Here is a 109,994-nt window from a genome sequence, read left to right as displayed (position 1 = left end):
TGCCCTGGGACAGGCCCACGGGCTCGGTCAGGTCGCAGATGCAGGCTTCTCGGCCTTCGCTTCCGGCGATGAGGGACAGCAGCATCACGCGCGTGGGGTCGCCCATCGCCTTGAAGACGCGCGCGATGCGCTCGGCGTCGTGGGGCGCGAGCGACGCGGTCACACGCGGAACGCAGCACGTGCTCTGGGCGATGGTCGCGGGAAGTGTCACCCGCTCAGTCTCGCACGTATTGACATTCTTCGATAGGTGGGCGATGCTCCTCGTATTGATGTTCATCGATGCGAGGAGGAGCGGTGCCCGAACTGCCCGTGGTCATCATCGGTGCCGGTCCGCAAGGTCTGGCTGCTGCGGCGCACCTGGCGGAGCGCGGCCTCGCCGCCCTGCTGCTCGAGCAGGGCGACCGGGCGGGAGCCGCGGTACGGGAATGGGGCCATGTGCGGCTCTTCTCCTCGTGGCCCGAACTCACGGACGCCGCCGCCCGACGTCTGCTCGAACCGGCCGGATGGAGCGCGCCGAAGGCGGGGTTCCCGACCGGGTCCGAGTGGGTCGACGGCTATCTGGCGCCGCTCGCCGAGGAGCTGGGAGACCGGGTGCGCACCGGCACGACGGTGACCGGTGTCTCTCGGCTCGGCCGGGACAAGGTCGTCGACGCCGGGCGGCGGGAGCAGCCGTTCGTCGTGCACACCCAGGACCGCGACGGCGGTGAGGGCAGGGTGCTGGCGCGCGCTGTCATCGATGCGAGCGGCACGTGGAGCCGGCCGAACCCGGCTGGCGCCGACGGCTTTCCCGCGATCGGCGAGGCGGCCGCTCGTGATCTCCTCTCGTATCGGATTCCCGACGACGTCTCCGCGTTCGCCGGAGCACACGTGGTGGTCGTCGGCGCAGGGCACTCGGCGACTCACGCGGTCCTCCGACTCAGCGAGCTCGCAGGCCGTGAGTCGGGAACGCGCGTGACCTGGCTGCTGCGCCGGAGCAGCATGGCGAACGTCCTCGGCGGGGGCGCAGGCGACGAGCTTCCGGAGCGCGCGGCGCTGGGTTCGCACGCCCGCAGGGTCATCGAGTCGGGTGCAGTCGAGGTCGTCACCGGGTTCCGTGTCGCGGAATTCCGCTCAGGGGCCGACGGGCTCACGGTGATCGCCGAGGACGCTCGAGAGATCTCACGGGTCGACCACGTCTTCGCGCTCACCGGATTCCGTCCGGATACGAGCATGCTGCGCGAGATGCGCATCGACCTCGACCCCGCGTTGGATGCGGTGGCGGGGATCGCTGGGGAGATCGACCCGAACATCCACTCGTGCGGCTCGGTATCGGCGACCGGAGCGCGCCAGCTCGCCCAACCGGAGCCGGGACTGTTCATCGTCGGCGCGAAGTCCTATGGCCGCGCCCCGACGTTCTTGGCGTTGACCGGGTTCGAGCAGGTGCGCAGCGTCGTCGCGCACCTGGCCGGTGACGTCGAGGCGGCGGAACGTAACGAGCTCGTGCTCCCGGACACCGGTGTCTGCGGCGGGGCGGGCGGTTTCGATGCCGGAGGCGGCTGTTGCGCCGTGCCCGCTACGCTGCAGATCGGTTCCCGACCCGTGCCCGTCGGATGAGCAAAGCTGGAGAGATCATGACTGCACCCCATACCCCCTCCGTCCTCTTCGTCTGCGTTCACAACGCCGGCCGCTCGCAGATGGCCGCCGGCTTCCTCCGCGAGATCGCGGGTGATCGCATCGAGGTCCGCTCCGCCGGATCGATGCCCGCCGAGCAGATCAACCCCGTCGCCGTGGCGGCGATGGGGGAGGTGGGCATCGACATCACGGCCGAGCAGCCGAAGGTGCTCACGACCGAGGCCGTGCAGGCGTCGGACGTCGTCATCACGATGGGCTGCGGCGACGCCTGCCCGCTCTTCCCCGGCAAACGCTACGAGGACTGGGAGCTGGATGACCCGGCCGGTCAGGGGCTCGAGGCCGTCCGCCCGATCCGCGACGACATCCGCCGCCGCATCGAGACCCTCGTCTCCGAAATCCTCTAGCTGCTGTACGGCAGGCCGCCGTACACTGGAGGACATGACGACCTCCACTGCCAAGAGCGCGCGCCTGGATTTCCGCGTCACCGCCGAGCAGAAGGCGACAATCGAAGAAGCCGCGGCGATCGAAGGACGTTCGCTCACCGACTTCTCCGCCTCGACGCTCGTGGAGCGTGCGCAGGAAGTCATCCAGCGCGATCGCCGACTGCGGGTCGATGCCATCCGATTCGATGCCTTCGTCGAGGTCATGGATCGACCGCCGCGCAGTGTCGCGGAGCTGCGCGACCTGCTGACCCGCGAGACAGTCTTCGTTGACTGAGTTCCTCACGCCGCGTCCGCTTTCGGTGGGTGATCGACTCTCCGAGTTCCGCTGCGGCGAGGAGAGTCTGGACCTCTGGCTGCGGGGGCGCGCACGGCGGAACGAGCGGACCGGCGCCTCGAGGACGATGGTCTCGGTGACGCGGGAGGGGAGGGTCGCCGGCTACTACTGCCTCTCTTCGAGTGCGGTGGACCGGGACGACGGGCCGCCTCCACTCACCGGCGGGATGCCGGCCTCCGTCCCGATCGTCCTGCTCGGCCGGCTCGCCGTCGACCAGGAGTTCGCGGGCCGGGGCCTCGGCGTCTCCCTGCTGCAGCATGCGACAGTGCGTGCGCTCGAGGCGGCAGACGCCATCGGTGTGCGGGCCATCCTCGTCCACGCGATCAACGACGACGTCGTGGCGTTCTACGCACGCTTCGGCTTCACGGTCTTCCCGGATGCCCGCCGCACGCTGTATCTGCTGACGAAGGATGCCCGCGCGACGCTGACCCGGTAGGCGACCTCGTCTTCAGCGGACGCCGTCGAGCATCGCCTTGGCGGCCCTGGTGCGGGAGCGCAGCGCGTCGGCGAGAGCCGCGACGGCGGGGAGCCGCAGCGACTCCGGCCGCGCGACCATGTAGTACGGCAGCTTCTCGGCGAAGGTCTCCGGCAGCAGGCGCACCAGATCCGGATGCCGGTCGGCGGCGAAGCACGGCAGCAGGCCGATCCCGGCGCCCGCCCGCGTGGCCTCGACGTGGACGAAGACGTTGGTGGAGGTCAGCCCGTCCTGCATGCCGGGCACCAGGCGCCGGGGCAGGTCGAGCGCGTCGACCTGGAGCATCGAGTCGACGAAGTACACGAGACGGTGCCGTTCCAGCTCTTCCCGCGACCGCGGTGTACCCGTGCGCTCGAGATAGTCCTGCGCGGCGTACATGCCGAGCGTGTAGGTGCCGAGCTTCACGGCGTGCGCCCGTCGGGTCTGGGGTGCGCCCACGACCACCTCCAGATCCAGTCCGGCGCGGTGCTCGGCCGCTCTCCGCGTCGCGGCGACGATCTCGACGGTCAGGCGAGGGTGCGCCAGACGGAGCTCGGCGATCGCGGGGGCGGCGATGTACGCGCTGAACCCGTCGGTGGCGGACATCCGCACCACTCCCGCGATCGGATCGGGTGCTTCGCCGGCGCCGGGGTCGAGCTGCGACAGCGCGGCCTCGATGCGTCCGCCGGTCTCGGCGGCGGTGCGTCCGAGGTCGGTGAGCTCCCACCCGGCCGCGGACTGGGCGACCACCCGACCTCCGAGTGTGTCCTCCAGGGCGGCGATGCGTCGCGCGACGGTCGTGTGGTCGAGCCCCAGATGCGCGGCAGCACTGGTGTAGCGGCCGGTGCGGGCCACCGCGAGCAGCACGAGCAGGTCATCGGCCCGAGGCCTCTTCGCCGCATCCATTCTGCAATTATGCACAGCGGCTGCGCGCCACTGGGCATTGCTGCAAGCGTCCGGCCTGTCGACACTGGAACGGATGTGTCACCGTCGACACCGAAGGAGAGAAATGACCGCCCCCACCCGCGCCTCCGGTCAGCCCGCCCCCGCCGCAGCCCCCCATGCGAAGCTCAAGCGCGTCGTCGCGGCCTCCATGGCCGGCACCGTCGTCGAATGGTACGAGTTCTTCCTCTACGCGACCGCCGCGAGCCTGGTCTTCGGCACGTATTTCTTCCCCGCCACGGGATCGCCGCTCGACGGCATCATCGCGGCCTTCGTCACCTACGCGATCGGGTTCATCGCCCGACCGCTGGGCGGCATCGTCTTCGGTCAGATCGGCGATCGGTTCGGCCGCAAGCCCACACTGCAGGCCACGATCATCATCGTCGGCGCAGCGACCTTCCTGATGGGCTGCCTCCCGGGCTTCCAGAGCATCGGCTACTGGGCGCCGGCGCTGCTGGTGGCGCTCCGGTTCCTCCAGGGATTCGCCGTGGGAGGGGAGTGGGGCGGCGCGGTTCTCCTCGTCGCCGAGCAGAGCCCCGATCGCTCTCGCTCCTTCTGGTCGAGCTGGCCCCAGGCGGCTGTGCCGATCGGCAACCTCCTCGCCACGCTCGTGCTCCTCGTCAGCTCCTGGGTGATGAGCTCGGGGGCGTTCCTCGAGTGGGGCTGGCGCATCGCGTTCTGGCTCTCGGCCGTGATCGTGCTGGTCGGCTTCTACATCCGCCGTCACGTCGAGGAGGCGCCGATCTTCCTCGAGGCCAAGGCGCAGGTTGAGGCGGAGAAGGCCACGTCCTACGGCGTCGTCGAGGTGCTGCGTCGCTACCCGAAGGGCATCCTGCAGGCGATGGGCATCCGCTTCGCCGAGAACATCGTCTACTACATCGTCGTGAGCTTCACGATCGTGTACCTGAAGACCGTGCATGAATACGACACGAGTCAGCTCCTCCTCGCGCTGCTCATCGCGCACGTCGTGCACTTCGCGATCATCCCGCAGCTGGGCCGACTCGCCGACCGCTGGGGCCGCAAGCCCGTCTACCTCACCGGCGCGATCCTCAGCGCGACCTGGGCCTTCTTCGCCTTCCCACTGTTCGACACGCTCAACCCCGTGCTGATCGTACTGGCCGTGACGATCGGACTCTGCTTCCACGCCTTCATGTACGCCCCGCAGCCTGCGGTGATGGCAGAGCTCTTCCCGACGCGCATGCGGTACTCGGGTGTCTCGCTCGGGTCTCAGGTCACGGCGATCCTCGCCGGATCCCTGGCCCCGATCCTCGCCATCCAGTGGCTGCGAGACTTCGGGTCGTGGCTCCCGATCGCGATCTACATCGTCGTGGCGTGCGGCGTGACGGCGATCGCCGTGCTGTCGCTGCGCGAGACGAAGGGCATCTCGCTGCAGGCGATCGACGCCGCGGATGCGGCGCGCACGACTGCCGTCTGAACCACCGAGGAGAACCACATGAGCGAATCGCGCGGGCGCAGGGCCCTCGTCACCGGAGGAGCCAGCGGGATCGGGGCCGCCTGTGCCCGCGCTTTCGCCGCGGCAGGATTCCACGTCACGGTCGCCGACATCGATCGCGGGGCCGCCGAGGATCTGGCGTCTGAGATCGGGGGAGCGGCCTGGCACGTCGACCTCGCCGACAGCGCCGCGCTCGCCGGGGCGAGCCTGGATGTCGACATCCTCGTCAACAACGCCGGCGTCCAGCACGTGAGCCCGATCGAGGACTTCGCGCCGGAGCGCTTCTCGTTCATCCTGCGGCTCATGCTCGAAGCGCCGTTCCTGCTGATCCGTGCGGCGCTCCCCGGGATGTACGAGCGCGGATTCGGGCGGATCATCAACGTCTCCAGCGTGCACGGCCTGCGGGCCTCCCCGTACAAGTCGGCCTACGTCGCGGCCAAGCACGGGCTCGAGGGACTGTCCAAGGTGACGGCGCTGGAGGGCGGCCCCCGCGGCGTGACGAGCAACTGCATCGATCCGGGGTACGTGCGCACCGCGTTGGTGGAGAAGCAGATCGCGGACCAGGCGCGGGTGCACGGCATCCCCGAGAGCGAGGTCCTCGAGAACGTGCTCCTCACGGAGGCCTCGATCAAGCGACTGGTCGAACCGGCGGAGGTCGCCTCCCTCGCCGTCTGGCTCGCCGGCGATACGGCAGGCATGGTGACCGGGGCGAGCTACACGATGGACGGCGGCTGGTCCGCCCGCTGAGGTCGCCTTCAGCCGGGCGTGGTCACCTCGGCCAGCACCGCGGCGCGGAGCCAGCCGGCGTACCGCTCCGGGGTCCAGCCCGATTGCGCGACGAGCTGCTGGTAGCTCTCGGGTGAGAGCAGGAAGGACAGGGTGATCGCGGCGGCGGACTCGTCGATGCCCGGGGTGGCGATCCCGCGTCGGAGGAGTTCGGACACCAGCAGCCGGTAGTCGGCGGCGCGGTGTTCGAGGATGCGGCGCAACGCATCGTCGACCACGGGGTCGGACAGGGCGGCGCCCAGCAGGACCGTCCACAGTCCGTGCCCGCGGGCGTTGGCCGTGCTGATGGTCTCGAGCACCGCATCGAGGAACACCTCGTCCGGGAGGTCGATCACTCCGGCCGCCACGTCGGTGTCGGCCAGGGTCTCGGCGGCCTCCGATCCGGAGAACGTCACCTCGAAGGCGGCGATCAGCAGTTCCGCCTTCGCGGCGGTCGTCTTGACGGTCTCGGCGGACACCCCCGCCTCGCGTGCGATCGCGGCGATCGTCGTCGCCTGGTACCCCTGTGTGGCGAAGAGGCGGGCGGCGGCCGCGACGATGCGGGAGCGGGTCTCCTGCGCCTGGCGGGCACGGAGTTCGGATCGGTAGGCGCGGGGAGCGCTCTCCACCATTGACTTTCCTATCGGGGTGATGAATACTTCGACGGTACAACCGATTCTAGGGAAAGAACCCGCCATGTCCAGTTACCTCATCACGTGCACGCCCGCCCATGGTCACGTCGTGCCGCTGCTGCAGATCGCGCGACACCTCCTCTCGCAGGGTCATGAGGTGAGCTTCCTCACCAGCCGCCGCTATGCCGACCGCGTCGCGAACGCGGGTGCTCGTTTCCTGCCGTTGCCGGAGGAGGCCGAGATCGACCTCGACGATGCCGACGGCGCATTCCGCGAGCGCGTCGGACTGACCGGCCCCGCCGCGCTCCGCTTCGACATGAGCAACCTGTTCGTGCGACCGGGTGCCGCCCAGCTCTCCGCCGTCCGAGCGGAACTGGCGGCCAGGCCCGTCGACGCCGTCCTCACCGAGCCGCTCTTCGTCGGCGGTGCGCTGCTCCAGCTCCTGCCCGAGCAGGATCGGCCCCCTGTCGTCGTGCTCGGCATCTTCCCTCTCGGTGCCCGCAGCAAGGACACGGCGCCGTTCGGACTGGGTGTGACCCCGTCACCGGGGCCGATCGGACGTCTGCGCAACGCGGCCCTGCGCATGGTCGCCGAGAAGGTGATCTTCGGCGGCGTCCAGAAGGAAGCGGACGCGATGGCGCGCCGCGAGGTCGGCCGCGATCTCGGCGGCTTCGTGCTCGACTGGGCCGGGCGCTCCGACGCCTACGTGCAGTTCACGGTGCCCGAGTTCGAGTATCCGCGCGCCGACCTCCCCGCCAGCGTGCACTTCGCTGGGCCCCTGCCGTCCTCCGCCTCGGATGCGCCTCTGCCGTCGTGGTGGGCGGACCTCGACGGCTCACGTCCCGTGGTGCACGTCACCCAGGGCACGATCGCCAACTCCGACTTCGGCCAGCTCGTGCATCCGACGATCACCGCGCTCGCCGCAGCCGACGTCCTGGTGGTCGTCTCGACGGGAGGCCGTCCGCTCGACGCTCTCGCCGGACGGCTGCCCGACAACGTGCGGGTCGCCGAATACCTGCCGTACGACCGACTGCTGCCGTTGACCGACGTCGTGGTGACGAACGGAGGATACGGCGGCGTGCAGCAGAGTCTGGCCCACGGGATCCCGCTCGTCGTCGCCGGGCAGACCGAGGACAAGGTCGAGGTCTGCGCTCGTGTCGGCTGGTCCGGCGCCGGGGTGAACCTGCGCACGAGCACCGCTTCCCCGAGGCAGGTCGGCGACGCGGTCACCCGCGTGCTCACCGACCCGTCCTTCCGTGCGAACGCCGAGCGCATCGGTGCGGCCATGCGCGATTCCGATGCATGGGCTGCGCTCGACGAGGTGCTGAGCGGAACGGTCGAGAGCTGGCCCCACATGTCGATCGCACCCGGCGCCTGAGACCCGGGGGGAGGTGGTGACCGGCCACCGGGGGATCGGGCCCGATGGCCGGCCCGCACGCTGACGCGGCCGCATCAGCCCGTGTGCGTCACGATGGCTTCTTGAAACCCCAGTCAAGCCGGCCGGCCCCTCCCGTCCGGTGCATCGTTCACCGGTTCAATTCTTCGCGTGACGCGCGCACAGGTGAAACCATGCTGACCTCTGCGTCGGATCGGGACGTTTTGCCCGCGGATCCGACAAAACCGTGCTCCGCGCCGCCGGTTCCCCATGGTCATCGCGCGCCGTCGCCGGTCCGGCGCGGTGTCTCTCCCTATCGTGGACGCGACGATTCCGAAACGAGAGGAGCGCCGGATGCCGACCGCCACGGTCACGGGTGCGTCGCCACGGTGAGGCTCTCGATGCCTCAGGAACGGCGCGGGGATTCGCTCAGCGAGCAGACCTACCATGCGCTCCGCGGGGCGCTCCTCGGCGGGCAGCTCTCGCCGGGAGCGCGCGTGAACATCGAGCGGCTGGCGCGCGAGCTGCACGTCTCGACGAGTCCCGTGCGGAACGCCCTGCTGCGGTTGCAGAGGGAGGGGTTCGTCGTCGCCACCCCGAACCGGGGTTTCACGACGACCTGGCTCATCGATCAGGACAGCGTGCTGAACGTCTACAGCTATCGGCAGATCGTGGAGCCCGCGGCGGCAGCGCTCGCAGCCAGACGCTCTCCGTCCACGCACTCCCGGGAGCTGCTCGCTCTGTGCGAGCGCGCGCTCGATCATCGCCCGTCCTCGTCCCGGCTGCGTGTCGAACCGCTGCACCGGAACCGGAGCTTCCACGAGACCCTCGCCGCTGCTTCCGGCAACCCGCTGCTGCTGAGGTCGCTGTCCGAGGCGCTGGCCTCCATCCACGTCAGTCCCGTGTGGGTCGAGAGGTCGGCATGGGAGGAGTCGTGGGCCGAGCACCGCGTGATCGCCGAGGCGATCCATGAGAGCGACCCGGAGGCGGCGGCCATGGCGATGCGCACCCACCTCCAGAACGGCCTGGACAGGATCAAATTCTGTGCGGACAAAGCCCCGGACGGTGCGGAGTGAGAATCTCTGCAACCTCCTGCAACCTCGCCCGGTATACCATTCCTGTATACGCCCAGCAGCGTCAGTCCCCAGCTGACCGTGGGCGGGGCGGCACAGCCGCCATGCGGAGGGAGAGTCGATCTCTTTTCGATCCCGAGGGGGGATGGGGTGGGAGTTCGGTCCCCAGCCGGCACCCACCCCCACACTCGGACTCCGCCTCGCTTCCGCTCAGTTCAGTCGACTCACGATCCAGAACGCGATGAGTCCGAAGACGACCACGATCGGCACCCAGGAACCGCCCCGCTTCAGTCGTCGCCCCTGAGGGGCGACACCCGGCGGCGGCGTCAGCATCCCGGCCGGAGGGGCGAACGGCAGAGCAGGGCTCGGTGCGGAGAGGCCATCGTGCGCGGTGCCGTCGACCAGTCGTTCATCGCGCCAGCGTGCCCACTGCTCGAACTTCGTCAGCAGGGCGCCGACGGCGCCGAACAGCCAGGCCCAGGTCGCCGGATCGAGCGTCGATGCCTTGCGCTGCGTGTAGAGGAAGAGCCAGTCGTCGACGATCTCGACATCGAGCTCGGCGGCGTTGTCGATGAACCGCGCCATGATGTCGGGCGTGAACAGGTACAGGGCGTCGCGCTCGTACCCGGCAGGGCAGTAAAGCGTGAAATGCTCATCGAAGTCGCCCTCGAGAGACAGGCGCTGCGCCTTTCGGAACGAAGCCGGCAGGTTCGACCCGAAACCGTTGTTGCCCTTCGCGTCGAGCACGATGTTCGGCAGCGGCACGTCGAGCTTCACCGCCACGTAGCCCCAGCGGTAGGTCGTCGAGTTCTTCCCGGACTGCACCGTGTACTGGTAGTTCCCGAACTCCACGAAGCGCGGGCGCGTCCCGCGGATCAGGTCGGTGGACTGCCGAGAACGCCCGATGCTGAAGATCATGCCGGGCAGCGGCGGGTCGATCACCTTCGGCTCGTAGGTCATGCCGTTGGCCTGAGCGAAACGGTGCAGTCGGTAGCGGGTGATGCGCGCTCCGCGCACCCCGAACCAGATCAGTACGCCGGCACCCGCGAGCAGGAGGAGGAACAGCACAAGGGGGATCGCCGCCGACGCGGGGGAGCCGCCCATCGCCGCGAGGTTCAGGATGACGCTCACGAAGATCGGCACCATCACCAGCGCGGCGATCGCCGCCACGACGATGCCGACCACGGTGGCCGCGTTCACACCTGCGCTCTGCCGCGAGCGCAGTTCCGCCGCGAACGCACGGACAGCGGCCGGGTCGACGGGCTCGGTGAGGGGTCGGGCGTCGAACGTCGAGGTGGGCGCGGGCTGGCTCACCGGTTGACCTCGTCCGCGTCCCAGGTGAGGTCGGCGCCCTCGGGCAACGGCAGGGCCTCGAGGCGCTCATCGGCGCAGATCGCCCGGACCAGATCGGGCGAGCCGGCCACGATCGTCGAGTCGAAGTCGATCTCCGACACCATGACCCACGCACGATCGTCCGGCCAGAGCAGGTTCGGACTCTGCGCTGACGGAGGAAAGCCGTGTGCCTCGGCGGGAAGGTCGCGCCACGGCGCGGGAAGCGCCCAGTCGGGGGAGGTGAAGTCCCGAGCGCCCGCGGAGAACAGCACGTAGTCGCGACCCGGCAGCTGCAGTCGAGGACCTTCCGAGATCTCGCGCGACAGGATGCCCTCCTGCCACGTGGGCTTGCGGAAGACGTTGTTGAACGGATCGTGCGTGCTGCGGTCGAGCATCGCCTGGTGGTTCGGATCGTCGGTGAACGTGAGGAACGCACGGGAGGGCGTCTCGCCGTAGAAGCCGACGAGACCACCGAAGCCCTCCCAGAGCGCGGCCACCCCGGCATCCGGAGTCGTGGTGTGCGCAGCCAGGTGCTCGGCGATCGCGTTCAGGGAGGCGTCGTCGAGTTCGCCCTCCATCGGTGCGGTGAACTCGCGCCCGTCCGGCGCGATCCGCGTGCGCCAATCGCCGTCGACCGGGGTGCGCACGATCCGCTGCCACTGTGCCTGGGCGTGCATCGTGGTGGCGAACGCGGCCGCGGTCTGCGCCCACGAGACGCGCTCGTCGACGAACCCGGCTACGAGTGCGTGCTGTTCGTGCTCGGGCATCCGCATCAACTCGTCCGACGTCGGCACTGCGCGGCCGGGCAGGGATCTGGCGATCGCGGGATGGAAGACCCGCGCATACGCGGGAAATCCGCGAGGCACCACTGCGTGCATCGTCTCGTAGCCTGCGTCGAGCCGCTCACGCAGCCACGCCCCCGCCGAGGGATCGGACATCCACTCCATGCGACCACGCTACCCGGCCACGATGCTGGTCCTCGCCCTCGTCGACGAGGAATGGCGGGAGCACGCCCGCGCGACCGGCCGGTGAGCGCATCCTCCATAATCGAGGATGTGACTGCGACTGCAACCCTTCCCTCCCTCGACGGCCGCCGCTTCCGGATGGTGTCGTCCACGACCTCGGCGGTCGACCCGGAATCCCCGAGCATCTTCGAGTACTTCGAGCGCGACGGCGCGATCTGGGGCGGGTACGAAGGCGACACGGTCACCTTCGGGAAGTTCGTCGGCACCCGCACCGGCGACACGATCTGGGTGTCGTTCGTGCACGTGCTCAAGAGCGACGGCACGGTCGTGACCGGCGACGGCGAGAGCGAACTGGAGCTGACCGACGACGGCGGCATCCGCCTCGTCGAGCACTACGAGATGCACGGACTGCCGCAGCTGAGCGTGTGCGAGGAGATCTCGGCCTGACGCGGGTCAGCGCGGCGGAAGCGTGTCCCGGCCAGGCGAGGCGGGCGTCCACCGCGTCATGCCCAGTGGCGCGTCGACGCTGCTGCGCTCCGGCAGATCGCCCGGCAGCAGGTAGGGGCGACGGATCACCTCGTCGAGCACGACGACGCTGACCACGGTGCGCACCTCGGGCAGCTGGGCGATCACCCCGGTGGAGAACTCGTGCACGCCGCTGACATCGACGGCCCGGATGAGCAGCATCGCATCGTGCTCGCCCGTCGTGATGGCGCACCACTCGACATCGGGCATCTCGGTCACGCGCTCGCGGAACGAGGCCCAGGCCTGCGGCATCACCGTGACGAACACGAGCGCCCCGATCGACAGCCCGGCCTTCGCCTGATCCACGCGGGCACTGAAGCCGGTGATCACCCCGTCGTGCACGAGCGACTCGACGCGGGTGTAGGCGTTCGCGCGAGAGATGCCGACCTTGTCGGCGAGGGCGGCGATCGAGACACGACCGTTATCGCGGAGCACTTCGAGGATTCTGTACGCCGTCTCGTCCAAGGGTGCGGCACTTCGTCCAGAATGCTTCGACTCTTCCGCATTCTTGCTGGACATATTGTTACCCACAATCGAGGTTCTGGACAGAGCGTGCCGAGGTGACCCGCTCTTGCTGGACACATCGTCGCATATGATGCGAATCTGATCCACGGTCGTCCACATCGGTGGCGGCTCACCCGAATGTACTCCTCGCCCTTGGAGGCCCTCATGTCGTCACGCCGTATCACGCCGGTCATCGCGCTCGGAGCCGTCGCGCTCCTCGCGCTCGCAGGTTGCTCGGGAGGGAACTCGGCGAATAACGGCGACTCCTCGCAGGGCTCCGACTCCCTCGTCATCGACACCGCGTTCTCGATCGAGACGACCGACCCGGGTCACACCTACGACCCGACCGGCAACATGATCGCCAAGGCGCTCTACGAGACCCTCGTCGACTTCGAGGGCTCTGACGTCTCCACCCCGGTTCCGGGCCTCGCGTCGTGGGAGCAGAACGACGAGGCGACCGAGTTCACTTTCACCCTCGAGGGAGACCGCGTCTTCTCCGACGGTTCGCCCATCGAGGCGAAGGACGTCGTGTTCTCGCTGCAGCGCATCCAGGGCATGGAAGACGCCAAGCCGAACTTCCTCCTCGGCGGCCTGACCATCACCGAGGTCGACGACAAGACGATCCAGTTCACGTCCGAGACCCCGCTGCTGCAGCTGCCGGCGATCCTCGCGAACCCGGCGCTCGGCATCGTCAACTCCGACGTGGTGATGGAGAACGGCGGCGCGATCGACGGCACCGACTCGGCGCAGAAGTTCCTCGACGGCGAGTCGGCGGGCTCCGGTCCGTTCGTGCTCGACACCCTCGACCTCAGCTCGCAGGTCGTGCTGACGAAGAACGACGAGTACAACGGCGACGAAGCGTCGGACTACAAGCGCGTGGTCGTGCGCAACGTCTCCGAGAGCGCGACGCAGCTCGCCAACCTCAAGGGCGGCGACTCGATGGTCGCGATGGACCTCAACGGCGACCAGGTCGCCGGTCTCGGCGACGACATCACCGTCGACTCCGTTCCTTCCGGTCAGACCATCTTCCTGCTGCTGAACCAGGGCGCCGCCGGCGGCGACCTGGCGAACGTCAAGATCGCCGAGGCCATCCGGTACGCGCTCGACTACGACGCGCTGCTGGAGCTCGCCGGCGCCGGCGCCGTGCAGGCGACGGGCGTCATCCCGCCCGGATTCGAGGGTGCCCTCGACAGCGGCGTGGAGCAGGACCTCGACAAGGCGAAGGCCGCCCTCGCGGAAGCCGGCTACACCGGTCAGACGCTCAAGCTGCAGTTCCCGAACGACTACCCGGTCGGCGGCGTGGAGTTCACCCCGCTCGCCGAGCGCGTGCAGGCGCAGCTCGAAGACGCCGGCATCACGGTCGACCTCGCCCCCGCGCCGTTCGCGACCGAGCTCGACGCCTACGTCAACGGCACCGAGGGCTTCGGCCTGTGGTTCTGGGGCCCGGACTACGCCGACTCGGCGAACTTCCTGCCCTTCGCTCCCGGTCTGAAGGTCGGTCTCCGCGCCGGCTGGGCGGCCGAGGCCAACCCGGAGATCGCCGGCATCGCCGCGGGTGCCGCGGCAGCGACCGACCCCGAGCAGCGCACGGCCGCCTTCACCGCGTTCGCTGAGGCGATGCAGGCCGAGGGTCCCTTCGTCCCGCTCATCGTTCCCGGCCGCAACATCTCCTCCGCCGACAGCGTGAAGGGCGCCGTGTACAACTCCGTGTGGGAGATGGACATCGCCGAGATCACGCCCGCCGGCTGATCGGACGACTCATGACGACAGTGGCCGTGCAGAGGCAGGCGCAGCGGCGCCGCTCGCCTCTGATCGGATACCTGCTGCGGCGGGCCGGCACCTCCCTGCTCCTGCTGGTGGGCGTGACGATCGTCACCTTCGCGCTCACCAACCTGGTGCCGGGAGACCCGGTCTCGGCCGCACTCGGTGAGGGCGCGTCGCAGAACCCCGCGACGCGCGAGGCGTTCATCAAGGCGAACGGACTCGACCAGCCACTGTTCGTGCAGTACTTCATCTATATGGGGAACCTGCTCCGCGGGGACCTCGGCACGTCGCTGGTGACCGGACGCCCGGTCACCAGCGACCTCGCCACCGCCGTTCCGGCGACGATCGAGATCGCGATCGGCGCGATCATCGTCAGCCTCGCGGTCAGCATCGTGCTCGGCACGCTTGCGGCCTACCGCCGCGGACTCGTCACCGACCAGGTCATCCGCGTCGTGACGCTCGTCGGCCTCAGCGTCCCGACCTTCTGGCTGGCGCTGGTCAGCTTCTACGTGTTCTTCCTGGAGCTGCGCATCGCTCCGGGTTCCGGCCGCATCTCGCCGTCGATCACCCCGCCGCCGCGCGTCACCGGGCTCTACACCGTCGACTACCTCCTCAACGGAGACGCGGTCGGCTTCTTCGACGCCCTCGCGCATCTCGCTCTTCCGGTCACGGTGCTCTCGCTCGTGACCATCGGACTGCTGACCCGCTTCATCCGCACCTCGGTGCTCGAGGTGCTCGGCAGCGACTACGTGCGCGCGGCCCGCGCCAAGGGACTCCCGGCCATGCGTGTGATCCTCGACTACGTGCTGCGCGGAGCATCGCTGCCGATCCTCACCGTCGTGGGTGTCGCGTTCGGGGCCCTGCTCTCCGGCACGGTGCTCGTCGAGTCGGTGTTCGCTTGGCCGGGCCTAGGCACCTACGCCTACAACTCCGCCGCGAACCTCGACCTGCCCGGCATCATGGGCGTCGGTCTCGTGGTCGGCGTCATCTACCTCCTCATCAACTTCATCGTCGACCTGCTCTACGGCGTGCTCGACCCGAGAGTGAGGATCGCATGAGCCGCATCGCCGCAGCGCCCCCCGCCGGACGCTTCCGTTTCCGCTGGCCGCGTGCCTGGCGCACCCCGCTCGGCATCATCGGCACCGTGATCGCCGGTGCGTGGATCATCGTCGCCTTCACCGCGCAGTGGTGGGTGCCGTACCCGCCGAACGCGCAGGTGCTCCCTCGGCTCCAGGCGCCGGGCATCGACACGCTCCTCGGCACCGACGGCAACGGCCGCGACATCTTCTCTCGTCTGATGACGGGTGCCACCGTGAGCCTGCCGCTCGCGCTCATGCTCGTGATCGCCGCCATGATCATCGGCACGCTCATCGGTGCGCTCGCCGGATACTTCGGTGGGTGGGTCGACGAGACCCTCATGCGCATCACCGACCTGTTCATGGCGTTCCCGACCGTGATCCTCGCGATGGTGGTCGCCGCCTCGCTCGGGCCGTCGCTGTTCAACGCGGTGATCGCGGCGATCGTGGTCTCGTGGCCGCAGTACTCCCGCGTCACGCGCAGCATCGTGCTCGGCCTGCGCGGACAGAACTACGTGATCGCCGGTCGCCTGCTCGGGCACTCGCCGGCGCGCACGCTGTTCGTCGACATCCTCCCGAACATCGCCGGCCCGGTCCTGGTGCTCGCGACGCTCGACATCGGCGCGGCGATCCTGCTCCTCTCGGGACTGTCCTTCCTCGGTCTGGGCGCGCAGCCGCCGACGGCCGAGTGGGGGTCGATGATCTCCGGCGCGATGCAGAACTTCGATGCCTGGTGGCTCGGAGTCTTCCCCGGTCTCGCGATCCTCACGGTGGTGCTCGCGTTCAACTTCCTCGGAGATGCGATGCGCGACGTGCTCGACCCGACGGCCGAGATCACGCATGAGAAGGCCGCAGAGCACAAGGCGTCGGCGACGGGAGTGGCCGCATGAGCGCCTCGACCCTCAGCATCCGCGACCTGACCATCGACATCGGCCGTCCGCTCGTGAAGGGAGTCTCGCTCGAGCTCGAGGCCGGCCGCATCCACGGCCTCGCCGGGGAATCCGGATCGGGAAAGACCCTCACCTCGCTCGCCGTGCTCGGGCTGCTGCCGCGTCAGGCGCGCGTCGGCGGGTCGATCCTGCTCGCCGGGGAGGAGCTGGTGGGCCTGAAGCGCCGCTCCCTCAACACGGTGCGCGGCAAGCGGATCGCCATGGTGTTCCAGGATCCGTCGGCGTCGCTGCACCCGCAGCTGCCCGTCGGTCGTCAACTCACCGATCACATGCGCGTGCATCTCGGGCTCAAGGGTGCCGCGGCACGGGAACGCGCCGTCGAACTGCTCGAGATCGTGCAGGTGCCGAACCCGGCGGAGGCGCTAAAGCGCTACCCCCACCAGTTCTCGGGTGGACAGCGCCAGCGCATCGCGATCGCCTGTGCCCTTGCCTGCGACCCCGAGGTGCTGCTGGCGGATGAGCCGACCACCGCGCTCGACGTGACGGTGCAGGCGGGGATCCTTCAGCTGCTGCGAGACCTCGCCGTGGAGCGGAACCTCGCCGTGCTGCTCGTGACCCACGACCTGGGCGTGATGAGCGCGATCGCCGACACGGTGGCCGTGATGAAGGACGGCCGGATCGTGGAGCTCGCCGACCGCGAGACGCTGTTCCGCGATCCGCAGCACGAGTACACGCGTATGCTGCTCGCGGCCCTGCCGGGTTCGCGCATCGATGAGGCACCGGAAGGGCAGGCGGCAGATGAGTGAGGTCGCAGTCCTCGACGCGCAGGACGTGGTGGTTCGGTACCCGGGCAACCCGCCGGTGATCGCCGTGAACGGCGTGTCGATCCGTGTGGCTGCGGGGGAGACCGTCGCCCTCGTCGGCGAGTCCGGCAGTGGCAAGTCCAGCCTCGCCCGTGCCGTGGTCGGCATCGAGAAGATCGCCGGCGGCACCGTGCGGTTCCGTGATGCCCCGGTGTCGCCGCTCGGCATCCGCCGTCGCTCGATCGCGCTGACCGGCATCCAGATGGTGTTCCAGGACCCGGCGACCTCGCTGAATCCGCGGCGCCGGGTCGGTGACCAGATCGCCGACGGCATCGCCACCGCCAGAGCGCGGGGTGCCGAAGGGTCGACGGTCGAGGAGTGGCTCGAGCGCGTCGGGCTGCCGACGAACGTGAGCACCCGCTTCCCGCACCAGTTCTCGGGCGGGCAGAAGCAGCGCATCGCGATCGCCAGGGCGCTGGCGGCTCGACCGTCGCTGCTCGTGGCCGACGAGCCGATCTCGGCGCTCGATGCGTCGACCCAGACGAGTGTCGCCGGCCTGATGCGCGACCTGGTGGCCGAGTCGGGTGCGGGCATGCTGTTCATCTCGCACGACCTCGCCGTGGTGCGCCGCATCGCCGACCGCACCTTCGTGATGTTCGGCGGTCGCGTGCTGGAGTCGGGTCCGACGAATCAGCTCTGGGCCGCTCCGCAGCATCCCTACACGCAGGCGCTCCTGGCGGCGATCCCGGAGCCCGACGGCGCGGGCCGCATCCCCGCCGCTCCGTCGACCGACGACCGCATCGTCTGGGCCGAGGTCCCGCCCGTCGCCTACTGACGCGCTGAACCCGGCATCCCGCTCACTCGGAGTGTCGGCGGGGCCGGGCCTTCGTGTGCCGCCGCAGCGACGTCACGACTCCGAAGACGAACACGAGGCGCCGGGCACAGCTCAGCTCATCATCGGATGGACGCTTCTCGCGGCTCCGGTGCTCTTCTGGACGGGGCCGACCCGCACACGAGGGGCCGGCGCGCAATGCGCCGGCCCCTCGGCGTCACTCGCGGATCAGAGCGGTGCGACGATGTCCTGCTTCACGTCCCACTCGGTGATCTCCATCGCGACCTCCAGCGACTGCCCCTCGATCGAGGCGGTGCTGGTGGAGGCGAGGTTGACGTAGTCGTCGGTCACTTCGAAGAGGACCTCGACCTCCGTGCCCTGCTGTTCGATCGTGCCGGTGAGGAGGTGGACCTTCTCACCCAGCCGCTCACCGGTGCCGGTCACGGTGAACTCGCCGGTGAGGGCCTGTGCGGCCGTCGCCGGGTCGAGGGACGTGATGTTGGCGGCGCTGGAGCTGAGGGCGGCGATCACGGGGTCGCTCGAGGACGGGTCGGCAGGCTGCCAGTCGGTCTGGGGAGACTTCACCCAGACGTCGTCGCCGATCGCGATCAGCGATCCAGCAGGCGAGATGGACTCGATGGCCTTCTCGGACGGGTTGAAGCGCGCGGTCGACTCCACGCCCATCACGCTGGTCTTCCCCGCATAGCCCGCCGTGTCCGACATCGCGTCGGCGATGCACGCGCCGAGCTCCGTGCCGTCGATCGTGGCGCCCTCCGTCAGTTCGGGGCAGTCCGTGCTCGGTGCCTCGGTCTCCTGCGTCGCGCCGCTGGCAGGCGTCGACGCGGCCGGCTCCTCCGATCCGCCGGCGGTGCATCCGGTGAGTACGACGGCGGCGGCGAGGATGACGCCGACCCCCCATTTGTTGACGCGCATCGCGTCCCCCCTCTGGTCGCGTGCGTCGGTGACGGTCACCGGGCACGCGTCCCAGCATGCCAAAATCTCGTGTTCCTGTCGGCCCCTTGGATGGCGAGACGGTGGCCGTTCGCGGCGACGGCCCGCTTCCGCTAGACTGTCGAGGTTGTCTGCCTTCCGGCATCCATTCGGGATTCCTCGGGCGGGCACGTGCACACACCCTCCTGCTTCCGGGAAATCCTCGGAAGCCGTTCTAGTCCGAAGGAGGTGGGTAAGTGACGCACCAGTACGAACTCATGGTCATTCTGACCCCCGAGATCGACGAGCGCCAGGTCGCTCCCACGCTCGACAAGTTCCTGAAGGTCATCACCAACGATGGTGGCTCGATCGACAACGTCGACATCTGGGGCAAGCGCCGTCTGGCCTACGAGATCCAGAAGAAGACCGAGGGCATCTACGCCGTCGTCAACTTCACCGCGACCAGCGAGGCCACGCAGGAGCTCGACCGTCAGCTCAAGCTGAACGAGCAGATCATGCGCACCAAGGTCCTCCGCTCGGAAGAGGCTCAGGCGATGGTCGCTTCGGAGGCCAAGCGCACCGAAGAGAAGGCTGCCCGCAAGGCCGCCAAGGCTGCGAAGGCCTAAGTCCCATGGCAGGCGAAACCGTCATCACCGTGGTGGGCAACCTCACGGCCGACCCCGAGCTGCGCTACACGCAGAACGGGCTGCCGGTGGCGAACTTCACCATCGCATCGACGCCTCGGAACTTCGACCGTGCCGCGAACGAGTGGAAGGACGGCGAAGCGCTGTTCCTCCGTGCGTCCGTGTGGCGCGAGTTCGCCGAGCACGTGGCGGGTTCTCTGACGAAGGGCATGCGCGTCATCGCGCAGGGCCGTCTGCGTCAGCGCTCCTACCAGGACCGCGAGGGCAACCAGCGCACCGCGATCGAGCTGGAGGTCGACGAGATCGGCCCCTCGCTCCGGTACGCGACCGCGCAGGTCACCCGTGCGGCCTCGACCGGCGGTGGCGGCGGCGGACAGTCTCGCCCCGCGCAGCAGCAGCAGGTGTCGGAGGAGCCGTGGTCCACGCCCGGCTCGTCGACCAGCGCCGATGCCTGGAGCACTCCGGGCAGCTTCGGCGACGACACCCCCTTCTGAAAACACTTCTCTGGCCCTGAGCTGGACCCCTGGGTCCCTGAGCTCATCGAAGGGCCCGCTCATCACTAAGGAAAAACAATGGCTGGAAAGTCGAGCGGCGACCGCCGCAAGCCGCGGAAGGGCGCGAAGAACGCCGCTCCCGCGAAGTCCATCCGGGTCGGTGTCATCGATTACAAGGATGTCGCCACCCTCCGCAAGTTCGTCTCGGAGCGCGGCAAGATCCGCGCCCGTCGTATCACCGGTGTCTCGGTGCAGGAGCAGCGTCTGATCGCCACGGCGATCAAGAACGCGCGCGAAATGGCGCTCCTGCCCTACGCTGGCGCCGGCCGGTAAGGGGTATCGAGATGGCAAAGCTGATTCTCACGAACGAGGTCGCCGGGCTGGGTAGCGCCGGTGACGTGGTCGAGGTCAAGAACGGGTACGCCCGCAACTTCCTCATCCCGCAGGGTTTCGCCACGGCGTGGACCCGCGGTGGCGAAAAGCAGGTCGCATCGATCCAGGCCGCGCGTCAGGCACGCGCGATCCACGACCGCGACGAGGCTGTGGCCCTGAAGAACACGCTCGAGGGCACCAAGGTGCGCCTCGCGGTGAAGGCTGGCAAGGAAGGCCGTCTCTTCGGCTCGGTGAAGACCGCCGATGTCGCAGAGGCCGTCTCGGCTGCGGGCCTCGGCTCGATCGACAAGCGCAAGGTGCACATCACCTCGCCGATCAAGGCGACCGGTGAGCACGAGGCGACCGTGCGTCTGCACGAAGACGTCACCGCAGTCATCACGCTGCAGGTCGTCGCCGCCAAGTAAGCACACGCGGCAACGCCCCCTGTCCCTCGGGACAGGGGGCGTTCGTCATCCCCGCCGCTCATCCCCGCCGCTCATCCCCGCCCGCCATCCCCGCCCGGCGCCACGTCCCGTTCCTTTCCCGGACGGATGTCGGACGACGGGACGGATGTCGGACGAACAGGGCCGTCCCGGCCCGACATCCGTCCATCGGCCCGACATCCGTACCTCCTCCGGATCTGCGCGACCGCCGCGCCCGTCATCATGGCGACGCCCACGCCCAAGCTCGTTCCGCCGAGGAGAAGCGGGGCGCTGAGTGTCGCCGAACCGTTCGCGACGGCGGTCAGGGTGAGGGCGTGCGACATCATGGGCCCACCCTAGAGACCGGGATGTTGCGGGAGCGTATGCAGAACTTCGTACGCTCCGGCAACATCGCACGCCGTTGAATCGGTCTCATGATCACTCGACGTCTCGCCGCCTCCGCACGACGACGAAGCGACGCGTCAGCGTGAGCGAAAGCTCTCCCGCCCCCGCCCCCGTTTCGCGTGCCGCCTGGGGCGACGCGGCGAAGGGGCTCCTCATCGTGCTCGTGGTCTTCTGGCATGTGGTGCTGAAGACCTACCTGCAGGTCGACTGGCGGATCGGCATCCCCATCCCCGGCGTGTGGGGACTCGCGAGCGACATGATCTGGCCGTTCCTGATGCCGCTGTTCCTGTTCCTGTCGGGATACTTCGCCGCCGACGCACTCCAGCGCCCGTGGGCAGCCGTGCTGCGTCCGCGCGTCCTCCGCTTCCTGTACCTCTATCTGCTGTGGACGCTCATCCACATGGCCGCGATGTGGGCGTTCCCCGACTTCCCGACGCTCGTGCCGCGCAGCGTCTCGGAGTTCGTGGAGGCGCTCACGATCAGTCCGCCGAACACCTGGTACCTCTACGCGCTCGCCCTGTACTTCCTGGTGGCGAAGGGCCTCGATCGTGTGCCGCGGTGGCTGCTCATCGCGGTCGCCGGGGCGGTATCCGTCGCGGTGGCGGCAGGGCTCGTGGACGTGGTGAGCAACCGCGGCTCGCTCCTGTACAACCTGGTGTTCTTCCTGGTCGGCGCCTACCTCGCCCCACGCATCCGCACCTTCACGGCTCGCCCCCGCCGACTCGTGGCGGCGGTGCTGATCGCGGGTTACCTGATGGCGTACGCCCTGATGCGGGTGACCGGCACGGAGCTTATGCCGGGGGTCTGGCCCGCGGTCTCGGTGCTGGGGGTGGCGATGGGGCTCGCGGTGGCGCCCCTGCTGCCCGGCGTGCGGCTGCTGGGACCGGGGCTGACCTGGCTCGGCGCCCGGACGCTTCCGATCTACCTGATCCACATGCCGCTTCTCGTCCTCGTCGACGCAGCCCTGGTCGGACCGTTCTCGGACGCGGGAAACGTGGTCCAGCTCGTGGCGGCGGTGCTGCTTCCCGTCGTCCTGACCGGGGGGCTCGTCGCCGCCTGCGTCCTCCTTGCGCGTCTTACGGACCGCGACGGTGCGGCCTGGCTGTGGGACCTGCCGCACCGTCGCTCCGTCGCCGTCCCGACCGGGGCGTCAGCGCTGCGCGGACGGGGTCCGTGGCGGACGCCCGTCGCCGTGCTCGTCCTCGGGGCGCTGGGTGCGGGTCTGGCTGCCGCAGCGGCGGTACCCGCTCGACCGGCGGAGATCCCTGATGCGGCGGGAGCGCGTGCCGGGGAGGTGAGCATCGGCGCGACGGGCGACATCCTGCTGTACGACGTGGGCCATGGCATCCCGGACGACCGTGGCCGAACGTACTTCGACGACGTGCGATCCTGGTTCACCCAAGACCTCGTCACGGGCAACCTCGAGCAGGCGATCACCGACGACACCGGCTACGACAAGTGCGGAGGGAACGACAGCTGCCTGGCGTTCCGCAGCGAGCCGGACGCGGCCGCCTTCCTCAGCGGCTTCGACATCCTCAACCAGGCGAACAACCACAGTCATGACTATGGTCGTGCGGGCTTCGACGAGACCCGAGACCTGCTGCGAGACGTCGGCATCGACGCGGTGGGCGAGCGGAACGAGATCGTGACGACGCGGATCGGAGGTGTCACGGTCGCGATGGTCGGGTTCGCGCCGTACGGAGGGTTCAACCGCGTCACGGATCTCCGCCACGTGCGGCAGGTCGTGCGGGCCGCCGCGGCGCAGGCCGACATCGTCATCGTCCACGCTCACATGGGAGCCGAGGGACCGGACGCGGATGCCGTGACGCCGGGCACGGAAGTCATGTTTGGCGAGAACCGCGGAGACCCGATCGCCTTCGCGCACGTGGCCGTCGACGCGGGGGCGGACCTCGTGATCGGACACGGTCCCCACGTCCTGCGCGGAGCGGAGCTCTACCGCGGACGTCTCATCGCGTACAGCCTCGGGAACTTCGGCGGGGGCGGCGTCTTCGGTGCGGAGGAGGAGACCCGCTACGGCGCGTATCTCTCGGTCACCCTTCGCGCGGATGGCACTCTCGTGGACGGCGGGCTGCGGTCTGTGCGCTTCGACTTCGCGGGCGGAGCGCCGCAACCCGACCCCACTGGCCGGGCGGCCGAACTCATGAACGAGCGGGGCCGGCGGGACTTCCCGACCACTGCCGCGATCGTCGACGGCGACGGTTCGCTCATCCTGCCCTCGAGTCGCGGGGGCTGAATCGCAGAATCGCACGCTGTCGCACGTTCTGACGCCATCCCTGCGACTCCGACGCGAATCTGCGACGGCGCGACGGATGCCCCGTGGCGGGGTTTCCACGGGGCATCCAGCGCCGGCGTCGACCGACGGGGAGCTGGGGGCTCCTATCCCGTCGGCGTGGGGAACGACGCAGCGGCGCACCGGCGGCGCGGGGTCTCCTCCCCCGAGGACGACCGCACCGCCGGCGCCTGTCGCTACGCCGTCAGACGACGTCGCAGGAGTCCGGCACCTCCGAGGAGGAGCAGCATCGTCGCCAGGGCGACCAGGCCGACGGAGGATTCTCCGCCCGTCATGGCCAGGCCGGCGACGGCGCCGGTGACCGCAGAGCCCGAGGCGGTGACGGCAGCTCCGGTCGAGACCCCGGGGACCGTGACGGCTCCCGGGCCGGTGCCGGGGTTCGTCCCGGGGTCGGTGCCGGGGTCCGTGCCGGGGTCGGTGCCGGGGTTCGTCCCGGGGTCGGTGCCGGGGTCGGTGCCGGGGTCGGTTCCCGGGGTGGTGCCGGGGTCCGTCACCGTGGCCTCGCCGATCACCGAGATCGCATTGCCGCCGACGGTGACTGGCAGACTGATTGGCAGGCCCAGCTGGGTGCCGCCGAGGGTGCTGTCGTCTCCGGTGGTGGTGTTGCCGCCGGTGGTGGGGGCGGGGGTGGTCCCGGTGCTGGTTCCGGTGCTGGTGACGGTGGCGTCGTCGAGGGCGGAGATCGCGTTGCCGGTCACGCCGATGGGGGCGGTGATGGGTGCGGTGATCTGGGTGCCGCCGAGGGTGCTGTCGTCTCCGGTGGTGGTGTTGCCGCCGGTGGTGGGGGCCGGGGTGGTTCCGGTTCCGGTCCCGGTGCCCGATCCCGTGGTCGACGTGTCGCCGAGCAGCGAGATCGCGTTCCCCGACACCGTCACGGGGGCGGTCACCGGAGCGACCGCCTGGGTGCCGCCGAGGATGGCGTCGTCACCGGATGTGCCCGCCGAAGGGGCGGGAGCCGCGGAACCAGAAGGCGCCGCGGAATCCGAGTTCGCCGAGTCGGCGTCGCCGAGCAGCGAGATCGCGTTCCCGGACACCGTCACGGGGGCGGTCACCGGAGCGACGGCCTGGGTGCCGCCGAGGATGGCGTCGTCACCGGATGTGCCCGCCGAAGGGGCGGGAGCCGCGGAACCAGTAGGCGCCGCGGAACCCGAGTTCGCCGAGTCGGCGTCGCCGAGCAGCGAGATCGCGTTCCCGGACACCGTGATCGGCGCCGCGACCGGAGCGACGGCCTGGGTGCCGCTGCCGATGCCGTCCTCACCGGAGGTGGAGGGCTCTGCCGGTGCGGAGGAGGCCGGTGCTGCGGCTCCCTGCGCGGCTGTGTCGGTGCGATCGGCGTCGCCGAGCACCGACACGGCGTTGCCCGTGACGGTCACGGGCGCATCGACCTCGAGCAGCGCCTGGGTGCCCGAGAGCACGCCATCCACGCCGTTCGTGGTCACGAGAGGCGCCCCGGCAGGGGACTCGGCCTGGGGAGCCGAGTTCTGGGGTGTGGGAGCCGGGGCGCTGGTCGAAGAGGTGTCGGTGAGACTCACCGCGTTGTCCGTCACGGTGACGGGCAGGTTCACGGTGACGACCGCCTGAGTGCCGGATGCCGTTCCCGACGACCCGCTGGTCTCCGCGGCGGGTGCCGGGGCCGGAGCGGGAGCCGGCGCAGGGGCGGGAGCGGGAGCGGGAGCGGAGCTGACGGCGTCGTCCAGCACGGAGACGGCGTTGCCCAGCACCGAGATCGGCGCCGAGATGGGCGCCTCCACCTGGGTGCCGGAGAGCAGTCCGTCGTCTCCGCTGGTCTCAGCCGCGTTCGCGGCCGTGGCGCCGAGGAGGGTGATGCCCCCGGCGATGAGCGTGCCCCACAGGGCGCGCTTCAGATAAGTGCGCATGATGCTTCTCCTGACTGAGTGGATCGTCTGATGGGTGCGCGCGATGGGAGTGCGCGCGCAGCACGGCATCTGTCGTCCGCGAGGGACGACGTGACGGTCCGTCAGTCAGGAGAGACGTCGGTGTCGGCGATCCGCGACGCGGGAAGAGCGTCGTCGGCTGCGCCGGGAGTCCGCTCGCCAGCACGGAGCGGAGAAGGTTCCACGTCGCTGACGCGCGCGTGGGCGGCGCCCGCTCCTGAGCCGGAACCGGCGGAGGAGGGGGTCACGGGGGCAGGGGTTCCGGGCAGACTCCCGGACGGCGCCTCGGAGGGCGCGCTGGCGTCGTCGTCCGCCGGCACTGATCCTTCGGGGAACGTGGCGTTGACGGGCGCGGCCGAGGCGGGCGCGGTGTTTCTCAGCCGGAGGTCCTCGTCGTTCGTGCCCGCCACCGCAGGAGTCGCCGTCACGGCGGTCTGCGCGATATCCGTCTCCGTCATGGCGGGTTCGTCGACGCCGACGGGCATCTCGCCGGATCCCGGGGTGAGGGGGTCGATGGCTTCGAGCACGGGCGGCACGGTCGCATCCGTCACGTCTCCGAGCAGTGCGGTCGTGTCATCGACCACGCCCACGACGTCGTCCACAGCACCGACGACGCCGAGATCGGTCACGAGGTCGCCCACCACGGGGATGTCGGAGACGGCCCCGAGGACCGGGTCGGTGATCTGCGAGACCGGGGAGTCGGAGAGCGCCTCCGTCACGGGAGTGACCACCGCCTCCGCCGTCTCGGCGACCGCGTGCATGACGGGTGCGGCGACAGGACCGACGACGGGTGTCTCGGCGACGGTCTCCGTGACGGTCGACACGACGGCCGGCGCAGCCTGTTGGACCGGGGCGACCACCTGCGTGACGACCGGCGCGACGACCTGCGTCACGACGGGCTTCCCGGGGGCGGTGACCGCGGAGACGGTGGAGCTCACGAGCGAGGTGACACCGTCGAGAGGGCCGTCGGCCTCTTCGTCCGCGTGCGCGGATCCGCCGCCGAGGAGGACGGTGAGGACGGCCCAGACGAGCGCGCCCAGGGCACCCCAGATGACGACGGCGGGTACGCCGCGTCGGGTGGCCGGAACGTCCACGTCGACCTCCCCCTCCGAAGGCAACGGACTTCGACGCAGGTGCGTCGATTGCGGGTGACGATACTCGCGGGGGCGAGTTCTGTCTAGGGGGTTTCCGCGTGATTCCGGGGATGTCCGGGTGTGACGCGCCCGGGCGGATTCCGGCTTGACTTTCCCCAAGTTCTACACATGTCCTCAGGTGAGGAGGCAACCTTCAATCCCCGATTTAAACTGATTCTCATCCACAGGCTGGGGAAACGATTTATCCCTGTTCAAGTGGCATAAAAAAGTTGCCGAACACATCCCTCCACCGGGTTATCCACACCCGTTCTGCACAGACACTCCGACTTTCTCCGCACGCTCTCCACATGGTTATCCACAGGCCGTGTTGCATGGGGAAAGAGTCGCTCGTAGCGTGGGCGAGCGACCGAATGTCGGAGGCAGCTGTTTCGCTGGTCGGGTGGCGTGAGGGCCGAGAGCCGCACGGACTCGCCGCAGAAGCGCCTCATCAGAACATCGCATCGGAAACGTCGCATCGAAGGGAACACTGTGTCGATCGCCGACATCTCAGAGGAGCGCCTCGGAGGGCAGCGCAAGCCCGAGCGAACACCTCCGCACGACCTCCTGGCGGAGCAGAGCGCACTGGGTGGAATGCTCCTGTCGAAGGACGCCGTCGCCGACGTGATCGAGACGCTCAAGGGCGCCGACTTCTACATCCCGAAGCACGAGCTGATCTTCGAGGCGATCCTCTCGCTCTACTCCCACGGTGAGCCGACCGACGTCGTCGCGGTCACGGATGAGCTCATCAAGACCGGCGAGCTGGGCCGCGCCGGTGGTGCCGACTACCTGCACACGCTGACCTCGATCGTGCCGACCGCCGCCAACGCCGGCTACTACGCGGGCATCGTCTCGGAGCGCGCGATCCTGCGCCGCCTGGTCGACGCGGGCACCCGCATCGTGCAGCTCGGGTATGCGGGTGAGGGCGACGCGACCGACATCGTCAACAACGCCCAGGCCGAGATCTACTCGGTCACCGGAACCGAGACCGCTGAGGACTACGTCCCGCTCACCACCGCGGTGGATGCGGCGATCGAGGAGATCGAGGCCGCCAACGGCCGCGACGGCTCGATGACGGGCATCCCGACCGGATTCAAGGAGCTCGACGAGCTCACCAACGGCTTGCACGGCGGACAGATGATCGTCGTCGCCGCACGACCGGCGATGGGTAAGTCGACGCTCGCCCTCGACTTCGCGCGCGCCGCCTCCATCGGCCACGACTTCCCCTCGATCTTCTTCTCCCTCGAGATGGGCAAGAGCGAGATCGCGATGCGACTGCTCAGCGCCGAGGGCGCGATCCCGCTGCAGAACATGCGCAAGGGAACCCTCGACCCCCGCGACTGGACGACGGTCGCCGCGACCCGCGGTCGTATCAACGACGCCCCGCTGTACATCGACGACAGCCCCAACATGACCCTCGTCGAGATCCGCGCGAAGTGCCGTCGGCTCAAGCAGCGTGCCGGACTCCGCATGGTCATCATCGACTACCTGCAGCTGATGACCTCGGGCAAGCGCGTCGAGTCCCGTCAGCAGGAGGTCTCGGAATTCTCCCGAAGCCTCAAGCTCATCGCGAAGGAGCTTCAGGTTCCCGTCATCGCGCTGTCGCAGCTGAACCGTGGCCCGGAGCAGCGTCAGGACAAGAAGCCCGCGATCAGCGACCTGCGAGAGTCCGGCTCGATCGAGCAGGACGCCGACATGGTGATCCTGCTGCACCGCGACTCGGTCTACGACAAGGACGTGCGTCCGGGCGAGGCCGACCTCATCGTCGCGAAGCACCGTAACGGTCCGACGGCCACGATCACGGTCGCGTTCCAGGGGCACTACTCGCGTTTCGCCGACATGGCCCCGGGCGGCGACTTCCACTGACGCAGGCTCCGACGCTGTGGGAAGGGACAGGCGTCAGCGGGTCCGCAGCCGTCGGAAGCTCTGGCCGTGCGGGCCGACGAGGGCGATCGGCTCCCCGTCTCGGGCGAGGATCGTCCGGCCCCGCGTCTCCGCATCGACCTTCTCGGAGATGAACGGGAGGACACCGGCGCCTTCGTTGCTGATCCACGTGACGTCGTCCATCGAGCGCATCAGGTCGACGAACACGTTTCGGCGTTCCTCCGTCAGGTAGACGAGAACGGCGCTGTGGAACACCACGACTCGGCAATCGGCCGGTGCCTGCGCGACGAGTTCGGGGATCCCGTCGATGATGTCGCCGGCCACCAGATGCGGCGGGTCGCTCGCGACGATCTCGGCCGCGCGGTGGAGGCGCTCGCGTCGCTCGGCGTGCTCCGGCCACACGAGCGTCTCGAGCCAGGCGAGCTGGTCCGCATCCGCCACGTCGATCGGGTTCAGATCCGCGCCCGCTCGCCACGCGATCCGCGGGATGGACGTCGGCAGACTGGGAGCGTCGATCGTGCAGGGGATCTCGACGAGGCTCGGTCCGTCCGCGGGGTGGAGGACGGCGGTGGGTCCGCCATCAACCGTATAGCGGTAGCTGTAGCGGTCGGGGTAGAGGACCAAGCCGGCGGAGGCTCCGGCCTCGATGAGGGCGAGCGGCTCGTCGAGTTCCGCCAGCAGGGGGAGGAGCACCGCGCAGCGCGCCGCCTCGTTGGTCTGGGTCGAGCGGGACATGATCACCGGAACGACCACCTCCCAGTGCTCGATCAGCCAGTCGCGGAACTCGGCGTATCCGCCCACCGGCGCCCCGACGAAGCGGGCTGCGGCGAACACGAGGTTCGGCTGCCTCTTGATCATCGGGAGAGCGCCGATCAGGCCGAGGACCGCCTGATCCTCTGCGACCCCCATCGCCCAGTCGAAGTAGGTCTGCGAGACTCCGGCAGCCTCGGACTCGGCGAACCGGCGGTAGCCGTCAGCGATCCCGTGCGTCATGCCCGCGACACTACCTCCGCCCGGGCCGACTTCAGATGCAGTGAAGCACGCACCGCCCGTGCGTCGGGCAGACGACAGCCTGTTGTCATGATCTCATCGAGAATGGCGGACGAGCCCGGAACGAGGAGTGATGACCGCGAACGAGAGCCCGCAGTCCACACAGCGGGTACGCGAGAGCTACTCCGCCCGAGCGGACGAGTACACGGCGCTCTTCGGCGAGGTCGCGCAGATGGATGCCGTCGACCGGGACCGCATCGCGTCCTGGGCGCAGAGGATCCGCGGTCCGATCCTCGACGCGGGCTGCGGGCCGGGGCACTGGACGGCGTTCCTGGCGGATCGGGGCCATGAGGTCGAGGGCGTCGACCTGGTCCCGGAGTTCGTCGAGGTCGCCATCCGACGTCACCCGCACCTCTCCTATCGGGTGCGGAGCCTGTTCGATCCGGTCATCGCCGAGGCATCGCTCGGCGGCGTGCTCGCCTGGTACTCCCTGATCCACGCGGACGCGGAGGAGCTTCCGGTGCTCCTCCGCGCGATCCGGCGGGGGTTGAAGGAGGGCGGCGGCCTGCTCGTCGGGTTCTTCGACGGGGCCCACGGCGAACCGTTCCCGCATGCGGTGACGACGGCGTACTACTGGTCGGTCGACGGCATGGCACGCCTGCTGGAGCGTGAGGGCTTCGCCGTGGTGGACAGCGATGCCCGCGTGCAGGACGGCAGGCGTCCGCACGCGTCGCTCAGCGCTGTCGCCGTGTGACGCCGCAGCTCAGCCGTTGAACTCGGCAGGGTGCGGGCCGGTGCGCCCGTCTCGCTCGAGCGCGTCGATCGCGCTCAGCTCGTCGTCGGTGAGGACGAAGTCGAACACGTCGAGGTTCTCCGCGATGCGCGCCGGCGTCACGGACTTGGGGATCACGATACGGCCCTGCTGCAGGTGCCAGCGGAGCACGACCTGCGCCGGGGTCTTCGCGTGCCGTTCGGCGATCTCGACGACGGGTGCGTCGCCGAGAACGGCGCCCTGCGCGAGAGGGCTCCATGCCTCGGTCGCGATGCCCCGGGCGGAGTTCGCCTCGACCACCGCCCGGTTCTGCAGTGCGGGGTGGAGCTCGACCTGGTTCACCGCCGGGACGATGCCCCTGTCGGTCGCGATCCGCTCGAGGTGCGCCGGCTCGAAGTTCGAGACGCCGATGGCCCGCACCCTGCCGTCCTCGTACAGCTTCTCGAGTGCCCGCCAGGTCTCGGGGTAGGTGCCGGCGGCGGGCGTCGGCCAGTGGACCAGGTACAGGTCGAGGTGGTCGAGCCCCAGACGATCGAGCGCCTGGTCGTAGGCGCGCAGCGTGGGGTCGTAGCCGTGGTCGCTGATCCAGACCTTCGACGTGATGAAGAGGTCGTCGCGGGCGATGCCCGACTCGGCGATCGCGCGTCCGACGCCGGCTTCGTTGCCGTAGACGGCGGCTGTGTCGATGCTGCGGTAGCCGGCCTCGAGCGCGGCCGCCACAGCGGTGGTGGTCTCGGCGTCGGGCACCTGGAACACGCCGAAGCCGACCTGCGGCATCTCGACGCCGTTGTTCAGGGTGATGGTGGGAATGGTCATTCTCTTCTTCTTCCTGTGGGGACGGGTGTTCAGGCCGCGGCGGTGCGCAGCGTCGCCGTGTTGGTGCCGGTCGCGCGCGGACGCGCGGTCGCCGCGGCGATGAGCAGGACGACGAGGCCGACGGCCGTGATCGCGGCGCCGATCCAGATGGGGGAGGTGTAGCCGAGGCCGGCCGCGATGCCGAGCCCGCCGGCCCAGGCGCCCAGCGCATTGCCGACGTTGAACGCGCCGATGTTGGCGCCGGACGCGAGCGTGGGAGCTCCGCCGGCGTACTGCATGATGCGGCTCTGCAGCCCGGGCACCGTGCCGAAGCCGAAAGCGCCGAGCAGGACCAGGATCGCGATCGTCGCGGGCTGCGACCACGCCAGCAGACCGAAGGCGATGAGGATCAGCAGGAGCGCGGACGTGAATCCGATCAGGGTGCGATCGATCGAGCGGTCGGCCAGGCGCCCGCCCGCGAAGTTCCCGGCCACGAGACCGACGCCGAACAGCACGAGCAGCCACGGAACGGTGGATGCCGCGAACCCGGTGACGCCGGTGAGCGTGTAGGCGATGTAGGTGAAGGCGCCGAACATGCCTCCGTACGCGAGAACGGTGACGGTCAGCGAGAGCCACACCTGGCCGGAGCGGAAGGCGCCGAGTTCGTGACGCAGGCTCACGCGGTCCCCGTCGGTGCGCGGCACTGTGACGAGCGCGGCGATACCTGCGAAGGCGATGACGCCGATGACCGAGATCGCCCAGAATGTGGCCCGCCATCCGAACTGCTGACCGACGAAGGTGCCGAAGGGCACGCCGAAGACGTTCGCCGCCGTCAGGCCCGTGAACATGATGGCGATGGCCCTGGCCTTCTTCTCCGGCGCGACGAGATCCGCAGCGACGACGGAGCCGATGCCGAAGAACGCTCCGTGGCACAGGGCGGCGATCACACGGCCGATCATGGCGGTCGTGTAGTCCGGGGCGAGCGCGGTCAGCGCGTTCCCGGCGATGAACAGGACGACGAGGCCGAGGAGCACGGGCTTGCGCGGCAGGCGCGTGGTGGCTGCGGTCAGCCCGAGCGCGCCCACGACGACACTGAGCGCATAGCCGGAGATGAGCCAGCCGGCGGTCGCTTCGGAGACGGCGAAGTCGGTGGCGACATCGGGGAGGAGGCCCATGATCACGAACTCCGTGAGTCCGATCCCGAAGGCGCCGATGGCGAGTGCGATGAGTCCGAGGGGCATAGGGGTGCTCTCTGCTAAAGTAGTTGCAGACGCGGGATTTTGCGTCACGGGCATTAATGATTGCACACGCAACTATTCCGCGCAAACAACTACTTCGGAGGCACCATGGGAATCTCAGACGACGCCGTCGAGATCCGGGCGCGCGGCTGGCGCACGCTCGCCGCCCTGCACGGCATCATCGAGACCGAATTGGAGCGCGCGCTCGCCGCCTCCGTCGAGCTCTCCGTGGTGGAGTACACCGTGCTCGACGCGCTCAGCAGGCAGGACGGCTGGCACATGCGGATGCAGCAGCTCGCCCGCGCGACCGCTCTCAGCCCGAGTGCCACCACGCGGCTCGTGACGCGCCTCGAAGACCGAGGACTGCTGACGCGGATCCTCTGCGCCGACGATCGCCGCGGCATCTACACCGAGCTGACGCCGGCCGGTCGGGCCCTGTACGAGCGGGCGCACCCGATCCACGACGAGACGCTGGAGCGCGCACTCGGTGACGCGGTCGAGCAGCCCGAACTCGCTCCCGTCGTGCACGCTCTGCAGGGGAGCACCGCCCTCGCCTGACCCGCACCCGCGGTCGCGCACGGCGCGCGCGGTCGTCATCCCGGGACGGCATACGCCCGCTCAGTCGGCCGCGACGCGCACCAGCACCTTGAGCGTGCCGTTCGCCCTGGCGCCGGAGGACAGGGCGAAAGCGGAGAGCATCTGATCGAAACCCACGTCCTGCGTGATCAGGTGTCCGACGGACAGCTTCCTCTCGTCCAGCAGCCGCAGCAGGAGCCTCGAGGAGGAGGCCGCCGTCGCGCTCAGCGCGAGCCCGATCCGGCGTTCCCGGAAGATCTGCAGGTCGTCGCGGGATGCCGGGGCGTGCACGCCCAGCGTCACCACGCGACCGCGGACGCGGACGATGTGCGCCGCGAGGCGGAGCGACGCACCGGTCCCCGTCGTGTCGATGACCGCGTCGAACTCCTCTTCCGTCGATGCGAGGTCTTCGTCGATGCCGACCGTCCTGGCAGGGTGCGCGAGTCCGACGGCGGCGACAGCGGCGGCGGCGACCGGCCCCGCGCCGATGATCGCGACGGACTCGCCGCTGCGCAGACCGCTGCGCTGCACCGCTGCCTCATAGGCGGCCGGCAGGACCTCGGAGACGAGCAGGGCCCCCGCATCCGCCACTGCCCGGGGAACCGGGAGGGCGGACTGGTCGGCGAACGGCACCCGCGTGTACTCCGCGTGCGTTCCGTCGATCGAATACCCGAGGATCCACCCGCTTCCGCGCCCGCCCTCCGGATCGAGGCAGTGATGACGCATGCCGACCCGGCAGTGCGCGCACACCCCGCATGCGCTCACCGCGGACACCACCACCCGATCACCGACGCGCAGCCGTGAGACGCCGCTTCCCGTGCGCCAGACCACTCCCACGCCTTCATGCCCGAGGATCCGGCCCTGGCGCACCTCGGGTAGAGTCCCGGCTCTGATCTCGAGGTCCATCGCGCTGACCGTCGTCGCCGACATCCGCACGATCGCGTCCGTCGGGCGACGGACGATCGGAACGGGGACGTCATCCCATCTCACGTCTCCGGCACCGCGAAAGAACAGAGCCTTCATGGCGCTCCTTTCGTCGCGGGGCGGTGAGCGAGGGGACCTAGGTCCCGGAGGGGGCTATCTGCATGCGCTGGAATGGAAGAGCGCGCATCGATAGCCTGAGCGGATCGGCGGCGCTGGCGCGCACCGGAGGGGGGTTACCGTGACGATCGACGATGCCGGACGGGAAGCGTCGGCGGCGACGCCTGCGCAGAGACCGATTCGCGTCTTCCTCGTGGACGATCACGAAGTGGTTCGTCGCGGGGTCGCCGAGATCCTCCATGCGGAGGCCGACATGAGCGTGGTCGGCGAGGCGGACGGCTTCCACAGCGCCGTGCGCGGCATCCGCGGCACGCGCCCGGATGTCGTCGTGATCGACGTCCGGCTTCCGGATGGGAACGGCGTCGAGCTCTGCCGCCAGGTGCGATCCGCGGATCCCGACATCCAGTGTCTGATCTTCACGGCGTACGACGATGAGGCGGCGCTGCTCAGCGCCGTGCTCGCCGGTGCGGCAGGCTATGTCCTGAAGGAGGTGGGAGCCTTCGATCTCGTGGCGGATGTCCGCGCGGTCGCGAACGGCCGACCTCTGCCTGTGCGCCGAGCGAATCAGAGCCCCGACCGCGTGCTGCGAAACCAGGACCCTCGCCTCGGATCGCTCGGCTTGCGCCAGCGGCAGATCCTCGATCTCATCGGTGAAGGTCTCACCAACAAGCAGATCGGGGTGCGGCTCGGACTGGCGGAGAAGACCGTGAAGAACTACGTGTCCGGCCTGCTGGAGAAGCTCGGTGTCGAGCGACGCACGCAGGCGGCCGTTCTCCGTGCCGAGTGGCGGTATCACGAGTCGTCCGGTCATCGCTTCGAGTCCTGACCTGCGACCGTCGCCGCCGTCCGCCGGGCCTGCGCGGCACGCCTCCCCAGGCGCAGCGCGATGCCGAGTGCGATCAGGAGCGCAGCGACGCCGAGGAGGGTTCCGTCCGCGGAACCGCCCGTGACCGCGAGTCCCCCCGGGCCCTGGGCTCCGCCACCACCCGGAACCACCGGCGTTGGCGTGTCGATGTTCACGTCTCCTGCTTTCTCGAACCGGTCGGCGGTGGAAGCGAAACTAGCCAGCGTGCGTGCCGGTGGCAGGGTCGTTCGGCCCGGGACATGCGATCGACGGACCGTCGGGGGTTCCGCACGGGTGGGTAGCATCGGCGTATCGGGGGAGAGAGAGCAGGAGGCGTACGACACATGCCCGGTCGATCACGGATCGACGCGGCGCAGAGGAGGGCGCAGTGGAACAACGCAGATACAGCGGGGACGATGTCGCGCGATTGCACGCGGCGGCCGAGGGGCTCCTCGGAGAACTCGATCTCGAGAAGCTGCTGACGCGCGTGGTCACGGCCGGCTCAGGGTTGCTCCGGTGCCGGCTCGCCGTCTTGAGCGTGGTCGACGGCCACGGTCGCATCGAACGCGTCATCCGAGCGGGGGATGAAGGAGTCGAACCCGCAGACCCTGCGCCGTCAGACGCGGCGGCCATCGGGGACAGCGTCGCGACGGACGCGCCGGGGCTGGTGGGCGGCACGCAGCTGCATCGCGACATCCGCGCCGGAGGGGAGATCCACGGCGTGCTCTCGTTCATCGGCCCGACCGCGGGTCGTTTCACGGCGGAGGACCTCGATGTCGCCGACGCCTTCGCAGCCACGGCGGGGATCGCGTGGCAGAACGCGGTGCGTCACGGACAGGCCCTGCGGGACGCGCGCGCCGCGACGGCGCTGAACATGCTGATCACGCCGATGATCAGCGCGGACGATGACGAGATCTTCGGGGTCGCCGCTCGCAGCGCGGCCAGCATCGTGCCCGCGACGTTCGTGAGCATCGTCTGTCCCGAGGGGGACGGCGGGCTGATCGTGCGGGGCGCCGTCGGGCGGCATGCGAACGAGCTGCTCGGTGTCGTGTACGAGTCCGAGGGCACTCTGGCGGGGCGCGCGTTGGCGTCGGGCCTCGTCGCCGTGGCCGTCGGGCCCCATGAGTTCCCCACCTCGTCCGGCGCGCTGCGCCTCGGGCACGTGGCGGCGATCCCCTTGATGGACCGGGGGCGGGCGCTCGGTGTGATCCATCTGGGACGCGACCTCCGCGGCCCGCTCTTCTCGCACGCCGAACTCGACAGCGTCACCAGCTTCGCCGCCGCCGCAGCCGAGGTCATCGGACGGGTGCGGGAGCGGGCGTCGTGGCGCGCGGTCGACACCGCGGTGGCCGAGGAGCGCAGCCGTATCGCCAGAGACCTGCATGACACCGTCATCCAGCGGCTGTTCGTCACCGGACTGGGGCTGCAGGCGATCGGTTCGGCGAACCCCCTGGTGGACGATGCGATCGAGGTGCAGACGAATCAGATCGATGCCGCCATCGGCGACCTGCGGGCTGCCGTGTCGGAGCTGGCCACCGGAGTCGCATCCGGAGCGCCTCGTGATGTGCGCGACAGTGTGGTGCAGGAGCTGGCCGACCTGGCCGCGTCGGCGGGGACGGCTCCCCGCGTCGTGTTCGCCGTTCCTCCGAACCGGGCGCTGCCGCCGGCGATCATCGACGACATCCTCGCTGTTGTACGAGAGGGAGCCGCGAACATCCTCCGGCACGCCCGGTCGCGGTGGAGCGAGGTGACGATCGAGGTGGATGACGCGGCCGCGACGGTCGTGCTGGAAGACGACGGGGTCGGCATCCGGGCGAACGCGCGACGCAGCGGGATCAGCAACCTCGAAGAGCGCGCCCTCCGACACGGCGGCACGTTCGAGGTGCGACGGCGGGAGGGCGGAGGGACGCGGGTCCGCTGGCGGGTGCCCCTCGGCTCCGCGCCGGCCTGACCGGGCTGCTGCGCGGTCGACGGGCGGACGAGCCGTGCACCTCGGGACGCCGACGGCTCAGGGGCGGACGCGGACCGTGCGCCCTTCGAAGGACACGAGGTCGCCGTCGTGCAGCTGGCGTCCGCGCCGGCGGTCCACCTCGCCGTTGACGGTCACATACCCGTCGATGATGACCTCCTTGGCGTCGCCGCCGGAGTCGAGGAGGCCGGCGAACTTGAGGAACTGCCCGAGGCGGATCACCTCACCGCCGATGGAGATGTCGTCGATCGGATCCGTGTTCGTCATCCTTGAATGCTAATCGCCTCCGCGTCCGACACGGACGACACCGCCGCACTCGGGGTCCGTGCGGCGGTGTCGTGTCCGGTGAGCGTGGTCCGGACGAGGGGCCCGGCCGTGCCTCAGTCGTCGATGTCGGTCCCCACGACGGCGAAGTCCGCGTCGAAGTCGATGTCGATCGAGCGGTTGTCGGAGGTGAGGACCGACGCGTCGTAGGGGCTCACCTCGTCGGCGTCCACATCCAGATCGGTGATCATCCCCTCCGCCTCGGCCAGTGCCGCCGCGACCAGGGCGCGGATGGTCTCATCGTCCAGCGTGAGCGCCGGGCCCGTGTCGTCTCCATCCGCCGCATCCGTCGAGACGACATCCGTGGCGAGATCCTCGTCGACCCGCACCTCGGTCTCGTCACCGGCCGCGTTGGTCAGCTGCACCTCCCACGTGCCGTCGCGCTTCGCGTCGATCGAGGTGACCTCGCCGTCCGCGGCACCCCGAGCCGCTTGCGCGATCTCGATCAGCTCCCCGGCGGAGGAGGTGCCGATGCCGGTCACGGGTCCGCGACCATCCGAAGGTCGGCTCCCGCGGTCGTCACGGTCATCGCCCCGAGACCCGGGACCGTCACCGTCGTCGTGCCGCGAGTCGTCGTGCCGCGGGTCGTCGGACATCGAGGGCCGGTCGTCGTCACCGAACTCGTCGCCGATCGCCGCACCCACCGCGACACCGCCGCCGACGAGCACCACTGCTGCAGCGATGCCGCCGCCGATCAGGAGCGCCTTCCTGCGTCCGGGCTTCGCCGGAGCGGGCGCGGCCGCGGGTTCGGCGTGTGCCGAAGGGGCGGGTGGCCCCTGGTGTGCGGCGTCCGGGGCGGGCTGCGCGGAACCGGCGGTCGACGCAACCGGGACGGTCGGAGCATCCGCTACGGGGTCGGCCGGGGTCTCGGGGTTCTGGTCGGAAGCAGGTGTCTTGTCGTCCATGTCCCGATCGTCTCCCAAGCCCGCTGAACCCACCCTGAAGCGTCCTGAACCCGTCTTCAGGAACCCGCCTTCAGGAACCCGCCGACTGCACCCCCCAGCCCTCCATCCGCCCCCCTGCACAACTTCGGAGTCGTCCCGCACAACTTCGGAGAGTGCGGCCGACACGCCGCGGCATCGGGGTTCACCCACGGCGTGTCGGCTCGAATCTCCGAAGTTGTGCCCGGACGGGCGGCGGGGGGACGGCGGACGGCGGACGAGGGACGGCGGACAGGGACGGGGTCAGGGGAGGGGGAGGGTCAGGATGAAGCGGGCGCCACCCCAGCGGGAGTCGTCGACGGCGAGGGTGCCGCGGGCGGAGGCGGCGATGCCGCGGGCGATCGCGAGCCCCAGTCCGCTGCCCCCGGCGTCGCGGCTGCGGGCCTCGTCGAGCCGCACGAAGCGCTCGAAGATCCGCTCCCGCTCCTCGACGGGCACGCCTGGTCCGTCGTCCTCGACGGTGACGAACACGTATCCCTCGGCCGGGGTCACGCCGATCGCGACGCGGCCACGGCTGTGGCGGGCGGCGTTGTCCGCGAGGTTGCGCACCAGCTGGCTGAGCAGACGGGGGTCGGCGTGCACCTGGGCGGCGTGGATCCCGGTTCCGTCGGCCTCGAACCCGGCCGCCCGCAGTCGCCGTACCTCGCTCAGAGCGATGTCGTCGAGATCCACGGCTTCATCATGCGTCCCCGCTCCTTCGTCGAGGCGGGCGAGCAGCAGCAGGGACTCGACGATGCCCTGCAGGCGCAGCCCCTCCTCGGACACGATCTCGGCGAGCTCTCCGATGCTCGTCACCTCGGGGTGCGCCTGAGCGAGCTCGGCGTGCTGCCGGATGGTCGCGAGCGGGGAGCGCAGTTCGTGCGAGGCGTCCGACACGAAGCGCCGCTGAGCCGTGGCCGCCGCATCGAGCCGATCGAGCATCCCGTTCATCGTCGTGGCGAGCGCGGCGATCTCGTCCCCGGTCTCCGGAACGGGCACGCGCTGGTGCAGACGCTCGGCGGTGATGCCGTCGACCTCTGCGCGGATCCGGGTCACCGGGCGCAGGGCGCGCCCGGCCACGAGCCAGGTCGTGACGGCGACGAGCAGCAGGAGCAGGGGGAGGGCGATCGCCAGCAGGGTCGCGACCGTGGCGAGGGTCTCCGCGTCGTCTTCCATGGAGACCGCGAGCACGAGCGTCTCGTCGCGGTCCAGATCTTCCGAGACGACCAGCACGCGCTCGCCGTCGATGGTCGTCGTCCGGGGATCGTCGTCCACGGGCAGCGCCGTCGAGCCGAGCTTGTCGCGCGCCTCCTCGCTCGCGGCGCGGACGGATCCGTCCGGAGCGATGACCTGCAGGATCTCGTCCTCGAGGGCATCGATGCCGCGGCCTCCGCCGGGACCGCCCGCGCGCTCGCCGAGTGCCTCGAGACGCTGCTCGGCCGCACGTTCCGTGGCACCGTGGATGCTCGCGCTGAGAATCCCGTAGAAGGAGAAGGCGCCCACGAGCAGGGCGACGGCGACGACCGCCGTCGCGCCGAGCGTGGTCCGCCCGCGCACCGAGCGCCAGATCCGCCTAGCCACCGTCGGCCGCCAGCCGGTATCCCGCGCCGCGCACGGTCTCGATCGCCTCACGTCCGAAGGGTTTGTCGAGCTTGCGGCGGAGGTGCCCGACGTAGACCTCGACGATGTTGGGATCGCCGTCGAAGTCGTCGTCCCAGACGCCCTCGATGAGGGCACGCTTCGACAGCACCTGACCCCGATGACGCATCAGGTATTCGAGCACGGAGAACTCCCGCGCGGTGAGGGCGATCGGCGTCTCACCCCGCCAGACGCGATGCGCTGCCGGGTCGAGCCGCAGGTCGCCGGCTTCCAGGATCGCGGGGCGGGCGACCGCTCCACGGCGGACCAGCGCCCGCAGTCGCGCGACCAGGATGGCGAACGAGAACGGCTTCGTGACGTAGTCGTCGGCTCCGGATTCCAGAGCCTCGACCTGGTCCCACTCGCCGTCCTTCGCCGTGAGCATGAGCACCGGCGTCCAGTTCTCCTCCGCGCGCAGGGCCTCGCAGACCTTCCACCCGCTCATGCCGGGCATCATCAGGTCGAGCACGATCGCGTCGTACCGCGTCTCGCGGGCCCGCCAGAGTCCGTCGATGCCGTTGTGTGCGACGTCGACGGCGAATCCCTCCGCCTCGAGTCCGCGGCGCACCCCCTCGGCCAGGCGCACCTCGTCGTCCACCACCAGGATCCGCATGCCTCCAGTGTGGCCGGTCGACGCTGAATCGGGGCTGAAGCACGTCCAGCGGAAGTGGACACCGCGGTGACGGGTAACATGTTACTGCGGCGGGATCTCTCCACCTCACACCGACTCGAAGGGGAGTCCTTTGTTCCATCAGATCCCCGACCCGGTCTTCGGGTCCCTCGTCCTCTCCGCGGTCGTCGCCACGCTGCCGCTGGCCGTCCTGTTCGCCTTGCTCGGCGTGGCTCGAGTTCGAGCGTGGACGGCATCGCTCGTCGCGCTCGTGCTCTCGGCTGCGCTGGCGATCTTCGTCTGGCGGATGCCGCCGCTGCAGGCCCTGAGCAGCATGGCGGAGGGGGCCCTGTACGGCATCGTGCCGATCCTGTGGATCCTCGTCAACGCGCTCTGGGTGTATCAGTTGACCGTCCAGACCGGGTGGTTCGCGGTGCTCGGGGAGCGGATCCGGGTGGTCAGCCGTGACGAGCGGGTTCTCGCCATCGTGATCGCGTTCTGCTTCGGTGCTCTCCTCGAGTCGCTCGCCGGTTTCGGGGCGCCCGTTGCGATCTCCGTCGGCATGCTGATCGCGGCCGGGATGAAGCCGCTGAAGGCGGCGATCGTGTCGCTGCTCGCGAACACCGCGCCGGTCGCGTTCGGGGCGATGGCGGCACCGATCATCGCCCTCGCCGGCGTCACGGGCATCGACACTCACGCGCTGTCCCAGATGGCCGGACGCCAGACGCCCTTTCTCGCAGTGCTCGTCCCCCTGATCCTGGTCGTCATCGTCGATGGGATACGCGGACTGAAGGAGACATGGGCGGTGGCGGTGGTTGCGGGCCTCGCCTTCGCGATCTCGCAGTTCGTCACCGCCAATTTCATCGCCGTCGAGATCACCGACGTCGTCGCGTCGATCGTGACCCTGCTCGTCGTCCTCGTGGTTCTTCGGTTCTGGAAGCCGGCGTCTTCCGACTCGTCCGGCGCGGCGGGTTCGGCGGCGGGCGGAGCCGCAGACGAATCGAGCGGAGAAGTCAGCATCGAGCGGACGACGCTCGGGGCGATGCCGAAGGCGGGGAGAGGCGTCGCCGGCGATCGATCAGAGTGGTCGAGAACTCGTCTGACCTGGTACGCGGTCTTGCCGTACGTCGTGATCGTCACGATCTTCGCCGTCTCGCAGGTCCCCTCGGTGAAGGAGTTCCTGTCCCGGGCGACGACGGTGGCGCTCCCCTGGCCGGGGCTCGACATCACGGATTCTGCCGGGACCCCCGTGCCGACCGTCTTCAGCGTGAACATCGTCGGAAACGGCGGCACCCTGCTCCTGCTCGCCGGGATGATCGTCGCGTGCGTGTACCGCGTGTCGTTTCGCGGCGCGCTCGCCGCCTATGGAGCGACCCTGCGGCAGTTGCGATTCACGATCATCACCGTGATGACCGTCCTCGCGCTGGCATACGTCATGAATCTGTCGGGTCAGACTCAGAGTCTCGGCGCTGCCCTCGCCACCACGGGGGCCCTGTTCGCGCTGTTGTCCCCGACGATCGGTTGGGTCGGGGTGGCGATCACAGGCTCGGATACGTCGTCCAATGCCCTGTTCGGGATGCTGCAGGTGACCGCCGCTGAGAAGGCCGGGCTCAGCCCGGTCCTCATGGCAGCGACCAATTCGTCGGCAGGGGTGCTCGGCAAGATGCTGTCGCCGCAGAACCTCGCCGTCGCCGCCGCGGCGGCCGGGATGGTCGGGAAAGAAGGCGAGCTGTTCCGGAAGCTGCTCTGGTGGAGCCTGGGCCTCCTGCTCGTCTTCACGGGTCTCGTCTGTCTCCAGTCGACAGTTCTCGCCTGGATGGTCCCTGCCGGCTAGGCGGGGGGATCCGGGCGCGAGCGCCTCGGACGGTCGCATCAGCGCAGGTGCGCCTGGATCTCGCGGATGACCTCCCCGAGCACCCCGGTGGCGAGGAGACCGGCGCCGAGCGGACCAGCCGGGTCATCGCCCACGGGCGGCAGCGTTCGAAGGGCGGCGGCGGCGTCCGGGGAGAGCGCCGCGAGCTGCCACTCCACCTCGTCCGCGCGGGCGCGGGGATCATGTGGGTGAGCGAGTTCGACGGCCTTCGCGGCGTACGCGGCGGCACCGAGAGCATGAGCGCCCATATGCGCGACACCGGCGGCCTGCGCTGCCGATCGAGCCGCGGCGACGCCCGCGGGGGAGGTGGCACTGCGTGCGGCCCGTCCAGCGACGAATCGGCGGCGGATCTCCTCGGCGGCCGTGAGATCACCCCGCGCGAAGGCTCGCGCCCGGTCGATCGCATCCCGCGCTCGGCCATCGTCGGGGGCTTCGGCCTCGAACACCGGAAGCACGCGCGCGGCGCAGTCGGCGGCCCAGACCGCCACGATCCTCCGCTCGGCTTCGGTCATGCCCTGCGGGGTGGTCACGATCGACTCGCTCGGCGTTCCGCGCGAGTCCTGGCGTCCTCATGGGCCTGCCGGAGCAGAGCGAGCACGGTCTGCGCGGTGCGCTCCCCGGGGTCGATCACGCACACCCATCCGGACGCCCCGTAGAGGGGATGCCGGTGGAGGACATCCTCCTCGGCAGGATCCACGGAGGCGGTCACGAGAGAGTCGGCCGCATCGCGTCCGACGTGGATGTTCACGCGGAACCGGCCCGGTGTGTCGAGGGCGGACGTGGTGTCGTCGGGGTAGTCCTTCGTGATGATCGTCCCGTAGGGCTGGGTGCGCTCGGGCATCCGTCCGTCGGGGGCGTGGTAGAAGTACGCGTCGCCCCACGACAACTCCGGGAAGTCGCTTCCGGCCTCCGGGGCGATGACGAGGGAGCCGTCGAGACCACGCACGGCGTCGATGATCTGGTTCATGTCCATGCTTCAATGATGAAGTTGAAGCACTTATGTGGACTTCTTCCCATCAGCGCGGGAGGAGACGGTGCTGAACTCTCCAGAGCGAACCATGACGACGGCCGCGCTCGGGCGGCGGGTGGGCTACTCGACGCAGCAGGTGCGCGATCTCGAGCGCCTCGGGGTGATCCCTCCGGCGCCGCGCGGTGCGAACGGGTATCGCCGGTACAGGTCCGAGCACGAGACGGCGTTGCGCGCCTACCGCGCGATGGCGGCGGCGATCGGCCCGGTTCCCGCCCGCCGACTGCTGCCTGCCGTCATCGCGGGCTCGGTCGAGGACGCCGCGGAGCGGATCGATCTTCTGCACGCGCGCCTCGCGGAGGAGCGCTCCCGCGTCCGGGAGGCACTGCGCGCCCTCGACGTGGCGATGGTCGAGGCCGACGACGTCTTCGCGGAGGAGGACGCGATGTCCATCGGCGAGCTCGCCCAGGCTCTCGGGGTCCGTCCATCGGCTCTGCGCCACTGGGAGGGTGAGGGACTCGTCCACCCGCTCCGCGCCGGAGCATCGACCCGCACCTACGGGGCGGCGGCGATCACGGAGGCCCGGATCGTCGCGGCGCTCCGCGGCGGCGGCTACAGGATCCCCGCCATCGCGCTCCTGCTCGATCAGGTGCGCGGGCACGTCGGCCCTCGCGCTGTTCAGGACATCCTGGAGGAAAGGCTCACCGATCTGACCCGGCGCAGCATCGCGCTGCTCGCCGCGGCAGCGAGCCTGCACGCGCTGCTCGTCGAACGGACCGAGCAGCCGTAGCGCGGTGGTCACTCGGGACGCGTGATCCGTGCAGTGAGCTCGTCGATCAGCGGATTCGTGTCGAGCGGGTCCGTGATGACGGCGGCGATCGCGTCGAAGGGCAGCACGGGGTAGCGGGCGGCGCCGCCGATCTTGTCCTCGCTCGCCACCACGACGGTCTCCGTGCAACGCGAGGCGATCGCTCGCTTGGTGACCGCGTCGTCGAGCTCGCCCGTGGTGAGTCCGCGCTCGGGGTCGACGCCGGTCGCGCCGAGGAAGAACACGTCGGCCGCGAGATGCTGCACCGCCTCCATCGCCAGCGCGCCCCCGGCCACCATGGAATGGCGCGACAGCTCGCCGCCGATCAGGATCACCCGGGCGTCGGAGTGCTCCGCCACGGCGAGAGCGACGGCAGGACTCGGAGTGATGACGGTGAGGTCTGCACCCGATGGAAGGTGCCGCGCCATCGCGAGAGTGGTTGTGCCGGCATCCAGGACGATCGTCGCCCCCGGCCGGACGCTCGCAGCAGCCCGGCGGGCGACGCGCTCCTTGCTCTCGGTGGCGAGCTCTCGTCGTTCCACCACGGGCGGTTCCGCTGCGGGGATCGGCAGGGCGCCCCCGTACACCCGAAGGAGCCTGCCCTCCTCCGCGAGCTCGCGCAGGTCGCGCCGGATGGCATCCTCCGAGACGCCGAGGTCGTCCGCGACGGTCTTGGCGACCACTCTCCCCTCCCGGTCGAGAAGGGCCAGCAGGTGGTCTTTGCGCTGCGCGGCGAGCATATGTTTCCTCACGAAGTTGCACGTTCTTGCATGATTCAGACTACAGTGGCCGACATGACAATGCCACTTCTCATTCTGATCGCCGGTCCCTACCGATCGGGAACGAACGGCGATCCCGACCTCATCGCCCGGAACCTCGCCCGCCTCGAAGAGGCGTCCGGCCCGCTCTTCCGCCTCGGACACGTGCCGATGATCGGGGAATGGGTCGCGCTGCCGATCCTGCGCACCCTCGATCCCTCGCACGCCGATGACGGCGACGTGATGTACGAGACGGCGCACCGACTGCTGCAGCACTGCGACGCGGTGCTGCGTCTGCCGGGAGAATCCACCGGCGCCGACAAGGACGTCGAGATCGCGGAGCAGCTCGGTCTGCCCGTCTACCGCACCCTCGAGGAGGTCCCGGCGGCCGCGACTCCGTAGGCTAGGGGGATGACCAAGAACATCTGGACCATCCTCGGCGTGATCCTCGCCGTCGTGATCGCGTGGTGGATCGTGAGCGCGCTGTTCTCGGTCCTCGCCTTCGTCTTCAAGCTCGCGATCGTCGCGGTCGTCGCCGTGGTGGTCTTCCTCGTGCTCCGCGGGATCTTCAGCCGCAGCGACGACTGACCGTCGGCGTCACGCCTTCGCGAACGCGCCAACGCGGTACTTCGCGGCGCGGTGTGTGTCCTGCACGCGGTCGCCGCGACCATGGAGCTTGTTGCGGAGCGTGCCCGGGGCATACTCCACAGGGTACGCCCCGCGCTCCCGCAGCACCGGGATGACGTGCTCGATGACGTCCTCCCACGTCCCCGGGGTCACCGCGTAGGCGAGGTTGAAGCCGTCGATGTCGGTCTCCTCGACCCACGACTGCAGTTCGTCGGCGATCTCCTCGCCCGAGCCGACGATCGTGGGGCCCAGCCCGCCGATCGCGTTGTGGCGCCCGAAGTCGCCGACGGTCCACTCCCGCCCGAGGTCGGCTTCCTCCTTCAGATGCTGCAGCACGGACTGGATCGCGTTCGACTCGACGTTCCCGACCGGCTCGTCCTCCGCGTACTGCGAGAGGTCGACGCCCATCCACCCCGACATGAACGTGAGCGCCCCCTCCGGGCTCGCGTAGGAGAGGTACTCGGCGTGCTTCGCGGTGGCCTCTTCGCTGGTCGCCGCGGTGATGACGGTGAGCAGCGTGTAGATCCGGGCGTCGTAGCGGTCGCGCCCCGCAGCTTCCAGAGCGTCGCGGATGCGCTTGACCGTGCCGGCGAGCACCTCCTTCGAGGGGGCCGCGACGAAGATGGCCTCGGCGTTCTCGGCCGCGAACCTCACCCCGCGCGGGCTGGCTCCGGCCTGGTAGATCACCGGCGTGCGCTGCGGCGACGGCTCGGAGATGTGGATGCCGGGCACGCTGAAGTGCTTCCCCTCATGCCCGATCGGATGCACCTTGGCCGGGTCGGTGAAGATGCCGCGTTCGCGATCCTCCACCACGGCGTCGTCCTCCCACGAGCCCTCCCAGAGCTTGTAGAGCACCTCGACGTACTCGTCCGCATGGTCGTAGCGGTCGTCGTGGGCGAGCTGGTCCTCCTGACCCATGTTGCGCGCGGCGCTGGGCAGATACCCGGTCACGACGTTCCAGCCGATCCGGCCCTGCGTGAGGTGGTCGAGCGTGCTCAGGCGCCGGGCGAAGGGGTAGGGGTGCTCGAACGCGGTGCCGGCCGTGATGCCGAAACCCAGGTTCTCCGTGACGGCGGCCATCGCGCTGACCAGGAGGATCGGGTCGTTCACCGGAACCTGCGCGCCGTTGCGGATCGCGGCCTCGTTCGTGCCGCCGTACACGTCGTAGGTGCCCAGCACGTCGGCGATGAAGATGCCGTCGAAGGTCGCGCCCTCGAGCAGCTTCGCCAGATCCGTCCAGTACGAGATCGTGTTGTACTGCCGCGACCGGTCGTCCGGATGCCGCCACAGGCCGGACGACTGGTGGGCGACGCAGTTCATGTCGAAGGCGTTGAAGCGGATCTGACGGGTCATGGGGTCCATGAAAGGCGATGGCGGCGATCAGGTCGAGCCTCCCCGACACGGACCGAAACAATCCGGGACCCGTGTCGGGCCGACGGATGTCGGGCCGACGGATGTTGGGCCGGACGGATGTCGGATCGACGGACGGATGTCGGGCCGGATCGCCTGGTTCGGTCCGACATGCGTCCGGGCGCCCGACATCCGTCCGAGCGAGAGAGGAGCGAGAGAGGGGGAGGGACCGGGGGTCAGGCGTCGGTGCCGTCGGCGTCGGGGCGCCGCGGGCTGGGATCGGGCGGCAGGATCTCGATCGGATGCGCGGCCTGGCGCTGCGCCCGCCACCAGATCACGAAGCCGATCGCGGTGAAGCCGCCGTAGAAGACGTACATGAGGCCCGTCGCGTAGTAGCCCGAGCTGAACAGCAGCGGCACCCCGACCACGTCGACCGCGATCCAGATCAGCCAGAACTCGGTCCACCCCTTGGCCATGCCGTAGGTGGCGAGGAGCGAGCCGACGAAGGTCCAGGCGTCCGCCCACACGGGCTCCCACGATCCGAGCGCCCGGAACAGCGGGGTCAGGGCGATCGTGCCGACGATCATCACCAGCACGAGGCCGATGCGCGCGCTCGTCGGCGCCCACCGCGGGATGACGCGTCCGCCGTCGAGGTTGCGCCAACGCACCCAGCCGTAGATCGCGACCGCGATGAACATGACCTGCCGGCCGGCCTGACCCAGCAGGTGCGGCAACGACGGATCAGGGCTCAGCGCCGACCCCAGGAACACCGTCAGCAGCAGCACATTGCCGATGATGCCCACAGGCCACGCCCACACCTTGCGCCGCATGCCGCCCAGCGCGCTCGCGAGGCCGAACGCGTTGCCGACGACTTCGCGCACGAGGAGGGTCTGCCCACCCGGCAGCGTCCACTGCGAGTTGAAGGCGTCGACGAACCACTGCAGCAGGTCCATCGTCGTCAGACCACGACGTCCGGTGCGGGGCGGTCGTCGAGCACGAGCTGCAGCATGCTGAGGTCGAGCCAGCGGCCGAACTTGGCGCCCACCTGCGGCATGCGACCGACTTCGCGGAAACCGAGACGTTCGTGCAGCGCGATGGATGCGGTGTTCCCACTCTCGATGCCACCGATCATCACGTGCATCCCGTCGGCCCTGGCGCGCTCGATCAGCGCGGTCATCAACGTGGTCCCGATCCCTCGGCCCCGCTGGTCGCCCCGCACGTAGACGGAGTGCTCGACGGTGTGCCGGTAGCCGCTGTGCGGCCGCCACTGCGCATACGACGCGTAGCCGACCACCCCCGTTTCGTCGGCGGCCACGATCACCGGATATCCCCGTGCGGTGCGGTCGGCGAGCCAGGCGGCGCGATCCGCGCGGTCGACCGCGTCCTCGTTCCAGATCGCGGTCGTGTGCACGACGGCGTGGTTGTGGATCTCGGTGATCGTGTCGAGGTCGGCGCTCTCGGCGTCCCTGAGGTGCACGGCGGTCATCGGGGGTTCTTCCTTCTTCGCGCTTCGGGTGCGCAAGCCGACGTTATCAGGGCATCGGACGCCGATTCCGATGTCAGACGTGGATGTCGGCGGGCGAGGTCTCGCCCTCGTGGAAGCTCGGCTTCTTGCCGAAGAGCTTGGCGATGCCGAGGACGATGCCGACGATCACGAGTCCCCAGGCCAGGCCGGCGATCGCGGAGATGATCGTGTCGACGACCCACACGACGAAGCCGCCGAACGGCTCCAGCGCGTGCTCGACCGCGTGCAGCATGTCGGCCGGGGCGTGCAGCCCCACCTCGCCGAGGTTGATCAGGACGAGGTGACCGCCGACCCACAGCATCGCGACGGTGCCGAGCACGCTGATGAACCGGAACACCGCGGGCATCGACCGGACGATCCGGGTGCCGGTGTGCCGCACCCGCTGCACGGGGTTCTTCGCCATCTTCAGGCCGATGTCGTCGATCTTCACCAGGAGCGCCACCGCGCCGTAGACCGCGACCGTCATGAGCACGGCGATCACGGCGAGGATCGCGAGGGTCGACCAGATGTCGAGTCCCTTGTCGAGGCTGGCGAGCGAGATGAGCATGATCTCGGTCGAGAGGATGAGGTCGGTGCGGACGGCGCCGAGCACGAGCTTCTTCTCGTCGCGGGCGCTCTCGTCGGCGTGGCCGTGCTGCACCCCGAACCACTCCAGCACCTTCTCCGCCCCCTCGAAGCACAGGTACGAGCCGCCGAGGATCAGCAGATACGGCAGCACCCACGGCGCGAAGGCCGTGAGCAGCAGCGCGATCGGGATGATGATGACGAACTTGTTCACCAGCGACCCGAGGGCGATCTTGCCGACGACCGGGAGCTCGCGCGCCGGCGTGATGCCCTGCACGTACTGCGGGGTCACGGCGGCGTCGTCGATGACCACCCCCGCGGCCTTCGCCGACGCCTTCATCGCGGCGCTCAGGATGTCGTCGACGACGGCGAGCAGTCCAACGGACATGCGGGTCCTCTTTCCGTGGTGGGAAAGTCAGACTACCGACTCCCGGGCTCAGGCCCGCACGTTCTCCGCGGTCGCCAGCACCCGCTGCAGCGGCTGGTAGTGCTCGATGACGGCCTGGCGGTAGCGCTCGACGTCGCCCGAGCGCGCGGCGTCCAGCATGTCGCCATGCGCCTTGGCGGTCTTGTGGATGTCGTCGGGCTGCGCGATGCCGAGCTGCGGGAGCACGGCGGTGTGCACGTCCCAGAAGGCTCCGACGAGCTGGCCGACCAGGCGGTTGTCGATGGCGCCGAAGAGGCGGGTGTGGAACGCCCTGTCCTCGTCGAGGAAGTACTCGCCGCGCCCGGCCTTGTCGACCATCTCGGCGACGAGCTCGTCGAGCTCCGGGTCCGCCTGAGCCTGAGCGGCCTCGACCACGCGCTCCGCCATGGAGAGGTCGAGGGCGAGACGCACCTCCACGACCTCGCGCAGGGCCTGCAGCGACCCCTCGGGGAGAGCACGCCGCGGAAGACGAGCGCCTCGACCATCGGGTCCAGCGACATCGGGCCCACATAGGTGCCGTGTCCGTGCCGGACGTCGACGATGTCGAGGGTGGAGAGCGTGCGGATCGCCTCACGGACCGAGGAGCGCGACACGTCGAGCTCCTCGCAGAGCTCGGCCTCGGTCGGCAGCGGGTCGCCGGGGGTGAGTCCGCGCGTGAGGATGAGCTGCTTGATCTGATCCGCCGTCGTGGCTCGCCGCATCCGCGACGCCCTCCCCGTGGTGGACTTCATAGGGTCCCTCTCCTGCCTGCCGGAAACGCTCCGATCCTCTCACTCTTGTGATCCGGTCGAACGTGTGTTTAGAGTACATCAGACGTCTGATGTCCTCAAGGCGTCGCCCCCCACCACCTGGAGCACACATGAACCGACACAGCACCCGCCGCCGCGCGGGTCGTCTTGCGATGGCGGTCGCCGGCACGGTCGCCGCGTCCCTCGCCCTCGCCGGCTGCGGCGGCGGCGCCGCCAGCACCGCCGAGAGCCCTGCCGCGAGCGACATCGACCCGGACGGCATCATCGAGGCCGGGATCTCGTACACCCTGAACGGCAGCTTCGACCCGATGGTCGCCTCCGGCGCCGTGACGGTCTCGGCCAACTGGCACATCTTCGAGGGGCTCATCGACCTCGACCCCGTCACGCAGGAGCCCGCCCCCGCCCTCGCGGCCGACTTCCCGACGCAGGTCGACGAGACGACCTACGACATCGACCTCCGCGAAGGCGCGACGTTCCAGAACGGGGACCCGGTCACCGCCGACGACGTGGTCTTCAGCTACGAGCGCGTCCTCGACCCGGCGAACAACTCCCTGTTCCGCTCGTTCGTCGAGTTCATCGACACGGTCACCGCCGTCGACGAGGACACCGTCCGGATCACCACCGACTACCCGTTCTCGCTCATCGACGATCGACTCGGCGTCGTCAAGATCGTGCCGAAGGCCGTGGTCGAGGCCGACCCCGAGGAGTTCGGCGCGCACCCGATCGGCTCCGGTCCCTACGCCCTCGTCTCCGCCGTCCCCGAGGACAAGATCGTCTTCGAGCGGTACGACGACTACAACGGCCCGCGTCCCGCGCTCGCCGCTGGCATGAACTGGAACCTCCTCGCCGACGCCTCCGCCCGCGTCACCGCGATGTCGACCGGCACGGTGCAGGCGATCGAGGACGTGCCCTACATCGACGCCGACGGACTGGCCGCCTCGGCCGAGGTCGAGAGCGTGCAGTCGTTCGGCCTCCTCTTCATGATGTTCAACACGAAGGCCGAGCCGTTCGACGACGTCCGCGTCCGCCAGGCGCTGCACTACGCGCTCGACATGGACAAGATCATCGAGACCGGCATGCTCGGCAACGCCACCCCGGCCACGTCGTTCCTGCCCGAGGACTACCCGAACTACCACGAGGCCTCCACGGTCTACTCCTACGACCCGGAGAAGGCGGAGGAGCTGCTGGCGGAGGCCGGGGTCTCCGACCTCGCGATCACGCTGCGCATGACCGACACCGGATGGGTGAAGGAGGTCGCCCCGCTCATCAAGGAGTCCCTCGACGCGATCGGCATCGACACCACCCTCGACATCAGCCAGTCCGCGTCGATGTACGAGAAGGTCGACTCCGGCGACTACACCGTCGCCATCGCCCCCGGTGACCCGTCGGTGTTCGGCGTGGACCCCGACCTGCTCATGAACTGGTGGTACGGCGAGAACGTCTGGACCCAGACGCGCACCGCCTGGGCCGACTCCCCGGAGTACGCCGAGCTGCGCACGCTGCTCGACACCGCCGTCACCCAGGAGGGCGAGGAGCAGCAGGAGTCCTGGAACCAGGCGTACGACCTGATCTCCGACCAGGCCGTGCTGTACCCGCTGTTCCACCGCAAGCTGCCCACCGCCTGGAGCTCACAGGAGCTGGTCGGCTTCCAGCCGGTCCCCACGACCGGACTGTCGTTCCTCGACGTCGGCGTGGCCGCGAAGTAGCACCTGCCCGACAGGGCGGGGGCGCGCTCGCCCGAAGAGCGCGCCCCCGCCACCCCACCCCCGGAAGGAGCGGCACGTGTCCCACACGCTCCGCCTCGTCGGCCGGCGACTGCTGCAGTTGCCGCTGATGATCCTCGGCATCACGTTCCTGGTCTTCTTCGTGATGTCGTTCTCGCCCGTCGACCCGGCTCGCACCGCGCTCGGCGAGACCGCCTCCCCCGAAGCGCTGGAGGCGTACCGCGAAGACCACGGACTGAACCTCCCGCTGTTCGTCCGCTACGTGAACTTCCTGTTCGGCCTCGTCCAGGGCGACCTGGGCACCTACTCCGCCCGCAGCCTGCCGGTGGTCGACGAGGTCGCCCGAGCCTTCCCGGTGACGCTGGCCCTGACCTTTCTCGGTCTGGTGATCGCGGTCCTCGTCGCGTTCGTGATCGGCGTCCTCGCCGCCGTCTACCGCGACCGCTGGCCCGACCAGGTCATCCGCGTCTTCGGCGTCGCCGCGTTGTCCACGCCCTCCTTCTGGCTCGCCATCCTCCTCATCCAGGTGTTCACCCTGGCGCTCGGGATGCTGCCGGCCTCGGGCCCGCTGCCGGCCTTCGCCGACGACCCGTCCGGATGGCTCGCCCGGATGACCCTTCCCGCGGTCGCGCTCGCCGTGCCCGTGATCGGCCAGCTCTCCCGGGTCGTGCGCACCTCGATGGTCGAGGAGCTCGACCGCGACTATGTGCGCACCGCCCTCGGCGCCGGCATACCTCGGGTGATCGTCGTCGGCCGCAACGTGCTGCGCAACGCGCTGATCACCCCCGTGACCGTGCTGGGTCTCCGCATCGGGTACCTGCTCGGCGGCGCCGTGGTGATCGAGATCATCTTCGCGATCCCGGGGATGGGCACCCTCATCCTCAACGGGGTCACCAACAACGAACCCAACCTCGTGCAGGGCGTGACGCTCGCGGTCGCGCTCGCGTTCGTCGTGATCAACATCATCGTCGACCTCCTGTACGTGCTCATCAATCCTCGAATCCGGGCGGTGTGACATGCGACGCAGACTCACGGAACGACTCTCCGTCCCCGGCCTCCGCTGGGGCCGCCTCTCCCTCGGCTCGATCATCTGCCTCGCCGTGCTCGCGATCATCGCGCTCGCCGCGATCCTCGCTCCGCTGATCTCGCCGTACGACCCGCTCGCCTCCGGCTCCCCGGTGCAGCCGCCGAGTGCGGAGCACTGGTTCGGCACCGACCGGCAGGGTCGCGACATCTTCTCCCGACTGGTCTACGGGGCCCGCTACTCCCTCGTGATCGGGCTCGGGGCCACCCTCGTCGCCCTCGCCGTCGCCTGCGTGCTGGGCACGATCGCCGCGACCGCGCCGAAGTGGATCTCCGAGACCCTCATGCGGGTCATGGACGTGATCATGTCGTTCCCCGGCATCGCGCTCGCCGCCGTGTTCGTGGCGGTGTTCGGCAAGTCGCTTCCGGTGCTGGTGCTCACGATCGCGTTCCTCTACGTGCCGCAGCTGACCCGCATCGTCCGGGCGAACATCCTCGACCAGTACGGCGAGGACTACGTCTCGGCCGTCCGCGTGATGGGCGCGGGGACCCCGCGGATCATCGTGCGGCACGTCGCCCGCAACGCCATGGCACCCGTGCTCGTCTTCGCCACGGTGCTCGTCGCCGACGCGATCGTGTTCGAGGCCTCGCTGTCGTTCCTGCAGGCCGGTGTGCCCGACCCCGAGCCGTCCTGGGGCAACGTGATCGCCGCGGGTCGCAACCTGCTCATGAGCGGGGCCTGGTGGGCGACCTTCTTCCCCGGCATCCTCATCATGATCACCGTGCTGTGCCTCAACATCCTGTCCGAGGGGATGACCGACGCCATGGTCTCGCCGCGCGCCAGGAAGATCACGGCCGATGCCGCGAACACGGAGGAGTCGACGCACGACCTGGAGGAGGCCGCCGTCCCGGACGACACCCACGTGATCCCGACGGTCGACACCGCGGTCAACCTCTCGGTGCCCAGCGGCGTCCCCGACGTGCTCGTGCCCACCGCGGAGGCGGTGCCGCTGGCGGAACGCCTCGCCGAGCTGCGCGCCCGCGAGCTCGCCCGCACCGATCGCCTGGTCTACACGGGAGACGCCGCGCCCCTGCTCGAGGTGCAGGATCTGTGCATCTCCTTCCCGCGCCACGGGGACGTCGACGTGGTCGACCACGTCAGCTTCTCCGTGCGCCCCGGCGAGACCATGTCGCTCGTGGGGGAGTCGGGGTGCGGCAAGTCCATCACCTCGCTGGCGATCATGGGGCTGCTCGATCCGAAGGCCGACATCCGTGGGCGCATCCTGTTCGACGGGAAGGATCTGCTGCGGATGACGCCGAAGGAGCGCAACGCGCTGCGCGGCCACGACATCGCGATGATCTACCAGGACGCCCTGAGCTCGCTGAATCCCGCGATGCTGATCCGCGCGCAGATGAAGCAGCTCACGTCCCGCGGCGGCACCCGCACGGCCGAGGAGCTGCTGGAGCTCGTCGGTCTCGATCCGAAGCGCACGCTCGCCTCGTACCCGCACGAACTGTCGGGCGGCCAGCGGCAGCGCGTGCTCATCGCGATGGCCCTGACCCGCGATCCGCGGCTGGTGATCGCCGACGAGCCCACCACGGCCCTCGACGTGACGGTGCAGGCGCAGGTCGTGGAGCTGCTCATGCGGCTGCAGCGGGAGCTCGGCTTCGCGCTGGTGTTCGTCTCGCACGACCTCGCCCTCGTCGCCGAGCTCTCGCACCGGATCACGGTGATGTACGCGGGCCAGGTCGTGGAGCAGGGCACCACGCGGGAGGTGCTCACGCAGCCCGTGCACGAGTACACCCAGGGCCTGCTCGGGGCGGTGCTCTCGATCGAGGCCGGTTCCGACCGCCTGCACCAGGTGTCCGGTGTCGTCCCCTCCCCGCGGGACTTCCCGCAGGGCGACCGCTTCGCGCCGCGCTCGACGGACCCCGCCCGGTACGCCGGGGTGGAACCCGTGCGGCGGCACATCGACGGCACCGAGCACTACTACTCCGCGCATCCTGCCGATGCGCCCGTCGAACCGATCGGAGCAGGACGATGAGCGAACCCGTCATCCAGCTGCAGGACGTGCACGTCCGCTACCGGGCCCGCAGCTCGTCGCTGTTCCGCCCGCACTACGTCGACGCGCTCGCCGGGGTCTCGCTCACGGTCCGTCGCGGACAGACGCTGGGCATCGTGGGCGAGTCCGGCTCGGGCAAGTCGACCTCCGCGAAGGTGCTGATCGGCCTCGAGAAGCCCACGAGCGGTCAGGTCGTCTTCGACGGGGAGACCGTGCGCTCCTTCACCCCCGCGGTGCGCAAGCGCCTGGGGCGCATCCTCTCCGTGGTCTTCCAGGACCCGGCGACGGCTCTGAACGCCCGCATGAGCGTGCGGGACGCGCTGCTGGATCCGCTGCAGGTGCATCGCCTCGGCTCCCCGGCGAGCCGGGAGCGCAAGGTGCGCGACCTCGTCGGGCTCGTGGGGCTGCCGTCGTCGGCGCTGGAGGCGCTGCCCAGTCAGCTCTCCGGCGGCCAGCGGCAGCGCGTCGCGATCGCCAGAGCCCTCGTCCTCGACCCGCAGGTCATCGTCGCGGATGAGCCGACCTCGGCCCTCGACGTCTCGGTGCGCGCGCAGATCCTGAACCTGCTGACCGACCTGAAGCAGCAGCTCGGCCTGGGCATGGTCTTCATCTCCCACGACATCCAGACCGTCCGCTACCTCTCCGACGAGATCGCCGTGATGAACAAGGGCCGCGTCGTCGAGCACGGCGACGCCGCCCGGGTCTTCGACGACCCCGCCGATCCCTACACCCGCACGCTGCTGGGCGCCGCGCCTTCGCTGCTCGCACCCCACCACTGAAAAGACGGAACACCTATGCCTTCCCCCACTCCCGCCCTGTCGTTCTCCGGCGTCGTCCCGCCGGTCGCCACCCCGCTGCTCCCCGACGGGACGATCGACCACGCGTCGCTCACCCGCCTCGTCGAGCGCCTGATCGGGGAGGGCGTCTCCGGACTGTTCGCGCTCGGCTCCACCGGCGAGACCGCCTACTTCACCGACGACCAGCGCGTCGAGCTGCTGCAGACGATCGTCGCCGCGAACGCCGGACGCGTGCCCGTCATCGTCGGGGCGATCGAGCTCACGGCCCCGCGCATCATCGAGACCGCCCGCCGGCTCGCCGCCGCGGGCGCGCAGGCGATCGTGACCACCGCGCCGCTGTACACGCTGAACTCGCCGGCCGAGGTCGCCGCGCACTTCCGGACGATCGCCGCGGCGATCGACGTGCCGCTGTGGGCCTACGACGTGCCGGTGCGCGTGCACTCCAAGCTCGGCATCGACCTGCTCGTGCAGCTCGGCAGGGAGGGTGTCATCCAGGGCGTGAAGGACTCGTCCGGCGACGACGTCGGGTTCCGCCGACTGATCGCGGCGAACGAGGCCGCCGGTCGCCCGCTGCAGCTTCTCACCGGGCACGAAGTGGTCGTCGACGCGATGGCCCTCGTCGGTGCGGCGGGTGTCGTCCCCGGTCTGGCGAACGTGGAGGCCGCGGGCTACGTGCGCCTCTGGGCGGCCGCGCAGCGCGGTGACTGGGCGACCGCGCGGGCCGAGCAGGAGCGCATCAACCGGCTCTTCGACATCGTGTTCCAGCCGCAGGGGCTGTCCGGCGACGCCACCGGCGTCGGGGCGTTCAAGGCGGCGATGCACGCGCGCGGCATCATCGACCATGCGGCGATGGCCGACACGGTGGAGCCGCTCACGCCGGAGGCCGTCGCCGGCATCCGCACGATCCTCGACGAGCTCGGTCTGCTTCCGGTCGCCGTCTGATGCGCGAGGTCGTCCTCGCCGTCGACATCGGCGGCACCAAGACGGCCGCGGCGCTCGCCGATCGGGCGGACGCGCTGCTGCGCACCACCGCGGCGCCGACTCCCGCGAGCGAGGGACCCGCCGCCGTCGTGGCGACCGTCGCCGCGCTCGCGGAGGAACTGCTCGACGAGGAGTCCGCGCTGGTCGGCGTCGGCATCGGCACCGCGGGCGTGGTCGACGCACGGACGGGGACGATCGTGTCGGCCACCGACACCTTCGCCGACTGGCCGGGCACTCCGCTGGCCGCCATGATCCGGGGAGCCCTCGCGGACCGCCTCCCCGCCGATGCGCCGGTCGCCGTGCAGAACGACGTCGACGCGCACGCCACGGGGGAGTACCTGCACGGGGCCGCCGCCGGAGCCTCGACCACCCTCGTCGTCGCCGTCGGCACGGGGGTCGGCGCAGGCATCATCCTCGACGGCCGTCCGGTGCGCGGCGCCCATCACGTGGCGGGCGAGCTCGCGCACCTCCCCATCCCGGGGGCGGCGCACCTCCGCTGTCCCTGCGGGCGGAACGGACACCTCGAAGCCCTCGGCTCCGGCATCGGCCTGCACCGGCACTACCTCTCGCTCGGCGGTGACCCGGCGCTGCGCGATGCGCGCGGAGTCGCCGCCGCGTCCGGCACGGGGGACTCCCTCGCCGTCCGCGCCGTCCAGGACTCCGCCGCCGCCGTCGGCCGCGCACTCGCGGGAGCCGCGACCCTCCTCGACCCGGAGCGGATCGTCGTCACCGGCGGCGTGCCGCGCATCGGCGAGCTGTGGTGGGACGCCCTGCGGGCGGCCTTCCACGCCGAGGCCATCGACGCCCTGCACGACACCCCCATCCTGCCGGGCTCCCTCGGCGACGACGCGCCGCTGCGGGGAGCCGCGGCATCCGCCTGGAGGCGACCATGACATCCACCCCCATCCTCGAACGCCTGCACGGCGGACTCATCGTCTCCTGTCAGGCGTACCCCGGGGAGGCGATGCGCGACCCGCGCACCATGGCGCAGGTCGCCGACGCCGCCATCGTCGGCGGTGCCGCCGGGATCCGCGTGCAGGGCATCGACGACATCCGCGCGGTCGCCGCCCTCCCGGTGCCGATCATCGGACTGTGGAAGGACGGCGACGCCGACGTCTTCATCACGCCGACGCTGGAGCATGCCGTGGCCGTCGCCGACGCGGGCGCTGACATCGTGGCGATCGACGGCACCCGCCGCCGGCGGCCCGACGGCCGGACCCTCGCGGAGACCATCGTCGGCCTGCGCGCGCATTCCGACGCGCTCATCATGGCCGACTGCGGTTCACTCGACGATGCCATCGCGGCTGAAGCCGCGGGTGCGGACATCCTCGGCACGACCCTGTCCGGCTACACCGGGGAGCGTCCGAAGAGCGACGGCCCCGACCTCGAGCTCATCGGTCTCATCGCGGCGCGCTGCGCGCGCCCGGTCGTCGCAGAGGGCCGCTTCCACACCCCGGCGCACGCCGCCGCCGCGATCGCCGCGGGCGCCTACGCGGTCTGCGTCGGCACGGCCATCACCCATCCGGCTACCATCACGTCGTGGTTCGCGCGGAGTCTCGCCGAGGCCCGTCCGTGACCCCCATGCTCCTCAGCGCCTATCCGCTGTCTCCCGCGCATGCCCGGTGGGATCCGGCATTCGAGGCCGCGCTGCTGCCGGAGCTCTGCGCGCTCCCCGGGGTGGCCGGGCTCGAGGTGCCGTGGATGGGGGCGATGCATCCGCACGACCCGTCCTGGCTCCTCGACCACCTGCCGGGTGTGCCGCTCGCGATCACCCCGGTGCCGTTCGTGATGCGGCGACTCGGGGAGGACCCGTCGTACGGACTCGCCTCGCCGCAGGAGGCGGGGAGGGCCGCGGCGGTGGCCGACCTCCGGCGCATGGCGGACGACGTCGCGCGGCTCACCGCCGAGACCGCCGCAGCGGTCGCGGTGGTGATGCTGCACACCGCGCCCCGCGGGAGCGGAGACGGGGACGCGCTCGCCCGGTCGGTGGAGGAGGTCGCGGCGTTCGACTGGAGCGGAGCCCGGCTCGTCATCGAGCACTGCGACGCGGCCGTTCCCGGACAGACGCCGGAGAAGGGATTCCTCCCGCTCGCTGCCGAGATCGCGGCCATCCGGTCCGCCGGCGCCCCGGTCGGCCTCTGGCTCAACTGGGGGCGGTCGGCGATCGAGCTGCGGGACGCGGATGCGGTGACCGCGCAGATCGCCGACGCGGCGGCCTCGGGGCTGCTGACCGGGCTCGCGTTCTCCGGGGCCGCGCCGGTGGAGACTCCGTACGGCCCCGCCTGGGTGGACGCGCACCTGCCCATCGCGGAGACCCATCCCGCGTCGGCGTCGCTGCTCGACGCGGCGCATGTCCGCGCGGCGCTCCGGGCCGCGGCCGACGTGCCGTGGATCGGCCTCAAAGTCGCGCGACGGCCGGAGGATCGCACGGTCCCAGAGGTCGTCCGCACTGCCGAACGGAACCTCGGCGTCGTCCGCGACGCGGGCTGAGCCGGAAACTCTCAGCCCGCTCCCAGCCCCGCGGGACCAAAACGGGCTCCTCCCTGGTTCTCCTCTATGACGCCGCAGCCAGCGACGTCGGACAAGGAGTCACATCATGTCGAACGACCACGCCAAGACCCCCGAGGCCGTGAGCGCTCTCACGCCTCTGCAGTATCAGGTCACCCAGCAGGACGCGACAGAGCCCCCGTTCCGCAACGCGTACTGGGACAACCACGACGACGGCATCTACGTCGACGTCGTCTCCGGCGAGCCCCTGTTCTCGTCGACCGACAAGTTCGACAGCGGGACGGGATGGCCGAGCTTCACCAAGCCCATCGACGCCGCGGCCGTGACCACGCGCACCGATCGCTCGCTGTGGATGAAGCGCACGGAGGCGCGGTCGGCGGGCGCCGACAGCCACCTCGGACACGTCTTCGACGACGGCCCCCGCGCCGAGGGCGGCCTCCGCTACTGCATGAACTCGGCGGCCCTCCGCTTCATCCCGGCGGAGGATCTCGAGAAGGAGGGGTACGGTCGCTACAGCCCCCTCTTCGCGCAGAACCCCGACAGCGCGACCACCGACACCTCTGAGGAGCAGTCATGACCGACACCGGAACCATCACCCGCACCCCCGGGACCGAGACCGCCGTCCTCGCGGGCGGCTGCTTCTGGGGCATGGAAGACCTGATCCGCCGCCAGCCCGGCGTGCTCGACACCCGTGTCGGCTACACGGGCGGCGAGAACGACCATGCGACCTATCGCAACCACCCCGGTCACGCCGAGGCCGTGGAGATCGTGTTCGACCCGAGCAAGACGACCTACCGCGACATCCTGGCCTTCTTCTTCCAGATCCACGACCCGTCGACGCTGAACCGTCAGGGCAACGACATCGGGTCGAGCTACCGGTCGGCGATCTTCCCGCTCACTCCCGAGCAGGAGCAGGTCGCCCGCGACACGATCGCCGATGTCGACGCCTCCGGCCTGTGGCCGGCGAAGGCCGTCACCACGATCGAGCCCGCCGGTCCGTTCTGGGAGGCCGAGCCCGAGCACCAGGACTACCTGATCAAGTACCCGAACGGCTACACGTGTCACTTCCCCCGCGCCGGCTGGGTCCTGCCGAAGCGCGAGGAAGCCACCGCCTGATCCCGAGACCCCGCTTTCGCGCCGAGACCCCCTCCTACACACGCGTGTGGGAGGGGGTCTCGGCGCGAAGACGGGGGCTCGGCGGGATCAAGACTCGGCGAAGAAACCGAGCGCGGCCTGCTTGAAGTCGCGGGAGCCGGGGGCGTTGAAGTGGTGGCGGTTCGGGAGCTCGACGAAGCGGGCATCGGGAGCCGCGGCGGCCAGTGCCCGGGAGCCCTCGATGATCGCGTCCTTCGATCCCGTCGCGAACAGCAGCGGCACGACCGGGGCGTCCGCGGGATCGGGGTCGATCGTGCCGGAGCCCCGAAGTCCCTCGGCCAGGGCGATGAGCGCGCGCAGATCGTTCCCCGGCACGCGCTCGGTCAGCGCGATGTAGTTCTGCGTCGTGCGGTCCTCCACCGGCGTGCCGTCCGCGATGTAGGCGCGCACCTGGTCGAGGTCGAGGCGCGCGAGCGGGATGCCGTCGGGCACGCCGCCCAGGACCGCCCGGCCGATCCGATGCGGGAGCTCGCGGGCCACCTCCCATCCGACCCGGGCACCGAGGGAGTAGCCGAGGTAGAAGGCGTCGTCCACGAGATACGTGTCCATGACGGTCTCGACGTCGGTGACGAGGTTCCGGATCGCGTACGCGTCGGATTCGTGCGGCTTCTCGCTCTGACCGTGCCCGCGCTGGTCGAGCGCGAGCACGCGGTACCCGGCCCTGGTCAGCTCGCGCACCCAGCCCGTCAGCACCCAGTTGTCGCGGGCGCCGGAGGCGAAGCCGTGCACGGTCACCACGACCGGGGCGTCGAGCTCCCCCCAGGTGTACGTCGCGAGTCGTGTGCCGTCCGCCGCGTAGACGTGCTGCGGGTCGGGCATCTCTGTGAGGTCGGAGAGGGAAACAGCCACCCCTCCATCTTGGCCCTGACGTCGACGCCGAGACCCCGGTTACACGCCGAAACCCCCGCCCCGCGGTGTCGCGGGGCGGGGGTCTCGAGGAGAACCCGGGGTCTCGGGTCAGACGCGGTCGCGCAGAGCGGCGCCGAGCTCGGCGTCCACGTTCGTCCAGTACTGGAAGAAGCGCTCGCGGATCTCGTCGATCGTGATCGAGCGGCCCTGACCGGTCAGCGTCTCCAGGAATCGGGCGCGCTGCGGGCCGTCGAAGACCTCGCGGTACAGCGTGCCGGCCTGACCGAAGTCGTCGTCCTCGGCGTGCAGCGTCGCGGCGGAACGCGTGAGCTCGCCGTCGGCCTCCCAGTTGATCTCGATGCCCTTCGCCGGGTCGGCTTCGGGGCCGCCCGCCGGGCCGAAGGAGTTCGGCTGATAGGTGCGGTGTGCGGCGTCGTTGAACTGGTACCGCATCGACCCTTCGTGCTGGTAGTTGCGCGCCTCGCTGGCGTGCGGCTGGTTCACCGGCAGCTGGTTGTAGTTCGGTCCGATGCGGTGACGCTGCGCGTCGGGGTACGCGAAGATCCGGCCCAGGAGCATCTTGTCGGGCGAGATGCCGGTGCCGGGGACCTGGTTCGCCGGTGCGAAGCCCGCCTGCTCGATCTGCGCGAAGAAGTTCTCCGGGTTGCGGTTCAGGGTCAGGGTGCCGACCTTGATGCGCGGGTAGTCCTTCTTCGAGATCGTCTTGGTGAGGTCGAAGGGGTTGAAGCGGTAGTCCTTCGCCTCGTCGTACGGCATGATCTGCACGTAGAGGTCCCACTTCGGGAAGTCGCCGTCGGAGATCGACTGGAACAGGTCGCGGCGGTAGTGGTCCGCGTCGGTTCCTGCCAGCTTCTCGGCCTCGTCCGGGCTCATCGCCTCGACGCCCTGGTGCGAGATGAAGTGGTACTTCACCCAGAACACCTCGCCGGCCGCGTTGACCCACGAGTAGGTGTGCGAGCCGTATCCGTTCATGTGACGCCAGCTGCGGGGCAGACCGCGCTCGCCCATGAGGTAGGTGACCTGGTGGGCGCTCTCGGGGGAGAGGGTCCAGAAGTCCCACTGCATGTCGGCGTCGCGCAGGCCGGAGTCGCCGAGGCGCTTCTGGGAGTGGATGAAGTCGGGGAACTTCATGGCATCGCGGAGGAAGAACGTCGGGGTGTTGTTGCCCACGATGTCGAGGTTGCCCTCGGTCGTGTAGAAGCGCAGCGAGAAGCCGCGCACGTCGCGCCAGGTGTCGGGCGACCCCTGCTCGCCGGCCACCGAGGAGAAGCGCAGGAGCGTCTCGCTCGTCGCTCCGGGCTGGAACACCGCAGCGCGGGTGTAGGCCGACACGTCTTCCGTGACGACGAACTCGCCGAACGCCCCGCCGCCCTTGGCGTGCGGGTTGCGCTCCGGGACGCGCTCGCGGTTGAAGGCGGCGATCTTCTCGACCAGGTGGTGGTCGTGCAGGACCGTGGGGCCGTCGGCGCCCACCGTCAGCGAATGCGTGTCGCTGGCGATCGGTGCTCCGGCCTGCGTGGTGGTGGCAGGTCTCGTCATGGTGTTCTCCTTCTCCGTGCAGGCGCGACGAACTACCCCTCTGTCGGGGAGCGGTCGGCCGAACTACTGCGCGGCGTTCTGGCAGCTGGGGCAGAGGCCCCAGAAGGTGACTTCGGCTGTCTGGACGGTGAATCCCCCCGTCGAGGACGGGGTGAGACACGGCGCCTCGCCGACGACGCAGTCCACATCGCCGATCGCACCGCAGGAGGTGCAGACGATGTGGTGGTGGTTGTCGTCGATGCGCCGCTCGTAGAGCGCCGCGGAACCTGCCGGTTCGATCCGACGGATGAGGCCCGCCGTCGTCAGGTCCGCGAGGATGTTGTGCACCGACTGGATCGACGTGGTCGGCAGCACTTCGGACACGGCGCGGTAGACCCGCTCCGCATCCGTATGGGCCATGGAGTCGAGAGCCTCGAGCACGGCGACGCGGCCCGCGGTCGCGCGCAGCCCGGCGCCGCGAAGCGCCGAGTCGAGTTCTGTCTCCATCCCCCGAGCATACCTCGTTTTTTGAGTGGTTCAAAAGAACGCATGCCGGGATGCTGCATCAGCCTCGCGTGATGGTGAACCCGGCTCCGCGCACGCGCACCCGTCCGCCCGCGGCGGCGCGCCCCCGGTCCGCTCCGTCCGCGTCGTAGGCGCGACCGTCGCCCGGCGCGAGCGGCGCGACCCGCACCTCTCGTCGCGTCCCGTTCGCATAGAGCACGGTCACCCCCGAGGTCGTGGCGTACACCGCACTCGCGACCCGCGGCTGGATGACCAGGGCGTCCAGGCGGACTTCACCGCGGCTCGTGCAGCGCACCGTCACCGCGGCCTCGGGCAGGTCGCCCCCCAGCAGCTGCGGCACGAGCATGCCCTCGGCCTCGGTGAGCCCCCGATCGCCGACCCCGCCGGCAGCGGTCCGTGCACGCCACACCCGTCGTCCGCCGCGGCGCACCTCCCACTCCGCCTCGCCCGCGTCCGCTGCCTGCCGCCACACCAGCGCGTGCAGGATGCCACCCGCCTCCGTGACGTCGAACTCGACCCATTCCCCGCGCGGGATGCGCACGTACGCGCCCCCGGAGAGATTGCCCTCGCCGGTCCATGCCCCGCCGTCCGGTCGCTCGATCACGCACCCGGGGGAGAGCCGTGCCGTCTCCGCATCGACGGCGCGCAGTCCGGAATGGGACGTGAGCCCCGTGATCGAGGTCGCGATCGCCGCCACGTCGCGGTCGGCATCCAGCAGGAGCATCGTGAGCAGACCGTGGATCGTCGACTCGGCGCCGGAGTTGCGGTTCACTCTCCCGTCCGTCTCGACTCCGTCGTACGTCACACCCGTCGCGGGGTCGTACACGGGCACACCGGCGGTGTTCGCGCCGAAGAACCACCCGGCGGCCAGGCCGGCGAGCCCGCGCAGCCCCACACCACCGACCGCAGCCGCCTGGAGCGCACCGGCGACGCGTCCGTGCGCACCGTACGCGATCTGCGCTTCGGCGGGAAGCGGCGCCCACGCGTTGTGCGGTCCTCCGGACGCCAGCACCTGCGGAGTGAAGCGTCCCGCATCCGCGAGGGCGGCGGCCGACCACTCCCGACGCCGGAGCACCGCCCCCGCCCTGGCGAGCGCCTCCGGGGCCGCTGCACCCCAGGCGTGCCAGAAGCCGAGCGAGCCGGTCCACGGCAGCACCGCGCCGAACGGCCACCCGTTCGCCGGGTCCGTGGCCATCGCGGCCACACCCTCCCCGTAGGTCCGCAGCGCCGCACGGCTGCGGGCGTCTCCGGCCTCCGTCGCGGCGGCGAGCCCGAGCATCGCCTCGGCCGTGGCATCCGCACCTCCTGCGATCAGCCAGGCCGGCAGGTTCCGGCCGTCGCTGCGGACCCATCGTCCGGCGCGCGAGAGCGACTCGCGGCCGAGCGCATCCAGGCACAGGTGCAGTCGCGCCAGGAGGAAGGCCGCGAAGTCGGGGTCCTCGCGACGGAACGCGGCGTAGCCCTCGCCGAAGGCCCAGACCGTGCGGGCGAGCCAGTACGACTCGGCCGAATCGGAGGGATCCGGCAGCTCGACCGGGATCGCGCTGGGGTTCAGGGTGCCGTCCTCCTGCTGCCAGAGCACCACCCTGCCGGTGTTCGGTCCGCTCGCGGTCTGCAGGAAGGCGAGCGCGCGCAGCACATCCCGCGCCTCATCCCGGCTCTGCCCGTCGCCCGTCGCACGCCAGTCCCGCAGGAACACCACGGCGGCCCTGGCGATGTCGTCCGCGTTGTACGCCCCCTGGGTCCAGTGCCCCGTCGCGGCGTCCCGGGTTCCGCCCCCGACGGGACGGTAGCCGCCGGCGCCGTCCGCGTCGGCATAGGTCCACGGGGCGCGCACGGTCGGATTCGTGTCGATGCCGAACGTCGTGTGCGCGTCACTCGGAGCGATCGGCACCTCGGCGAGCAGGAAGCGCAGATGCGCGAGGTTCGTCAGGCGAGATCGACGGGCGACCGCGGGGAGGGGCGTCGCGGTACCCATCGGATCCGTGGCGCCGACCGCGGCGTCCACCGGCAGCAGAGCGAGGGCGGAGCTGGCCGCGGCGAGAGCCAGGAAGGAGCGCCGAGAGGTGTCCATGATCGTCACGCCTCACCGTCGTCGCGGAGCGCGCGGCCCCACGGCTCGGCGGGATCGTGGATCGCGACGGCGAGCGTCGTGTCGGACTGCCCGTAGTACGCGAACCACCGGCCGTGGAACTTCACGAGTCCCTCCACGAAGGTGACGTTGGAGACCAGGCCGTGCATGTCCTCGAAGGTCTGCGGTCGCAGCCACGGCTCCTGCAGCCGCGCGATGACCTTCGTCGGCTCGTCCGGGTCGATGGCGATCTGTCCGCACCGGTAGTCCACCTCGACCGTGCCGTCCTCGTACACGACACGCGTGGCGCCGTTGGTGAGGAACACCAGCAGCCCGTTGTCGGCGAGCACGGGAGACGTGCCGATCTCGACGAGCGCCTCATCCCAGGTCCCCGGGGTCGGGGAGTACATCGGATCGGTGTCGGCCGTTCCCGGCGTCCAGTGGATCAGGTCGTCGCTGGTGGCCCAGTAGATCGCCCCCTCGCCGAAGTACATCCACCACTTCCCGTGCATCCGCCGGGGCACGATGACACCGGCCTTCGACCAGTTGAACCCGCGGGGGTCCATGGTCTTGAAGGTGTCGAAGTCGTCGAACAGCGGCCCGTGCTTGGTCCAGGTCCGCAGGTCGGTCGACGTCGCGAGGCACAGCTGGGCGCTGCGCCGGTCCCAGCCCGTGTAGGTGAGGTAGTACGTGCCGTCGATCAGCGCGATGCGCGGGTCCTCGCACCCGTATTGCTCGTACTCCTCGGAGGGGGAGAGGATCGGCGCGTCCTCGCGGGTGAACGTGACCCCGTCTCGGGATCGGGCCAGACCGATGTGGGAGATGATGTCGTCGGCGTGCGCCCGGTACAGCAGGATCACCTCGTCGCCGTCCACGAGCGCGGCCGGGTTGTACAGATTCGCCGACTCCCAGCTGGCGCCGCGCGGTCGCAGGATCGGATTGCCCGCATAGGGGGTGAACGGCCCGAGGGGGAAGGAAGCTCCGGTGAACATGGATGCCTTTCTGACTAGCCCTTGACGGCTGCGCCGAGGTCGGTGGCCTTGAAGAAGCGCTGGAAGACGACGAACAGGATCACGACGGGGAACGCGAGCGCCGTCGCGCCGGCGAGGATCGCGCCGTTGGGGTTGGCCGTCGACTGCGCCACGTTGGAGATGTAGTTCGCGAGCGAGACGGCCAGCGGCTGCAGGCTCGCGTCCTTGGTGATGAGGAATGGCCAGAGGAACTCGTTCCACGGCCCGATGAAGGTGACCAGCACGACCGTCACCAGCACGGGACGGATGAGCGGGAGCGCGACCGAGGTCAGCAGGCGGATCTCGCCCGCGCCATCGATGCGCGCCGCCTCGAAGATCTCCACCGGGAGCGCTTTGAAGAACTGCACGAAGATGAACACCGCGGTGGTGTTGATGAGGAACGGCAGGATCATCCCCAGATAGGAGTCGCCCAGGCCGTAGCTCCGGGTGATCTGCACGTACAGCGGGATCATCAGCAGCTGGAACGGCACCATCTGCACGAGCAGCATCAGCACCCAGATCACACCGCGCCCCCGGAAGTCGAGACGGGCGATCGCGTAGCCGGCGAGCAGCCCGAACACCACGGTGCCCAGCAGCACCCCGGCGGTGAAGATCAGAGAGTTCAGCAGCGAGCCGACCAGGTCGATGCGGGAGTCGATCGCGACGAAGTTGTCGACCGTCCAGCCGCTCGTGGGCAACAGCGCGCTCGGGGAGTTGGTAGGGCTCTCCTGGAACGCCCCGACGACCATGAAGTAGAACGGGAAGGCGAACCCGATGGCCGCGATCGTGAGCAGGACGATGCTCAGGATGCGGGGCAGTGAACGTCGGCGTCTCATCATCGCTCCCTCGTCGCGCGGTTCGCCGCGAGCGACAGCATCCCGACGAGGATCACGAGGATCATGCCGATGGCCGCCGCGGTGTCGGGGTTCTGCTGCTGGATGCCCAGCTGGTAGATGAGCAGCACCGGTGTGGTGGATGCACCGTCCGGACCGCCGCCGTTGGTGAGCAGGTAGGGCTCCGTGAACAGGTTGGCTCCCGTGATGATCGAGAGGATCAGCACCAGCGTGGTGGCGCTACGGACTCCGGGGACCGTGACGTTCCAGAAGCGCGAGAGCGCGCCGGCTCCGTCGGTCTCGGCCGATTCGTAGAGCTCCTTGGGGACGTTCTGCAGCGCGGCCAGGTACAGCAGGATGTAGAACCCGAGCTGCTTCCAGGTCACGTACAGGGCGATCATCGGCATCGCGAGCCCGCTGTTGACGAGCCACGACGGATCCGGAGCCAGGGGCCCGAGGATCGTGTTGACCAGACCGTTGCCCGAGAACAGCAGCATCCACACGCCCACGAGCGAGACGCTCGCCGTCAGGTACGGGACGTAGAACGCGACCCGGTAGGCGGCGACCCAGCGGATGCCGGTGTTCAGCGCCGCGGCGAGCACGAGGGCGAGCACCGCCGTCAACGGGACGTTGATGACCAGGAAGATCAGCGTGTTGCGGAAAGAGCCCAGCACGCGCGGATCGGTCAGCACCGTGACGAAGTTGTCGAACCCGACGAAGGGCCGGTCGACCTCGGTGCCCGGCGCGGTGAAGAAGTAGTCGTGGAACGCGATGTAGACGGCGAAGGCGAGCGGATACGCGAAGATCGCGATCACGAACACGAAGTACGGCAGCGCGAACAGGCCGCCGATCGGCTGCGCACCGAACCACCGGGTGCGCAGCCGCCGCTTGTCCGTCATGACGTCACTCGGCGACGAGGTCGTCGATCTTCGACGCCGCGTTCTTCAGGTAGTCGTCGATCGACTCCTTCCCGAAGATCACTGCCGAGGAGTACTCGTCGCGGAACGCCTGCCAGGCCTCGACGGAGTTCGGGATGCTGGGCACGTCCGCCGTCCGCTCCGCCTGCTCCGCGAACGCCACGTAGTCGGGGTTCGCGGAGAAGTAGTCCGCATAGGCATCGGTGAGGCCCGTGCGCATCGGCATCTGGCCCGTCGCCTCCAGGAACTGGCCGTCGCTGTCGACGCTCGTGGAGAACTTCAGGAACTCCCACGCGGTCGCCTGGTTCTCGCACGCGGTGAACATCGACACGCTCTTCGAGTCGGCGAAGGTGATCGGGTCCTCGCGACCGTCGCTCGTCGGCACGGGCATGAAGCCCACGTCGACGGTCTCGGCGTACGAGGGGATCGCCCACGGTCCGGCCAGCTGCATCGCCGTGGTGCCGGCGGACATCGCGTCGTCGGTGGCCGCCTCGTTCGGAGCCAGCTTCTCCTCGTAGAAGGTGCGCCAGAACTCCGAGACCGTGCGCCCGTCGTCCGAGTCGACCGTGGCCTTGCCGTCCTCGACCAGCATCGTGCCGTCGGTCTCGGCGAGGTACAGCGGGTAGAAGTCGAACCACGGCTGATAGAACTCGCTCGTCGGTGCGGGCCAGATCGCGCTCTGCACCCCGGACTCCACGATCTTCCGGGATCCCTCGAGGAATGCGTCGTACGTGTTCATCTGCGGGTCGTCCGGGTCGATCCCCGCCGCCTCGAACAGCGCCTTGTTGTACATCACCATGACCGGGTTCGACTTCCACGGCAGCTGGTAGAACTTGCCGTCGGTCGCGTAGGCGTCGACCTCACCACCGCGTTCCGTGATGTAGTCGCTGCCTCCCTCCATCGTGCTGAGATCGACGAGGCCGCCCTGCTTGACCCAGCCCGACACGGCGGCGGGGGCGACGTTGTAGACCAGGCACGGCGCGGTGCCCGCCGTGATCGCTGCCGTGATGGCCTCCTCGGAGGATGATCCGGCGGGGATCTCCTGCGCGGTCACCTTCTCGTCGGGATGATCGGCGTTCCAGGCCTCGACCACGGCCTGGCCCCACGCGACCTCCTGCTCGTTGTTGGAGAGCCAGACGTCGATGGGCCCTGTGCCCTCCGCGGCTCCCTCTCCGCCGCCGCCTCCCGAGGAACATCCGGTGGCGACGAGCGCGACGGCTCCGATGAGTGCTGCGGCACGGATCTTCTTCATGGTGTCCTCCTCGACACGGTGGTGGTGCGGTGGTCTACGACGCGGTGCTCGCGCGGTAGTGGACGACGGTGCAGTCGACGACCTCGGTCTGCGGCGACGCGCCGAGGATGCCGGCCTGCAGCAGGCGAGCGGCGGCTCGACCGCGCGCGGCCGGGTCGGACGAGACGCTGGTCAGGGCGGGGGAGAGGTGGGCCGACAGGTGATCGTCGTCGAACCCGGAGATCGCGAGATCCCGGGGATGGAGAGGCCCTGCGACCGGGCGAGGGACAGTCCCGCGATGGCCATCGTGTCGTTGGAGTAGAGGACGGCGGTCGGGGGGTCGGGCAGCGCCAGGAGCTCCGCGGTGATGTCGCGACCGCTCGCCGCGGTGAAGTCGCCCTCGCGCAGCAGTTCGTCGCTGCCGATCTCCTCGACGTACGCGTCGGACCTCGCCTTCGAGTGGACGTAGTCCAGCGGGCCGGAGACATGGGCGATGCGGGTGTGCCCGGCGTCACGGAGGTGGGCGATGAGCTCGCGGATCGGCCGGGCGTCATCGGTCCGGACGCAGGAGAACGGGCTCGGCTGGTCGTACGCGCCGACCAGGACCGTCGGCAGTCCGAGCTGCGCGAGGAAGGGGACCCGCCAGTCGTCGGTGCGCAGGTCCAGCAGCAGCGCCCCGTCGGCGCGGCCGTGCGCGAGCGTACGGTAGGCGCGCTCCTCGGCGTCGCGTCCGACGACGACCTGGAGGATCAGGGCGGTCTCGGTCTCGGCGAGCACCGATTCGACGCCGGCGATGAAGGCGGGGAAGAACGAGTCGTTCGCGATGACCTCGGGGTCACGGGCCAGCACGACCGCGATCGCGTTCGCCCGTCGGGTGGCGAGGGCGCGGGCGCTCTGGCTCGGCACCCAGTTGAGCTTCTCGGCGGCCGCGAGCACCTTCGTCCTGGTCTCCTCCGAGATGGGACGGTTGCCGCTGAGCGCGTGCGAGACCGTGGCCTTGGTCACGCCGGCCTCGCGAGCGACGTCGGCGATCGTCGTGCGGCTCATGCCACCTCCTCGTGGATCGGCTCAGCCTCATGCTTGTAAACCGGTTTGACGAGTGTAAACCGGTTTGACAAGACGTGTCAACGCTCCGTTCCCCATCCGATTCCCCGAGAGGACGACGATCCGCCGACGATCTCCCCGACGTTCCTCGGGGGATCGTCCGGGGGTCGGGGGATCGTCCGGGGGTCGGCGGATCGTCCGGGGGTCGGGGGATCGACCGGGGGTCGGGGATCAGACGAAGCGGACGGTGTGCTGCAGGCGGGTGCGCACGTCGAACAGCTCGTTGCCGCCGATCGACCGTGCACCGGGGACGCCCTGGCGCAGGACCATCGCGAGAGCGCTGCGGCGGACGACGACCACCGGCACCCCACGGCTGCTTCCGAGCGGGGTCACCGCCTGGGAGAGGTCGTCATCGGGCAGGACGACGATCGCTCCGCCGAACTTGACCCGCGCCGCCTTGGCGACGGCGCGCATGCGGGCGAGGGTCGCGGTGACCGGCGCCCTGGTGCCGACGCTCGGGCCCGTGATCTCGCCGCGCCGGAAGCCGACCACACCGCCGAAGTCCTCCGACATGATCCCGTACAGTCCGGACGGACTGAGCACCACGTGGTCCAGCTTGTCGTCGGGATCGGTGCTGATGGCGACGTCGTGCCACACCGTGAAGCCCATGCCGAGGTCGGAGACCGTGCGGGCGGTGGCCTCCTCGGCCAGGGCGTCCGCGAGAAGGCGGCGCAGCTCCCGCGGCGCTGATCGGACGAGCGCAGGGTCGTAGGGGTCGGGCACCTCGACGCCGCGGCCCGCCCATTCCCGGATGAGGGTCAGGTAGCGCTCGCGCCGCCACCCGCCGGGGTGTCCGTAGGAGCGCGCCCGTGGCCGGGTGTCGGTGCGAGCGGAGGGCGGACGCCACCCGCTCCACTCGGCGCCGTCGTCGGAGCTCACGCCCGTGCGGCGGTCGTAGGCGGCGCGGCCGTCGGGGGTGCCGACCAGCTCCCACGCGCGCTGCACCTGGATGAACACCGCCGCATCGCCGCCGGTGTCCGGGTGCGTCTGCCGGAGACGAAGGCGGTACGCGCGGCGCAGCTCGACGTCGTCCACGGAGGGGTCGACCTCGAGGATCTCGTACGCCGAGGCCGAGAGCGGACTGTCGAACATCGCTCTCCTTCCGACCGCGGCATCCAGGATATCCGGCGCTTCCTGAGGGTCGGCGTCACACGGGCAGGTCGACGATCCTCTCGAGGCCGGGAACCGGGGTGAGCGATCCGGCCGATGCGGCGGCGAGATCGTCCGCGAGCCGGGGAAGCGCGGACTCGGGCACCCAGAGCTCCAGCACGACCGTCGCCGCATAGGTCGTCTCCCCGAGGGTCGCCCCGTGCGAGACGGCCCACTCGCGCAGCAGATTGTCGATACGACCGGCATCGCCGTGCGGCACCTCGATCGTCACCTGGCGGAGGGCCGCCCGCCGGACGAGCGTCGCCCGGTCCAGCGCCTCGGACACGGCCGAGGCGTATGCGCGCACGAGTCCTCCCGCCCCGAGCTTCACCCCGCCGAAGTGGCGGGTGACCACCGCGACGGCGTCCGTCAGCTCCCGGCGGCGCAGCACCTCGAGCATCGGGATGCCGGCGGTGCCGGAGGGCTCGCCGTCGTCGGAGGAGCGAGCCTGATCGCCCAGCAGCCCGGTCACCATGGCGGAGCAGTTGTGGTTCGCATCCCATGCCTGCTTGCGGATGCGCGCGATCACCGCTTCCGCCTCCTCGACCGACGAGACGGGGGCGATGCGGGTGACGAAGCGCGACTTCCGGATGACGAGCTCGTGTTCCACGGCTGCCGCGATGGTGGCGGGGTAGACGCGGGCGGATGTCACCCGCCTCACGATACCCAGCGGCGGGTCGCGGATCGTCCGAAGGATGGACGCCGCCGCGCATGGGCAGGAGAAGAATGTGATCATGCCGCACATCGAGCCGTCGAGACCGCCCCGCACGTGGGCGAGCCTGGTCGGGTCGATCCGCATCGGCCAGGCCGCCATCACGATGGTGCTGCTCGTGATCGGCGCCTGGCGCGCCGCCGTCGACGGCGTCCCGATCCCGGGGGTGCTGGCGATCGCGCTGGTGTTCCTCGGCTGGTACGGCGGGGGACTGCTCCTCAGCGAACGCACGGCGGACCGCCGGTTGGCGGCCGGATGGCTGCTGGGCCTCACGCTCATCTGGCTCGGCGCCGTCGTCGTGTCGCCCGAGTTCGTCTGGCTCGCCTTCTCGCTGTGGCTGCTCGCCGGGTTCGTCCTGCGACTGCGGTGGGCGCTGCTGCTCAGTGCCGCGATCCTCGCCGTCGTCGTCACCGCTCCGCTCGCGCACACCGGCGCGACGACCTACGCGAACGTGATCGGCCCGCTGGTCGGTGGCGTCTTCGCCCTGGGCATCTCGCGCGGATACCTGGTGCTGGTGCGCGACGGGCGGGAGCGGCGCCGGCTCATCGCCTCGCTCGTCGCGACACAGGAGGAGATGGCTGCTCTGCAGGATGAGCTGGCCCGCACGCAGCGCGCGTCGGGCGCGATCGAAGAGCGCACCAGGGTGTCGCGCGACATCCACGACACCGTCGCGCAGAGCCTGTCCTCGATCGGGATGCTGGCTCGTTCCGCCCGGGAGTCGCACGACCCCGCACGGAGTGCGCGGGCGCTCGAGCAGATCGACGCGCTCGCCGGGGAAGGGCTGGCGGATGCGCGGCGCATCGTGCAGGCGCTGATGCCGGCGGAGCTCGAGTCCACGGCGCTCGGCGATGCACTCGCGCGCCTGCTGGCGCGCCTCGCGGAGGAGACGGGGATCAGGACGACCCTGCACGCCGACGACGAGCTGCCCGCCCTGGGTATCGATGCCGAGATCGCGCTGCTGCGGACCGCCCAGTCCGCTCTCGCGAACGTGCGCTCCCATGCGTCGGCCTCGCGTGTCGTGGTCACCCTTTCCGACGCCGGTGACACCGTGCGTCTCGACGTCGTCGACGACGGGATCGGCTTCGATGTGCGGCACTGGGACGCTCAAGGGGGCAGGGGCGGGGACGGCGGCGGCTACGGACTGCGTTCGATGCGTGCGCGTCTGCGAGAGCTCGGCGGTGGACTCGACGTCGAGAGCGCGCCGGGCGACGGCACCGCCCTCTCGGCCCACATCCCGCTCGGAGGCACGCGCGGTCACGGCGCCGGAGACGACGTATGACTCCGATCAGCGTGCTCCTCGTCGACGATCACCCCATCGTCCGAGCGGGCGTCCGCTCGCTGTTCGACCAGCGGGACGACGTCCGTGTGGTCGGGGAGGCCGCCTCGGGGGAGGAGGCCGTCGCGCTCGCCAGGCACCTGCACCCCGACGTGGTGCTCTGCGACCTGCGGCTGGGAACGGGCCTGGACGGGGTGCAGACGACGGCGGTGCTGCGGAGCCTCGACCCGGCGCCGGCCGTGCTCATCCTGACGACCTTCGACCGCGACGCCGAGATCCTCGGGGCGATCGAGGCGGGAGCGGCCGGGTACCTGCTCAAGGACATCGCGCCCGAGGAGATCGTTCGAGCCGTCCGTCAGGCGGCCTCCGGGGGCCCGGTGCTGACGCCGGAGCTCAGCGATCGGATGGGGCGGGTCCTGCGCGCGCCGCGGGTGCGGCTGACCGAGCGTGAACGGGACGTGCTGCGGCTGCTCGGCACGGGTGCCTCCAACCGGGAGATCGCGAAGACGCTGTTCGTCACCGAGGCGACCGTGAAGACGCACCTCGTGCACGTGTTCGAGAAGCTCGGGGCCGACAGTCGATCGCGCGCCATCGCGATCGCGCGCGAGACCGGTCTGCTCTGAGGTCGGTCCCTCCGGTGGACCTGTGGCCGCTCAGCTCCAGAAGCGCTGCACGCGGGAGGCGAGCGCCCGCATCGCGGAGCCGTCGAGCACGACACGGCGCTCCTCCACGCCGAGCGCCGGCCACTGCATCACGAACTCGATCGGCCCTTCCGGCGGGAGGGGCCAGAGCCACAGGCGGTCCGTCGACGAGTAGCCCTGGGGTCCGCCGCCCGCGCCGCCGCTGTTGCGCGACAGGGTGTGGCCCTCCTGTTCCGCGGAGGGATCGTCGCCGCCGAAGAACGGGAACCCCTCGGCCAGCACCTTCTCGCCGTCGCCGAGCACGAGTCCGAACCGCAGCCGGCCGGCGGGATGCACGGGGCCGCCGAGCGGGCTGTGTCCCACGAAGTCCGCGCACAGATCGTTCCACTCCCGCGCTGGCAGGCCCTTCCGACGCAGCCGCCCCTCCAACCGGAACTCGACACCGTCGCTGTAGACCGCGACCCCGAACAGGCCGAGGGCCAGGTGCTCGGTGGACGCCAGCGTCTCCGACACGGGAAGCAGCACGGGCAGTTCGTCGTCCGGCGCCTGCCACCACGGCTGCCGCTCCGAATCGGCCTCCTCGGGTTCGGGCAGGTCGGGGTCGGGTGGGAAGAAGGTCATGCGGTCAGATCATCACACTTCCCGTGCGAGCCACAAGGACCGGGGTCGCCATCTCAACCGTTCGATGGATCCGCGGTGTCGCGCCTGCGCCGAGGCTGGAAGCACAAAGGAAAGGAACCCGATGCGCAGGCTCTTCACCGCCGCGTTCGCCTCCATGCTCGTGGGCGTCGCCTCCGGACTCTTCTACCGGGAGTTCACCAAGATCAACGATTTCCCCGAAGGGCAGGCCACCCAGCTCGGTCTCGTGCACACGCACCTGCTCGTGCTGGGCTTCGTCGTGCTGCTGATCGTGCTGCTGCTGGAGAAGGCCTTCGCGCTCTCCGAGAGCCGCCTCTTCGGCTGGTTCTTCTGGACCTACAACGCCGGACTGGTGCTCACCTCGGCGATGATGGTCTGGCACGGCTGTCTCACGGTGCTCGGGCTGGAGTCGTCCAAGATGATCGCCGGGATCGCGGGCATGGGTCACATCCTGCTCAGCGCCGGAATGGTGATGCTGTTCCTGATGCTCCGCACCCGCATCACAGCCGCCGAGCGGACCGATCGGCTCCCGGCTGCCGTGGCATGACCCGTCCGCGCCGCGCGGCGGGTCAGCCGCGCGGCGGCGCGCTCGGCCCGCGGTAGGTTCCGATGATCGCGGCGATGAGGTCGGAGTACGCGGCGTCCTGACTCTGGAACGAGCCGTTGTTGCGGCCGTGCCGGAGCACCTCGACGCGGTCGGAGACCGCCTGCACGTCGGCGATGTTGTGGCTGATGAAGACGACGCCGAGGCCGAGCTCGCGCAGCTGCTCGATGTGGGTGAGCACGTCGGCGGTCTGCGCGACGCTCAGGGACGCCGTCGGCTCGTCCAGCACCACGAGACGCGGTCGGCTGATGAGGGTCCTGGCGATGGCGACGGCCTGCCGCTGCCCGCCGGAGAGCGAGTTCAGCGGGGAGCGGATCGAGGGGATGTTGGCGGCGAGATCGCTCAGCGCCTGTTTCGTCGCCTGTTCCATCTCCGGCTCGCGCAGCATCCCCTTGGCGGTGCGCAGCTCGCGGCCGAGGAAGACGTTCGCGGTGACGTCGAGGTTCTCGCACACGGCGAGGTCCTGGAACACGGTGGCGATGCCGAGCCGATTCGCCTCGGCGGGGGAGGAGATCTCTACCTGCTCTCCGTTGATGCGGATCTCCCCGGAGGTGGGATCCAGGGCGCCGGCGATGATCTTCGCGAGGGTCGACTTGCCGGCCGCGTTGTCGCCCACCAGGCCGACGACCTCGCGCGCATTGACGGTGAAGTCGACATCCGTGAGCGCCTCGACGGCGCCGAAGCGCTTGGTGACGCCGCGCATGGTGAGCAGGGGCTCGGCTTGCGATGCGGTGAAGCTCATGAGCGGTCCTCGAGGAGCCGGGACGGGTCGGTCGACTGCAGGATGTGGATGGTCGCCCCGACCAGCACGGCGTCCTTCCCGAAGGAGGACGGGACCGGATCGCGGCGGGGCGAGCGGCCCTGGGGAGCGGTGTCGCGCAACGCGCTGGTGAAGGGGAGCAGGAAGATGGGTCCCGCCTCGGTCAGCTCCCCGCCGACCGTGATCACCTCGGGGGCGAGGGCCTGGTGCACACCGGCGACGACCCGTCCGAGCGCCGTCGCGGCATCGGCGACCACGCGGGCGCAGCCGGGGTCGCCCTCGGCTGCGCGGGCGATCACGTCCTTGAACGTGACCTGCCCGTAGGTGGCTCGCAGCGGCGCCGTGATGGCGTCGGCACCGACGACCGTCTCCAGGCAGCCGCGCTGACCGCAGGCGCAGATCGAGCCGGTCGGGTCGACCTGGACGTGGCCGATCTCGCCCGCCGTGCCCGACCGCCCGCGGTACAGCCGCGAGCCGAGGACCACGCCGGCGCTCGCCGTGTAGGACGCATGGACGAACAGGCTGTCCGCGACGTCTCGCGCGGTGCCGAGCGTCGCTTCGGCCAGCGCGGCGAGGTTGGCGTCCTTCTCGACGAGCACGGGGCAGCCGAGGCGCTGCTCGACGACCTGGGCGACCGGCTGGCTCTCCCAGCGGCGCATCACGCCCGGGTAGGCGATGAGCCCCGATGCGGGATCCACCGGCGCGGGCACCCCGATGCAGACGCCGATCAGGTCGTCGGCATCGGCCGCGATCATGCCGAGCATGTCAATCAGCAGCAGGGTGATGCGGTCGAGCACGGTGTCTTCGGCATGGTCGGCCGGCAGGGGCATCGAGCGGTCGGCCAGCACGTCCTGACCGACGTCCGTGAGCCGCACCTTCATGCTGCGGCTGCCGATCTGCACCGCCGCGACAAGCCCCGCCCTCCGCGCGATCGTGACCAGCTGGGCGCGTCGGCCGCTCCGCGACGTCGGGCGGGTCTCCACGAGCCCTGACAGCGACAGCTCTTTGACGATGGCGGAGACCGTCGCGGTCGAGAGGCTGGTCGCTTCGGCGAGCTCGACCTGGGTGAGCCCGCCGAAGCGCTTCACGGCGTCGACGATCTTCGCGGTGTTGGCCTCGCGCAACCCCGACTGGGAACCGCTGGCCCATCTGCTCATAGCGGGAGCCTACCGCGCGGTTGTCGTGTCGATCCGGGTCAACGGGCGGCGCCCGTGCGGCGCTTGTTCCAGACGTCGAAAGCCACCGCGATCAGCAGCACGAGTCCCTTCACGACCTGCTGCGTCGCCTGGTCGAGACCCATGAGCTGCATGCCGTTGCTCATCACGGCCATGATCAGACCGCCGACGATCGCGCCGCCGACGCGGCCGACGCCGCCGGTGACCGCCGCGCCGCCGATGAAGCACGCCGCGATCGCATCGAGCTCGAACATGTTCCCCGCGCCCGGCTGTGCGCCGTTGGTGCGCGAGGAGAACACGACGCCCGCGATTCCGGCGAGCAGACCCATGTTGACGAAGATCCAGAAGTTCACCCTGCGCACGTTGACGCCGCTGAGCAGCGCCGCGTGCAGGTTGCCGCCGATCGCGTACACGTGGCGGCCGAAGACGCTCTTCTGCGTGATGACGGAGTACGCGATGATCAGCACCGCCAAGAGGATCAGCACGAACGGCAGACCGCGGCTCGTCGACAGCTGGTAGCCGAACCACATGACGACCGCGGCGATCGCCACGATCTTCAGGATGAACCAGGGCAGCGCCTCCACCGACTGCTGGTGCGAGATCTTCGACCGACGACCGCGGACCTGCCACACCGCGTATCCGACGACGCCGATGGCGAAGATGACGAGGGTGAACACATCGACGCCGTAGCCGCCGAGCAGCCCGTTGAAGAAGCCGTTGGCTATCGCGTAGTAGGTGCCGCCGAACGGAGAGAGCGACACATTGCTGAGCACGATGAACGTGAGCCCCCGGAACAGGAGCATGCCCGCGAGCGTCACGATGAACGCGGGGATCCCGACGTAGGCGACCCAGAACCCCTGCCAGGCCCCGACGAGCAGGCCGACGACGAGCGCGGCGATCACACCCACCCACCAGGGCTGCTGCATGCGGATCACGAGCACGGCCGCGGTGGCGCCGGTGAGCGCGACGACCGAGCCGACGGAGAGGTCGATGTGCCCGGCGATGATCACGATCACCATGCCGATCGCGAGGATCAGGATGTACGAGTACTGCAGCACGATGTTGGTGAGGTTGCCCGCCGACAGGAAGGCGGGGTTCAGGATCGCGAAGAACGCGACGATCGCGACGAAGGCGACGAGGATGCCGCTCTGACGCAGATTCCGCGTGGCGAGGGTGAACAGGTTGGTGACGCCGTTCATGGTGCGGTCGTCCTTTCGACGGTCATGAGGTGCATGAGTTTCTCCTGCGTGGCCTCGGCGGCGGGGAGCTCCCCGGTGATCCGACCGAAGGCGAGGGTGTAGATGCGGTCGCAGATGCCGAGGAGCTCCGGCAGCTCGGACGAGATCACCAGCACCCCCTTCCCCTCGGCGACGAGGCGGTTGATGATCGTGTAGATCTCGTACTTCGCGCCGACGTCGATGCCGCGGGTGGGCTCGTCGAGGATCAGCACCTCGGGCTTCGTCTGGATCCACTTGCTGAGCACGACCTTCTGCTGGTTGCCTCCGGAGAGGTTCCCCACCAGCTGCAGCACCGTCGGCGACTTGATGTTCATCTCGGCGCGGTAGCGCTCGGCGATCTCGAGCTCCCGGTGCGCGTTGATCCACCCGCCGGGGCTGATCATCCGCAGCGACGCCATCGTGATGTTGTGCCGGATGTCGTCGATGAGGTTGAGGCCGAACTTCTTGCGATCCTCCGTCGCGTAGGCGATCCCGGCACGGATGGCGGCGCTGGTGGTGGAGGTGTCGACCTCCTTGCCGTGCATGAGCACGCGCCCCCGCGCACCGCGGCCGTAGGTGCGGCCGAAGACGCTCATCGCCAGCTCCGTGCGCCCGGCGCCCATGAGCCCGGCGATGCCGACGACCTCGCCGGCGCGGACGGTGAGGGTCGCACCGTCGACCATGACGCGGCCCGGCTGGGTGGGGTGGTGCACGGTCCAGTCCTCGATGCGCAGCACCTCCTCTCCGATCTGCGGAGTGCGCTCGGGGAACCGGTGGGCGAGGTCGCGGCCGACCATGCCGCGGATGATCCGGTCCTGCGTGGACTCCGGGTCCCGCATGTCGAGCGTCTCGATCGTTCGACCGTCCCGGATGATCGTCGTGCGGTCCGCGATCGCGGCGATCTCGTTCAGCTTGTGCGAGATGATGATCGACGTCATCCCGTCGTCGCGCAAGCGTCGGAGCAGGTCGAGCAGATGCGCCGAATCGGTGTCGTTGAGCGCGGCGGTCGGCTCGTCGAGGATCAGCAGGCGCACGCTCTTCGACAGCGCCTTGGCGATCTCGACGAGTTGCTGCTTGCCCACGCCGAGCTGGCCGACGGGCGTGGTCGGGTTCTCGTCGAGGCCCACCTGCGCGAGCAGGGCGGAGGCCTCGGCGTTCGCGCGGTCCCAGTCGATCAGACCTCCCGTGCCGCGGCGCTCGTTGCCGAGGAAGATGTTCTCCGCGACGCTGAGGTGCGGGATCAGCGCCAGCTCCTGGTGGATGATCACGATCCCCACGCGCTCGGAGTCGGCGATCGACGAGAACGTCGCCTCCTCGCCTTCGTAGATGATCTCGCCCTCGTAGGTGCCGTGCGGGTAGACCCCCGAGAGCACCTTCATCAAGGTCGACTTGCCCGCGCCGTTCTCGCCGCAGATCGCGAGGATCTCGCCGCGCTGCACGTCGAGGCTGACGCCCTGGAGCGCCTTCACCCCGGGGAAGCTCTTCTCGATCTCCCGCATCTGCAGAACCGGTGTCGTCATGAACCGATGTCCTTCCGTCAAGAGGGGCGTGCCGTCGTCGCCGACGGCACGCCCCGGGTCATCAGCTACTCGGCGACGCCGGAGTCGACCTCGGCCTGCGTCCAGTACCCGGAGTCGACGAGGAGCGGGGTGATGTTGTCCTTGTAGACGATGTCCGACTGGAGGAGGTAGGAGGGGACGACCTTCACGCCGTTGTCGTAGGTCTCGGTGTCGTTGGCCTCGGGCTCCTCGCCTTCCAGGATGGCCTGCGCGACGACGACCGACTGCTCGGCGAGCTTTCGCGTGTCCTTGAAGATCGACGCGAACTGCACGCCCTGGTTGATCAGGGCGACGGAGCCGATCTCGGCATCCTGCCCCGTGACGATCGGCAGACCGTCGGCGATGGCCGGGCCGAGGCCGCCGGTGCCCTGCAGGGCAGTGATGATGCCTCGGGAGAGTCCGTCGTAGGGGGACAGGACGCCGTCGAGCTTGGTGCCGCCCGCGTACGTCGAGGTCAGCAGGTCCTCCATCCGCTTCTGCGCCGTCTCCTGCTGCCAGCGCAGGATCGCCGCCTGCTCGATGTCGGTCTGGCCGGACGGCACGGCGAGCACGCCGTCGTCGATGAACGGCTGGAGCGTGTCCATCGCGCCCTGCCAGAAGAAGTGCGCGTTGTTGTCGTCGAGAGAACCCGCGAACAGCTCGATGTTGAACGGACCCTTCTCGCCGGTCTCCTTGCCGTCCTCGTCGAGCACCCCGAGTCCGGTGAGCAGCGACGTCGCCTGCTGCACGCCGACCTTGTAGTTGTCGAAGGTGACGTAGAAGTCGACATGCTCGCTGTCGCGGATCAGGCGGTCGTAGGAGATGACCGGGATGTTCGCGGCCGCGGCGGCGTCGAGCTGCGACGACAGGGCCGTGCCGTCGATCGCGGCGATCACGAGCAGATCGGCGCCCTTCGTGATCATCTGGTCGATCTGCTGTCCCTGGGTCGGGATGTCGTCTCCGGCGTACTGCAGGTCGACCTGGTAGCCCGCCTCCTCCAGTCCGTCCTGCACGGCGTTGCCGTCGGCGATCCAGCGTTCCGAGGTCTGCGTGGGCATGGACACGCCGATCAGCAGGTCGCCCTTGTCGCCGGAGCCTTCCGCGCCGGAGCCTCCGGTCGAGCCTGCGCCGCCACCGCCGCAGCCCGCGAGGGCGACGATCCCGGCCAGGCCGAGTGCGGCAAGTGCGTACTTCTTCTTCATCACGAGCTCCTTCGCTGTGCAATGGGTCGCCCGGGGCGTCGCCACCGGACTGGAATCCCGGCCATTCGGGACTCGCTCCGGATACTTTCCTTGAGTTCGAGTCTCGAAGTCAAGGGGTCGTGATGATTTCGTGATCCGGCGGCGCGTGCCGAGGATCCCGCGCGCCTGCGCCTTGCGAGGCGCGACCGCCTGGCCGTCGCGCTCTGTTTTCCCTTCGAGACTCGAAGTCAATATTCTGCGGAGCGATGGCTGGACTTCCGCCGTTCCGAATCGATTCGATAAGCTGGTCCCGCCTCGATCCATCCCCCAGTTCTGCGAGCCCCTCCTTCATGGCCACCTCCCTCACGACGGGCCGCCCGTGGCGCGTCATCCTCGCCTTCTCCATCCCGCTTCTCCTCGGCAACGTGGTGCAGCAGCTGTACCAGTTCGCCGATGCGATCGTGGTCGGCCGGCACCTCGGCGTCACCTCCCTCGCGGCCGTCGGCGCCACCGGCAGCCTGCTGTTCCTGCTGCTCGGTTTCGCCTGGGGCCTGACCAGCGGCTTCGCGATCCCGATCGCCCAGGCCTTCGGCGCGCGCGACGACGCGGCCGTCCGCCGATCGGTCGCGACCGGCGTGCTGTTGAGCGGCATCACGAGCGTGATCCTCACCGTCGGCGCGCCGCTTCTGGCCGGTCCGATCCTCGCGCTGCTGCAGACGCCGCCGGAGCTCATGCCGGAGGCGACGATCTTCACGCAGATCAGCTTCCTCGGCGCCGGCGCGACGATGTTCTTCAACTACCTGTCCGCGATCATCCGCGCCATCGGCGACTCCAAGACCCCGCTGGTGTTCCTCACGGTCTCGTGCGTGCTGAACGTCGGGCTCGTCGTGCTCCTGGTCGGCCCGTTCGCCTGGGGCGTCGCCGGAGCCGCACTCGCCACGGTCGTCGCTCAGGCCGTCTCCGTGGTGCTGTGCCTGGAGTTCGTGCGCCGACGCCTGCCGATGCTGCACCTGCGCCGCGCGGACTGGCGCATCACCCGCGCCGACATCGCCGATCACCTGCGGCTCGGACTCCCGATGGGTTTCCAGGCGTCCATCATCGCGATCGGCACGCTCACGGTGCAGGTGGCCCTGAACACGCTCGGGGCCGATGCGGTCGCCGCGTACACGACGGCCTCGCGCGTGGACAGCCTCGCCGTGGCGCTGCTCTCCTCGCTCGGCCTCGCCGTGTCCATGTACGCCGCGCAGAACCACGGCGGCCGGCGCCCCGACCGCATCCGCCGCGGCGTCGTCGAGGCCACCTGGATGGCCACCGCCGCCGCGATCGTCCTCGGCGGGCTGCTCATCGCGTTCGGCGCTCCGATGGTGCGACTGTTCGTCGGGGAGGGGTCGGACGACGTCGTCGACATGGCGCACCGGATGCTCATCATCAACGGCTGCGGCTACTGGGCGCTCGGCATGCTGTTCGTGCTGCGCGGCGCCCTGCAGGGACTCGGCCACACGCTCGTGCCCACCGTCACCGGCGTGATCGAGCTGGTCATGCGCGTGGGGGCCGCGATCGTGCTCGGCGCCTGGATCGGCTTCGACGGTGTCGCCCTCAGCAACCCGCTCGCCTGGGTGGGTGCGATCATCCTCCTCGTCCCCGCCTACGTCCGTGCGCACCGTGCGCTCGGGAAGCTCCCGGTCGACCCGGCGGAGGCGACCGAGACCTCCGCGATCGCGATCGTCGGCCCGACGGACGGCTCGATGGTCGTGGATGCCGTGATCACGCAGCCGGTGCGGGTCGTGCGGCCGCGCCGTCTGCGCTGGCTGACCCGGCGCTGATCGATCCGCACCCGCGATATCCGTCTGCAGGATGATGCGCATGGGACTTGAGACGGATGGGCTTTCGGGGACACACTTCTAGTGTCGAGGTAGCGGATGTTCCGCTGACGGGGGGTCGTCATGACGACAATGAGAGTGGCCAGCGAACTGGCCGCAGTGCTGGTGCCGATCGGTTACGCGGGAGCGGCGCTCGCCGCGATCTGCGCGATCGTCGCGGCGATCGCGATCATCCGAGGGGCCGGAGGTCTCACCGGAGGCGCGGTGGGGGTGTGGATCGTGTGCGCGCTGATGAGCGTCGTCGCCTCCTTCGCCCAGGTGTGGACGCCACTGATCCTGTCCGGCGCCGCGCTCGTGGCGATGCTGGTGATCGGCGGCGTCGTGCGCGGGATCGTCAACGCCGGCGGGTTCGGCCGGCGCGAGCGCGAGGTGGCGGAGCCGCTGCCGCAGCCGGCCGTCGCCGCGTCCAAGCCCGCCGTCGCGCCCAAGTCTCCGGTGACGGCGTCCGTCGCGGTGGTGCGCTGAGGACTCAGCGGTAGTCGCGGTCCCGATGCTGCCCTGATTCGTCTCCCGCCACCACGCGGGCAGCCTCGCGCGCACGCAGCTCGACCCGGCGGATCTTCCCCGAGATGGTCTTCGGCAGTTCCGGGACGAACTCGATGATCCGCACCCACAGGTGCGACGACAGCCGATCGTGCGCATAGGAGAAGATCGCGCGCGCGGCCTCGGCCTCGCCGGCGCCCGCATCCGGGGTGAGGCACACGTACGCCTTCGGCACGGCCAGGCGCGTCGGGTCGGGGCTCGGGATCACGGCGGCCTCGATCACGAGGTCGTGCTCGAGCAGGACCGACTCCAGCTCGAACGGCGAGATCTTGTAGTCGGACGCCTTGAAGACGTCATCCGAACGTCCGACGTAGGTGAGGTAGCCCTCCGCATCGCGCACCGCGATGTCGCCGGTGTGGTGGTATCCGCCCGTGCGCGACTCCGCGGTCTTGTCGGGGTCGTCGTAGTACCCCGCCATGAGCCCGAGCGGCGGCTCGGACAGATCGAGCGCGATCTCGCCCTCCCCGTCGACGACCTCTCCCGTCGCGGGATCGAGCAGCACCACGGGATACCCGGGCAGCGGGCGCCCCATCGACCCGACCTTGACCGTCTGGCCCGGTGAATTGCCGATGCACGCGGTCATCTCGGTCTGCCCGAAACCGTCGCGGATGGTGCCGCCCCAGGCGTCGCGCACCCGGTCGATGACCTCGGGGTTGAGCGGCTCGCCGGCTCCCACCAGCTCGCGGGGAGGGTGCGTCAGACGCGTGAGGTCGGCCTGGATGAGCATGCGCCAGACGGTCGGCGGCGCGCAGAAGGTCGAGACGTGGTGGGTGTCCATCACCTGCATGAGCGCGTTCGCGTCGAAGCGGGCGTAGTTGTAGACGAACACCGTCGCCTCGGCCAGGAACGGCGAGTAGAAGCTCGACCACGCGTGCTTCGCCCAACCGGGGGAGGAGATGTTGAGGTGCACGTCGTCCGGGCGGACCCCGAGCCACCACATCGTCGACAGATGTCCGACCGGGTACGACACGTGCGTGTGCTGCACGAGCTTGGGACGGTTCGTGGTGCCCGAGGTGAAGTACAGCAGCGCGGTGTCGGACGCCGGCGTGGGGCCGTCCGGCTCGAAGCCCGCCGGGGCCTGGGGCGACTCGTCGAAGCGGGCCCAGCCGGCGGGCACGGCTTCTCCGACGCCGATGCGCAGGATCGCTCGGTCCAGGCCGTCGATGCGGTCGGCCAGAGCACCCAGCGTGACCACGGCGCGTGCGCGTCCGTGCTCGACGCGGTAGGCGAGGTCCGCCGCCGACAGGAGAGTCGAGGTGGGGATCGACACCGCCCCGAGCTTCGTGATCGCCAGCATCACCTCCCACAGCTCGATCGTGTTGTTCAGCATCACGATCACGTGGTCCCCGCGCCGGATGCCGAGGCTGCGCAGCCACGTGGCGACCTGGTCGGACCGCGCGGACAGTTCGCCGTAGGTCCACGACCGCAGACTCAGGTCGGCCTCGACGATCTGCACGGCCGGACGATCAGGATTCTCGGCCGCGACGACGTCGAACCACTCGAGGGCGAAGTTGAACTCGTCGACGCGGGGCCAGGCGAATCCGGCGCGGGCCGCGTCGTAGTCGGTCGCATTCGCGAAGAGGAAGTCCCGCATCTCGCGGATCGCGTGCGTGGCGGTGGTGGCGCTGCGGCTCATGGTGCTCCTTTGCTCCCGGACATCCTGTCCCATCCTTGCACCGCCCGCCCGCGGGGCGGGGGAGCGGAGCGGGTCAGCGGGGGAGGAGGCCGGTGCCGTCGCGGAGCTCGAACACGAGCTGGGTCTCGGTTCCGCGCACCACCGGGTGGATCGTGATGTGCTCGAGCACGATGTCGCGGAGCGCCGTCGCATCCTGGACGGCCACATGCACGAGGAAGTCATCCACTCCGGCGACGTGGAACACCTGCAGCACCCTCGGGATGCCGGCCAGCGCGTCGAACAGGGCGGTGACCTTGGGGCCGGTGTGGTTCGCCAGACGCACCTTGATGATCGCCTGCAGCGGGTAGCCGAGGGCGGCCTCGTCGACGCGGATCCGGGTGTCGCGGATCACGCCGCGCTCCCGGAGGGCCCGCACGCGGTGGGCGCATGTGGACTCGGCGAGCCCCAGCCGATGAGCCAGCGCCTTGTTCGTGGTCTCCGCGTCGCGCGTCAGGACCGCGAGGAGCTCCAGGTCGATCTCATCGAGTTGTGGTTTCGCCAACGTGGTGCTCCTTCGCCGCCCAGATGCTGCACAGAATAGCGTTTCGGCGCGATCTCGCGGCGACTTCTGTCGAAGACCTGCGTCGAAACCGTGATTCCGGCAACGTGGAGGCATGACTGCACCGCTGCATCCCGACACCGTGGCCGTCCACGGCGGACGTTCCGACCTCGCAGGTCTCGGAGTCCACGCGCTGCCGATCGACCTCTCCACGACGAACCCTCTGCCGGACATCGAGCGGGGCGGGGACTCCTATGAGGCGATGGCCACGGGCGGACGCCCTCCCGCCGACGGCAGCATGGTCTACGCGCGGCTGTGGAACCCGACGGTCGCGCGCTTCGAGGAGGCGCTCGCCGAGCTGGAGCACGCGCAGGCCGCTGTCGCCTTCGCCTCCGGCATGGCGGCCATGACCGCGGTCATCCTCGCCCACACCGGTGCGACCGGGGCACGGCACGTCGTCGCCGTGCGTCCGCTCTACGGCGGCACCGATCATCTGCTCGGCTCGGGCCTGCTCGGCGTGGAGACGACGTACTGCCACCCCGACGAGGTCGCCCTGTCGCTGCGCCCCGACACCGGACTGGTCGTCGTCGAGACGCCGGCGAACCCGACCCTCGACATCGCGTACATCGCGGACATCGTGCGACAGGCGGGCGCGGTCCCCGTCGTGGTGGACAACACCTTCGCGACACCCGTGCTGCAGAATCCGATCGATCTCGGAGCGGCCATGTCGCTGCACAGCGCCACGAAGTACCTCGGCGGACACGGTGACGTGATCGCGGGAGTCGTCGCGTGCGGCGAGCACACCGCGGAGGCGCTGCGCCGTGTTCGCGCGGTGACCGGAGGTCTGCTGCATCCGCTCGGCGCCTACCTGCTGCACCGCGGACTCACGACTCTGCCCGTGCGCGTGCGTCATCAGCAGGAGAGCGCCCGTCGCATCGTGCAATGGCTCATCGACCGCCCGGAGGTCGCTGAGGTCTTCTACCCCGGCCTGGACGGCGACCCGCGCGGCATCCTCGAACGGCAGATGCGCGGCACCGGGGCGATGATCGCGATGCGCATGCGGGGCGGATTCGCGGCCGCGTCGACCGTCACGTCGGCGACGCGACTGTTCACCCACGCCGTGTCGCTCGGCGGCGTGGACTCGCTGATCCAGCACCCTGCGGCGCTCACCCACCGGCCGGTGCCGCCCGAGGCGCGTCCGGCCGCCGACGTGCTGCGCCTGTCGATCGGCCTGGAAGACGTCGACGACCTCATCGCCGACCTCGCGCAGGCCTTCGCCGCGGCGGCGGGCGATGCCGACGCCGGGCACTCCGAACCGGTCACCCCTTCAGCGAGCGCACTTCGGGGGGCCGTTCGCTCCTGAGGGGGTGGCCAGGGCGTCGGAGCGGGCGTCAGGGCAGCCGGATCGTCCCGGTCGCGATGCGCTCGGTCGGCATCCGGTCGCGGTCATAGGTGATCTCGCTGTACCCGTGCGGGGTGGGCTTCCCGGATTCGTCGAGGCTCACGAACACGATCTTCTCGATCGTGAGGATGCGCCGACGCGTGATCATGTTGCGCGCCACCGCCCGCATCGTCAGCGACGTGGTGCCGAAGTGCGTGGCCTGGAGACCGAGCTCGATCAGGTCGCCCTGCACCGCGGACGCCTCGAAGTTGATCTCGGAGATGTGCTTGGTCACGGCCCGGTAGTTGCCGAGCTGCACGATCGCGTAGATCGCCGCCTCTTCGTCGATCCACTTCAGCAGGCTCCCGCCGAACAGCGATCCGTTCGCGTTCAGATCCTCCGGCCGCACCCATTTGCGCGTGCGGAAGTTGATCCCGTCCTCCGACCAGTGCCATGCCGGTGCCTTCTGCTTCGCCATGAGCAGGAGCGTAGGACGCGCGTGAGTCCGCGATGTTACGGCCCGTTTTCGCGAAGATGAGCGGATGCCGCGCTGCTCGCGGGGGTGCTCCGCTCACGGCAGAGCCGCCCACGGCAGAATCCGTGCCCGGCCGGCGGACGACAGCGGATGCTGGGGGCATGAGCGAAGACAACCCCATTCCCCAGTTCGGCCCCGAGGCCCGGCGTGCGCTGTTCCACGAGCGGGTGCTCGTGCTCGACGGCGCGCTCGACGACGACAACGGCACGCTGCTGATGACGCAGCTGCTCACGCTGTCGTCCGAGGACCCCGTCGCCGACATCGCCCTCTGGATCCACTCTCCTGGCGGCTCCGTGCCGTCGATGCTGGCGATCCGCGACCTCATGCGACTCATCCCGAACGATGTGTCGACGCTGGCCCTCGGACTCGCCTGCAGCGCAGGGCAGTTCCTCCTCTCGGCCGGCGCCCCGGGAAAGCGGCGCGCCCTCCCGCACGCGCGCATCCTCATGCATCAGGGCTCGGCGGGCATCGGCGGTTCGGCCGTGGAGATCGAGGGTCAGGCCGACGACCTGCGGCACATGCGCGACACCGTGCTCGGGCTCATCTCCGACGACACGGGACAGCCGATCGAGCGGATCTTCGAGGACTCGCTGCACGACCGCTGGTACACCGCCCCGCAGGCGCAGGAGTACGGGTTCATCGATGAGATCGTCACCTCGATCGGCGACGTGATGCCGCGACGACGGGCACGAGTAGGACTGGGGGCGGGCGCATGAGCAGCTACACGATCCCGAACGTCATCGCGCAGCATCCGCGCGGCGAACGCGTCATGGACGTGTACTCGCACCTGCTCGCCGAGCGCGTCATCTACCTCGGAACCGGGATCGACGCTGGCGTCGCGAACGCGCTGATCGCGCAGCTGCTGCACCTCGATGCCGACAGTCCGGAATCCGGCGTGCAGTTCTACATCAACAGCGAGGGCGGCGACCCCGGAGCGGCGCTGGCGATCTACGACACGATGCAGCACATCCGCCCCGCCGTCGCGACGACCTGCGTCGGTCAGGCGATCGGTCCCGCCGCGTTGCTCGTCGCGGCGGGCGCACCGGGGGAGCGTGCGGCCCTCGCCCACGCGCGCATCGTCCTGCATCAGCCGGCGGGACAGTCGCGCGGGGCAATCCCCGACCTCATCCTGGCGGCGGACGAGGTCGTGCGGGTGCGCTCCGACATGGAGGAGATCCTCGCCAGGCACAGCGGTCGCACGGTCGCCGAGCTCCGCGCCGACACCGACCGCGACCGGGTCTTCACCGCATCCGCCGCCCTCGACTACGGCCTGATCGACACCGTGCTGGGCCCCCGCACCTGACCCCCGGACGGTTGTCGGGCCCGCATTCCGGACGGATGTCGGGCCCGCATTCCGGACGGATGTCGGGCCGTTGGACGGATGTCGGACGGATGCGGCCGTTCTCGTCCGACGCCCGTCCTTCCGTCCGACATCCGTGCAAGGGCGCGGGGCGCGGTGGGGTGCGGCGGGGGTCAGGCGGCGAGGGTGAAGGCGCCGCGCGCGGCGGACACGACCGCGGATGCGGGTGTCGATGCAGCGCGCAGCTCATCGGCGACCGCGCTCGTGAGCTCGATCAGGCTGGTGTCCAGGGCCCCGGCGATCGCGGCGATCATCTCGCTCGAGGGCTCCTTGCGGCCGCGCTCGACCTCGGAGAGGTACTGCGGCGAGACGCCGGCCTTCTCCGCGGTCTCGGTGAGCGTCTCCTCGCGGTCGTGCCGTCGGCGCCGCAGCTGTTCGCCCAGCAGGTGGCGCCAGAGCGGTTCCGGGTCGCTCTGCCGCGGAGGGGCGGGGCGGGGTGCGCGGGAGATCGGGACGATGTCGGCCATGCCTCACGATAGGCCGGGCGCTTCGACCGGATCGAGCGGTTCTGCTCAGAGCAGAACGCCGAGGGGCGGAATCCGCCGGTCCCGCGGACGACCGCGACGCCTAGAGCGCCGCCGTCACGCCGGGCAGCAGCTTGCCGAGGATCGACGCGAGCTGCTCCCGCTCCTCCGGGCTGAGGGGGTCGAGGACCAGCTCGCGCACCTGCTCCACGTGCACGGGCGCGGCGGTGCGCAGCATCTCGCGCCCCTCCGGAGTGAGCGCGGCGGACAGGGTGCGCTTGTCGGTGCTGCAGGAGGTGCGCTCGACCCAGCCGCGCTCCTCCAGCGAGTCCAGCGCATGGCTCAGCCGCGACCGGCTCAGCCCGGCGATCCTGGCGAGCTCCGTCATCGTCACCGCTCCGTCGCCCCGCCCGGCCAGCGTGACCAGGATCGCGTAGCGGGCGTGATTGAGCCCGACCTCCTCCTTGAGGGTGCGATCGAGCACCTGGGGCAGCAGCTGCACGAACCGGATCACCGGGAGCCAGGTGTCCATCTCGGTGTCGTCGAGCCGGCGCGGATGCCGCTGCTCCGCCGTCATGGTTCCCTCCTCGAGTGTCACGCCGCGGACAGGTCGAGCGTGTGCGCCGTGTGGTCCCGCTTCGCTTCCAGGTACCGTGTGTTGGCCGCAGAGAGGTGCACCTCGGTGGGCACGCGCTCCGTCACGCGGATGCCGAGCGTCTCGAGCTGCACGGCCTTGTCGGGGTTGTTGCTCAGCAGGCGGATGCCGTCGACGCCGAGCGCCCGCAGCATCTGTGCCGCGACCGTGTAGTCGCGCTCGTCCTCGCCGTGACCGAGCGCGACATTCGCCTCGTAGGTGTCGAGGCCGGCATCCTGCAGGGCGTAGGCGTCGAGCTTCGCGTACAGGCCGATGCCGCGACCCTCCTGACGCAGGTAGAGCAGGAACCCGCCGTCCTCGGCGATGCGCTCGACCGCCTCGCGCAGCTGCGGACCGCAGTCGCAGCGCTCGGATCCGAAAACGTCGCCCGTGAGGCACTCGCTGTGCGGACGCACCAGAGGATCCTCGCCGCCGTCGTTCGCGCGCTCGAGGGCGCCCCGCCAATCGCCGAGTCCGAGCAGCAGGTGCTCGCGTCCGTCGACGAGCCCGTCGAAGGTGACCACATCGGCCGTGGTGGTGAAGCCGTCGCCGAAGCGCAGGGGCACCCGGACGCGCGTGCGTTCCGTGGCGACCGGAACGACGGTTGAAGTTTCAATCATGTCGGGTGCAACGCGCGATCCGGCGGAGTATTCCCGTCATCCCTCGACCTCTTGCGCACGAGACGGAGTTCGCTCGCGAGGATGCCGAGCACGACGAGCGCGCCGCCGAGCAGCGCCGTCGCCGGCAGACGCTCTCCGGCGATGCGCCCGATGACGCCCGCCCAGACCGGCTCGCCCGCATAGATCACGGTCGCCCGCGTCGGAGAGACCGACTTCTGCGCCCAGTTCATCGTCAGCTGGATGAGGCAGCTCGCCGCTCCCAGCCCCACCGCACAGCCGACCCAGATCCACGAGAACTCCGGAACGCCCTCGCCGACCACGGGCATCGTCAGCAGCCCCAGCACACCTGCGGTGAGCAGTTGGATGACGGTGATGCGGCCGAGATCGATCCGTCCGGCGAAGACGCTGATCAGGATGATCTCGGCGGCGATCGGGAGGGTGCTGATCATCGTGGCGATCTCGCCCGCGCCCAGCGAGAGCGCGAACGCGTCAGGGCCGGCGATCAGCAGCAGCCCCACGAAGGCGAGACCGGCGCCGACGAAGGCCATGACCGGAGGGCGACGGCGGAACACCGCCCACTGCGCGAGTGGCACCAGGGGGACGTACATCGCGGTGATGAACGCGGAGGTGCTGCTGTCGATCGTCTGCAGCCCCAGCGTCTGCAGGCCGTAGCCGAGGTAGATCATCACGCCGATCGCGACACCCGCGCCGATGTCCCGCCAGCGGATGCCGCGCAGCACGCGTCGGAAGATCACCACGCTGATCGCCCCGGCCACGAGGAAGCGGATACCGACGAAGAACCACGGACCGGAGTGCTGCATCGCCCAGTGCACCAGGAGGAACGTGCTTCCCCAGACGGCGGTGATCGCGAGGAGGGCGGCCTCCTGCGGGCGCAGGCGCATCCAACGAAGCGAGGCCATGTCGCCCCTTTCCTCGCGCTGCCGGATCGAGCCTAGTCGGCTGCGCACCCCGAACGTGACGGGAGAAGACAGGTCGGCGTCGGCGGTCGCGTGCGAGTCGGTAGCCTCGCATCATGAGCGACTTCGTGAGTGCCGTCGAGCTGAAGGACCTGCTGGACGAGGGGGCCCCGGTGCGCGTGATCGACGTGCGCTGGCGGCTGGACCGGCCGGAAGCGGGACACGCGGACTACCGGACCGGGCACATCCCCGGGGCGGTGTTCGCCTCGCTCGACACAGAGCTCTCGACGCACGGCGAGCCGTCGCAGGGGCGGCATCCGCTCCCCTCGACGGCCACGCTGCAGGCGGCAGCGCGGCGATGGGGTCTGCGCACCGGGGACACGGTGGTCGCATACGACGACGCCAAGGGCCTGGCTGCGGCGCGGGCGTGGTGGCTGCTGCGTCAGGCGGGCGTGGACGTGCGGGTGCTCGACGGCGGACTCCGAGGATGGAAGGCCGCCGGGTTCGAGGTCGCGACCGATGAGGTGTCCCCGGAGCCGGGTGACGTCGTGCTCGAGGAGATCGGCGCGGACGCGCTGTCGATCGACGAGGCGGCGGCCTTCCCGGAGACCGGCGTGCTGCTCGACGTGCGCGCTCCGGAGCGCTACCGCGGGGAGACGGAGCCCCTCGATCCCGTGGCCGGGCACATCCCCGGTGCCCGCAACCTCCCGTCCATGCTGCACCTCGACGCCGACGGCCGGATACTCGACCGCGAGACGGTGCTCGGAACCCTCGCGGCGGCAGGGGTGACGCCGGGGACGCCCGTCGCGGCGTACTGCGGCTCCGGGGTGACGGCCGCCCACACGGCGCTCGTGCTGCACGAGGTCGGCATCGAGGCGAAGGTGTTCCCCGGGTCGTGGAGCCAGTGGTCGAACACCCCCGGCCGGCCGGTCGCGACCGGCGAACAGCCCGGCTGAGCTTCCGTCACTCGCGCGGGCCGTACCCCCAGTGCAGCCCCAGGGCGCCGGGGCCGAAAGCCCGCCGCACGAGGTGCACCGACGTGCCGCCGGTGAGCTCGATCGGGGTGATCGTGATCCCTTCGGGTGTCTCCACATGCTCCTCGCACCAGTCGGGCACCGCATCGGGGTGGAAGCGGGTCCACACCAGCAGCTCCCGGCACTTCTGGGCCAGTGCGTGCCCGGTGTCGCGGGTCGCCGGATAGTCCGGCGGATACTCCACCGACCACTCGACGACCGCGGTGTCCGGCGCCGTCAGCGGTCGGTCGAGTTCGAACAGCGCGCCGTGCACCTCCCCGTCCGGATGCGAGTACCGCGCGGCGATGCGCCCGCCGGACACGGCGCTCAGCAGCGGGGGCGGTGTCGGGACGCCCGGGTTGATCTCCAGGAACGGGATCGAGGTGATGGTGCCGACGGTGGACTGCACGATGCTGCGCGTGATGGTGAAGAAGACGTTGCCGTCGGGGCCGACATCCGTCACCGAATGCGTGGTGAGCTCGCGGGACGTGTCGGGGTAGGGGGCGCCGAGCGCGCGGAACGCCTCGATGACGGCGCGCTCCAGTTCCTCCTCGTCGAGCGGGAACTGATTGGGACCGAGGGGTCCGGTGCGGTTGGTCGAGCGCAGCAGTCGGGTCAGCGCGCCGTCCGCGAGTTCCAGGAGCTGTTCGATGTCCGCCAGCGCCGCCATCGACTGGGCGCCCTCCGGGCGGCGGGCGCCCGAGCGCCAGTAGCTGAGCGTCGCCATCGAGACCCGATTGCCCCGGGCTTTGAGCTGCCGCTGCAGCCAGGACAGGGTCACATCCCTGGCGTTGACGGCGTCCCGCAGCGCTGCGGCGAAGGCCTCCGACCCGGGTCTGCGTGCATCGTGCTCGTAACTCATCACAGCCCCCGTCCGGTATGTGAAGCACACCGCCCTAAAATCAGCATAAGACCGCACGCGCGTACCTCAGGGGACCGGGTGAGCATGTGGGGTCACATGGCCGTCTTCGCGGGGAGGGTGCCCGTCCCTGCGATCGACCGGCCTGACGCAGTGATGCCCCCCTTGCTGCGTATGTCGTGAAGCCCGGCAATCGATCTGGGGAGATCCGCCGGGCTTCACGAATCCTCCCGCCCGCGGCTCCGGCTCTTCGCCGTCGCGGCCCCGCGTAGACTGGGAGGAACTTCCCGGAGGACTCTGGACCGTCATGTCTGCCCCTGCTCGCGCATTCACCATGCGCCACGTGCAATTGCTGCGCGCTCTGTTCGCGGCGATCGCCGCGCTCATGATCACGTTCTCGTCCGACCACTCCGCCGCCGTGGGGCTGTCGGTCTTCAGCGGATTCGTCTTCGTCTCGGCGCTCGCGCACGTGCTGGCGGCGTGGCTGGTGCTGCCGGCCGGCTCGCGCTGGTCCTCGATCCTCCTCGCCGCTGTCGGCGTCGTCGCCGGAATGGCGAGCGGGATCCCGGCCTGGCGCTCGGATGACCTGTTCTTCATCGTCGTCTCCGGATGGGCGCTGATCAGCGGCGGCATCGAGCTGCTCGCCGGGATCCGTGCACGCCGCACAGGCGACCTCCTGGCGCGGGACGCGATCACCGTCGGTGCGCTCGGCATCCTGCTCGCCGTCGTGCTGCTGTTGATCCCGGCCGGCTTCCTGCAGGAGTACACGATCGAGAAGGCAGGGACGTTCCTGCTGTCCGGCATCATCCTGGGAGTCGGCATGTTCGGCGGATACGCGGCCATCGTCGCGGTCTTCCTCGGGATCGCCGGACTGACCCCGAAGCGGGTGGATGCCGACGCCGTGGCGTCCGACCCGGATCACAGTGCTGCGCCTGCGGAGCACGGAGGAGAGCGATGAGCGACGAGAAGCCCACCCGTCGGGACATCCTGCGTCCCCTGCACCTGCTCGGCATCGCGCTCGGCTGCGGCGTCTTCGCCATGGTCGTCACCCTCGTCTCGACGGGCGCATTCACGGCGCGCGTGAACACGGCGATCGCGAACGGCACCTACGACGGGCTCACCCCGTTCGCACTGGGTCTCGTCGTCGGCGGCGGCGCGTTCATCGCCACGCTGCTGATCCTCGCGATGCTGATGCTCGCCGTCGATCCCGCCGACGTGACCAAGACGATCGACCGCCCTGTGCTGTTCGACGCCGAGGGCGACGCCGACGAGCCCGACTCCGACGCGCCGGGTCGCCCTCGTCGCTCGGAATAGACGCGCGCGTCCTGGGCTTGACCCTGGAGTGACTGCCTCCGTCGACCGCGCCTCCATCGGACTCCGCTCCGAGCGCGGACCCATCCTCGGCGCGCTCATGCTCGCCACCGGACTCATCGCGATCGATGCCACGATCCTGGCGACGGCGGTCCCGAGCATCGTCCGCGACCTCGGCAGCTACCAGCAGTTCCCGTGGCTGTTCTCGGTGTACCTCCTGGCGCAGGCCGTGAGCGTGCCCATCTACTCCCGGTTCGCGGACACCGTGGGCCGCAAGCCGATCATCCTGCTCGGCATCGCCCTGTTCCTGCTCGGGTCCATCCTCTGCGGGTTCGCCTGGAGCATGCCCGCGCTGATCGTGTTCCGCATCATCCAGGGCATCGGTGCCGGTGCCGTCGCGCCGATGTCGATGACCATCGTCGGCGACATCTACACGGTCGCCGAACGCGCCAAGGTGCAGGGATACGTCGCGAGCGTCTGGGCCATCTCCTCGGTCGTGGGCCCCGCGCTCGGCGGCATCTTCGCCCAGCTCGACGCCTGGCGGTGGATCTTCTGGATCAACATCCCGTTGTGTCTGATCGCCGGATGGATGCTGCTGCGCACCTACACCGAGCAGAAGCAGACCCAGAAGCACAGCATCGACTACGGCGGAGCGGTGCTGCTCACCATCGGGCTCACGGCGCTCATCCTCGGCATGCTGGAGGGCGGGAACGCCTGGGCGTGGCTGTCCGCCCAGAGCGCGCTCTGCTTCGGGATCGGCGTGCTCGCGCTGCTGGCCTTCGGGTTCGTGGAGCGCCGCGTCGCCGAGCCGATCGTCGACCTGCGGCTCGTGACCCGGCGGCTCATCCTCACGACCACGATCGTGTCGCTCGGCATCGGTGCGCTGATGCTCGGGGTGACGAGCTTCGCCCCGGCCTACCTCGAGGGATCCATCGGCATCGCTCCGCTGCTGTCGGGTCTCGCAGTCGCGGCCCTGACCCTCGGCTGGCCGCTCGCCGCCGCGAACGCCGGACGCCTGTACCTGCGCATCGGCTTCCGTCGCACGACCCTGATCGGCATGAGCATCACCACGGTCGCGGCCATCGCGCTCGCCGCCGTCGCCTCCTGGCCGAACCCGTTCGTGGTGGCCGGCATCGCGTTCCTCCTGGGCTTCGGACTCGGGTGGAGCGCTGCGCCCACCCTCATCGCCGCCCAGGCCTCGGTCGGCTGGGGGGAGCGCGGTGCCGTGACGGGGATGAACGCCTTCGCCCGGTCGGCGGGAAGCGCTGTGGGCGTCGCGATCTTCGGCGCGATCTCGAACGCCGTCATCGCCCGGGGTGCGGGCCCCGACGATCCGGCCACGATCACGCACGCCTCGTTCTGGGTGTTCGTCGCGGTCGCCGTGACCGCCGTCCTCACGCTCCTGGCAGCGTCGTTCATGCCGAAGGACAGGGTCGAGGAGCACTCCGGCGAGTCCGCTCCGTAGCTCGTCCGGTTTGCAGGCTCAGCCGCGTCGAGTGCACGGGAACTCGCCGAGCGCACGGGAACCGCGCGTGGACAAGCCGTGCGCTCGACAGCAAGCCGTGCACTCGACGCCGAGCCGCGCGCTCACGCGGGGGTCAGCGGGCGAGGCGTTCCGCGATGCCGGTGTACGTCGCGGGGGTCAGCGACAGTAGGCGCTGCTTGGCGGCGTCGCCGATCTCGAGGCCCTGCACGAACGCGGCGAGGTCGGCGGCACCGACCCGGTGTCCGCGGGTGAGCTCCTTGAGGAGCGCGTACGGGTCGGTGATCGAGGAACGTCCGGCGACGACCTCGGCGCGGATGACCGTCTGGATCGCCTCGGCCAGCACCTCCCAGTTCACGTCGAGGTCGGCGAGCAGCACGTCGCGCGACAGCGAGATCGCGTTCAGGCCGCGGCGCAGGTTGTCCAGTGCGAGCAGCGAGTGCCCGAACGCGACGCCGATGTTGCGCTGCGTGGTGGAGTCGGTGAGGTCGCGCTGCAGGCGGCTGGTGACGAGGGTCTGGCCGAGGGAGGCGAGCAGGGCGCTCGAGATCTCGAGGTTGGCCTCGGCGTTCTCGAAGCGGATCGGGTTGATCTTGTGCGGCATCGTCGACGAGCCGGTGGCCCCGGCGACCGGGATCTGGGCGAAGTAGCCGAGCGAGATGTACGTCCAGATGTCGGTGGCGAGGTTGTGCAGGATGCCGCCCGCGTGACGCACGCGGTCGTAGAGCTCGACCTGCCAGTCGTGCGACTCGATCTGGGTGGTGAGGATGTTGAAGCCGAGCCCCAGCCCCTCGATGTACTCGCGCGCGATGGTCGGCCAGTCGGCGTCGGGGTCGGCCGCGAGGTGAGCGGACCAGGTGCCCGTCGCGCCGGAGAACTTCGCGAGGTACTCGGATCCCGCGATCTGGGCGCGCACGCGCTCGAGGCGCCACGCGAACACCGCGAGCTCCTTGCCCATGGTGGTGGGCGTCGCGGGCTGGCCGTGCGTACGGGAGAGCATCGCGGCGTCGGCGTGCTCCGCCGCGAGCTCGCGCAGCTTCGCGATCACGGTGTCGAGGGCCGGAAGCCAGACCTCCTCCACCGCACGCTTGACGGTGAGGGCGTAGGAGGCGGAGTTGATGTCCTCGCTCGTCGCGGCGAAGTGCGTCAGCTCGGCGATGCGGTCGAGTCCGAGCGTCGCGAGCCGGTCGCGCACGAGGTACTCGATCGCCTTGACGTCGTGCTGCGTGACGGCCTCCTTCTCGGCGAGCCAGTCGATCTCGGCCTGACCGAAGTCGCGGTACAGCGCGCGCAGGCGCTCCTTCTCGTCGTCGGACAGCGGCGAGGTCTCGAACAGCGAGCGGTCGGTGAGGGCGATCAGCCACTCCACCTCGACCTCGACCCTGGCGCGGTTCAGGCCCGCTTCGGAGAGGAAGTCGGCGAGTCCGGTGACGGCGCCGCGGTAGCGACCGTCCAAGGGGCTCAGGGGCTGGGGCGGGAGCGAGGGCTGGAAAGTCAGGGGAGTCCTCCTGATGAGGCCCCGAAGGTCCGGGGCGTGCGGGGCTGGCGCAGTGCGGGTTCGAGCTGGCGGAACAGGCCGCGAGTCGCCGTCTCGATCATACCGAGCACCGAATCGAACATGTCGGCGCCCGCGTAGTACGGGTCGGGCACATCGTGGGAGGACGCGTTCGGATCGAACGCGAGCAGGAGCGTGACCTTGCCCTCCTCGTCCTCATCGCGTGCCCACTCGCGGAGGATGCGCTCGTGCGTCCGGTCGAGGGCCACGACGAGGTCGTTCTCCGCGAACGACGATGCCGTGAACTGCCGCGCGCGATGCTGGCTGCCGTCGTATCCACGGCGGGCCAGCGAGTCGATCGTCCGGTGATCGGCGCGCTCGCCGAGGTGCCAGTCGCCGGTCCCGGCGCTGCGCGAGACGATGCGCGGCCCGAGCCCCTGCCGCTCGGCGAGGTCGCGGAAGACCACCTCTGCCATGGGAGAGCGGCAGATGTTCCCCGTGCAGACGAAGATCACGCGGAAGGGATCCGGGGATGTCACAGATCCATTCTGCCCGCCCTCGGCGCTCCTGCCCAGCGGGAGTCGTCCTGCACGCCCCGAGCAGCTCCCGGGCTGTGCACCGTTCGCGCGGGAGGCGCCCGACGGTGCACCGCCGCTCTCGGATGCTGGAGCGATGTACACCTTCGCGCACGCGCAGCCCGTCGCCTCCGCCGAGCAGTGGGTCCCGATCGCGGTCCGCCGCGAGCTCGCCGAGGCGATCACCCTGATGGAGGATGCGGGGGCCGAACTCGTCGCGCTCGCAGCGGATGCGGCGTGGGAGTCCGACGGCTTCCGCGCGCTGCAGGAACTGCTCTCGCGTCTGCGCGACGACACCGGCGCCGAGGTCGGCGAGCTCGCCGTGCGCGAGTGGGAGCTGGGCGGATGAGCGGGGGGGTGCCGGCGTTCCGCGGAGCGCCGCCGTCCGGAGAGCTGCGTGTCGATCACGGCGGAGCGATCGCCGTCGACACCGCGCAGCTGCGGGAGATCGGTCGCAGGATCGCACAGGCCGCGGGGCTGTATCGCACCGCGCGGGAGTCCCTCGGCCGCGCGTCGGCGCTGATCTCGGCCGAGCCGGCGGCCTGTCCGCAGATCGACGTCGGGGCGCTGCGCCGGAGCCGCGATCGGCTGGGAGAGCTGGGCGATGAGCTCGAGAACGCGGCCACCGGGACCCTCGTGATGGCGGACGCCTACGAGGTGGTCGAGCTGCGGGCGCGGGCGAAGGCGCTCGCCCTCACGGACGAGGCCGCCGCGGCGGCCGCGCAGGCCCGTCTCGAGCGGCTCCTGCGCCAGGACGAGCGGGTCGGCACGATGGCGGACCGGCTGGTGGCGGGATGGGAGGAACGACGCTTCGACGGACTGGGGGATCAGTACGACCTCGCGGGCGTGCTCCCGCCGCTGTTCCTGAGCGGCGCCCTCATCGGACTCGGCACGGGGCTGGGCAAGGTGCTGCCCGGAAGACCGCTGCAGGGTGCCGGCGATCCCGTCCGCGTGACCGCCGTCGCGACGTCGACCCCGAGCCACGGACCGAAGAGCCTCTCCGGGGCACTGGGGCGGATGCCGTCCGGCAGGGCGCAGGTCGCGGTGGAGAAGTACACGATGCCGGGCGGCGAGAGCCGGTACGTGGCCTATGTGAAGGGGACGCAGGAGTCCGCGCCGTGGCGGGCTGGCGGCGCGGAACCGTGGGACATGAAGTCGAACACCGAGCTCTACCAGGGGCGCCGGTCGGCGTCGTACCGGGCGACGCTGGACGCGCTCGCCGCGGCCGGCGTGCGGGCCGGCGACCGGGTGGACGTGGTCGCGCATTCGCAGGGCGGGATGATCGCCGCACGGCTCGCCATGGAGGGAGACGTCGACGTGGCGATGCAGATCACGGCGGGGAGTCCGCAGGAGCCGACCCTCACCGACGACCAGACCCTCATCCAGCTCCGGCACAGCGACGACGTGGTCTCGGCGCTCGCGGCCGGGGGCTCCGCCGAGGGCACGGGATCACCATTCAGCTTCACGGCCAGCCGCGTCGGGGACCCGCACGACGGCTTCCAGGATCTGACGCTCGGGACGCACGGGCTGGAGAGCTATCGCGAGACCGCGGCGCTGGTCGATGCGTCCGACGACCCGCGCGCCGAGGCGCTTGATGTGTACTGGGCCGAGCTCGCCGACGCCGTCCGGGTCGAGCGCACCGAGTTTCGCGCGGAGCGGACGCCGTGACCCCGCCGACAGGTGTAGCAGAGGTGTACCGTTGGTGTATGGCCCGCACCAATATCGACATCGACGACGATCTCGTGCGTGAGGTCATGCGGCGCTACGACCTCTCCACGAAGAAGGAGGCCGTCGAGCTCGCCCTGCGCCGCCTGGTCGGCGTCCCGCTCACCCAGGACTTCCTGCGGGGACTCCGCGGCTCGGGATGGAGCGGCGACCTCGACGCGATGCGTGACGACCCGCCGGCGCCATGGGGGCGCGAGTGATCCTCGTCGACTCATCCGCATGGATCGCCTATCTCCGGGGCGACGACTCGCCCGTCGTGGAACGGCTGGACGCGCTGATCGTGGCCGACGCGGAACTGGCGATCACGGAGCCCGTGATCATGGAGCTGTTGGCCGGCGCACGCACTCCCGGAGAGCGGTCGAGGGTCGAGGCGCTCGCGAACGGCCTGCGTCTGGTGCCACTGGACCCGATGAACGACTTCCGGGATGCCGCCGACCTCTACCGTGCCTCGGCTGTCAACGGTCACCCGATCCGCAGCATGGTCCACTGCCTGATCGCGGCCGTCGCGATCAGGCGCGACGTGGTGCTCCTGCACCAGGATCACGACTTCGGCTGCCTCTCGGAGATCAGCCCGCTGCGCGTCGACACAGGGCGTTGATCAGTCGCGGCGGGAGCGCTTGTTCTGCGGGCGGAGGATGAACCCGAAGATGCCGTTGATGATCGAGATGATGAGCGCCGCCAGCACGCCCCACCAGAACGAGCCGACCGAGAGCCCCCAGCCGAAGCCGCTCGTGATCCAGGCCGTCAGCCACAGCAGGAAGCCGTTGATCAGGAAGCCGATCAGTCCGAACGTGATGATGTAGAGCGGGAACGCGACGATCTTCACCACGGTGCCGATGATCGTGTTGACGAGCGCGAAGATCGCCGCCACCGCGAGCAGGGTCAGGACCAGCTGCAGCGTCTCGCCCGGGGGGAACGCCCGGATGGTGACCTGCAGGGCGGGGATCAGCGTGACGACCCAGATGGCGAACGCGTTGACGATGACGCGGATGATGAAGCGCATAGTCCGACCAGTGTCCCACGGACGCCCGGAGGTGTCAGCCCTGGGGCGCTTCGCGGATATGCGCGGCGAGGACGCGCGCGATCTCCTTCAGGTCCAGCCGGCTCTGAGCGACGTCGAGGACGAAGTCGAACGCCTCGTCGTTCGTGAACGTGACGTCGTACCCGTTGAGCCGGATGAAGACGAACGTCAGGTACAGGGAGATGCGCTTGTTGCCGTCGAACAGCGCGTGATTCTGCGCGACCGAGCTGATCAGCGCCGCGGCCTTCTCTTCGAAGGTCGGATAGGCGTCGACGCCGAACATTCCGGCCGCAGGGCGAGCGAGCGCAGAGAAGAGCAGCCCTTCATCGCGGACGTGCAGTCCGAGCTTGGCGATCAGGGCGAGTGCCTGCTCGGGCTCGATGTACTCAGTCGCCATCTGTCAGGCGTCTTCGAGCCGCTGAAGAGTGTCGGCGTAGCGTTCGGTGATCTCGTCGGCGAGGGAGAGCACTCGATCCGTCTTGGACTCGCTGTTCGCGAACCGCGCGGCGGCCTCGATGATCACCGCGTGCTTGGAGATGTGTCGGGCGCGCGCGATCGCCTCGAGCTGCGCGTCGAGTTCTTCCGGGAGCCGCACCGTCATAGCCATACCAGAATGGTACCACCGCCGATCGCGCCTCGACAGAGGAGATCCCGGACTCTCGCGCCGCGAACGGTCCTCGTAGACTCGTCCCGTGACCGAGCCGATCCTGCCCCGCATCCGTCCCGCCATCGCGGCCCTCGCGCCGTATCGACAGGGCAAGCAGGCGGGGCCGGACGCATTCAAGCTCTCCAGCAACGAGAACCCCTTCGATCCGCTGCCCTCGGTGCTCGAGGCGCTGCAGAGCACCACGCCGATCAACCGCTATCCGGACGCCACGGCCGCACGCCTGCGCACCCGTCTCGGAGCCCGCTACGGCGTTGAGCCCGAGCAGGTGCACGTCGCGTCCGGAAGCGTCTCGATCCTGCACCAGCTGATCCTCGCCACGGCCTCCGTCGGCGACGAGGTCGTGTACGCGTGGCGTTCCTTCGAGGCGTACCCGAGCCTGCCGCTCGTCGCGGGGGCGACCGGGGTGCAGGTGCCGCTGACGACCGACTCCCGCCACGACCTCGACGCCATGGCCGACGCGGTGACCGACCGCACCAGGGCCGTCATCCTGTGCACGCCGAACAACCCGACCGGCCCGATCATCACGAGCGCCGAGTTCGCGACCTTCGTCGAGCGTGTGCCTGCCGACGTCCTGATCATCCTCGACGAGGCGTACGCCGAATTCGTGACCGCACCCGATGCGGTCGACGGTCTCGCCGAGCGCGTGTTCGAACGTCATCCGAACGTCGTGGTGCTGCGCACCTTCTCGAAGGCCTACGGCCTCGCCGGCCTGCGAATCGGCTACGCGATCGGTCACGAGAAGGTGCTGGATGCGGCGCGCACCACCGGCATCCCGCTCTCGGTGACCTCCGCGGCGGAGAACGCCGCGATCGCGAGCCTCGACGCCGAGCCCGAGCTCCTGGAGCGCGTGGCCGTCATCGTCGAACGCCGCGCGCGCCTGCTCGAGGGGCTCCGGGCGCGGGGCTGGGAGGTGCCGGACTCGCAGGCGAACTTCGTCTGGCTGCCCACGGGTGAGAGGACCGATGACGCGGCGGCCGCGTTCCTGGAGAACGACCTCGTGGTCCGGCCGTTCTCGGGCGACGGCATCCGCATCTCCGTGGGCGAGGAGGAGTCCATCGCCCGGGTGCTCGAGGTCGCCGGCGCCCTGCGCTGACCGGAGGACCTGCGGCGGGAGGCCCCGTTTTCTCCGGTTTCCCGCCAGTTACCAGGGCGTCCTAGTTATGCGTGACCGGGCATGCGGGCGCGGGTAGCGTGAGAGCGTGACCACCCCAGAGACACCTCTCGTGCGCGTTCTGGATGAGACCGGAAAGTTCGCGCCCAGCCCCGCTGCCGAGCAGTATCTGCCCCTGATCGAGGCGATCGGCGACGCCGAGCTCGAGCAGTTCTACCGCGACATGGTCGTCATCCGGGCGATCGACTCCCAGGCGACCAACCTGCAGCGTCAGGGGCAGCTCGCCCTGTGGCCGCCGAGTCGCGGACAGGAGGCGGCGCAGGTCGGCTCCGGTCGCGCGGCCCGCGCGCAGGACACGATCTTCCCGTCGTACCGCGAGCACGCGGTCACGCGCATCCGCGGTGTCGACCCGGTCGACATCATCAAGCTGATGCGCGGCGTCTCGCACGGCGGCTGGGACCCGACCGACCCCAAGAACGGCAACACCCGGCTCTACACGCTCGTGCTGGGGTCGCAGGTCCTGCACGCGGCGGGCTACGGCATGGGCCTCGCCTTCGACGGACGCAGCGGCACCGGCGACCCTGACCGTGACGAGGCGGTCATCGTCTACTACGGCGACGGCGCCTCGAGTCAGGGCGACGTGCACGAGGCGATGGTCTTCGCCGCCAGCTACCAGGCGCCGACGGTCTTCTTCCTGCAGAACAACCACTGGGCCATCTCGGTGCCCGTGACCACGCAGTCGCGCGTGCCCCTGGTGCAGCGCAGCGCCGGTTACGGGATCCCCAGCGTCCGCGTCGACGGAAACGACGTGCTCGCCAGCTACGCGGTGTCCCGCATCGCGCTGGACGAGGCGCGTGCCGGTCAGGGCCCGCGCGCGATCGAGGCTGTGACATACCGGCTCGGTGCGCACACCACGAGCGACGACCCGACCAAGTACCGCGGCAACGACGAGGAGCTGATGTGGGCCGGTCGTGACCCGATCGTCCGCATGCGCGCCTTCCTCGAGGGGCGCGGGGCCTCGGCGCAGCTCTTCGCCGATGTGGAGGCCGAGGCCGCGGATGCTGCCGAGGACCTGCGCGCCCGCACCGTCGAGCTCGGACCGCCCAGCCCCGACAAGATGTTCGATCACGTCTACAGCGAACCGCATCCGCTGATCGACGAGCAGAAGGCCTGGCGCGCCCGCTATGAGGCGTCGTTCGAAGGAGGAGCGCAGTGACCCTCGAGACGATGCCGCTCAGCAAGGCCCTGAACGCGGGCATGCGCAAGGCGATGGAGAGCGACCCGAAGGTCCTGCTCATGGGCGAGGACATCGGCAAGCTCGGCGGCGTCTTCCGTGTGACCGAGCACCTGCAGCGCGACTTCGGCGACCGGCGGGTGCTCGACACCCCGCTGGCCGAGTCCGGGATCGTCGGCACCGCGATCGGCATGGCGATGGTGGGGTACCGCCCGGTGATCGAGATCCAGTTCGACGGATTCGTGTTCCCCGCGTTCGACCAGATCACCACGCAGCTCGCCAAGCTCACCAACCGGCATGAGGGCGCGATCAGCATGCCGATCGTGATCCGCATCCCCTACGGCGGACACATCGGCGCGGTCGAGCACCACCAGGAGAGCCCGGAGGCGTACTTCGCGCACACCCCCGGCCTGCGTGTGGTGTCGCCGTCGACGCCCAACGATGCGTACTGGATGATCCAGGAGGCCATCGCCTCGAACGACCCGGTGATCTTCATGGAGCCGAAGAGCCGCTACTGGCAGAAGGGCGAGGTCGAGCTCGACGCGCCCGCGGTCCCCCTGCACTCCTCCCGCGTGGTGCGCACCGGCAGCGACGTGACCCTCGTCGGACACGGGGCGATGGTGACGACCCTGCTGCAGGCCGCCGCGCTCGCCGAAGCGGAGGGCACCAGCTGCGAGGTCGTCGACGTGCGCTCGCTGTCGCCGGTCGACTACGAGCCCATCCTCGACTCGATCCGCAAGACCGGACGCATGGTCTACGCGCAGGAGGCCCAGGGCTTCGGCAGCATCGGCAGCGAGATCGCTGCGACCGTCATGGAGCGCGCGTTCTACGCCCTCGAGGCTCCCGTGCTGCGCGTCTCCGGCTACGACACCCCGTTCCCGCCCGCGAAACTCGAAGGCGCGCACCTCCCTGATGCGGACCGCATCCTCGAGGCCGTCGATCGCTCGCTGGCATACTGACATCCCCGCTCGGCCGAAAGGACTCGTCATGAGCACGCAGAACTTCACCCTCCCCGACGTCGGAGAAGGACTGACCGAGGCCGAGATCGTGGCCTGGAAAGTCGCCCCCGGCGACACGGTCGCGATCAACGACGTCCTCTGCGAGATCGAGACGGCCAAGTCCCTCGTCGAGCTGCCGTCGCCGCATGCGGGCGTCGTGGGAGAGCTGCTCGCGGAGGAGGGGACGACGGTCGAGGTCGGGACCCCCATCATCACCTTCGTGACCGATGTGCGCGATGACGCGGGCCCCGGCGTCGTGGCGACGGCGGAGGCGCCGGCGCCCGAGGAAGGCGGCGGCTCGGTGCTCGTCGGGTACGGCAACGGCGGCGGTGCGACCTCGCGGCGCAAGCGTCCGGCTGAGCGTCCGGTGCGCTCCTCCGTCGGCGTGATCGCCAAGCCGCCGATCCGCAAGCTCGCGCGGGACCTCGGCGTCGACCTGACGACCGTGACGCCCACGGGCGCCGACGGCGAGGTCACCAGGGACGACGTGGTCAAGCACGCCTCGCAGGCGAGCGTCTTCCGCAACATCGAGACGCCGGAATGGGGGACCGTCCGCGAGGAGACCGTGCCCGCGCCGCAGACCGCACCGACCGGCCTCGCCCGCGGGATCGTCGCCCCCCGCCCCTCCGCCGCCGACGACGACCGCACCGAGTCGATCCCCGTCAAGGGCGTGCGCAAGGCCACGTCTTCCGCCATGGTGCAGAGCGCATACTCCGCCCCGCACGTGACCGTGTGGAAGGAGATCGACGCCACCCGCACGATGGAACTCGTCAAGCGCCTCAAGGCCTCGCCCGACTACGCCGACATCAAGGTCTCGCCGCTGCTCATCATGGCGAGGGCCGTGATCTGGGCCGTGCGCCGCACCCCGATGGTGAACGCGGCCTGGATCGACACCGAGGCGGGCGCCGAGATCGCCGTGCGCCACTACGTGAACCTCGGCATCGCCGCCGCCACGCCGCGCGGCCTTCTCGTGCCGAACATCAAGGACGCGCAGGACCTCAGCATGAAGGACCTCGCCCGCGCCCTGAACCGGCTGACGCTGACCGCTCGGGAGGGGAAGACCCCGCCGGCGGACCAGCAGGGTGGGACGATCACCATCACGAACATCGGCGTGTTCGGGATGGATGCCGGCACCCCGATCATCAACCCCGGAGAGGCCGGCATCGTGGCGATGGGCACCATCAGTCAGAAGCCGTGGGTCGTCGACGGCGAGGTGCGCCCGCGCTGGGTGACCACGGTCGCCGGCTCCTTCGACCACCGCGTGATCGACGGCGACGGCATGAGCCGCTTCATCGCCGACGTCGCCTCCATCCTCGAGGAGCCCGCACTGCTGGTCGACTGATATGAGCCGGCGCTGAGTCCACTGTGCGCGAGTTCAGGCGATCAAGCGAGTTCAGGCTGATTCTGCGCGCAGCGGCCTGATTCTGCGGGATTGCCTGAGCTCGCGAGGGGGTCAGGCGAGGGGGTCAGGCGAGGAGGGCGAGGCGCTGCTCCGCGAGGAGGGGGACCGTGCGCTCGCGGGCGGCACGGCGCGCGGTGGCCACTGCTCCGACCGACACGACCTCGGCGCCCAGGGCGGAGGCGAGGATCTCCGGCGCCGGGAGGTGCAGCTCCTCGGGCAGGATGCGGCGGGCCGCGGCCAGCACGGGCTCGATGCTCTCGGCCACCGCCCCGCACACCACCACGCGGGCGGGGTCGTACATGCTGCCCAGCACGCCGACGATGCGGGCCAGCACGGCTCCGACCCGCTCGGCCACAAGCAGTGCGTCGGCATCACCCGATGCGGCGAGAGTGAGCACCAGTCGAGGGTCGATGCGCTCGGCTGCGACCAGGCGGCCGAGCGCGCCGTCGCCCGAAGCCGCACCTTCCGCGACCACGGCGCGCGCGGCGTCCTGCACCGAGTGCGGAAGCCCGATCGCGGAGCCCACGCCGACGATGTGGTCGAACACGACGCCCTCGCCGACGCCGCCGTGCGCGCCGTGCAGCACGTGGCCGTCGACCACCACACCGCCGCCGTAGCGCTCGCTGGAGAGCAGTGCGACGTAGTCGCGGCATCCGCTCGCCGCTCCTTCGGCGCCCTCGGCGATGGCGGCCAGCTGGGCGTCGTTCTTGATCTCGACGACCGGCGCCCTGTCGCGCAGCGCTTCGGCGAGGCCGGGGTTCGTGCGTTCCCAGAAGCCGTCGGGGTGGGGCGGGGAGACGCCGTCCCTGTCCACCGGAGCCGCGACGCCGACGCAGAGCGCGAGCACACGGTCGTGCGCGATGCCCGACTCGAGCAGCGCGGCGTCGAGGTTCTCGATGATCGAGGCGCGACGGGCGGTCGCCGACTGCCTCTGGTCGACCTCCACGCGATGGTGGACGAGCGTGCGGTCGAGGGGGTCGGCGACCGTGACGGCGATGTGCGTGTCGCCGGCGTCGATCCCGACCACGACGCCGAGCTCGGGGGAGAGGGCGAAGCGCCGGGCGGGGCGTCCGGACCGATAGCTCCCCGCGACCCTGGCGTTGGGGAGCTCGCGCAGCACCTCCGCGCCGAGCAGGGTCTCGATCGCGTCGATGGCGGTCGAACGGGTGAGAGAGGTCGCGGCCATGACGTCGGTCGCGGTGAACTCGCCCGCGGTCCACGCGAAGTCGAGCACGGCGCCGACGCTCGCGCGCCCGGTGCCGAGGCCCGTCGAGACATCTGCCACGCCGCTTGCCTTCCTGTCGTCCGAATGAGAGAGTACATGTCGAACGAGTAAATTCGCTCATTAGATTTAGTGATCCGATCTAAACCGGAGGACAACGGTGTCTGGAAGACGAACACGTGCGGCGCGGCTGATCGCCGGCGGTCTCGGGCTCGCGCTGGTCGGCGCGGCGCTCACGAGCTGCGCTGCGGGCGGGGGAGCGGAGACCATCCGCTTCACGTTCAGCAAGCGCGAGGCGATCCCGTTCATGACCGATCTCGTGGCGGAGTACAACGCCTCGCAGAGCGACGTGAAGGTCGAGATCGACACGTCCGGCGTCGACGTCGTGTCGGCGAGCTTCGTCCGCGGCAATCCGCCGGACATCATGCTCGCCAACTACAACTACGAGATCGCCCGGTTCGTGCAGCGCTGCGCGCTCACCGACCTCTCGGACACCGACGCCGCGGCGACCATCCGCGACGACCTGCAGCCGCTCATGGACCAGTACGGCTCCTGCGAGGGGCGCACCAGCGCACTGCCCTACTCGGTGATGGCCGCGTCCGTGATCTACAACAAGGAGATCTTCGAGGCGCAGGGCCTCGACGTCCCGCAGACCTGGGACGAGCTCATCGCCGTCTGTGACGAGCTGAAGGCCGCCGGCATCGACCCGTTCTACGGCACCTTCAAGGACGACTGGACCGTCGGGCAGGGCTGGTACGACTACACCGCCGGCGGATCCGTCGACGTGATCGACTTCTTCGACGCGCTGGCCGAGGAAGGGGAGACGGTCGGACCCGACTCCCCGGTCTCGTTCCAGAAGGACTTCGCCGAGCCGATGGACCGGATGATGCAGCTCGCGAACGACTACACGAACGCGGATGCCCCGAGCCGCGGCTACGGCGATGGGAACCTCGCCTTCGCCAAGGGCGAGGCGGCGATGTACTTGCAGGGTCCGTGGGCGTTCAGCGAGATCGCGAAGACCTCGCCCGACCTGCAGCTGGGCACGTTCCCGTTGCCCATGACCGACGATCCGGCCGACCTCGGGGTGCGGGTCAACATGGACCTCGCCGCGATGATCCCCGAGGAGTCGCACCACCAGGAGGCCGCCCGCGACTTCCTCGAGTTCCTGTACGAGCCGCAGAACATCGAGGAGTACAACGCCTCGCAGCTCGGCTTCACCCCCACGACGGACGCTCCGGCCCCGGACGACCCGCGCATCGAGGGGATGATCGAGTACTACGACGCCGGGCAGATCTATCAGGGGCCCTCCGTGCTCGTTCCTCGGACGCTCCCGATCTTCAACTACGCGCAGGCGATGGTGCTCGGCGCCTCGACCGACTCGATCCTGCGCACCATGGACGCCGACTGGGCGCGGATCGCCTTCCGGGCCCCGATCCCGTCGACGCAGGACAACGCATCCGGCGAGGAGGCCGCATCATGAGCGCCACGACCACCGCATCGTCGGCCGACAGCACGACCACGATCGTCACCGGTCGCGACCGCCAGCTCCGACGCCACCGGCGCCGGGTGGAGCCGATCTACTACCTGTTCCTGCTGCCGACGCTGGTGATCTTCACGCTCGCGATCACCGTCCCCGGCGTGATCGGCATCTTCTTCAGCTTCACCGATTCGATCGGCATCGGCGAGTGGAGCTTCAACGGACTCACGAACTACGTCGCGCTGTTCAGTGACCCGGCGATCCTGCAGAGCTATCTGTTCACGTTCGGCTTCTCGATCGCGACCGTGATCGTCGTCAACGTGATCGCCTTCCTGCTCGCGGTCGGACTCACCTCGCGGATCCGCTTCAAGACGGGGCTCCGCACGATCTTCGTGATCCCGATGGTCATCTCGGGCATCATCATCGCCTACGTCTTCAACTTCCTGTTCTCGAACTCCATCCCGGCAGCCGGTGCCGCCGCGGGCATCCCCTGGCTCGAGACGAGCCTGCTCGCGAACCCGGACCTCGCGTGGGTGGCGATCGTGATCGTCACGGCCTGGCAGGCGGTGCCCGGCACGCTGCTGATCTACATCGCCGGTCTGCTGTCGGTCCCCGGGGAGGTCTACGAGGCCGCGAGCATCGACGGTGCAGGCAAGGCGCAGCAGCTCACCCGCATCACGATCCCGCTCGTCGCGGGCTACGTCGTGATCAACGTGATCCTCGGTTTCAAGGGCTTCCTCAACGCCTACGACATCATCGTCGGACTCACGAACGGCGGGCCGGGCACGTCTACCCGCAGCGTCGCGATGACGATCATCGCGGGCTTCAACGGCGGCGACTACGCCTACCAGATGGCCAACGCGACCATCTTCTTCATCGTCGCCGTCCTCATCTCGCTCCTCCAGCTCTCGCTCACGCGCGGAAGGAACTCGTTCTGATGTCGACGCAGACCATCACCACGCAGACCGCGGGCGGACGCAAGCCGCGCCAGAAGATGGAACGGGTCAACTGGTCGGGCACGATCATCCTGATCCTGTGCGCCGTCA

At 69.9% G+C, this 109,994-nt stretch carries 117 protein-coding genes and 2 pseudogenes (2 of these 119 cut by a window edge); 61 read left to right on the top strand and 58 right to left on the bottom strand.

Features of this window, described 5'->3' with window-relative positions; translation table 11 throughout:
• Positions 1-211 carry the 5' portion of a metalloregulator ArsR/SmtB family transcription factor gene (locus CSX12_RS18220; protein ID WP_241160516.1) on the bottom strand. 152 nt of this gene lie to the left of the window's left edge, so only the first 211 of its 363 coding nucleotides appear in the window; the start codon lies at positions 209-211; its stop codon lies off the left edge, out of view.
• An 83-nt stretch (positions 212-294) separates the two neighbouring features.
• Between CSX12_RS18220 and CSX12_RS18215 the strand changes: the two genes are divergently transcribed.
• Genes CSX12_RS18215 through CSX12_RS18200 form a run of 4 tightly spaced genes read left to right on the top strand, consistent with a single transcriptional unit; the run spans position 295 to position 2,824 of the window.
• The gene (locus tag CSX12_RS18215; protein WP_241160515.1) at positions 295-1,593 is read left to right on the top strand and encodes an NAD(P)/FAD-dependent oxidoreductase; all 1,299 of its coding nucleotides are present in this window, start codon (positions 295-297) and stop codon (positions 1,591-1,593) included.
• 17 nt (positions 1,594-1,610) lie between these two features.
• Positions 1,611-2,015: an arsenate reductase ArsC gene (locus tag CSX12_RS18210; protein ID WP_124896734.1), complete on the top strand. Its 405-nt coding sequence runs from the start codon at positions 1,611-1,613 to the stop codon at positions 2,013-2,015.
• A 34-nt stretch (positions 2,016-2,049) separates the two neighbouring features.
• Complete coding sequence (locus CSX12_RS18205; RefSeq protein ID WP_017203819.1) at positions 2,050-2,328, top strand: DUF1778 domain-containing protein; 279 nt, start codon at positions 2,050-2,052, stop codon at positions 2,326-2,328.
• Positions 2,321-2,824: a GNAT family N-acetyltransferase gene (locus CSX12_RS18200; protein WP_164479605.1), complete on the top strand. Its 504-nt coding sequence runs from the start codon at positions 2,321-2,323 to the stop codon at positions 2,822-2,824. The genes CSX12_RS18205 and CSX12_RS18200 overlap by 8 nt, the downstream gene beginning before the upstream one ends.
• Before the next feature lie 12 nt (positions 2,825-2,836).
• Here the strand turns inward: CSX12_RS18200 and CSX12_RS18195 are convergent, their stop codons facing one another.
• On the bottom strand, positions 2,837-3,748 hold the full coding sequence (locus CSX12_RS18195; RefSeq protein ID WP_124896733.1) for a LysR family transcriptional regulator: 912 nt from the start codon (positions 3,746-3,748) through the stop codon (positions 2,837-2,839).
• 103 nt (positions 3,749-3,851) lie between these two features.
• Between CSX12_RS18195 and CSX12_RS18190 the strand changes: the two genes are divergently transcribed.
• Entirely contained in the window at positions 3,852-5,219 is a 1,368-nt protein-coding gene (locus tag CSX12_RS18190) for an MFS transporter (protein WP_124896732.1), read from the top strand.
• Between the two features lie 18 nt (positions 5,220-5,237).
• A complete protein-coding gene (locus tag CSX12_RS18185) occupies positions 5,238-5,984 on the top strand; it encodes a 3-hydroxybutyrate dehydrogenase (protein WP_124896731.1) in 747 nt (248 codons plus the stop codon).
• An 8-nt stretch (positions 5,985-5,992) separates the two neighbouring features.
• On the opposite strand, the gene CSX12_RS18180 is transcribed toward CSX12_RS18185, so the two are convergent.
• Positions 5,993-6,634: a TetR family transcriptional regulator gene (locus tag CSX12_RS18180; protein ID WP_124896730.1), complete on the bottom strand. Its 642-nt coding sequence runs from the start codon at positions 6,632-6,634 to the stop codon at positions 5,993-5,995.
• Between the two features lie 64 nt (positions 6,635-6,698).
• Here CSX12_RS18180 and CSX12_RS18175 point away from each other — a divergent pair, with 64 nt between their 5' ends.
• Complete coding sequence (locus CSX12_RS18175) at positions 6,699-8,012, top strand: glycosyltransferase (RefSeq protein WP_124896729.1); 1,314 nt, start codon at positions 6,699-6,701, stop codon at positions 8,010-8,012.
• 398 nt (positions 8,013-8,410) lie between these two features.
• Positions 8,411-9,085 carry a GntR family transcriptional regulator gene (locus tag CSX12_RS18170; RefSeq protein WP_164479604.1) on the top strand — a complete coding sequence of 225 codons (675 nt, stop codon included), beginning with the start codon at positions 8,411-8,413 and terminating at the stop codon, positions 9,083-9,085.
• Between the two features lie 207 nt (positions 9,086-9,292).
• Here the strand turns inward: CSX12_RS18170 and CSX12_RS18165 are convergent, their stop codons facing one another.
• Together CSX12_RS18165 and CSX12_RS18160 are read right to left on the bottom strand one after the other, a co-directional pair.
• Positions 9,293-10,396: a hypothetical protein gene (locus CSX12_RS18165; protein ID WP_124896727.1), complete on the bottom strand. Its 1,104-nt coding sequence runs from the start codon at positions 10,394-10,396 to the stop codon at positions 9,293-9,295.
• The gene (locus tag CSX12_RS18160) at positions 10,393-11,352 is read right to left on the bottom strand and encodes a hypothetical protein (RefSeq protein WP_241160514.1); all 960 of its coding nucleotides are present in this window, start codon (positions 11,350-11,352) and stop codon (positions 10,393-10,395) included. The genes CSX12_RS18165 and CSX12_RS18160 overlap by 4 nt, the downstream gene beginning before the upstream one ends.
• Before the next feature lie 117 nt (positions 11,353-11,469).
• On the opposite strand from CSX12_RS18160, the gene CSX12_RS18155 reads away from it, so the two are divergent.
• Positions 11,470-11,826 (top strand): hypothetical protein, encoded by a 357-nt coding sequence (locus CSX12_RS18155; RefSeq protein ID WP_225855694.1) that lies wholly within the window; start codon positions 11,470-11,472, stop codon positions 11,824-11,826.
• A gap of 6 nt (positions 11,827-11,832) precedes the next feature.
• Here the strand turns inward: CSX12_RS18155 and CSX12_RS18150 are convergent, their stop codons facing one another.
• Positions 11,833-12,423 (bottom strand): Lrp/AsnC family transcriptional regulator, encoded by a 591-nt coding sequence (locus CSX12_RS18150; RefSeq protein ID WP_225855773.1) that lies wholly within the window; start codon positions 12,421-12,423, stop codon positions 11,833-11,835.
• A 150-nt stretch (positions 12,424-12,573) separates the two neighbouring features.
• Between CSX12_RS18150 and CSX12_RS18145 the strand changes: the two genes are divergently transcribed.
• From CSX12_RS18145 to CSX12_RS18125, 5 genes are read left to right on the top strand one after another with little or no spacing between them, the layout of a single operon-like run.
• A complete protein-coding gene (locus tag CSX12_RS18145) occupies positions 12,574-14,157 on the top strand; it encodes an ABC transporter substrate-binding protein (protein ID WP_124896725.1) in 1,584 nt (527 codons plus the stop codon).
• A gap of 11 nt (positions 14,158-14,168) precedes the next feature.
• The gene (locus CSX12_RS18140; protein WP_124896724.1) at positions 14,169-15,230 is read left to right on the top strand and encodes an ABC transporter permease; all 1,062 of its coding nucleotides are present in this window, start codon (positions 14,169-14,171) and stop codon (positions 15,228-15,230) included.
• Entirely contained in the window at positions 15,227-16,138 is a 912-nt protein-coding gene (locus CSX12_RS18135) for an ABC transporter permease (RefSeq protein WP_124896723.1), read from the top strand. The genes CSX12_RS18140 and CSX12_RS18135 overlap by 4 nt, the downstream gene beginning before the upstream one ends.
• On the top strand, positions 16,135-16,944 hold the full coding sequence (locus CSX12_RS18130; protein ID WP_124896722.1) for an ABC transporter ATP-binding protein: 810 nt from the start codon (positions 16,135-16,137) through the stop codon (positions 16,942-16,944). Before CSX12_RS18135 ends, CSX12_RS18130 begins: the two co-directional genes overlap by 4 nt.
• A complete protein-coding gene (locus tag CSX12_RS18125) occupies positions 16,937-17,776 on the top strand; it encodes an ABC transporter ATP-binding protein (protein WP_124896721.1) in 840 nt (279 codons plus the stop codon). Before CSX12_RS18130 ends, CSX12_RS18125 begins: the two co-directional genes overlap by 8 nt.
• A gap of 225 nt (positions 17,777-18,001) precedes the next feature.
• Here the strand turns inward: CSX12_RS18125 and CSX12_RS18120 are convergent, their stop codons facing one another.
• Positions 18,002-18,706 (bottom strand): hypothetical protein, encoded by a 705-nt coding sequence (locus CSX12_RS18120; RefSeq protein WP_124896720.1) that lies wholly within the window; start codon positions 18,704-18,706, stop codon positions 18,002-18,004.
• 254 nt (positions 18,707-18,960) lie between these two features.
• Here CSX12_RS18120 and rpsF point away from each other — a divergent pair, with 254 nt between their 5' ends.
• From rpsF to CSX12_RS18095, 5 genes are all read left to right on the top strand, one after another.
• The gene (gene rpsF / locus CSX12_RS18115; protein ID WP_017203801.1) at positions 18,961-19,329 is read left to right on the top strand and encodes a 30S ribosomal protein S6; all 369 of its coding nucleotides are present in this window, start codon (positions 18,961-18,963) and stop codon (positions 19,327-19,329) included.
• A gap of 5 nt (positions 19,330-19,334) precedes the next feature.
• Positions 19,335-19,841 carry a single-stranded DNA-binding protein gene (locus tag CSX12_RS18110; RefSeq protein WP_017203800.1) on the top strand — a complete coding sequence of 169 codons (507 nt, stop codon included), beginning with the start codon at positions 19,335-19,337 and terminating at the stop codon, positions 19,839-19,841.
• 78 nt (positions 19,842-19,919) lie between these two features.
• The gene (gene rpsR, locus CSX12_RS18105; RefSeq protein WP_017203799.1) at positions 19,920-20,174 is read left to right on the top strand and encodes a 30S ribosomal protein S18; all 255 of its coding nucleotides are present in this window, start codon (positions 19,920-19,922) and stop codon (positions 20,172-20,174) included.
• Positions 20,175-20,185: 11 nt separating this feature from the next.
• Positions 20,186-20,638 (top strand): 50S ribosomal protein L9, encoded by a 453-nt coding sequence (rplI, locus tag CSX12_RS18100; RefSeq protein WP_017203798.1) that lies wholly within the window; start codon positions 20,186-20,188, stop codon positions 20,636-20,638.
• Between the two features lie 484 nt (positions 20,639-21,122).
• Positions 21,123-23,294, top strand: a complete 2,172-nt coding sequence (locus CSX12_RS18095) for a CapA family protein (protein ID WP_164479603.1) — start codon at positions 21,123-21,125, stop codon at positions 23,292-23,294.
• A 233-nt stretch (positions 23,295-23,527) separates the two neighbouring features.
• Here CSX12_RS18095 and CSX12_RS18090 read toward each other — a convergent pair whose 3' ends face one another.
• Together CSX12_RS18090 and CSX12_RS18085 are read right to left on the bottom strand one after the other, a co-directional pair.
• On the bottom strand, positions 23,528-25,228 hold the full coding sequence (locus CSX12_RS18090) for a chaplin family protein (protein WP_241160512.1): 1,701 nt from the start codon (positions 25,226-25,228) through the stop codon (positions 23,528-23,530).
• 101 nt (positions 25,229-25,329) lie between these two features.
• Entirely contained in the window at positions 25,330-26,340 is a 1,011-nt protein-coding gene (locus tag CSX12_RS18085; protein WP_241160511.1) for a hypothetical protein, read from the bottom strand.
• A gap of 528 nt (positions 26,341-26,868) precedes the next feature.
• On the opposite strand from CSX12_RS18085, the gene dnaB reads away from it, so the two are divergent.
• A complete protein-coding gene (gene dnaB, locus CSX12_RS18080) occupies positions 26,869-28,242 on the top strand; it encodes a replicative DNA helicase (RefSeq protein ID WP_017203792.1) in 1,374 nt (457 codons plus the stop codon).
• Between the two features lie 33 nt (positions 28,243-28,275).
• Here the strand turns inward: dnaB and CSX12_RS18075 are convergent, their stop codons facing one another.
• Positions 28,276-29,253 (bottom strand): DUF2332 domain-containing protein, encoded by a 978-nt coding sequence (locus tag CSX12_RS18075; RefSeq protein WP_124896717.1) that lies wholly within the window; start codon positions 29,251-29,253, stop codon positions 28,276-28,278.
• A gap of 130 nt (positions 29,254-29,383) precedes the next feature.
• Here CSX12_RS18075 and CSX12_RS18070 point away from each other — a divergent pair, with 130 nt between their 5' ends.
• Complete coding sequence (locus CSX12_RS18070; protein WP_124896716.1) at positions 29,384-30,004, top strand: class I SAM-dependent methyltransferase; 621 nt, start codon at positions 29,384-29,386, stop codon at positions 30,002-30,004.
• A gap of 9 nt (positions 30,005-30,013) precedes the next feature.
• Here the strand turns inward: CSX12_RS18070 and CSX12_RS18065 are convergent, their stop codons facing one another.
• Both CSX12_RS18065 and CSX12_RS18060 read right to left on the bottom strand, forming a co-directional pair.
• Positions 30,014-30,838, bottom strand: a complete 825-nt coding sequence (locus CSX12_RS18065) for an aldo/keto reductase (RefSeq protein WP_124896715.1) — start codon at positions 30,836-30,838, stop codon at positions 30,014-30,016.
• Positions 30,839-30,867: 29 nt separating this feature from the next.
• The gene (locus tag CSX12_RS18060; protein WP_017203786.1) at positions 30,868-32,058 is read right to left on the bottom strand and encodes an MFS transporter; all 1,191 of its coding nucleotides are present in this window, start codon (positions 32,056-32,058) and stop codon (positions 30,868-30,870) included.
• A 105-nt stretch (positions 32,059-32,163) separates the two neighbouring features.
• Between CSX12_RS18060 and CSX12_RS18055 the strand changes: the two genes are divergently transcribed.
• Positions 32,164-32,613, top strand: a complete 450-nt coding sequence (locus CSX12_RS18055; RefSeq protein WP_017203785.1) for a MarR family transcriptional regulator — start codon at positions 32,164-32,166, stop codon at positions 32,611-32,613.
• 60 nt (positions 32,614-32,673) lie between these two features.
• On the opposite strand, the gene CSX12_RS18050 is transcribed toward CSX12_RS18055, so the two are convergent.
• A complete protein-coding gene (locus CSX12_RS18050; protein WP_124896714.1) occupies positions 32,674-33,654 on the bottom strand; it encodes an alcohol dehydrogenase catalytic domain-containing protein in 981 nt (326 codons plus the stop codon).
• Between the two features lie 139 nt (positions 33,655-33,793).
• Here CSX12_RS18050 and CSX12_RS18045 point away from each other — a divergent pair, with 139 nt between their 5' ends.
• The gene (locus CSX12_RS18045; protein ID WP_124896713.1) at positions 33,794-34,498 is read left to right on the top strand and encodes a response regulator transcription factor; all 705 of its coding nucleotides are present in this window, start codon (positions 33,794-33,796) and stop codon (positions 34,496-34,498) included.
• Here the strand turns inward: CSX12_RS18045 and CSX12_RS18040 are convergent.
• Positions 34,480-34,692 (bottom strand): hypothetical protein, encoded by a 213-nt coding sequence (locus tag CSX12_RS18040; protein WP_124896712.1) that lies wholly within the window; start codon positions 34,690-34,692, stop codon positions 34,480-34,482. The genes CSX12_RS18045 and CSX12_RS18040 overlap by 19 nt on opposite strands.
• 212 nt (positions 34,693-34,904) lie before the next feature.
• Here CSX12_RS18040 and CSX12_RS18035 point away from each other — a divergent pair, with 212 nt between their 5' ends.
• The gene (locus tag CSX12_RS18035) at positions 34,905-36,467 is read left to right on the top strand and encodes a GAF domain-containing protein (protein WP_124896711.1); all 1,563 of its coding nucleotides are present in this window, start codon (positions 34,905-34,907) and stop codon (positions 36,465-36,467) included.
• Positions 36,468-36,524: 57 nt separating this feature from the next.
• Here CSX12_RS18035 and CSX12_RS18030 read toward each other — a convergent pair whose 3' ends face one another.
• The 4 genes from CSX12_RS18030 to CSX12_RS18015 form a co-directional block, all read right to left on the bottom strand.
• Entirely contained in the window at positions 36,525-36,752 is a 228-nt protein-coding gene (locus CSX12_RS18030; protein ID WP_124896710.1) for an RNA-binding S4 domain-containing protein, read from the bottom strand.
• A 113-nt stretch (positions 36,753-36,865) separates the two neighbouring features.
• A complete protein-coding gene (locus CSX12_RS18025; protein ID WP_241160510.1) occupies positions 36,866-37,714 on the bottom strand; it encodes a hypothetical protein in 849 nt (282 codons plus the stop codon).
• Positions 37,715-37,993: 279 nt separating this feature from the next.
• The gene (locus tag CSX12_RS18020) at positions 37,994-39,310 is read right to left on the bottom strand and encodes a HAMP domain-containing sensor histidine kinase (protein WP_241160509.1); all 1,317 of its coding nucleotides are present in this window, start codon (positions 39,308-39,310) and stop codon (positions 37,994-37,996) included.
• On the bottom strand, positions 39,303-39,980 hold the full coding sequence (locus tag CSX12_RS18015) for a response regulator transcription factor (RefSeq protein WP_124896709.1): 678 nt from the start codon (positions 39,978-39,980) through the stop codon (positions 39,303-39,305). The genes CSX12_RS18020 and CSX12_RS18015 overlap by 8 nt, the downstream gene beginning before the upstream one ends.
• Positions 39,981-40,110: 130 nt before the next feature.
• Between CSX12_RS18015 and CSX12_RS18010 the strand changes: the two genes are divergently transcribed.
• Entirely contained in the window at positions 40,111-41,811 is a 1,701-nt protein-coding gene (locus tag CSX12_RS18010) for an L-lactate permease (protein WP_124896708.1), read from the top strand.
• 38 nt (positions 41,812-41,849) lie between these two features.
• Here the strand turns inward: CSX12_RS18010 and CSX12_RS18005 are convergent, their stop codons facing one another.
• Together CSX12_RS18005 and CSX12_RS18000 are read right to left on the bottom strand one after the other, a co-directional pair.
• Complete coding sequence (locus CSX12_RS18005; RefSeq protein ID WP_164479602.1) at positions 41,850-42,380, bottom strand: putative immunity protein; 531 nt, start codon at positions 42,378-42,380, stop codon at positions 41,850-41,852.
• Complete coding sequence (locus tag CSX12_RS18000) at positions 42,377-42,823, bottom strand: DUF6194 family protein (protein WP_124896707.1); 447 nt, start codon at positions 42,821-42,823, stop codon at positions 42,377-42,379. The genes CSX12_RS18005 and CSX12_RS18000 overlap by 4 nt, the downstream gene beginning before the upstream one ends.
• Positions 42,824-42,908: 85 nt before the next feature.
• Here CSX12_RS18000 and CSX12_RS17995 point away from each other — a divergent pair, with 85 nt between their 5' ends.
• A complete protein-coding gene (locus CSX12_RS17995; protein ID WP_124896706.1) occupies positions 42,909-43,607 on the top strand; it encodes a MerR family transcriptional regulator in 699 nt (232 codons plus the stop codon).
• Between the two features lie 8 nt (positions 43,608-43,615).
• Here the strand turns inward: CSX12_RS17995 and CSX12_RS17990 are convergent, their stop codons facing one another.
• The gene (locus CSX12_RS17990; RefSeq protein ID WP_017204703.1) at positions 43,616-44,365 is read right to left on the bottom strand and encodes a DeoR/GlpR family DNA-binding transcription regulator; all 750 of its coding nucleotides are present in this window, start codon (positions 44,363-44,365) and stop codon (positions 43,616-43,618) included.
• A gap of 54 nt (positions 44,366-44,419) precedes the next feature.
• Between CSX12_RS17990 and CSX12_RS17985 the strand changes: the two genes are divergently transcribed.
• Positions 44,420-44,785, top strand: coding sequence for a DUF4406 domain-containing protein (locus tag CSX12_RS17985; RefSeq protein ID WP_124896705.1), 366 nt, complete (start codon positions 44,420-44,422; stop codon positions 44,783-44,785).
• Positions 44,786-44,794: 9 nt separating this feature from the next.
• Positions 44,795-44,971 carry a hypothetical protein gene (locus CSX12_RS18560; protein ID WP_164479601.1) on the top strand — a complete coding sequence of 59 codons (177 nt, stop codon included), beginning with the start codon at positions 44,795-44,797 and terminating at the stop codon, positions 44,969-44,971.
• Positions 44,972-44,980: 9 nt separating this feature from the next.
• On the opposite strand, the gene CSX12_RS17980 is transcribed toward CSX12_RS18560, so the two are convergent.
• The 6 genes and pseudogenes from CSX12_RS17980 to CSX12_RS18775 all read right to left on the bottom strand — a co-directional run.
• Positions 44,981-46,363: an LLM class flavin-dependent oxidoreductase gene (locus CSX12_RS17980; protein WP_124896704.1), complete on the bottom strand. Its 1,383-nt coding sequence runs from the start codon at positions 46,361-46,363 to the stop codon at positions 44,981-44,983.
• 233 nt (positions 46,364-46,596) lie between these two features.
• A complete protein-coding gene (pnuC, locus tag CSX12_RS17975) occupies positions 46,597-47,313 on the bottom strand; it encodes a nicotinamide riboside transporter PnuC (protein ID WP_124896703.1) in 717 nt (238 codons plus the stop codon).
• A gap of 5 nt (positions 47,314-47,318) precedes the next feature.
• On the bottom strand, positions 47,319-47,846 hold the full coding sequence (locus CSX12_RS17970; protein ID WP_017204708.1) for a GNAT family N-acetyltransferase: 528 nt from the start codon (positions 47,844-47,846) through the stop codon (positions 47,319-47,321).
• Positions 47,847-47,919: 73 nt separating this feature from the next.
• On the bottom strand, positions 47,920-48,837 hold the full coding sequence (locus CSX12_RS17965; RefSeq protein WP_124896702.1) for a DUF808 domain-containing protein: 918 nt from the start codon (positions 48,835-48,837) through the stop codon (positions 47,920-47,922).
• Positions 48,838-48,885: 48 nt separating this feature from the next.
• Complete coding sequence (locus CSX12_RS18780; RefSeq protein ID WP_241160508.1) at positions 48,886-49,287, bottom strand: FCD domain-containing protein; 402 nt, start codon at positions 49,285-49,287, stop codon at positions 48,886-48,888.
• Between the two features lie 155 nt (positions 49,288-49,442).
• Positions 49,443-49,577: pseudogene (locus CSX12_RS18775) on the bottom strand (GntR family transcriptional regulator); the annotation flags it as partial.
• Positions 49,578-49,735: 158 nt separating this feature from the next.
• On the opposite strand from CSX12_RS18775, the gene CSX12_RS17955 reads away from it, so the two are divergent.
• The 10 genes from CSX12_RS17955 to msrA all read left to right on the top strand — a co-directional run bounded on the left by CSX12_RS17955 (position 49,736) and on the right by msrA (position 59,837).
• Complete coding sequence (locus CSX12_RS17955; RefSeq protein ID WP_124896701.1) at positions 49,736-51,331, top strand: ABC transporter substrate-binding protein; 1,596 nt, start codon at positions 49,736-49,738, stop codon at positions 51,329-51,331.
• Positions 51,332-51,407: 76 nt separating this feature from the next.
• On the top strand, positions 51,408-52,364 hold the full coding sequence (locus CSX12_RS17950) for an ABC transporter permease (protein ID WP_124896700.1): 957 nt from the start codon (positions 51,408-51,410) through the stop codon (positions 52,362-52,364).
• A 1-nt stretch (position 52,365) separates the two neighbouring features.
• Positions 52,366-54,417 carry a dipeptide/oligopeptide/nickel ABC transporter permease/ATP-binding protein gene (locus CSX12_RS17945; RefSeq protein WP_124896699.1) on the top strand — a complete coding sequence of 684 codons (2,052 nt, stop codon included), beginning with the start codon at positions 52,366-52,368 and terminating at the stop codon, positions 54,415-54,417.
• On the top strand, positions 54,414-55,214 hold the full coding sequence (locus CSX12_RS17940; RefSeq protein WP_124896698.1) for an ATP-binding cassette domain-containing protein: 801 nt from the start codon (positions 54,414-54,416) through the stop codon (positions 55,212-55,214). Before CSX12_RS17945 ends, CSX12_RS17940 begins: the two co-directional genes overlap by 4 nt.
• Before the next feature lie 15 nt (positions 55,215-55,229).
• The gene (locus CSX12_RS17935; RefSeq protein ID WP_124896697.1) at positions 55,230-56,174 is read left to right on the top strand and encodes a dihydrodipicolinate synthase family protein; all 945 of its coding nucleotides are present in this window, start codon (positions 55,230-55,232) and stop codon (positions 56,172-56,174) included.
• Positions 56,174-57,106 (top strand): ROK family protein, encoded by a 933-nt coding sequence (locus CSX12_RS17930; RefSeq protein ID WP_124896696.1) that lies wholly within the window; start codon positions 56,174-56,176, stop codon positions 57,104-57,106. The genes CSX12_RS17935 and CSX12_RS17930 overlap by 1 nt, the downstream gene beginning before the upstream one ends.
• On the top strand, positions 57,103-57,789 hold the full coding sequence (locus CSX12_RS17925) for a putative N-acetylmannosamine-6-phosphate 2-epimerase (RefSeq protein WP_124896695.1): 687 nt from the start codon (positions 57,103-57,105) through the stop codon (positions 57,787-57,789). The genes CSX12_RS17930 and CSX12_RS17925 overlap by 4 nt, the downstream gene beginning before the upstream one ends.
• 5 nt (positions 57,790-57,794) lie before the next feature.
• Positions 57,795-58,703, top strand: a complete 909-nt coding sequence (locus tag CSX12_RS17920) for a DUF4862 family protein (RefSeq protein ID WP_241160623.1) — start codon at positions 57,795-57,797, stop codon at positions 58,701-58,703.
• Positions 58,704-58,809: 106 nt separating this feature from the next.
• Positions 58,810-59,298: a peptide-methionine (R)-S-oxide reductase MsrB gene (gene msrB / locus CSX12_RS17915; protein ID WP_124896693.1), complete on the top strand. Its 489-nt coding sequence runs from the start codon at positions 58,810-58,812 to the stop codon at positions 59,296-59,298.
• The gene (gene msrA, locus CSX12_RS17910) at positions 59,295-59,837 is read left to right on the top strand and encodes a peptide-methionine (S)-S-oxide reductase MsrA (protein WP_017204711.1); all 543 of its coding nucleotides are present in this window, start codon (positions 59,295-59,297) and stop codon (positions 59,835-59,837) included. Before msrB ends, msrA begins: the two co-directional genes overlap by 4 nt.
• 87 nt (positions 59,838-59,924) lie before the next feature.
• Here msrA and CSX12_RS17905 read toward each other — a convergent pair whose 3' ends face one another.
• The 11 genes and pseudogenes from CSX12_RS17905 to CSX12_RS17855 all read right to left on the bottom strand — a co-directional run bounded on the left by CSX12_RS17905 (position 59,925) and on the right by CSX12_RS17855 (position 71,756).
• Positions 59,925-60,725 (bottom strand): alpha/beta fold hydrolase, encoded by an 801-nt coding sequence (locus tag CSX12_RS17905; RefSeq protein WP_124896692.1) that lies wholly within the window; start codon positions 60,723-60,725, stop codon positions 59,925-59,927.
• A 108-nt stretch (positions 60,726-60,833) separates the two neighbouring features.
• Complete coding sequence (locus CSX12_RS17900; RefSeq protein ID WP_017204713.1) at positions 60,834-62,285, bottom strand: catalase; 1,452 nt, start codon at positions 62,283-62,285, stop codon at positions 60,834-60,836.
• Between the two features lie 63 nt (positions 62,286-62,348).
• Positions 62,349-62,771, bottom strand: a complete 423-nt coding sequence (locus CSX12_RS17895; protein WP_017204714.1) for a Fur family transcriptional regulator — start codon at positions 62,769-62,771, stop codon at positions 62,349-62,351.
• Positions 62,772-62,829: 58 nt separating this feature from the next.
• Positions 62,830-64,863 (bottom strand): hypothetical protein, encoded by a 2,034-nt coding sequence (locus CSX12_RS17890; protein WP_124896691.1) that lies wholly within the window; start codon positions 64,861-64,863, stop codon positions 62,830-62,832.
• Positions 64,864-64,868: 5 nt separating this feature from the next.
• Complete coding sequence (locus tag CSX12_RS17885) at positions 64,869-65,852, bottom strand: glycoside hydrolase family 130 protein (protein WP_124896690.1); 984 nt, start codon at positions 65,850-65,852, stop codon at positions 64,869-64,871.
• Positions 65,853-65,866: 14 nt separating this feature from the next.
• Positions 65,867-66,709, bottom strand: coding sequence for a carbohydrate ABC transporter permease (locus tag CSX12_RS17880; protein WP_124896689.1), 843 nt, complete (start codon positions 66,707-66,709; stop codon positions 65,867-65,869).
• Positions 66,706-67,602, bottom strand: a complete 897-nt coding sequence (locus tag CSX12_RS17875) for a sugar ABC transporter permease (protein ID WP_017203618.1) — start codon at positions 67,600-67,602, stop codon at positions 66,706-66,708. The genes CSX12_RS17880 and CSX12_RS17875 overlap by 4 nt, the downstream gene beginning before the upstream one ends.
• Positions 67,603-67,606: 4 nt before the next feature.
• On the bottom strand, positions 67,607-68,872 hold the full coding sequence (locus tag CSX12_RS17870) for an extracellular solute-binding protein (RefSeq protein WP_017203617.1): 1,266 nt from the start codon (positions 68,870-68,872) through the stop codon (positions 67,607-67,609).
• 34 nt (positions 68,873-68,906) lie between these two features.
• Positions 68,907-69,898: pseudogene (locus tag CSX12_RS17865) on the bottom strand (LacI family DNA-binding transcriptional regulator).
• A gap of 228 nt (positions 69,899-70,126) precedes the next feature.
• Entirely contained in the window at positions 70,127-71,047 is a 921-nt protein-coding gene (locus CSX12_RS17860) for a nuclease-related domain-containing protein (protein ID WP_124896688.1), read from the bottom strand.
• Between the two features lie 55 nt (positions 71,048-71,102).
• Positions 71,103-71,756, bottom strand: coding sequence for a YigZ family protein (locus CSX12_RS17855; RefSeq protein ID WP_124896687.1), 654 nt, complete (start codon positions 71,754-71,756; stop codon positions 71,103-71,105).
• An 82-nt stretch (positions 71,757-71,838) separates the two neighbouring features.
• Here CSX12_RS17855 and CSX12_RS17850 point away from each other — a divergent pair, with 82 nt between their 5' ends.
• Positions 71,839-73,095 carry a sensor histidine kinase gene (locus CSX12_RS17850; protein WP_241160507.1) on the top strand — a complete coding sequence of 419 codons (1,257 nt, stop codon included), beginning with the start codon at positions 71,839-71,841 and terminating at the stop codon, positions 73,093-73,095.
• The gene (locus CSX12_RS17845) at positions 73,092-73,715 is read left to right on the top strand and encodes a response regulator transcription factor (protein ID WP_124896685.1); all 624 of its coding nucleotides are present in this window, start codon (positions 73,092-73,094) and stop codon (positions 73,713-73,715) included. Before CSX12_RS17850 ends, CSX12_RS17845 begins: the two co-directional genes overlap by 4 nt.
• A 30-nt stretch (positions 73,716-73,745) precedes the next feature.
• Here the strand turns inward: CSX12_RS17845 and CSX12_RS17840 are convergent, their stop codons facing one another.
• Positions 73,746-74,354, bottom strand: coding sequence for a hypothetical protein (locus tag CSX12_RS17840; RefSeq protein WP_124896684.1), 609 nt, complete (start codon positions 74,352-74,354; stop codon positions 73,746-73,748).
• 121 nt (positions 74,355-74,475) lie between these two features.
• Here CSX12_RS17840 and CSX12_RS17835 point away from each other — a divergent pair, with 121 nt between their 5' ends.
• On the top strand, positions 74,476-74,919 hold the full coding sequence (locus CSX12_RS17835) for a DUF2871 domain-containing protein (protein ID WP_124896683.1): 444 nt from the start codon (positions 74,476-74,478) through the stop codon (positions 74,917-74,919).
• Positions 74,920-74,941: 22 nt separating this feature from the next.
• On the opposite strand, the gene CSX12_RS17830 is transcribed toward CSX12_RS17835, so the two are convergent.
• The 5 genes from CSX12_RS17830 to chvE form a co-directional block, all read right to left on the bottom strand.
• Complete coding sequence (locus CSX12_RS17830) at positions 74,942-75,718, bottom strand: ATP-binding cassette domain-containing protein (RefSeq protein ID WP_124896682.1); 777 nt, start codon at positions 75,716-75,718, stop codon at positions 74,942-74,944.
• Positions 75,715-76,893 carry an ROK family transcriptional regulator gene (locus CSX12_RS17825; RefSeq protein ID WP_124896681.1) on the bottom strand — a complete coding sequence of 393 codons (1,179 nt, stop codon included), beginning with the start codon at positions 76,891-76,893 and terminating at the stop codon, positions 75,715-75,717. Before CSX12_RS17825 ends, CSX12_RS17830 begins: the two co-directional genes overlap by 4 nt.
• Positions 76,894-76,931: 38 nt before the next feature.
• Positions 76,932-78,110: a multiple monosaccharide ABC transporter permease gene (mmsB, locus tag CSX12_RS17820; RefSeq protein ID WP_017203608.1), complete on the bottom strand. Its 1,179-nt coding sequence runs from the start codon at positions 78,108-78,110 to the stop codon at positions 76,932-76,934.
• Positions 78,107-79,648: a multiple monosaccharide ABC transporter ATP-binding protein gene (mmsA, locus tag CSX12_RS17815; RefSeq protein ID WP_124896680.1), complete on the bottom strand. Its 1,542-nt coding sequence runs from the start codon at positions 79,646-79,648 to the stop codon at positions 78,107-78,109. The genes mmsB and mmsA overlap by 4 nt, the downstream gene beginning before the upstream one ends.
• A gap of 65 nt (positions 79,649-79,713) precedes the next feature.
• Positions 79,714-80,868, bottom strand: a complete 1,155-nt coding sequence (gene chvE / locus CSX12_RS17810; RefSeq protein ID WP_124896679.1) for a multiple monosaccharide ABC transporter substrate-binding protein — start codon at positions 80,866-80,868, stop codon at positions 79,714-79,716.
• A gap of 329 nt (positions 80,869-81,197) precedes the next feature.
• On the opposite strand from chvE, the gene CSX12_RS17805 reads away from it, so the two are divergent.
• Both CSX12_RS17805 and CSX12_RS17800 read left to right on the top strand, forming a co-directional pair.
• A complete protein-coding gene (locus tag CSX12_RS17805; RefSeq protein WP_124896678.1) occupies positions 81,198-82,670 on the top strand; it encodes an MATE family efflux transporter in 1,473 nt (490 codons plus the stop codon).
• A gap of 120 nt (positions 82,671-82,790) precedes the next feature.
• The gene (locus CSX12_RS17800) at positions 82,791-83,192 is read left to right on the top strand and encodes a hypothetical protein (protein ID WP_124896677.1); all 402 of its coding nucleotides are present in this window, start codon (positions 82,791-82,793) and stop codon (positions 83,190-83,192) included.
• Between the two features lie 4 nt (positions 83,193-83,196).
• On the opposite strand, the gene CSX12_RS17795 is transcribed toward CSX12_RS17800, so the two are convergent.
• Both CSX12_RS17795 and CSX12_RS17790 read right to left on the bottom strand, forming a co-directional pair.
• A complete protein-coding gene (locus CSX12_RS17795; protein WP_277425119.1) occupies positions 83,197-84,864 on the bottom strand; it encodes an AMP-binding protein in 1,668 nt (555 codons plus the stop codon).
• Positions 84,865-84,979: 115 nt separating this feature from the next.
• The gene (locus tag CSX12_RS17790; RefSeq protein ID WP_017203602.1) at positions 84,980-85,447 is read right to left on the bottom strand and encodes an Lrp/AsnC family transcriptional regulator; all 468 of its coding nucleotides are present in this window, start codon (positions 85,445-85,447) and stop codon (positions 84,980-84,982) included.
• Between the two features lie 112 nt (positions 85,448-85,559).
• On the opposite strand from CSX12_RS17790, the gene CSX12_RS17785 reads away from it, so the two are divergent.
• The gene (locus CSX12_RS17785) at positions 85,560-86,807 is read left to right on the top strand and encodes a PLP-dependent aspartate aminotransferase family protein (protein WP_124896675.1); all 1,248 of its coding nucleotides are present in this window, start codon (positions 85,560-85,562) and stop codon (positions 86,805-86,807) included.
• 28 nt (positions 86,808-86,835) lie between these two features.
• Here CSX12_RS17785 and CSX12_RS17780 read toward each other — a convergent pair whose 3' ends face one another.
• Entirely contained in the window at positions 86,836-87,303 is a 468-nt protein-coding gene (locus CSX12_RS17780) for a hotdog domain-containing protein (RefSeq protein WP_017203599.1), read from the bottom strand.
• Between the two features lie 158 nt (positions 87,304-87,461).
• On the opposite strand from CSX12_RS17780, the gene CSX12_RS17775 reads away from it, so the two are divergent.
• Both CSX12_RS17775 and CSX12_RS17770 read left to right on the top strand, forming a co-directional pair.
• Positions 87,462-88,076, top strand: a complete 615-nt coding sequence (locus tag CSX12_RS17775) for an ATP-dependent Clp protease proteolytic subunit (RefSeq protein ID WP_017203598.1) — start codon at positions 87,462-87,464, stop codon at positions 88,074-88,076.
• The gene (locus CSX12_RS17770; protein ID WP_124896674.1) at positions 88,073-88,663 is read left to right on the top strand and encodes an ATP-dependent Clp protease proteolytic subunit; all 591 of its coding nucleotides are present in this window, start codon (positions 88,073-88,075) and stop codon (positions 88,661-88,663) included. The genes CSX12_RS17775 and CSX12_RS17770 overlap by 4 nt, the downstream gene beginning before the upstream one ends.
• Before the next feature lie 170 nt (positions 88,664-88,833).
• Here the strand turns inward: CSX12_RS17770 and CSX12_RS17765 are convergent, their stop codons facing one another.
• The 4 genes from CSX12_RS17765 to CSX12_RS17750 all read right to left on the bottom strand — a co-directional run bounded on the left by CSX12_RS17765 (position 88,834) and on the right by CSX12_RS17750 (position 91,358).
• The gene (locus CSX12_RS17765) at positions 88,834-89,187 is read right to left on the bottom strand and encodes a helix-turn-helix transcriptional regulator (RefSeq protein WP_124896673.1); all 354 of its coding nucleotides are present in this window, start codon (positions 89,185-89,187) and stop codon (positions 88,834-88,836) included.
• 100 nt (positions 89,188-89,287) lie between these two features.
• Positions 89,288-89,761, bottom strand: coding sequence for a MarR family transcriptional regulator (locus CSX12_RS17760; RefSeq protein ID WP_124896672.1), 474 nt, complete (start codon positions 89,759-89,761; stop codon positions 89,288-89,290).
• A 17-nt stretch (positions 89,762-89,778) separates the two neighbouring features.
• Positions 89,779-90,438, bottom strand: coding sequence for a GTP cyclohydrolase II (gene ribA / locus CSX12_RS17755; protein ID WP_124896671.1), 660 nt, complete (start codon positions 90,436-90,438; stop codon positions 89,779-89,781).
• Complete coding sequence (locus tag CSX12_RS17750; RefSeq protein WP_017203593.1) at positions 90,435-91,358, bottom strand: DMT family transporter; 924 nt, start codon at positions 91,356-91,358, stop codon at positions 90,435-90,437. The genes ribA and CSX12_RS17750 overlap by 4 nt, the downstream gene beginning before the upstream one ends.
• A gap of 113 nt (positions 91,359-91,471) precedes the next feature.
• Between CSX12_RS17750 and CSX12_RS17745 the strand changes: the two genes are divergently transcribed.
• On the top strand, positions 91,472-92,311 hold the full coding sequence (locus CSX12_RS17745; protein ID WP_124896670.1) for a sulfurtransferase: 840 nt from the start codon (positions 91,472-91,474) through the stop codon (positions 92,309-92,311).
• 7 nt (positions 92,312-92,318) lie between these two features.
• Here the strand turns inward: CSX12_RS17745 and CSX12_RS17740 are convergent, their stop codons facing one another.
• Positions 92,319-93,230, bottom strand: coding sequence for a hypothetical protein (locus CSX12_RS17740; protein ID WP_017203591.1), 912 nt, complete (start codon positions 93,228-93,230; stop codon positions 92,319-92,321).
• 304 nt (positions 93,231-93,534) lie between these two features.
• On the opposite strand from CSX12_RS17740, the gene CSX12_RS17735 reads away from it, so the two are divergent.
• Genes CSX12_RS17735 through CSX12_RS17725 form a run of 3 tightly spaced genes read left to right on the top strand, consistent with a single transcriptional unit; the run spans position 93,535 to position 96,003 of the window.
• Positions 93,535-94,185, top strand: coding sequence for a hypothetical protein (locus tag CSX12_RS17735; protein WP_026049902.1), 651 nt, complete (start codon positions 93,535-93,537; stop codon positions 94,183-94,185).
• A complete protein-coding gene (locus CSX12_RS17730; RefSeq protein ID WP_124896669.1) occupies positions 94,182-94,541 on the top strand; it encodes a hypothetical protein in 360 nt (119 codons plus the stop codon). The genes CSX12_RS17735 and CSX12_RS17730 overlap by 4 nt, the downstream gene beginning before the upstream one ends.
• Before the next feature lie 28 nt (positions 94,542-94,569).
• Positions 94,570-96,003, top strand: coding sequence for an MFS transporter (locus CSX12_RS17725; RefSeq protein WP_124896668.1), 1,434 nt, complete (start codon positions 94,570-94,572; stop codon positions 96,001-96,003).
• Positions 96,004-96,136: 133 nt separating this feature from the next.
• Here the strand turns inward: CSX12_RS17725 and purB are convergent, their stop codons facing one another.
• Positions 96,137-97,477: an adenylosuccinate lyase gene (purB, locus tag CSX12_RS17720; protein ID WP_206427109.1), complete on the bottom strand. Its 1,341-nt coding sequence runs from the start codon at positions 97,475-97,477 to the stop codon at positions 96,137-96,139.
• A 38-nt stretch (positions 97,478-97,515) separates the two neighbouring features.
• Entirely contained in the window at positions 97,516-98,055 is a 540-nt protein-coding gene (locus CSX12_RS17715) for a low molecular weight protein-tyrosine-phosphatase (protein ID WP_017203586.1), read from the bottom strand.
• Between the two features lie 133 nt (positions 98,056-98,188).
• Here CSX12_RS17715 and CSX12_RS17710 point away from each other — a divergent pair, with 133 nt between their 5' ends.
• The 4 genes from CSX12_RS17710 to CSX12_RS17695 are packed head-to-tail and all read left to right on the top strand — an operon-like array spanning position 98,189 to position 100,414.
• Positions 98,189-98,440: a hypothetical protein gene (locus tag CSX12_RS17710; RefSeq protein ID WP_017203585.1), complete on the top strand. Its 252-nt coding sequence runs from the start codon at positions 98,189-98,191 to the stop codon at positions 98,438-98,440.
• Complete coding sequence (locus CSX12_RS17705) at positions 98,437-99,759, top strand: hypothetical protein (RefSeq protein ID WP_124896666.1); 1,323 nt, start codon at positions 98,437-98,439, stop codon at positions 99,757-99,759. Before CSX12_RS17710 ends, CSX12_RS17705 begins: the two co-directional genes overlap by 4 nt.
• 38 nt (positions 99,760-99,797) lie before the next feature.
• Positions 99,798-100,016: a type II toxin-antitoxin system VapB family antitoxin gene (locus CSX12_RS17700; protein ID WP_124896665.1), complete on the top strand. Its 219-nt coding sequence runs from the start codon at positions 99,798-99,800 to the stop codon at positions 100,014-100,016.
• Complete coding sequence (locus CSX12_RS17695; RefSeq protein ID WP_164479600.1) at positions 100,013-100,414, top strand: PIN domain nuclease; 402 nt, start codon at positions 100,013-100,015, stop codon at positions 100,412-100,414. The genes CSX12_RS17700 and CSX12_RS17695 overlap by 4 nt, the downstream gene beginning before the upstream one ends.
• On the opposite strand, the gene CSX12_RS17690 is transcribed toward CSX12_RS17695, so the two are convergent.
• From CSX12_RS17690 to CSX12_RS17680, 3 genes are read right to left on the bottom strand one after another with little or no spacing between them, the layout of a single operon-like run.
• The gene (locus CSX12_RS17690; protein ID WP_017203580.1) at positions 100,415-100,819 is read right to left on the bottom strand and encodes a phage holin family protein; all 405 of its coding nucleotides are present in this window, start codon (positions 100,817-100,819) and stop codon (positions 100,415-100,417) included.
• Between the two features lie 34 nt (positions 100,820-100,853).
• Positions 100,854-101,234 carry a type II toxin-antitoxin system death-on-curing family toxin gene (locus CSX12_RS17685; RefSeq protein WP_017203579.1) on the bottom strand — a complete coding sequence of 127 codons (381 nt, stop codon included), beginning with the start codon at positions 101,232-101,234 and terminating at the stop codon, positions 100,854-100,856.
• Positions 101,235-101,237: 3 nt separating this feature from the next.
• Positions 101,238-101,444: a ribbon-helix-helix protein, CopG family gene (locus tag CSX12_RS17680; RefSeq protein WP_164479599.1), complete on the bottom strand. Its 207-nt coding sequence runs from the start codon at positions 101,442-101,444 to the stop codon at positions 101,238-101,240.
• 85 nt (positions 101,445-101,529) lie between these two features.
• On the opposite strand from CSX12_RS17680, the gene CSX12_RS17675 reads away from it, so the two are divergent.
• From CSX12_RS17675 to CSX12_RS17660, 4 genes are all read left to right on the top strand, one after another.
• Positions 101,530-102,597, top strand: coding sequence for a histidinol-phosphate transaminase (locus CSX12_RS17675; protein WP_124896663.1), 1,068 nt, complete (start codon positions 101,530-101,532; stop codon positions 102,595-102,597).
• 106 nt (positions 102,598-102,703) lie between these two features.
• A complete protein-coding gene (locus tag CSX12_RS17670; protein WP_124896662.1) occupies positions 102,704-103,831 on the top strand; it encodes a thiamine pyrophosphate-dependent dehydrogenase E1 component subunit alpha in 1,128 nt (375 codons plus the stop codon).
• 11 nt (positions 103,832-103,842) lie between these two features.
• Entirely contained in the window at positions 103,843-104,808 is a 966-nt protein-coding gene (locus CSX12_RS17665) for an alpha-ketoacid dehydrogenase subunit beta (protein WP_164479637.1), read from the top strand.
• A 28-nt stretch (positions 104,809-104,836) separates the two neighbouring features.
• Positions 104,837-106,189, top strand: a complete 1,353-nt coding sequence (locus CSX12_RS17660) for a dihydrolipoamide acetyltransferase family protein (protein WP_124896660.1) — start codon at positions 104,837-104,839, stop codon at positions 106,187-106,189.
• 124 nt (positions 106,190-106,313) lie between these two features.
• On the opposite strand, the gene CSX12_RS17655 is transcribed toward CSX12_RS17660, so the two are convergent.
• On the bottom strand, positions 106,314-107,534 hold the full coding sequence (locus tag CSX12_RS17655; RefSeq protein ID WP_124896659.1) for an ROK family protein: 1,221 nt from the start codon (positions 107,532-107,534) through the stop codon (positions 106,314-106,316).
• Positions 107,535-107,631: 97 nt separating this feature from the next.
• Here CSX12_RS17655 and CSX12_RS17650 point away from each other — a divergent pair, with 97 nt between their 5' ends.
• The 3 genes in view from CSX12_RS17650 to CSX12_RS17640 are tightly spaced (each overlapping or abutting the next) and all read left to right on the top strand, a layout consistent with a single transcriptional unit that may run on beyond the window.
• Complete coding sequence (locus CSX12_RS17650) at positions 107,632-108,951, top strand: ABC transporter substrate-binding protein (protein WP_124896658.1); 1,320 nt, start codon at positions 107,632-107,634, stop codon at positions 108,949-108,951.
• Positions 108,948-109,886, top strand: a complete 939-nt coding sequence (locus tag CSX12_RS17645) for a sugar ABC transporter permease (RefSeq protein WP_017203572.1) — start codon at positions 108,948-108,950, stop codon at positions 109,884-109,886. Before CSX12_RS17650 ends, CSX12_RS17645 begins: the two co-directional genes overlap by 4 nt.
• Positions 109,886-109,994: the start of a carbohydrate ABC transporter permease gene (locus CSX12_RS17640; RefSeq protein ID WP_017203571.1), read on the top strand. 770 nt of this gene lie beyond the right edge of the window; only the first 109 of its 879 coding nucleotides appear in the window; its start codon is at positions 109,886-109,888; its stop codon lies off the right edge, out of view. The genes CSX12_RS17645 and CSX12_RS17640 overlap by 1 nt, the downstream gene beginning before the upstream one ends.

It is taken from the genome of Microbacterium sp. Y-01 (genome assembly GCF_003856715.1).
GTDB lineage: Bacteria > Actinomycetota > Actinomycetes > Actinomycetales > Microbacteriaceae > Microbacterium > Microbacterium algeriense.
Note: the sequence above shows the minus strand (reverse complement) of the source record. Positions and strands in the feature narration are given on the sequence as shown.

Bases quoted from the DNA above. Each gene is read 5' to 3' on its own strand.
- CSX12_RS18065 (WP_124896715.1), bottom strand. From the start codon at position 30,838: ATGACCATTCCCACCATCACCCTGAACAACGGCGTCGAGATGCCGCAG.
- CSX12_RS17780 (WP_017203599.1), bottom strand. From the start codon at position 87,303: ATGGCGAAGCAGAAGGCACCGGCATGGCACTGGTCGGAGGACGGGATC.
- CSX12_RS18090 (WP_241160512.1), bottom strand. From the start codon at position 25,228: ATGCGCACTTATCTGAAGCGCGCCCTGTGGGGCACGCTCATCGCCGGG.
- CSX12_RS18050 (WP_124896714.1), bottom strand. From the start codon at position 33,654: ATGAAGGCTCTGTTCTTTCGCGGTGCCGGAGACGTGAGATGGGATGAC.
- CSX12_RS18560 (WP_164479601.1), top strand. From the start codon at position 44,795: ATGACCAAGAACATCTGGACCATCCTCGGCGTGATCCTCGCCGTCGTG.
- mmsA (WP_124896680.1), bottom strand. From the start codon at position 79,648: ATGACGACACCGGTTCTGCAGATGCGGGAGATCGAGAAGAGCTTCCCC.
- CSX12_RS17765 (WP_124896673.1), bottom strand. From the start codon at position 89,187: ATGGCCGACATCGTCCCGATCTCCCGCGCACCCCGCCCCGCCCCTCCG.
- CSX12_RS17925 (WP_124896695.1), top strand. From the start codon at position 57,103: ATGACATCCACCCCCATCCTCGAACGCCTGCACGGCGGACTCATCGTC.
- CSX12_RS18120 (WP_124896720.1), bottom strand. From the start codon at position 18,706: ATGCGCGTCAACAAATGGGGGGTCGGCGTCATCCTCGCCGCCGCCGTC.
- CSX12_RS18025 (WP_241160510.1), bottom strand. From the start codon at position 37,714: ATGGACGACAAGACACCTGCTTCCGACCAGAACCCCGAGACCCCGGCC.
- CSX12_RS17710 (WP_017203585.1), top strand. From the start codon at position 98,189: ATGTACACCTTCGCGCACGCGCAGCCCGTCGCCTCCGCCGAGCAGTGG.
- CSX12_RS17830 (WP_124896682.1), bottom strand. From the start codon at position 75,718: ATGAGCTTCACCGCATCGCAAGCCGAGCCCCTGCTCACCATGCGCGGC.
- CSX12_RS17735 (WP_026049902.1), top strand. From the start codon at position 93,535: ATGTCTGCCCCTGCTCGCGCATTCACCATGCGCCACGTGCAATTGCTG.
- CSX12_RS17690 (WP_017203580.1), bottom strand. From the start codon at position 100,819: ATGCGCTTCATCATCCGCGTCATCGTCAACGCGTTCGCCATCTGGGTC.
- CSX12_RS17840 (WP_124896684.1), bottom strand. From the start codon at position 74,354: ATGACCTTCTTCCCACCCGACCCCGACCTGCCCGAACCCGAGGAGGCC.
- rpsR (WP_017203799.1), top strand. From the start codon at position 19,920: ATGGCTGGAAAGTCGAGCGGCGACCGCCGCAAGCCGCGGAAGGGCGCG.
- CSX12_RS17665 (WP_164479637.1), top strand. From the start codon at position 103,843: ATGCCGCTCAGCAAGGCCCTGAACGCGGGCATGCGCAAGGCGATGGAG.
- CSX12_RS18195 (WP_124896733.1), bottom strand. From the start codon at position 3,748: ATGGATGCGGCGAAGAGGCCTCGGGCCGATGACCTGCTCGTGCTGCTC.
- CSX12_RS18000 (WP_124896707.1), bottom strand. From the start codon at position 42,823: ATGGACATGAACCAGATCATCGACGCCGTGCGTGGTCTCGACGGCTCC.
- CSX12_RS17760 (WP_124896672.1), bottom strand. From the start codon at position 89,761: ATGACGGCGGAGCAGCGGCATCCGCGCCGGCTCGACGACACCGAGATG.
- CSX12_RS17970 (WP_017204708.1), bottom strand. From the start codon at position 47,846: ATGACCGCCGTGCACCTCAGGGACGCCGAGAGCGCCGACCTCGACACG.
- CSX12_RS17995 (WP_124896706.1), top strand. From the start codon at position 42,909: ATGACGACGGCCGCGCTCGGGCGGCGGGTGGGCTACTCGACGCAGCAG.
- msrA (WP_017204711.1), top strand. From the start codon at position 59,295: ATGACCGACACCGGAACCATCACCCGCACCCCCGGGACCGAGACCGCC.
- CSX12_RS18170 (WP_164479604.1), top strand. From the start codon at position 8,411: ATGCCTCAGGAACGGCGCGGGGATTCGCTCAGCGAGCAGACCTACCAT.
- rplI (WP_017203798.1), top strand. From the start codon at position 20,186: ATGGCAAAGCTGATTCTCACGAACGAGGTCGCCGGGCTGGGTAGCGCC.
- CSX12_RS17660 (WP_124896660.1), top strand. From the start codon at position 104,837: ATGAGCACGCAGAACTTCACCCTCCCCGACGTCGGAGAAGGACTGACC.
- CSX12_RS18150 (WP_225855773.1), bottom strand. From the start codon at position 12,423: ATGTCCAGCAAGAATGCGGAAGAGTCGAAGCATTCTGGACGAAGTGCC.
- CSX12_RS17955 (WP_124896701.1), top strand. From the start codon at position 49,736: ATGAACCGACACAGCACCCGCCGCCGCGCGGGTCGTCTTGCGATGGCG.
- CSX12_RS17805 (WP_124896678.1), top strand. From the start codon at position 81,198: ATGGCCACCTCCCTCACGACGGGCCGCCCGTGGCGCGTCATCCTCGCC.
- CSX12_RS17845 (WP_124896685.1), top strand. From the start codon at position 73,092: ATGACTCCGATCAGCGTGCTCCTCGTCGACGATCACCCCATCGTCCGA.
- CSX12_RS18180 (WP_124896730.1), bottom strand. From the start codon at position 6,634: ATGGTGGAGAGCGCTCCCCGCGCCTACCGATCCGAACTCCGTGCCCGC.
- CSX12_RS17920 (WP_241160623.1), top strand. From the start codon at position 57,795: ATGCTCCTCAGCGCCTATCCGCTGTCTCCCGCGCATGCCCGGTGGGAT.
- CSX12_RS17980 (WP_124896704.1), bottom strand. From the start codon at position 46,363: ATGACCCGTCAGATCCGCTTCAACGCCTTCGACATGAACTGCGTCGCC.
- CSX12_RS17900 (WP_017204713.1), bottom strand. From the start codon at position 62,285: ATGACGAGACCTGCCACCACCACGCAGGCCGGAGCACCGATCGCCAGC.
- CSX12_RS17835 (WP_124896683.1), top strand. From the start codon at position 74,476: ATGCGCAGGCTCTTCACCGCCGCGTTCGCCTCCATGCTCGTGGGCGTC.
- CSX12_RS18130 (WP_124896722.1), top strand. From the start codon at position 16,135: ATGAGCGCCTCGACCCTCAGCATCCGCGACCTGACCATCGACATCGGC.
- chvE (WP_124896679.1), bottom strand. From the start codon at position 80,868: ATGAAGAAGAAGTACGCACTTGCCGCACTCGGCCTGGCCGGGATCGTC.
- CSX12_RS17750 (WP_017203593.1), bottom strand. From the start codon at position 91,358: ATGGCCTCGCTTCGTTGGATGCGCCTGCGCCCGCAGGAGGCCGCCCTC.
- CSX12_RS18030 (WP_124896710.1), bottom strand. From the start codon at position 36,752: ATGACGAACACGGATCCGATCGACGACATCTCCATCGGCGGTGAGGTG.
- CSX12_RS17825 (WP_124896681.1), bottom strand. From the start codon at position 76,893: ATGAGCAGATGGGCCAGCGGTTCCCAGTCGGGGTTGCGCGAGGCCAAC.
- CSX12_RS18185 (WP_124896731.1), top strand. From the start codon at position 5,238: ATGAGCGAATCGCGCGGGCGCAGGGCCCTCGTCACCGGAGGAGCCAGC.
- CSX12_RS18110 (WP_017203800.1), top strand. From the start codon at position 19,335: ATGGCAGGCGAAACCGTCATCACCGTGGTGGGCAACCTCACGGCCGAC.
- CSX12_RS18125 (WP_124896721.1), top strand. From the start codon at position 16,937: ATGAGTGAGGTCGCAGTCCTCGACGCGCAGGACGTGGTGGTTCGGTAC.
- CSX12_RS18055 (WP_017203785.1), top strand. From the start codon at position 32,164: ATGGGAATCTCAGACGACGCCGTCGAGATCCGGGCGCGCGGCTGGCGC.
- CSX12_RS17785 (WP_124896675.1), top strand. From the start codon at position 85,560: ATGACTGCACCGCTGCATCCCGACACCGTGGCCGTCCACGGCGGACGT.
- CSX12_RS17685 (WP_017203579.1), bottom strand. From the start codon at position 101,234: ATGGCGACTGAGTACATCGAGCCCGAGCAGGCACTCGCCCTGATCGCC.
- CSX12_RS18210 (WP_124896734.1), top strand. From the start codon at position 1,611: ATGACTGCACCCCATACCCCCTCCGTCCTCTTCGTCTGCGTTCACAAC.
- CSX12_RS17705 (WP_124896666.1), top strand. From the start codon at position 98,437: ATGAGCGGGGGGGTGCCGGCGTTCCGCGGAGCGCCGCCGTCCGGAGAG.
- CSX12_RS18015 (WP_124896709.1), bottom strand. From the start codon at position 39,980: ATGCGGATCCTGGTGGTGGACGACGAGGTGCGCCTGGCCGAGGGGGTG.
- CSX12_RS18135 (WP_124896723.1), top strand. From the start codon at position 15,227: ATGAGCCGCATCGCCGCAGCGCCCCCCGCCGGACGCTTCCGTTTCCGC.
- CSX12_RS17965 (WP_124896702.1), bottom strand. From the start codon at position 48,837: ATGTCCGTTGGACTGCTCGCCGTCGTCGACGACATCCTGAGCGCCGCG.
- CSX12_RS17930 (WP_124896696.1), top strand. From the start codon at position 56,174: ATGCGCGAGGTCGTCCTCGCCGTCGACATCGGCGGCACCAAGACGGCC.
- CSX12_RS18140 (WP_124896724.1), top strand. From the start codon at position 14,169: ATGACGACAGTGGCCGTGCAGAGGCAGGCGCAGCGGCGCCGCTCGCCT.
- CSX12_RS17890 (WP_124896691.1), bottom strand. From the start codon at position 64,863: ATGGACACCTCTCGGCGCTCCTTCCTGGCTCTCGCCGCGGCCAGCTCC.
- CSX12_RS17795 (WP_277425119.1), bottom strand. From the start codon at position 84,864: ATGCGGGACTTCCTCTTCGCGAATGCGACCGACTACGACGCGGCCCGC.
- CSX12_RS17700 (WP_124896665.1), top strand. From the start codon at position 99,798: ATGGCCCGCACCAATATCGACATCGACGACGATCTCGTGCGTGAGGTC.
- CSX12_RS18060 (WP_017203786.1), bottom strand. From the start codon at position 32,058: ATGCCCCTCGGACTCATCGCACTCGCCATCGGCGCCTTCGGGATCGGA.
- CSX12_RS17680 (WP_164479599.1), bottom strand. From the start codon at position 101,444: ATGGCTATGACGGTGCGGCTCCCGGAAGAACTCGACGCGCAGCTCGAG.
- CSX12_RS18205 (WP_017203819.1), top strand. From the start codon at position 2,050: ATGACGACCTCCACTGCCAAGAGCGCGCGCCTGGATTTCCGCGTCACC.
- CSX12_RS17860 (WP_124896688.1), bottom strand. From the start codon at position 71,047: ATGTTCGACAGTCCGCTCTCGGCCTCGGCGTACGAGATCCTCGAGGTC.
- CSX12_RS17850 (WP_241160507.1), top strand. From the start codon at position 71,839: ATGCCGCACATCGAGCCGTCGAGACCGCCCCGCACGTGGGCGAGCCTG.
- CSX12_RS18145 (WP_124896725.1), top strand. From the start codon at position 12,574: ATGTCGTCACGCCGTATCACGCCGGTCATCGCGCTCGGAGCCGTCGCG.
- CSX12_RS17940 (WP_124896698.1), top strand. From the start codon at position 54,414: ATGAGCGAACCCGTCATCCAGCTGCAGGACGTGCACGTCCGCTACCGG.
- CSX12_RS17770 (WP_124896674.1), top strand. From the start codon at position 88,073: ATGAGCAGCTACACGATCCCGAACGTCATCGCGCAGCATCCGCGCGGC.
- CSX12_RS17740 (WP_017203591.1), bottom strand. From the start codon at position 93,230: ATGAGTTACGAGCACGATGCACGCAGACCCGGGTCGGAGGCCTTCGCC.
- CSX12_RS17745 (WP_124896670.1), top strand. From the start codon at position 91,472: ATGAGCGACTTCGTGAGTGCCGTCGAGCTGAAGGACCTGCTGGACGAG.
- CSX12_RS17800 (WP_124896677.1), top strand. From the start codon at position 82,791: ATGACGACAATGAGAGTGGCCAGCGAACTGGCCGCAGTGCTGGTGCCG.
- CSX12_RS17885 (WP_124896690.1), bottom strand. From the start codon at position 65,852: ATGTTCACCGGAGCTTCCTTCCCCCTCGGGCCGTTCACCCCCTATGCG.
- pnuC (WP_124896703.1), bottom strand. From the start codon at position 47,313: ATGGACCTGCTGCAGTGGTTCGTCGACGCCTTCAACTCGCAGTGGACG.
- CSX12_RS17895 (WP_017204714.1), bottom strand. From the start codon at position 62,771: ATGGAGACAGAACTCGACTCGGCGCTTCGCGGCGCCGGGCTGCGCGCG.
- CSX12_RS17775 (WP_017203598.1), top strand. From the start codon at position 87,462: ATGAGCGAAGACAACCCCATTCCCCAGTTCGGCCCCGAGGCCCGGCGT.
- CSX12_RS17730 (WP_124896669.1), top strand. From the start codon at position 94,182: ATGAGCGACGAGAAGCCCACCCGTCGGGACATCCTGCGTCCCCTGCAC.
- CSX12_RS17935 (WP_124896697.1), top strand. From the start codon at position 55,230: ATGCCTTCCCCCACTCCCGCCCTGTCGTTCTCCGGCGTCGTCCCGCCG.
- CSX12_RS18075 (WP_124896717.1), bottom strand. From the start codon at position 29,253: ATGACGCACGGGATCGCTGACGGCTACCGCCGGTTCGCCGAGTCCGAG.
- CSX12_RS17945 (WP_124896699.1), top strand. From the start codon at position 52,366: ATGCGACGCAGACTCACGGAACGACTCTCCGTCCCCGGCCTCCGCTGG.
- CSX12_RS17880 (WP_124896689.1), bottom strand. From the start codon at position 66,709: ATGATGAGACGCCGACGTTCACTGCCCCGCATCCTGAGCATCGTCCTG.
- CSX12_RS17645 (WP_017203572.1), top strand. From the start codon at position 108,948: ATGAGCGCCACGACCACCGCATCGTCGGCCGACAGCACGACCACGATC.
- CSX12_RS17870 (WP_017203617.1), bottom strand. From the start codon at position 68,872: ATGAAGAAGATCCGTGCCGCAGCACTCATCGGAGCCGTCGCGCTCGTC.
- mmsB (WP_017203608.1), bottom strand. From the start codon at position 78,110: ATGAACGGCGTCACCAACCTGTTCACCCTCGCCACGCGGAATCTGCGT.
- CSX12_RS18160 (WP_241160514.1), bottom strand. From the start codon at position 11,352: ATGTCCGATCCCTCGGCGGGGGCGTGGCTGCGTGAGCGGCTCGACGCA.
- CSX12_RS17990 (WP_017204703.1), bottom strand. From the start codon at position 44,365: ATGCTCGCCGCGCAGCGCAAAGACCACCTGCTGGCCCTTCTCGACCGG.
- ribA (WP_124896671.1), bottom strand. From the start codon at position 90,438: ATGATTGAAACTTCAACCGTCGTTCCGGTCGCCACGGAACGCACGCGC.
- CSX12_RS18175 (WP_124896729.1), top strand. From the start codon at position 6,699: ATGTCCAGTTACCTCATCACGTGCACGCCCGCCCATGGTCACGTCGTG.
- msrB (WP_124896693.1), top strand. From the start codon at position 58,810: ATGTCGAACGACCACGCCAAGACCCCCGAGGCCGTGAGCGCTCTCACG.
- CSX12_RS18070 (WP_124896716.1), top strand. From the start codon at position 29,384: ATGACCGCGAACGAGAGCCCGCAGTCCACACAGCGGGTACGCGAGAGC.
- CSX12_RS18190 (WP_124896732.1), top strand. From the start codon at position 3,852: ATGACCGCCCCCACCCGCGCCTCCGGTCAGCCCGCCCCCGCCGCAGCC.
- CSX12_RS17985 (WP_124896705.1), top strand. From the start codon at position 44,420: ATGACAATGCCACTTCTCATTCTGATCGCCGGTCCCTACCGATCGGGA.
- CSX12_RS17875 (WP_017203618.1), bottom strand. From the start codon at position 67,602: ATGACGGACAAGCGGCGGCTGCGCACCCGGTGGTTCGGTGCGCAGCCG.